Source organism: Acinetobacter sp. ANC 3882 (assembly GCF_022549545.1).
GTDB lineage: Bacteria > Pseudomonadota > Gammaproteobacteria > Pseudomonadales > Moraxellaceae > Acinetobacter.
Genome location: NZ_JAKZGB010000001.1, coordinates 516356 through 631698, shown reverse-complemented (window position 1 = coordinate 631698; position 115343 = coordinate 516356). Strand labels below are relative to the sequence as shown.

Annotated in this window: 111 protein-coding genes, 2 tRNA genes and 2 pseudogenes (2 of these 115 running past the window's edge); 54 read left to right on the top strand and 61 right to left on the bottom strand. The window is 38.4% G+C overall.

Going from position 1 to position 115343, the window contains the following annotated elements:
* The 3 genes and pseudogenes from MMO42_RS03200 to MMO42_RS03190 form a co-directional block, all read right to left on the bottom strand.
* Positions 1 to 78 (bottom strand): annotated as a pseudogene (locus MMO42_RS03200) (LLM class flavin-dependent oxidoreductase); its annotated part reaches 1332 nt to the left of the window's first position; the annotation flags it as partial.
* Entirely contained in the window at positions 78 to 1301 is a 1224-nt protein-coding gene (locus tag MMO42_RS03195; RefSeq protein ID WP_241319302.1) for an SfnB family sulfur acquisition oxidoreductase, read from the bottom strand. The gene MMO42_RS03195 and the pseudogene MMO42_RS03200, both read right to left, overlap by 1 nt.
* Positions 1302 to 1311: 10 nt before the next feature.
* The gene (locus MMO42_RS03190) at positions 1312 to 2523 is read right to left on the bottom strand and encodes an SfnB family sulfur acquisition oxidoreductase (RefSeq protein WP_241319300.1); all 1212 of its coding nucleotides are present in this window, start codon (positions 2521 to 2523) and stop codon (positions 1312 to 1314) included.
* A 358-nt stretch (positions 2524 to 2881) separates the two neighbouring features.
* On the opposite strand from MMO42_RS03190, the gene MMO42_RS03185 reads away from it, so the two are divergent.
* Together MMO42_RS03185 and MMO42_RS03180 are read left to right on the top strand one after the other, a co-directional pair.
* On the top strand, positions 2882 to 3652 hold the full coding sequence (locus MMO42_RS03185) for a glutathione S-transferase family protein (protein ID WP_241319298.1): 771 nt from the start codon (positions 2882 to 2884) through the stop codon (positions 3650 to 3652).
* Positions 3653 to 4109: 457 nt separating this feature from the next.
* A complete protein-coding gene (locus tag MMO42_RS03180; RefSeq protein WP_004771770.1) occupies positions 4110 to 4580 on the top strand; it encodes an Lrp/AsnC family transcriptional regulator in 471 nt (156 codons plus the stop codon).
* Positions 4581 to 4624: 44 nt separating this feature from the next.
* On the opposite strand, the gene MMO42_RS03175 is transcribed toward MMO42_RS03180, so the two are convergent.
* A complete protein-coding gene (locus MMO42_RS03175) occupies positions 4625 to 5374 on the bottom strand; it encodes a YebC/PmpR family DNA-binding transcriptional regulator (RefSeq protein ID WP_005293306.1) in 750 nt (249 codons plus the stop codon).
* Positions 5375 to 5516: 142 nt separating this feature from the next.
* Positions 5517 to 6074: a 1-acyl-sn-glycerol-3-phosphate acyltransferase gene (locus MMO42_RS03170; protein ID WP_005293309.1), complete on the bottom strand. Its 558-nt coding sequence runs from the start codon at positions 6072 to 6074 to the stop codon at positions 5517 to 5519.
* Positions 6075 to 6342: 268 nt separating this feature from the next.
* Here MMO42_RS03170 and MMO42_RS03165 point away from each other — a divergent pair.
* From MMO42_RS03165 to MMO42_RS03155, 3 genes are all read left to right on the top strand, one after another.
* Positions 6343 to 6419: transfer RNA gene (locus tag MMO42_RS03165), tRNA-Ile, on the top strand.
* Between the two features lie 89 nt (positions 6420 to 6508).
* Positions 6509 to 7333, top strand: a complete 825-nt coding sequence (locus MMO42_RS03160) for a hypothetical protein (RefSeq protein WP_241319296.1) — start codon at positions 6509 to 6511, stop codon at positions 7331 to 7333.
* A gap of 198 nt (positions 7334 to 7531) precedes the next feature.
* Positions 7532 to 7957 (top strand): hypothetical protein, encoded by a 426-nt coding sequence (locus MMO42_RS03155; protein ID WP_241319294.1) that lies wholly within the window; start codon positions 7532 to 7534, stop codon positions 7955 to 7957.
* 25 nt (positions 7958 to 7982) lie between these two features.
* Here the strand turns inward: MMO42_RS03155 and MMO42_RS03150 are convergent, their stop codons facing one another.
* From MMO42_RS03150 to MMO42_RS03110, 9 genes are all read right to left on the bottom strand, one after another.
* The gene (locus tag MMO42_RS03150; RefSeq protein WP_241319292.1) at positions 7983 to 9134 is read right to left on the bottom strand and encodes a catalase family protein; all 1152 of its coding nucleotides are present in this window, start codon (positions 9132 to 9134) and stop codon (positions 7983 to 7985) included.
* Between the two features lie 119 nt (positions 9135 to 9253).
* Positions 9254 to 10360 (bottom strand): FAD-dependent monooxygenase, encoded by a 1107-nt coding sequence (locus MMO42_RS03145; RefSeq protein ID WP_241319290.1) that lies wholly within the window; start codon positions 10358 to 10360, stop codon positions 9254 to 9256.
* Between the two features lies 1 nt (position 10361).
* Positions 10362 to 13388, bottom strand: a complete 3027-nt coding sequence (locus MMO42_RS03140; protein WP_241319288.1) for a LodA/GoxA family CTQ-dependent oxidase — start codon at positions 13386 to 13388, stop codon at positions 10362 to 10364.
* A gap of 336 nt (positions 13389 to 13724) precedes the next feature.
* A complete protein-coding gene (locus MMO42_RS03135) occupies positions 13725 to 14018 on the bottom strand; it encodes a type 1 fimbrial protein (protein ID WP_241319286.1) in 294 nt (97 codons plus the stop codon).
* A 357-nt stretch (positions 14019 to 14375) separates the two neighbouring features.
* Entirely contained in the window at positions 14376 to 15359 is a 984-nt protein-coding gene (locus MMO42_RS03130) for a DUF4882 family protein (RefSeq protein WP_241319285.1), read from the bottom strand.
* Positions 15360 to 15512: 153 nt separating this feature from the next.
* Positions 15513 to 16526, bottom strand: coding sequence for a fimbrial protein (locus tag MMO42_RS03125; RefSeq protein ID WP_241319284.1), 1014 nt, complete (start codon positions 16524 to 16526; stop codon positions 15513 to 15515).
* Entirely contained in the window at positions 16523 to 19102 is a 2580-nt protein-coding gene (locus MMO42_RS03120) for a fimbria/pilus outer membrane usher protein (protein ID WP_241319582.1), read from the bottom strand. Before MMO42_RS03120 ends, MMO42_RS03125 begins: the two co-directional genes overlap by 4 nt.
* 60 nt (positions 19103 to 19162) lie before the next feature.
* Positions 19163 to 19897, bottom strand: coding sequence for a fimbria/pilus periplasmic chaperone (locus tag MMO42_RS03115; protein ID WP_241319283.1), 735 nt, complete (start codon positions 19895 to 19897; stop codon positions 19163 to 19165).
* A 79-nt stretch (positions 19898 to 19976) separates the two neighbouring features.
* Positions 19977 to 20510: a fimbrial protein gene (locus MMO42_RS03110; protein WP_005189351.1), complete on the bottom strand. Its 534-nt coding sequence runs from the start codon at positions 20508 to 20510 to the stop codon at positions 19977 to 19979.
* 489 nt (positions 20511 to 20999) lie between these two features.
* On the opposite strand from MMO42_RS03110, the gene MMO42_RS03105 reads away from it, so the two are divergent.
* Both MMO42_RS03105 and MMO42_RS03100 read left to right on the top strand, forming a co-directional pair.
* Positions 21000 to 21347 (top strand): hypothetical protein, encoded by a 348-nt coding sequence (locus MMO42_RS03105; RefSeq protein ID WP_005189348.1) that lies wholly within the window; start codon positions 21000 to 21002, stop codon positions 21345 to 21347.
* A 129-nt stretch (positions 21348 to 21476) separates the two neighbouring features.
* Complete coding sequence (locus MMO42_RS03100; protein ID WP_032862832.1) at positions 21477 to 21689, top strand: hypothetical protein; 213 nt, start codon at positions 21477 to 21479, stop codon at positions 21687 to 21689.
* Between the two features lie 45 nt (positions 21690 to 21734).
* Here the strand turns inward: MMO42_RS03100 and bioB are convergent, their stop codons facing one another.
* Both bioB and queG read right to left on the bottom strand, forming a co-directional pair.
* Positions 21735 to 22724, bottom strand: coding sequence for a biotin synthase BioB (gene bioB / locus MMO42_RS03095; RefSeq protein ID WP_005293339.1), 990 nt, complete (start codon positions 22722 to 22724; stop codon positions 21735 to 21737).
* Between the two features lie 91 nt (positions 22725 to 22815).
* A complete protein-coding gene (gene queG, locus MMO42_RS03090; protein ID WP_241319282.1) occupies positions 22816 to 23928 on the bottom strand; it encodes a tRNA epoxyqueuosine(34) reductase QueG in 1113 nt (370 codons plus the stop codon).
* A gap of 24 nt (positions 23929 to 23952) precedes the next feature.
* Between queG and MMO42_RS03085 the strand changes: the two genes are divergently transcribed.
* Positions 23953 to 25440 (top strand): NAD(P)H-hydrate dehydratase, encoded by a 1488-nt coding sequence (locus tag MMO42_RS03085; protein ID WP_241319280.1) that lies wholly within the window; start codon positions 23953 to 23955, stop codon positions 25438 to 25440.
* A 55-nt stretch (positions 25441 to 25495) separates the two neighbouring features.
* On the opposite strand, the gene MMO42_RS03080 is transcribed toward MMO42_RS03085, so the two are convergent.
* The gene (locus MMO42_RS03080) at positions 25496 to 25891 is read right to left on the bottom strand and encodes a hypothetical protein (protein WP_241319279.1); all 396 of its coding nucleotides are present in this window, start codon (positions 25889 to 25891) and stop codon (positions 25496 to 25498) included.
* Between the two features lie 17 nt (positions 25892 to 25908).
* Positions 25909 to 26454, bottom strand: coding sequence for a crossover junction endodeoxyribonuclease RuvC (ruvC, locus tag MMO42_RS03075; protein ID WP_005152354.1), 546 nt, complete (start codon positions 26452 to 26454; stop codon positions 25909 to 25911).
* A 297-nt stretch (positions 26455 to 26751) separates the two neighbouring features.
* Between ruvC and MMO42_RS03070 the strand changes: the two genes are divergently transcribed.
* The 8 genes from MMO42_RS03070 to MMO42_RS03035 all read left to right on the top strand — a co-directional run bounded on the left by MMO42_RS03070 (position 26752) and on the right by MMO42_RS03035 (position 31982).
* Positions 26752 to 26828, top strand: a tRNA-Met gene (locus MMO42_RS03070).
* A gap of 184 nt (positions 26829 to 27012) precedes the next feature.
* Positions 27013 to 27246, top strand: a complete 234-nt coding sequence (locus tag MMO42_RS03065) for a hypothetical protein (protein ID WP_005152356.1) — start codon at positions 27013 to 27015, stop codon at positions 27244 to 27246.
* 110 nt (positions 27247 to 27356) lie between these two features.
* Positions 27357 to 27566: a cold-shock protein gene (locus MMO42_RS03060; RefSeq protein ID WP_004653101.1), complete on the top strand. Its 210-nt coding sequence runs from the start codon at positions 27357 to 27359 to the stop codon at positions 27564 to 27566.
* A gap of 474 nt (positions 27567 to 28040) precedes the next feature.
* Positions 28041 to 28253 (top strand): cold-shock protein, encoded by a 213-nt coding sequence (locus MMO42_RS03055; RefSeq protein WP_241319277.1) that lies wholly within the window; start codon positions 28041 to 28043, stop codon positions 28251 to 28253.
* A gap of 599 nt (positions 28254 to 28852) precedes the next feature.
* A complete protein-coding gene (locus MMO42_RS03050) occupies positions 28853 to 30271 on the top strand; it encodes an FAD-binding oxidoreductase (RefSeq protein ID WP_241319276.1) in 1419 nt (472 codons plus the stop codon).
* A 172-nt stretch (positions 30272 to 30443) separates the two neighbouring features.
* A complete protein-coding gene (locus MMO42_RS03045) occupies positions 30444 to 30605 on the top strand; it encodes a hypothetical protein (RefSeq protein WP_241319274.1) in 162 nt (53 codons plus the stop codon).
* A 185-nt stretch (positions 30606 to 30790) separates the two neighbouring features.
* Positions 30791 to 31225 carry an I78 family peptidase inhibitor gene (locus MMO42_RS03040; RefSeq protein WP_241319272.1) on the top strand — a complete coding sequence of 145 codons (435 nt, stop codon included), beginning with the start codon at positions 30791 to 30793 and terminating at the stop codon, positions 31223 to 31225.
* 190 nt (positions 31226 to 31415) lie between these two features.
* Positions 31416 to 31982, top strand: a complete 567-nt coding sequence (locus MMO42_RS03035) for an FxsA family protein (RefSeq protein ID WP_241319270.1) — start codon at positions 31416 to 31418, stop codon at positions 31980 to 31982.
* Between the two features lie 40 nt (positions 31983 to 32022).
* Here the strand turns inward: MMO42_RS03035 and MMO42_RS03030 are convergent, their stop codons facing one another.
* Positions 32023 to 32211 (bottom strand): hypothetical protein, encoded by a 189-nt coding sequence (locus tag MMO42_RS03030; RefSeq protein WP_241319268.1) that lies wholly within the window; start codon positions 32209 to 32211, stop codon positions 32023 to 32025.
* A gap of 242 nt (positions 32212 to 32453) precedes the next feature.
* Between MMO42_RS03030 and MMO42_RS03025 the strand changes: the two genes are divergently transcribed.
* Positions 32454 to 32711, top strand: coding sequence for a hypothetical protein (locus MMO42_RS03025; protein WP_005152363.1), 258 nt, complete (start codon positions 32454 to 32456; stop codon positions 32709 to 32711).
* A 58-nt stretch (positions 32712 to 32769) separates the two neighbouring features.
* Here the strand turns inward: MMO42_RS03025 and metK are convergent, their stop codons facing one another.
* Entirely contained in the window at positions 32770 to 33936 is a 1167-nt protein-coding gene (metK, locus tag MMO42_RS03020; protein WP_005293361.1) for a methionine adenosyltransferase, read from the bottom strand.
* 382 nt (positions 33937 to 34318) lie between these two features.
* On the opposite strand from metK, the gene tkt reads away from it, so the two are divergent.
* The 3 genes from tkt (at position 34319) to MMO42_RS03005 (ending at position 37432) form a co-directional block, all read left to right on the top strand.
* Positions 34319 to 36307: a transketolase gene (gene tkt, locus MMO42_RS03015; protein WP_241319266.1), complete on the top strand. Its 1989-nt coding sequence runs from the start codon at positions 34319 to 34321 to the stop codon at positions 36305 to 36307.
* 76 nt (positions 36308 to 36383) lie between these two features.
* Positions 36384 to 36917: a DUF3916 domain-containing protein gene (locus MMO42_RS03010; RefSeq protein WP_241319264.1), complete on the top strand. Its 534-nt coding sequence runs from the start codon at positions 36384 to 36386 to the stop codon at positions 36915 to 36917.
* A gap of 17 nt (positions 36918 to 36934) precedes the next feature.
* On the top strand, positions 36935 to 37432 hold the full coding sequence (locus MMO42_RS03005; protein WP_241319257.1) for a hypothetical protein: 498 nt from the start codon (positions 36935 to 36937) through the stop codon (positions 37430 to 37432).
* A 13-nt stretch (positions 37433 to 37445) separates the two neighbouring features.
* Here the strand turns inward: MMO42_RS03005 and MMO42_RS03000 are convergent, their stop codons facing one another.
* Positions 37446 to 37856 carry an OsmC family protein gene (locus MMO42_RS03000; protein WP_241319256.1) on the bottom strand — a complete coding sequence of 137 codons (411 nt, stop codon included), beginning with the start codon at positions 37854 to 37856 and terminating at the stop codon, positions 37446 to 37448.
* Positions 37857 to 38075: 219 nt separating this feature from the next.
* On the opposite strand from MMO42_RS03000, the gene MMO42_RS02995 reads away from it, so the two are divergent.
* Entirely contained in the window at positions 38076 to 38654 is a 579-nt protein-coding gene (locus tag MMO42_RS02995; RefSeq protein ID WP_241319254.1) for a YceI family protein, read from the top strand.
* A gap of 118 nt (positions 38655 to 38772) precedes the next feature.
* Here MMO42_RS02995 and MMO42_RS02990 read toward each other — a convergent pair whose 3' ends face one another.
* A complete protein-coding gene (locus MMO42_RS02990) occupies positions 38773 to 39450 on the bottom strand; it encodes an XRE family transcriptional regulator (protein ID WP_241319252.1) in 678 nt (225 codons plus the stop codon).
* 134 nt (positions 39451 to 39584) lie between these two features.
* Between MMO42_RS02990 and MMO42_RS02985 the strand changes: the two genes are divergently transcribed.
* The 5 genes from MMO42_RS02985 (at position 39585) to MMO42_RS02965 (ending at position 43206) form a co-directional block, all read left to right on the top strand.
* Positions 39585 to 39992 carry a hypothetical protein gene (locus tag MMO42_RS02985; protein ID WP_241319250.1) on the top strand — a complete coding sequence of 136 codons (408 nt, stop codon included), beginning with the start codon at positions 39585 to 39587 and terminating at the stop codon, positions 39990 to 39992.
* A gap of 60 nt (positions 39993 to 40052) precedes the next feature.
* On the top strand, positions 40053 to 40604 hold the full coding sequence (locus MMO42_RS02980; RefSeq protein WP_241319247.1) for a hypothetical protein: 552 nt from the start codon (positions 40053 to 40055) through the stop codon (positions 40602 to 40604).
* Between the two features lie 718 nt (positions 40605 to 41322).
* Positions 41323 to 42063: a hypothetical protein gene (locus MMO42_RS02975; protein WP_241319246.1), complete on the top strand. Its 741-nt coding sequence runs from the start codon at positions 41323 to 41325 to the stop codon at positions 42061 to 42063.
* Positions 42064 to 42201: 138 nt separating this feature from the next.
* Positions 42202 to 42597 (top strand): hypothetical protein, encoded by a 396-nt coding sequence (locus MMO42_RS02970; RefSeq protein WP_241319244.1) that lies wholly within the window; start codon positions 42202 to 42204, stop codon positions 42595 to 42597.
* A gap of 57 nt (positions 42598 to 42654) precedes the next feature.
* Positions 42655 to 43206 carry a hypothetical protein gene (locus MMO42_RS02965; RefSeq protein ID WP_241319242.1) on the top strand — a complete coding sequence of 184 codons (552 nt, stop codon included), beginning with the start codon at positions 42655 to 42657 and terminating at the stop codon, positions 43204 to 43206.
* Positions 43207 to 43268: 62 nt separating this feature from the next.
* On the opposite strand, the gene MMO42_RS02960 is transcribed toward MMO42_RS02965, so the two are convergent.
* The 3 genes from MMO42_RS02960 to MMO42_RS02950 form a co-directional block, all read right to left on the bottom strand.
* Positions 43269 to 44336: a bifunctional HD family hydrolase/GNAT family N-acetyltransferase gene (locus tag MMO42_RS02960; protein WP_241319241.1), complete on the bottom strand. Its 1068-nt coding sequence runs from the start codon at positions 44334 to 44336 to the stop codon at positions 43269 to 43271.
* 107 nt (positions 44337 to 44443) lie between these two features.
* Entirely contained in the window at positions 44444 to 44701 is a 258-nt protein-coding gene (locus tag MMO42_RS02955) for a YjhX family toxin (RefSeq protein ID WP_005293391.1), read from the bottom strand.
* Between the two features lie 231 nt (positions 44702 to 44932).
* Positions 44933 to 45466 carry a lecithin retinol acyltransferase family protein gene (locus MMO42_RS02950; protein ID WP_241319239.1) on the bottom strand — a complete coding sequence of 178 codons (534 nt, stop codon included), beginning with the start codon at positions 45464 to 45466 and terminating at the stop codon, positions 44933 to 44935.
* 171 nt (positions 45467 to 45637) lie between these two features.
* On the opposite strand from MMO42_RS02950, the gene MMO42_RS02945 reads away from it, so the two are divergent.
* On the top strand, positions 45638 to 46381 hold the full coding sequence (locus MMO42_RS02945) for a phosphodiester glycosidase family protein (protein WP_241319237.1): 744 nt from the start codon (positions 45638 to 45640) through the stop codon (positions 46379 to 46381).
* Between the two features lie 43 nt (positions 46382 to 46424).
* Here MMO42_RS02945 and MMO42_RS02940 read toward each other — a convergent pair whose 3' ends face one another.
* From MMO42_RS02940 to putA, 4 genes are all read right to left on the bottom strand, one after another.
* A complete protein-coding gene (locus MMO42_RS02940; protein ID WP_005152392.1) occupies positions 46425 to 46652 on the bottom strand; it encodes a hypothetical protein in 228 nt (75 codons plus the stop codon).
* A gap of 249 nt (positions 46653 to 46901) precedes the next feature.
* Positions 46902 to 47987, bottom strand: a complete 1086-nt coding sequence (gene trmA, locus MMO42_RS02935; RefSeq protein WP_241319235.1) for a tRNA (uridine(54)-C5)-methyltransferase TrmA — start codon at positions 47985 to 47987, stop codon at positions 46902 to 46904.
* Between the two features lie 95 nt (positions 47988 to 48082).
* Positions 48083 to 48553 (bottom strand): GrpB family protein, encoded by a 471-nt coding sequence (locus MMO42_RS02930; RefSeq protein WP_241319234.1) that lies wholly within the window; start codon positions 48551 to 48553, stop codon positions 48083 to 48085.
* A gap of 123 nt (positions 48554 to 48676) precedes the next feature.
* Complete coding sequence (gene putA, locus MMO42_RS02925) at positions 48677 to 52438, bottom strand: trifunctional transcriptional regulator/proline dehydrogenase/L-glutamate gamma-semialdehyde dehydrogenase (RefSeq protein ID WP_241319232.1); 3762 nt, start codon at positions 52436 to 52438, stop codon at positions 48677 to 48679.
* Between the two features lie 120 nt (positions 52439 to 52558).
* On the opposite strand from putA, the gene MMO42_RS02920 reads away from it, so the two are divergent.
* Positions 52559 to 53050, top strand: a complete 492-nt coding sequence (locus MMO42_RS02920) for an Lrp/AsnC ligand binding domain-containing protein (protein ID WP_005152404.1) — start codon at positions 52559 to 52561, stop codon at positions 53048 to 53050.
* A gap of 46 nt (positions 53051 to 53096) precedes the next feature.
* Here the strand turns inward: MMO42_RS02920 and putP are convergent, their stop codons facing one another.
* Positions 53097 to 54593 carry a sodium/proline symporter PutP gene (gene putP, locus MMO42_RS02915; protein WP_241319230.1) on the bottom strand — a complete coding sequence of 499 codons (1497 nt, stop codon included), beginning with the start codon at positions 54591 to 54593 and terminating at the stop codon, positions 53097 to 53099.
* A 473-nt stretch (positions 54594 to 55066) separates the two neighbouring features.
* Here putP and aspA point away from each other — a divergent pair, with 473 nt between their 5' ends.
* Both aspA and MMO42_RS02905 read left to right on the top strand, forming a co-directional pair.
* Complete coding sequence (gene aspA / locus MMO42_RS02910) at positions 55067 to 56515, top strand: aspartate ammonia-lyase (protein WP_241319228.1); 1449 nt, start codon at positions 55067 to 55069, stop codon at positions 56513 to 56515.
* Between the two features lie 263 nt (positions 56516 to 56778).
* Positions 56779 to 57936, top strand: coding sequence for a lytic polysaccharide monooxygenase (locus tag MMO42_RS02905; protein WP_241319226.1), 1158 nt, complete (start codon positions 56779 to 56781; stop codon positions 57934 to 57936).
* 71 nt (positions 57937 to 58007) lie between these two features.
* Here the strand turns inward: MMO42_RS02905 and gcvH are convergent, their stop codons facing one another.
* The 4 genes from gcvH to MMO42_RS02885 form a co-directional block, all read right to left on the bottom strand.
* The gene (gene gcvH, locus MMO42_RS02900; RefSeq protein WP_005152409.1) at positions 58008 to 58382 is read right to left on the bottom strand and encodes a glycine cleavage system protein GcvH; all 375 of its coding nucleotides are present in this window, start codon (positions 58380 to 58382) and stop codon (positions 58008 to 58010) included.
* 119 nt (positions 58383 to 58501) lie between these two features.
* Positions 58502 to 59527: an AraC family transcriptional regulator gene (locus MMO42_RS02895; RefSeq protein WP_005293412.1), complete on the bottom strand. Its 1026-nt coding sequence runs from the start codon at positions 59525 to 59527 to the stop codon at positions 58502 to 58504.
* Between the two features lie 128 nt (positions 59528 to 59655).
* Entirely contained in the window at positions 59656 to 60096 is a 441-nt protein-coding gene (locus MMO42_RS02890) for a MaoC family dehydratase (protein ID WP_005293415.1), read from the bottom strand.
* The gene (locus tag MMO42_RS02885) at positions 60096 to 61943 is read right to left on the bottom strand and encodes an ABC transporter ATP-binding protein (RefSeq protein ID WP_241319216.1); all 1848 of its coding nucleotides are present in this window, start codon (positions 61941 to 61943) and stop codon (positions 60096 to 60098) included. Before MMO42_RS02885 ends, MMO42_RS02890 begins: the two co-directional genes overlap by 1 nt.
* Before the next feature lie 419 nt (positions 61944 to 62362).
* Between MMO42_RS02885 and MMO42_RS02880 the strand changes: the two genes are divergently transcribed.
* A complete protein-coding gene (locus MMO42_RS02880; RefSeq protein WP_241319581.1) occupies positions 62363 to 62725 on the top strand; it encodes a hypothetical protein in 363 nt (120 codons plus the stop codon).
* Between the two features lie 164 nt (positions 62726 to 62889).
* Here the strand turns inward: MMO42_RS02880 and MMO42_RS02875 are convergent, their stop codons facing one another.
* Both MMO42_RS02875 and gltS read right to left on the bottom strand, forming a co-directional pair.
* The gene (locus MMO42_RS02875; protein ID WP_241319213.1) at positions 62890 to 63837 is read right to left on the bottom strand and encodes a metal-dependent hydrolase; all 948 of its coding nucleotides are present in this window, start codon (positions 63835 to 63837) and stop codon (positions 62890 to 62892) included.
* A 231-nt stretch (positions 63838 to 64068) separates the two neighbouring features.
* A complete protein-coding gene (gene gltS / locus MMO42_RS02870) occupies positions 64069 to 65298 on the bottom strand; it encodes a sodium/glutamate symporter (protein WP_241319209.1) in 1230 nt (409 codons plus the stop codon).
* A gap of 523 nt (positions 65299 to 65821) precedes the next feature.
* Here gltS and MMO42_RS02865 point away from each other — a divergent pair.
* The 3 genes from MMO42_RS02865 to MMO42_RS02855 all read left to right on the top strand — a co-directional run bounded on the left by MMO42_RS02865 (position 65822) and on the right by MMO42_RS02855 (position 66883).
* A complete protein-coding gene (locus MMO42_RS02865) occupies positions 65822 to 66139 on the top strand; it encodes a hypothetical protein (protein WP_241319207.1) in 318 nt (105 codons plus the stop codon).
* A 154-nt stretch (positions 66140 to 66293) separates the two neighbouring features.
* Entirely contained in the window at positions 66294 to 66488 is a 195-nt protein-coding gene (locus MMO42_RS02860; RefSeq protein WP_241319206.1) for a hypothetical protein, read from the top strand.
* A 92-nt stretch (positions 66489 to 66580) separates the two neighbouring features.
* Positions 66581 to 66883 (top strand): hypothetical protein, encoded by a 303-nt coding sequence (locus MMO42_RS02855; protein ID WP_241319204.1) that lies wholly within the window; start codon positions 66581 to 66583, stop codon positions 66881 to 66883.
* A gap of 122 nt (positions 66884 to 67005) precedes the next feature.
* On the opposite strand, the gene MMO42_RS02850 is transcribed toward MMO42_RS02855, so the two are convergent.
* A complete protein-coding gene (locus MMO42_RS02850; protein ID WP_241319202.1) occupies positions 67006 to 67248 on the bottom strand; it encodes a hypothetical protein in 243 nt (80 codons plus the stop codon).
* 777 nt (positions 67249 to 68025) lie between these two features.
* On the opposite strand from MMO42_RS02850, the gene MMO42_RS02845 reads away from it, so the two are divergent.
* The 6 genes from MMO42_RS02845 to MMO42_RS02820 all read left to right on the top strand — a co-directional run bounded on the left by MMO42_RS02845 (position 68026) and on the right by MMO42_RS02820 (position 72926).
* A complete protein-coding gene (locus tag MMO42_RS02845; protein WP_241319200.1) occupies positions 68026 to 68679 on the top strand; it encodes a hypothetical protein in 654 nt (217 codons plus the stop codon).
* Between the two features lie 185 nt (positions 68680 to 68864).
* Positions 68865 to 70736 carry a phage capsid protein gene (locus tag MMO42_RS02840; RefSeq protein ID WP_241319199.1) on the top strand — a complete coding sequence of 624 codons (1872 nt, stop codon included), beginning with the start codon at positions 68865 to 68867 and terminating at the stop codon, positions 70734 to 70736.
* 257 nt (positions 70737 to 70993) lie between these two features.
* The gene (locus MMO42_RS02835; protein ID WP_241319197.1) at positions 70994 to 71326 is read left to right on the top strand and encodes a hypothetical protein; all 333 of its coding nucleotides are present in this window, start codon (positions 70994 to 70996) and stop codon (positions 71324 to 71326) included.
* 176 nt (positions 71327 to 71502) lie between these two features.
* Positions 71503 to 72015 carry a lipopolysaccharide transport periplasmic protein LptA gene (gene lptA, locus MMO42_RS02830; protein WP_241319195.1) on the top strand — a complete coding sequence of 171 codons (513 nt, stop codon included), beginning with the start codon at positions 71503 to 71505 and terminating at the stop codon, positions 72013 to 72015.
* Positions 72016 to 72205: 190 nt separating this feature from the next.
* The gene (locus tag MMO42_RS02825; RefSeq protein ID WP_005152440.1) at positions 72206 to 72487 is read left to right on the top strand and encodes a hypothetical protein; all 282 of its coding nucleotides are present in this window, start codon (positions 72206 to 72208) and stop codon (positions 72485 to 72487) included.
* Between the two features lie 187 nt (positions 72488 to 72674).
* Complete coding sequence (locus MMO42_RS02820; RefSeq protein WP_241319193.1) at positions 72675 to 72926, top strand: hypothetical protein; 252 nt, start codon at positions 72675 to 72677, stop codon at positions 72924 to 72926.
* A gap of 33 nt (positions 72927 to 72959) precedes the next feature.
* On the opposite strand, the gene MMO42_RS02815 is transcribed toward MMO42_RS02820, so the two are convergent.
* The 10 genes from MMO42_RS02815 to MMO42_RS02770 form a co-directional block, all read right to left on the bottom strand.
* Positions 72960 to 74201, bottom strand: a complete 1242-nt coding sequence (locus MMO42_RS02815; protein ID WP_241319191.1) for a mechanosensitive ion channel domain-containing protein — start codon at positions 74199 to 74201, stop codon at positions 72960 to 72962.
* Positions 74202 to 74321: 120 nt separating this feature from the next.
* A complete protein-coding gene (locus tag MMO42_RS02810; protein WP_005152444.1) occupies positions 74322 to 74861 on the bottom strand; it encodes a DUF2058 domain-containing protein in 540 nt (179 codons plus the stop codon).
* A 3-nt stretch (positions 74862 to 74864) separates the two neighbouring features.
* A complete protein-coding gene (locus tag MMO42_RS02805) occupies positions 74865 to 75545 on the bottom strand; it encodes a YoaK family protein (protein WP_241319189.1) in 681 nt (226 codons plus the stop codon).
* Positions 75546 to 75551: 6 nt separating this feature from the next.
* A complete protein-coding gene (sstT, locus tag MMO42_RS02800; RefSeq protein WP_241319188.1) occupies positions 75552 to 76754 on the bottom strand; it encodes a serine/threonine transporter SstT in 1203 nt (400 codons plus the stop codon).
* A gap of 197 nt (positions 76755 to 76951) precedes the next feature.
* Positions 76952 to 78652: a sulfate permease gene (gene sulP, locus MMO42_RS02795; protein WP_241319187.1), complete on the bottom strand. Its 1701-nt coding sequence runs from the start codon at positions 78650 to 78652 to the stop codon at positions 76952 to 76954.
* Between the two features lie 84 nt (positions 78653 to 78736).
* The gene (locus MMO42_RS02790) at positions 78737 to 79048 is read right to left on the bottom strand and encodes a metalloregulator ArsR/SmtB family transcription factor (RefSeq protein WP_005152449.1); all 312 of its coding nucleotides are present in this window, start codon (positions 79046 to 79048) and stop codon (positions 78737 to 78739) included.
* A 558-nt stretch (positions 79049 to 79606) separates the two neighbouring features.
* Positions 79607 to 80173, bottom strand: a complete 567-nt coding sequence (locus MMO42_RS02785) for a TetR/AcrR family transcriptional regulator (RefSeq protein WP_241319185.1) — start codon at positions 80171 to 80173, stop codon at positions 79607 to 79609.
* Positions 80174 to 80649: 476 nt separating this feature from the next.
* Complete coding sequence (locus MMO42_RS02780) at positions 80650 to 81153, bottom strand: hypothetical protein (protein ID WP_241319184.1); 504 nt, start codon at positions 81151 to 81153, stop codon at positions 80650 to 80652.
* Positions 81154 to 81189: 36 nt separating this feature from the next.
* Positions 81190 to 82245, bottom strand: a complete 1056-nt coding sequence (locus MMO42_RS02775) for a linear amide C-N hydrolase (protein ID WP_241319182.1) — start codon at positions 82243 to 82245, stop codon at positions 81190 to 81192.
* Positions 82246 to 82461: 216 nt separating this feature from the next.
* The gene (locus MMO42_RS02770) at positions 82462 to 83622 is read right to left on the bottom strand and encodes a cupin domain-containing protein (protein WP_241319180.1); all 1161 of its coding nucleotides are present in this window, start codon (positions 83620 to 83622) and stop codon (positions 82462 to 82464) included.
* Between the two features lie 202 nt (positions 83623 to 83824).
* On the opposite strand from MMO42_RS02770, the gene dnaX reads away from it, so the two are divergent.
* Entirely contained in the window at positions 83825 to 85855 is a 2031-nt protein-coding gene (gene dnaX, locus MMO42_RS02765) for a DNA polymerase III subunit gamma/tau (protein ID WP_241319179.1), read from the top strand.
* 42 nt (positions 85856 to 85897) lie between these two features.
* Here the strand turns inward: dnaX and MMO42_RS02760 are convergent, their stop codons facing one another.
* Both MMO42_RS02760 and MMO42_RS02755 read right to left on the bottom strand, forming a co-directional pair.
* Positions 85898 to 86338, bottom strand: a complete 441-nt coding sequence (locus MMO42_RS02760) for a thioesterase family protein (RefSeq protein WP_241319178.1) — start codon at positions 86336 to 86338, stop codon at positions 85898 to 85900.
* Positions 86335 to 87495 (bottom strand): iron-containing alcohol dehydrogenase, encoded by a 1161-nt coding sequence (locus tag MMO42_RS02755; RefSeq protein WP_241319177.1) that lies wholly within the window; start codon positions 87493 to 87495, stop codon positions 86335 to 86337. The genes MMO42_RS02760 and MMO42_RS02755 overlap by 4 nt, the downstream gene beginning before the upstream one ends.
* Before the next feature lie 625 nt (positions 87496 to 88120).
* Here MMO42_RS02755 and MMO42_RS02750 point away from each other — a divergent pair.
* From MMO42_RS02750 to MMO42_RS02725, 6 genes are all read left to right on the top strand, one after another.
* Complete coding sequence (locus MMO42_RS02750; protein ID WP_005152464.1) at positions 88121 to 88321, top strand: hypothetical protein; 201 nt, start codon at positions 88121 to 88123, stop codon at positions 88319 to 88321.
* 230 nt (positions 88322 to 88551) lie between these two features.
* Positions 88552 to 89013, top strand: coding sequence for a hypothetical protein (locus MMO42_RS02745; RefSeq protein WP_241319176.1), 462 nt, complete (start codon positions 88552 to 88554; stop codon positions 89011 to 89013).
* Positions 89014 to 89095: 82 nt separating this feature from the next.
* Entirely contained in the window at positions 89096 to 89317 is a 222-nt protein-coding gene (locus MMO42_RS02740) for a hypothetical protein (RefSeq protein WP_241319175.1), read from the top strand.
* Between the two features lie 1148 nt (positions 89318 to 90465).
* Positions 90466 to 91254, top strand: a complete 789-nt coding sequence (locus tag MMO42_RS02735; RefSeq protein ID WP_241319174.1) for a class I SAM-dependent methyltransferase — start codon at positions 90466 to 90468, stop codon at positions 91252 to 91254.
* Between the two features lie 734 nt (positions 91255 to 91988).
* Complete coding sequence (gene bla, locus MMO42_RS02730; RefSeq protein WP_241319172.1) at positions 91989 to 92846, top strand: class A beta-lactamase; 858 nt, start codon at positions 91989 to 91991, stop codon at positions 92844 to 92846.
* Between the two features lie 273 nt (positions 92847 to 93119).
* Complete coding sequence (locus MMO42_RS02725; protein ID WP_277603239.1) at positions 93120 to 95318, top strand: TonB-dependent siderophore receptor; 2199 nt, start codon at positions 93120 to 93122, stop codon at positions 95316 to 95318.
* A gap of 97 nt (positions 95319 to 95415) precedes the next feature.
* Here the strand turns inward: MMO42_RS02725 and MMO42_RS02720 are convergent.
* The 3 genes and pseudogenes from MMO42_RS02720 to MMO42_RS02710 all read right to left on the bottom strand — a co-directional run bounded on the left by MMO42_RS02720 (position 95416) and on the right by MMO42_RS02710 (position 97607).
* Positions 95416 to 95663, bottom strand: a pseudogene (locus MMO42_RS02720) (CPCC family cysteine-rich protein).
* A gap of 66 nt (positions 95664 to 95729) precedes the next feature.
* On the bottom strand, positions 95730 to 96362 hold the full coding sequence (locus MMO42_RS02715) for a glutathione S-transferase (protein WP_241319170.1): 633 nt from the start codon (positions 96360 to 96362) through the stop codon (positions 95730 to 95732).
* Between the two features lie 270 nt (positions 96363 to 96632).
* Positions 96633 to 97607 (bottom strand): helix-turn-helix transcriptional regulator, encoded by a 975-nt coding sequence (locus tag MMO42_RS02710; protein WP_241319579.1) that lies wholly within the window; start codon positions 97605 to 97607, stop codon positions 96633 to 96635.
* Between the two features lie 211 nt (positions 97608 to 97818).
* Between MMO42_RS02710 and MMO42_RS02705 the strand changes: the two genes are divergently transcribed.
* The 5 genes from MMO42_RS02705 (at position 97819) to MMO42_RS02685 (ending at position 102736) form a co-directional block, all read left to right on the top strand.
* The gene (locus MMO42_RS02705; RefSeq protein WP_241319168.1) at positions 97819 to 98664 is read left to right on the top strand and encodes a DUF4344 domain-containing metallopeptidase; all 846 of its coding nucleotides are present in this window, start codon (positions 97819 to 97821) and stop codon (positions 98662 to 98664) included.
* 341 nt (positions 98665 to 99005) lie between these two features.
* Positions 99006 to 99515 carry a low molecular weight phosphotyrosine protein phosphatase gene (locus MMO42_RS02700; protein WP_241319166.1) on the top strand — a complete coding sequence of 170 codons (510 nt, stop codon included), beginning with the start codon at positions 99006 to 99008 and terminating at the stop codon, positions 99513 to 99515.
* Between the two features lie 13 nt (positions 99516 to 99528).
* Positions 99529 to 100563, top strand: coding sequence for a UDP-N-acetylmuramate dehydrogenase (gene murB / locus MMO42_RS02695; RefSeq protein WP_241319164.1), 1035 nt, complete (start codon positions 99529 to 99531; stop codon positions 100561 to 100563).
* An 8-nt stretch (positions 100564 to 100571) separates the two neighbouring features.
* Positions 100572 to 101708, top strand: coding sequence for a YdcF family protein (locus MMO42_RS02690; RefSeq protein WP_241319162.1), 1137 nt, complete (start codon positions 100572 to 100574; stop codon positions 101706 to 101708).
* Positions 101708 to 102736 carry an alpha/beta hydrolase gene (locus MMO42_RS02685; RefSeq protein WP_241319160.1) on the top strand — a complete coding sequence of 343 codons (1029 nt, stop codon included), beginning with the start codon at positions 101708 to 101710 and terminating at the stop codon, positions 102734 to 102736. Before MMO42_RS02690 ends, MMO42_RS02685 begins: the two co-directional genes overlap by 1 nt.
* 31 nt (positions 102737 to 102767) lie before the next feature.
* Here the strand turns inward: MMO42_RS02685 and MMO42_RS02680 are convergent, their stop codons facing one another.
* A complete protein-coding gene (locus tag MMO42_RS02680; RefSeq protein ID WP_241319159.1) occupies positions 102768 to 104438 on the bottom strand; it encodes an FMN-binding glutamate synthase family protein in 1671 nt (556 codons plus the stop codon).
* Between the two features lie 270 nt (positions 104439 to 104708).
* Between MMO42_RS02680 and MMO42_RS02675 the strand changes: the two genes are divergently transcribed.
* Entirely contained in the window at positions 104709 to 105458 is a 750-nt protein-coding gene (locus MMO42_RS02675; RefSeq protein WP_005293560.1) for an IclR family transcriptional regulator, read from the top strand.
* A gap of 43 nt (positions 105459 to 105501) precedes the next feature.
* Here MMO42_RS02675 and MMO42_RS02670 read toward each other — a convergent pair whose 3' ends face one another.
* From MMO42_RS02670 to MMO42_RS02655, 4 genes are all read right to left on the bottom strand, one after another.
* Positions 105502 to 106998: a CoA-acylating methylmalonate-semialdehyde dehydrogenase gene (locus MMO42_RS02670; protein WP_241319158.1), complete on the bottom strand. Its 1497-nt coding sequence runs from the start codon at positions 106996 to 106998 to the stop codon at positions 105502 to 105504.
* Between the two features lie 36 nt (positions 106999 to 107034).
* On the bottom strand, positions 107035 to 108198 hold the full coding sequence (locus MMO42_RS02665; RefSeq protein ID WP_241319156.1) for an iron-containing alcohol dehydrogenase: 1164 nt from the start codon (positions 108196 to 108198) through the stop codon (positions 107035 to 107037).
* Positions 108199 to 108239: 41 nt separating this feature from the next.
* Positions 108240 to 109631: a GntP family permease gene (locus MMO42_RS02660; RefSeq protein WP_241319155.1), complete on the bottom strand. Its 1392-nt coding sequence runs from the start codon at positions 109629 to 109631 to the stop codon at positions 108240 to 108242.
* 429 nt (positions 109632 to 110060) lie between these two features.
* Positions 110061 to 110294, bottom strand: coding sequence for a hypothetical protein (locus MMO42_RS02655; RefSeq protein WP_241319154.1), 234 nt, complete (start codon positions 110292 to 110294; stop codon positions 110061 to 110063).
* Positions 110295 to 110765: 471 nt separating this feature from the next.
* Here MMO42_RS02655 and hppD point away from each other — a divergent pair, with 471 nt between their 5' ends.
* Positions 110766 to 111821, top strand: coding sequence for a 4-hydroxyphenylpyruvate dioxygenase (gene hppD, locus MMO42_RS02650; protein WP_241319153.1), 1056 nt, complete (start codon positions 110766 to 110768; stop codon positions 111819 to 111821).
* Positions 111822 to 111888: 67 nt separating this feature from the next.
* On the opposite strand, the gene MMO42_RS02645 is transcribed toward hppD, so the two are convergent.
* The 4 genes from MMO42_RS02645 to fahA all read right to left on the bottom strand — a co-directional run.
* A complete protein-coding gene (locus MMO42_RS02645; protein WP_241319152.1) occupies positions 111889 to 112668 on the bottom strand; it encodes an IclR family transcriptional regulator in 780 nt (259 codons plus the stop codon).
* A 284-nt stretch (positions 112669 to 112952) separates the two neighbouring features.
* Positions 112953 to 113501 (bottom strand): VOC family protein, encoded by a 549-nt coding sequence (locus tag MMO42_RS02640; protein WP_005293578.1) that lies wholly within the window; start codon positions 113499 to 113501, stop codon positions 112953 to 112955.
* A 19-nt stretch (positions 113502 to 113520) separates the two neighbouring features.
* Positions 113521 to 114153, bottom strand: a complete 633-nt coding sequence (gene maiA / locus MMO42_RS02635) for a maleylacetoacetate isomerase (protein ID WP_241319150.1) — start codon at positions 114151 to 114153, stop codon at positions 113521 to 113523.
* A protein-coding gene (gene fahA, locus MMO42_RS02630) for a fumarylacetoacetase (RefSeq protein WP_241319149.1) crosses the window boundary here: on the bottom strand, positions 114140 to 115343 show its 3' portion. 101 nt of this gene lie beyond the right edge of the window; only the last 1204 of its 1305 coding nucleotides appear in the window; its start codon lies off the right edge, out of view — the gene reads right to left on this strand; its stop codon occupies positions 114140 to 114142. The genes maiA and fahA overlap by 14 nt, the downstream gene beginning before the upstream one ends.

Below are 115343 nucleotides of genomic sequence, written 5' to 3'. Positions count from 1 at the left end.
TAAACCGTGATTGATATGACCAACACAGTTCATATCAAAAGCATTCAGTAAAATTTTCTTCGGGAGATTTTGACTCATCACAGCGTCCCTCGGCGTGGTGGTAAGATACCGTTCAGGACATAATTGCCAATAAAGTAATATTTCCAGCGTGCGGCATCGTGCAAGGTATGTACACGTGCATTTCGCCAATGACGATCGAGACCATCTGCACGTTGACTGCCACGGCTGCCAGCCAATTCAATGAGTTTTGATGATGCTTTTAAGGCGGTTTCCGTACTATGCGCACGAACTTTGGCGACATCAGTTGAGGCTTTGGCTAAGTTCTCTGCATTGAGTTCCTGTTTAGCGATATCAACTGATTGAGCTGCTTGTTTGAGTAATAGTTCACTGGCTTTAACATCAGTTGCCACGCGACCCAATTCAGACAGGGTTAATGGATCTTGAGTTGCTGATTCAATATTGGCATCAATCCAAGGGCGAGCCACACGCACCCGTTGTAGTGTTTCCTCAAATGCGGCACGGGCAATCCCAACTTCAATCGCAGCATGCATGATTTGTGCAAACGGTCCGACCAAAGACAGCTGCTTGAATGCAGTATCAAAAGGAATGACATCCTCTTTGGCAACGAAGACCTGATTAAACTTGACTGTGCCACTGCCTGTGGTGCGTTGACCAAAACCAGACCAGTCATCAATCAGCTCAAGGCCTTGGCTGTCGCGTTGTACAAAAGCCAGAAACTCATTACCCGCTTCATCCACTACTAAGGTTGGAATACGATGGGCGAATAGGCTGCCTGTGCAATAAAACTTTTCCCCTTGAATCAGATAGCCGTTTTCACTTGGAATCAATGTGGTTTGCTTATGGGCTGAAGTGCGAGTTTTAAATTCAGCCAGTGCATTACCAAAACGAGCACCTTGTAAAACTTCTTGATAGAGACGTTTCTTTTGTGCTTCTGTGCCTGTATTTCGCAGTACTTCCAATGCATAGAAGTGATTTTGTGGAATTTGCCCAATCGAACCATCTGCACCGCTAAATAGGGCAATCACTTTGGCAACGGTGAGGCTGGAAACCTCTGCACCGCCATACTGTTTAGGTACGGTAATCGCCCATAAACCAGACTGGCTATAAGTTTCGATTTCAGTGAATGGCAAATTTCGATTGGCATCGCGTTCTACAGCAGCTTGTTTAAACTGTTGACTCAGTTGTGTAGCAATATCCAGCGCTTCCGCATCGCTTTGAATGATATGGGCTGTTTTAAGATTGGTTTTGGCAAAACCTTGTAATTCTTGGTATGAGGTCATGATTTACTCCTTAAATCCAAGCATGGCGGGCAGGGTGCGTACCATTGAGGTAATAGTCACCGATGGCATGGAATTTCCAACGCACAGGATCGTGTAAGGTGTGTACACGGGCATTGCGCCAGTGTTGATCAAGATTATGCTGGCTCAGACTGGCGCGGCTGCCACCAAGTTCCAGTAGTTTCTCGGAGATATGCAGGGCAGCATCATTGGCATAGATTTTTGCTTCAGCCACTAAAATTGAGGCGCGAGCAGCTTGCTCGGCAGATATTTCAGTAAGTTGATCTAGCTCATCCAGATATTCGGCAGCATCATCGAGTAATAAAATGGCTGCATCAAGCAGGATATTGAGCTTTCCGACTTCTTGCAGGGTGTAATGTTCTTCACTGGCTTTTTCTGCACCTGAATCAATGATCGGTCTGGCTTTACGAATGCTGGACAATGTGTCATCAAAGGCTGCCTCGGAAATTCCTACATCAATTGCGACTTGTAAGAGCTGAGAATACGCACCACGTACATTGGGAGTATCGGCAATGATGCGTTCATCAAAAAACAATGCAGGATCAACTTCAACATTGTTTAATTTGACGGTACCACTGGCTGTGGTCCGTTGCCCAAAGCCATTCCAGTCATTAATTACTTCCACGCCTTTGGCATGACGATCAACGATTACCAATACGGTATAACCTTCAGGATGGAGTGCACGGATGGCTAACCAGTCTGCAAAGCTAGTTCCAGTCGAGTAAAACTTTTCACCATTTAAAAAATATTTGTCATGTTCAAAATTTAGCGTCGTTTGAATGGCTTTGGTGTCTCTTGAGTTTTTCTCTGGGCCGCCATTGGCAATGCGTTTACCTGCAAGAATTTCAGTATAGATAAACTGTTTTTGTGAATCTGAACCTGTGATATTGATAAAATTTAAAAGACCAAACTGGTTTTGTGGAATTTGTCCGACATTGGCATCGGCTTTACTTAAAATACGAAACACATGTGCCAAGGTCTTATTGGAGACAAAAGCCCCTCCGTATTGTTGTGGTACACGGATTCCACCTAAACCTTTTTGACTAAAATGAATGATTTGTTCGGTGGGTAGAATACGATTTTGATCTCGATCATTTCGATCTTCTAATGCAAAGTCAGCAACTTGATAGGCAGCATTGATGGCCTGCTGATCATTTGAAATCAGTTGTGTTTGAGCTTGGATCACTGATTGATTACTGGACATGTGAGCACCTCTAATAGATAAGAGACACTTTACAAAAGTTTTACTTTTCAATTAAACCATCAGTTATGTCTTGTATATCACAATAATTCCTAAGCATTTTTTATGAGAAAAATAACAGAAAAATTAATATTAAATAGCAATATAAAACAATGGTTTGCAATGGTTGTTAATTTATTAAACAGTATAAAAAGTCCTTTTCTATGAAAGAAAGGAATATTCTCACCACGAAAATTTATAAAGATACTTCGCCAAAATTAAAAAAGATCGAGCGAAAAGGACATTGTATTCATTAGCTTTTACTTCTAAAGTAGGGAAAACCTTATGTTTGATCGAGTAGAAAAATAAATTTGGAGAGTCTATGCGGGTTTTATACCAATTTCCTTTGTCTCACTATTGTGAAAAAGCTCGCTGGTTGTTAGATCATAAGGAATTGGACTATGTGGCACATAATTTAATTCCAGGTTTCCATCGCGCATTTACCTATCTAAAGTCTGGGCAATATTTATTGCCTATGCTGAAAGATGATAAGCGCTGGGTTGCTGATTCAACACAAATCGCTTTATATCTTGATACGACATATCCTGAACATGCCTTATTGAGACGTGATGAGCAATTACGTGAGCAAGCTTTAGAAATTGACAAGCTGGCAGATGAACTCGGTGTTCATGTACGCCGTTGGTCTTTGGCCCATGCGCTGTCAGTGGGTGATCATCCACTTGAAATTATGATGGGTGAACAAGGCTATTTACGTCAGTTTGAAAAAATTTCAAAACCGATTTTAAAAAGTCTGGTCTCAACCAATTACAAGTTGAACCCTGAAAAAGTTGCTCAATCGAAGTTACGTATGACTGAGTTGATTACTGATCTCAATCAGCGCTTGATCGATAATCAAGGTCGTTATTTGGTGGGTGATCGTCTTGGTTTAGCTGATATTGCAGTCTGTTCTATTCTTGCGCCTTTACTGGTGATTAAAGGTACGCCGTGGGAATTGGAGAGTGATGATATTGAACAATTCAATAGCGAATTGAAAGAATATTATGACTATTTACTCGACCTGCCGATTGGACAATACGTACAGCGGATTTACGCCACTGAGCGGAATGCGCGAGTTGATTGGCGCGGTTTGTAAAATATTCTGCAAGTAAAAGCCCTGATTGAAAATAATCGGGGCTTTTTTATGAGAAAGAAAATAGAAAAATGATCGATAAAGCAAAAAATAATTAGGGAATAAAATTAATTTTTAAAAGAAAATTCGTTTTAAGCAGAAAATATTAGAAATTATTGCCAAATTTACTTTAAAAAAACTGAAAAGAGGGAAATAATTATAAAAAGGCTTTGTTATCTTATGTTTCAGGGTGTGATGGGGATCGAAACGAGTTGTTCAACTATTGGGAGATCAGTTGAACAGTTGCTCAAAAGGTCTTGTTTCGGCTTTGAGACAGAGATAAACCACAAGTTTATCGGAATCATGTTTGCGTTATCCATGCAGCATCGTCAAAAGTTAAACGAATGTTTTCCCTTGACCCTTAAAAATTACTGAGTGCGCAGTTCCGATAAAAACATAAATTTAGAGTGAGAACTGTAGAATGGAATTGGATCGTTTTGATAAACAGATTCTTGAAATTTTAACCCATGAAGATGTCAATCTGAATGAGCTATCAGAGCGTATTAATCTTTCTGTGAGTTCTGTGCATCGCCGTATTAAAAATTTGATTGAATCCCAAGTGATGGGACAGCTCAAACGTGAAATTAATTTTAATAAACTTGGTTTTAGCTTACATATTCTGTTGCAGGTTTCATTAAGCAAACACGACAGTGAAACTTTTGATAAGTTCCTACAAGAACTTGAAGATATTCCAGAAGTGACCAATGCCTTTTTAGTGACAGGGCAGAGTGCTGATTTTATCTTGGAATTGGTGGCGCGTAATATGGATGACTATAGTGAAATTCTATTGCGTCGTATTGGTAAGATTGATAGTGTAGTTGCGCTGCATTCAAGCTTTGTCATTAAAGAATACAATGTCTTTAACTGCTATAAACTTTTAAATAAGCTATAAAAAAATGCATCTAAAAAGATGCATTTTTTGATCATTAAAAAGTATTAGGCATCAAGTTGAGCTAATACTTCTTCTGAGAATTCAACGTTGGTATAAACGTTTTGAACATCATCAAGATCTTCAAGCATATCAATCATTTTCAAGATTTGTTTTGCTTGATCGATATCGGTGATTTCAGCTTTAGTCGACGGGCTCATTACAACTTCAGCATTGTCAGATTTTAAACCTGCTGCTGTAAGTGCATCCTGAACATCACCAAAGCTCTCTGGGCTGGTAATCACCAAGATACTGTCTTCATCGATCTCGATATCATCAGCACCCGCTTCTAATGCGATGTCCATGATTTTGTCTTCTAAAGAAACATCTTCAAAAGAAATTTCGCCACGCTTGGTAAACAAGTAGGCAACAGAACCATTGGTCCCCAAATTACCGTTGGTTTTGCTGAAACAGTGACGTACATCTGGAACGGTACGGTTTAAGTTGTCGGTCATTGTTTCAATGATAACTGCAACACCACCAACACCATAACCTTCATAGGTGATTTCTTTTAAATCATCATTATCTTCGCCGCCAGCACCACGTTGGATTGCACGGTTAATCGTGTCACGTGTCATATTCACTGAAAGTGCTTTTTCAACAACAGCACGCAGACGAGGGTTGCTCGCTGCATCTGGACCGCCCAAACGTGCAGCAGTCACGATTTCACGGATGTATTTAGTAAAAACTTTACCGCGACTCGCATCTTGTTTCGCTTTACGATGCTTAATATTGGCCCATTTAGAATGACCCGCCATGGAAGTAACTCCAAAAAATTAAAACTTAAAAAAGTGCAGGAATATTAGCATAGCGATGGTTTTGTTGAAAACTCTCGTACCCTAAATTCAAAATTTAAAATCTTGATCAAGTTTCAAAAATTGATCAAATAGACTGAATGTTTTAGTTAATTTTGACATCAATATCATATTCAGCATAAAGCGCTTTGATTTTTTCCAGATCTTGTTGCAGATCAGTCGGGTAGATTTTACCCAAGATGCCACCTTGTTTGGTACGAGCATTGGCATACATCAAAATGATAGGCACATTGGCTGCTTTGGCAATATGCCAAAAACCCGTGCGGATGGGTTTGCGCTCTTCACCATCTTTTGCACGTGTTGCTTCAGGTGCAATCACTAGATTAAAGCTGTCATTTTGGTTAAACAGTTCAACCATTTGCGTCACAATATCTTTATTGGCTTTACGATCGACTGGAATGCCACCTAAACGTTCTAAGATTGGTTTTAAAGGACCTTTGAATAATTCCTTTTTGATCAGGGTATGAATTTTGAGTTCTAATATTTCAAATAAAGCGAGGGAGAGGATCGTATCTAAGTTTGAGGTATGCTCAAATCCAATAATGACTTGTTTCTTTTCTAAAATGGTTGGATCAACCTTGTATTCCCAACCTGTTGCTTTAAAAATAGATTTTCCTAAAATTTTTCTCATGTTCGTCATCATAAGCAATGAATGGCAGCAGTGTAATACGAGTTTTCAGGAAAATACATATCCGAAAACACCAGATAAAAAGAAATTTGGATGTCTTTTTAATGATCAAAATAGTGCAATATGATCTTTACTCAAGCTGTAAAGATCATATAGAATCAGCGCAGTTTATGATTTTTAACATTATTTTTAGTAATTTGATAAAATCATCTGCTTGTAATTTAAGTTAAATTTAACTAAGATCAGGCAGCATTAATCATATACAAAATATGATTTAAGTTTAGGGCCTATAGCTCAGTTGGTTAGAGCAGCGGACTCATAATCCGTTGGTCCCGTGTTCAAGTCACGGTGGGCCCACCATATATTTCAAGCACTTACATGTACTAATTGTAAGTGCTTTTTTAATATCAAACCCATGTAATCAATAAAAATAAAGAGGTCATGAACCTATGTTTACTATTGAATCAATAAAAAAGAGTAAATTTACACTTTATAAAGAGTTACTTGTAGAGCATTGGGGAATTTTAATCTTTATACCTGCGATATTGGGCGGGTTTCTTCAATTATTTAAATTAGTAGAGATGGATTTTTCATATGTAAGATTTTTTGCTGTCGAGCAAGTAGTTCCTGATGGGCTTTTAGTGCTTTTTTTAATATTATCAGGATCTATAGTTATCGGGAGTGTTTTGAGTGGTAATTTCAAAATAAAAAAAATAAGATTAGGTTGGAATTTTAAAAATTTATTCATTTTCACATTAGCTTCTTTAATTGTATTAACACCAATCTTTATAGGTATAGCAATAGGTATTAGCAGTGAGGGTTTAACTGCAAGTTTAATCACTTTTATCTGTAAAATAGTAATAACAATTGCAATATTTTTTTATTTGGTTTCTTTAAGGTATCTTTATTGTTTTAGAAATAAGATTCATCAAGATGAGATAACAGATTCAGATTATCTTAATTTTATTGAAGATATGCAATTTCCGAAATTTCATTATTTTATTTCATATTTTATTTTAGGTTTTTTTGTATTTATTTATTGTATTGTGATTCCATTAAAATCTATTTATAAGGAGGCTAATAATTTTAGGAATATAAAAAATGAAGAAATTTATTTAAATAAGGTGAAAACAGATTTAAATATTAAAGAAGACCTCGCTATTGAGTATTTTAATGGGAAATATATTTTCTTAAAACTAACGGGGGTGAGGGGGGAGACTAAATATTTAGTATTAAAAGGAGAAGGGTTTACAAATTTGCTCAAAGAAAAATAGGGACTAAACCCCGATAAGGTTGCAGATATCTGTCATCTACAGTCTTGTATAAAGTTTTGAGCCCTGTGTCTGTATGCAGCTAAAAACATTAAAAAGTTAATCTAAATAATAAAAATATAACTTTAATCAGTGCTTTTTATTTTGTCATCTCTTATTATTTTTGCTATCTTACACTTTTTGATTTTATAGATTATTTAAGTGAAGAATATCTTAGCTTTCACCACGCTTCTATGTTTACTGGGATGTGAAAGTTTTGAAGATTATAAGAGTAAAGACTCTAATATTATAAGTGGTTTAGAGCAAAATTTAATTGAGAATATTAATCAGGATGATGAAAATAATTTGAGTAAAAGCTCTTCTTTTATTCGGATATCAGAAATTAACTTAAATAAAGAGAAGTTAATTGAAGAGTGCAAATCCTTAGTGATTTCCTATGTAAGGAAGAAAAATACAGTCAGTTTTAATAATAGCCTCAACGGTAATTATTATATAAATAAAAAAACTGGAGATGTATATCTTTACTTAGAGTTTTGTGCGGAAAATGAGCACGGAAATGCTCAAGAATTTACAGGCGAGTGTAAATTCCCAAGAGATGGTCAGAATGAAGTTACTATCTCTGGGTAATGGAAAGATTAACGAATAGAATGGTTCATTGAGGTTCTTTTCTTTCAGCAGAATTCATTTCATGTCGAATCGTACTAATATTCTCGTAAATCACTTTACGCAATCTATTTATGGCACCTAAAGGTCTGTGCTCAGGTAGAGAATGCCAAGGTGTGAATGAAAGATTCTCACAAAATTCATTTTGATCAGGTGTATCAAAGGTCTGTTTAGGTATATAGATCGTTGCGACTTGATAAAACGGAGCTTGGCTTTCTTTCCATTCGGTCATTGAGTCTTCGACGAGCATTTTATCTGATGTTCTAGGTTGGATAAGAAACTCCATACACGCATCATCTTTTTCTAAACTATTGCGAAGGGCTTCTCTTAAGAAATCATGACTTGGCTTATTTGGCATGGTCGTTAAATTTTGAGAACAAGATCTTGCTGAATATTTAATAGCTTGCCGTTCATTGCCTAGTCCTAATTGGTAGGGAACCATTGACCAATATCGGGCCTGTAAAGGATTAGAAATTTTTGAATTGCTCGCTCTAAAAGCATTCATGGTTCCCTGAAAACCGAGAGCAAAAGGGATCTGTAATTTTTTGAGCGTACTTTCACTATTTATATCCTGTATAAAAGATAAATAGCGCTGAGGGTTATCCACAAAAAATACAGGATGATTAATCATAATAAAATCTTGTGTCATTGCTTGATCATCATTTTCCATGATCTTTTTGCCTGGAACCCCTAGAATTTTTATTGCCATACCGCCGGCATCTTTCTTATAGTCAGCTTTTGTGGCATCTCCTGAAGCATTGGAGAAACGAATCCATGCTGAATAGGTCTTATCAGGTATAAAAATTCCCTTAGCTAAATTTGATGGCAAGGATTTTGACACATGGAATTCTGCCCGAACACAGCCATGAGCTTTAGGATGTGCATCTCGCAATGCATGGCCTGCTGCGTACTGCTGGCGGATACTTTGTCCAATCTGCTCAGATATTTGTTCAGCCAGAATGTTTTCGTTTGGTTGTAACTTTTCACCCAATCCCGTATCAATGGTTGGATAAGGGATTCTGTGTGTATTGGCTACAATATTTGTTTTTTGATGAGTATGAGCACATCCACTCACAGCAACGAGTATTGGAGCGATTGAGCACAATAAACTAAAACGCATCAATGGCATAAAACCTAACATTTATATGCTCCTTAGCATAAACCTTTGAGCAAAGTACTTATTCTAATCAAAAAAATTTGGGTTGGTGTCATACGATTATCTAATTGATTGCCATACTTATGGTGACTGTCAGGTCTATATTAGTCAGTGGTTGTTTGATGCGCTTTCCAAAAAGCGCTATTTAACCATCTTTGCTCTTGTTTGTATAAAGCATATCGGCGGTTTTCGTAGGTTTTTATCACCCGATTTATTTCTGCTAAGTACTGTGCTTGTGAATGCTTATCTTTTGCAGACTGGATAATGGTTTCGGCTGCTTTCATACCTGTATAAATCGCATTAAATAAGCCTTGTCCTGCAATAGGGTCAAATGCCAGTAATGCATCACCACAGGCAATCCAACCATCGCCGAATCCTTGTTTTAGCCAAGTGCTGCGAATGTCATGAGCGTAGATATCTTTTTTTAGTTCTAAGTGACCTAATAGGCCAGAGATTGTTGTATTTTTCCCAAGGATACTGTTCCAGTTCTGCGTATTATTATGCAGTGTAGATGCTATTTTAGGGGTGGTGTGGTAACCAATAACCCAGTGGGATTCTGAAATTTTGCCTGCATATAGCCATCCATTTTTATCGGAAGAAATGATTGTTTTATTGAATGAAATATTTTTTTCAGGTGTGCAACTACGATACACCGCAACCAAGGGGATTCCTCGATGACGTTCAATACCCAATAGACGACTTATTTTAGCACTTCGACCTGTTGCATCAATTATCCATTTTGCTGAGATTGAAGTGCCACATTCCAAATGAACATTCCAGTTATTATCAATCTTTTTTAAATCTAAAATGTTGGTACTGAATTGCGGTATTTTATCAATTTGTGCTTGTTGTGCTAAAAGCGCATCAAATACTTGCCGATCTATACGCAGTCCAAAGCCATAGGGATCTTGCAGAGCATCCGTAAACAATGCAGTATCGCTGCCCCAAAAGGACATATTTCCACTAACACGTGGTGAATAATCTTGATGAAGATTCTGATCCTTTTGTAAAGTTTCAATCACAGATTGAAGACCGAGCTTTGTTAATAATCGAATTGCAGAGCTAGGTAGTGTTTCACCGAATTTATGTATTTTATGGTTTGGGTTGTCAATGATGATGACGGAGAATCCAGCCAACACAAGTTGTCTTGCTGCGATGATGCCAGCAGGCCCTCGACCTGCTATGCAAACATCTGTGGTTAATTGAGCCATTTTAGCGTTTTTGTACACGTACAGAACGGAATGCTAATAATTGTTCATGGCTTGCCCAGCCTGCTTTTTCAAGATCGGTTAGTGGCTCGACTTTGCTTTCTAATAAGTTGGTTGCATATTCTGCTGCTGTTTTTAATTGGCCTGCAATCAAAGTTTCAACATAAATATATTCAGGAATATCTGGATCACCTTTTAAACCTTCGCGTACTTCAACAATACCAAGCTCATTGAAATGCGCAATCATACGCATCATCACTTCTGCTGTATCTGCATTTTGGATGGCACGTAACCAGCTACGACGTTGATTAAAGGCGGCAATACGTTCTTCTCGTGGTAGTTCTAAGTTAATCACTTTTTGATAGTCTTGCTCGGTTAGAACATGATTTGGAACACGGGCTGCCCAAAATGTTGGAAGATATGGGTCGAAATCAGGATCATAACCTGAGCGACAGAATGCTGTATCTCCTTGCCATGGAATCGCCATCCAACGGGTAATGCTACCCGGTATTTGAGCATATAAAGGCCCATCTACTTGTTGAACTTTGACAGGTGTCATTGTGGCACCATAATCAGGTTCAGGATCCGAGTTGGAACGTAGTCGGATTCGAAAAGGTGAACTATACATACTGGCATGACGCATGGGCCATGTCATTTCACAACCAGGATGGAAAGTATCGGCTAAGCAATAATGCAACGCTGCTTGATCTAATGTATGTGGTTGTTCTGGTAGCGGGACTTGATCTAATGAGCTTGGTAATTTAATTTCTTCATTTGACCAGTCATCAATAAAATTTCCTTCTACCCAATGACGGAGTAAGCCTTCTTGTAAACCTGTCATGGTGAGCATATTGCCAGTTCCATTTTCTGAAAAACTGCCAAAGGCATCGCCATAAATCCAAGGCCAGATGTGTGGCCATTGTACTGGCTCGGCGACTATCGGTTTTGATGGTCTGAAATTGTGGAAGATCGCACGTCGTAGCTCACTATATGGATCAGCTAAGGTTTTATCTTTGACTTTATGAGAAAGTTTGGCAAGCAATGCTGGGTTGCTAAAATCCATAGGACAACCTTTAGCGAAATAGGCTGCAAAACCTTTATTGACCCATTGTAAGCCGCCTAGACGCTTTAATAGGGGCCATATATCTTTGGTAAAAGAGGGCTTTTCTGGCATGACCATCCAGCCTGCATTGACATAGACATCACACATGAGATCGTACATCGTCCGCCAACTGACTACATCAGGTGCATAATTGGGTGGAGTAACGACAACCCATGCTGATTCAACAGGAATGGCAATTCCATTTATCGACACGTTTGCTGTAACTGGACCATCAGATGTGTCGTCATACCAATCATCAGCATTATTAAAGCTTGGTGGGTTATCTGGATCATAGACAGGTGCTTGGGTTGGTGAAGCTGATTTTCCATGTCCTCCCAAAAACAATAAACGCCCATTTTCATCCGTTTGAATTTCACCTAAAGGTACCGTGATAGCTTGATCCGCTGCTGCCTGAAAAGTTCCTGTATCAAAACGATGTTCAGCACCACCTGCAATATTGCGACCATGAATACTTCGTGGGCCAGGATCTATGGCTAACTTATGACGGTTTATTGGCCTAACTTTTGGGTTGCGCAATGTAAAAGCATTGTCTGATGCATTTACTGCTTCTGGGATATCAAGTGCATATTGAAATTGATACCATTCAGCTTTACGGTTAGCCACATGAACAGTCCAGACAATATCTGCATTGTCAGGGTTAAGTTCTCGAACCACGTCTCCAGCAGCGTTATAACCATAGATACGGAATCGGGCAGCTTGTCTTTTTATTGCTCCCGTTGCATCTCTATAACTATTGGGCTGTTGATTTAGGTCCGCAGGCGCATCTACAACTTCTGGTCCAATAAAGAACTCATTTTCACTATCACCTACACGTGCAATACCAATCGCTGGATGAATTGCTGCACGTACAATTTGGGTGTCAATGCAAGCAGCAGGTGAAATAAGCGGGCGAGGAGTATCAGGTTCACCTAAGGGAACACCATTGACATTACGGCGTAATTCAGCAGATGCAGCGTAAACAACACGTCGTGCGTCTGCAATCGAACCTACTGGAGCATGTTCGGCTGTGACTCGCCAAATATTCATAGATAAGTTTTCACCGTATTGGGCTTGTCCACGAGCAGAAATATCTTGAATAGGAATAATAATATCAGCGATATGTATTGGTGGACTTAGATCTTCTGACCAGACTACAGTCGCTTCATCTAGTGGCATTGTTCCAGGGTTGGTTCTGAGTTGGATCATGAAGCGGAAACGTGCTTCTGACTTCTTTAAGCGCGTGATTAAATCTGTAGCTAAATAAGAAGGATCATTGGGCGAGTGCTGAGGTGGATCAAGATAAAAGTCAGGTTCTAATTTATATTTTACATATTCATTTTGACCAAATTGAAATGGTAAACCGCTCCAATAAGGCGAAGCCAAAACACTGGCAACGGGTTTTGCCATCGCATCCAACAATTCTGAAGTTTTGGGATGTGCTTTTAAATAAGGATCGTAATTACCATCGACAACACCTGCTTTGGTAAATTCACACATGTCTTTGGCCGTATCAACGAAAAAGGCATCGAAGTTTTGTAGGATAAAATCAAAGGTATCAGCATCAGGATTCCCTAGTATTTTCGCACCAGCGACATCAAATAGTTTAATGCCAATACCCAACGTAGATTTGAAATCTGTATTTGTGGGCGTTGTATCTGATGAGAAGCGAATCCACGCTGGGTAACTTTTGCCAATATTTGCAAATAGCCCGACACGTAACTTTTCAGGCAAATCATCACGGATAATGAACTCGGCAGCAGCAATTCCATGGGGTTTGAGAAAAACTGGTCGCATAGCAGGGCATTGGCCTTTACCAATTCTGCCAGCTTGTACCATGTCGACAAACATTGCTTTCAAAGATTCAATTGGATCTTTTGTGCAATCAACGCAGGTGCTATTGTTTTGTGAATCGGATTTCAAGTGATCCATTTTTATTCCTTATTATTTTAAAGTGTTTTTATTTTCATCAATTAAAAACTATAGAAAATGATTCGACTGGTCAATATACAACCATGTTTAAATGGGAAATAATTTAAATATAGCTTTAGTTTTTCTAATTTTAGTTTTATCTTTTCTTAAATAATATTAATTAAAATAAAATTATCTTAACTTTATTTTAATTAAATTTTAAATAAAATGTGATCCATTAATCAAAATTTGGTGATTTTCATCAATTGGTTTAATTTGTAAATAATTTAAGTTGATTATGTGAGCTAATTAAATTTAAGTGTAAATTAGTTCACATACACGATAATAAAATACTAACTAGTAGTAGTTTGCAATAATGACAGCACTCTTTTGGTCAGAAAGCTGCTCGAAGCTAATATCTGTAGTGGTATTTTTTTGTGTTTGGATATTTAAGTCATTGATTGAAATAGATTGTGTGTCGATTTTATCGCGTATAACGTTCAGTTGCTGACAGTCATTGTTTTGATGCTGTTGCGAACAGGTATCTTCTACAATACTTCCATTCAATTGGATGGTGTTTGCAGAATAACTCACCGAAGCAAACGCCATTAATGATAAAAGTAGGGCAGATTTATAAATTTTTTTATACATGTTTATTGCCTTTTATAAATGTATTAAGCATTAATTAACATGAGTTTTATTATTAAGGCAACATTAATATTAAATATTATTAAAATAGTTGTTTAAAGTGTGATGTGTTTAAGATTTTATTTTAAAATTGATAATTAATATATTTATTTTATTTTGTTAATTGAGTCACATATTTTTATTTTAATGAGAATTTAAAACCTAACCTGTCTGGTATGCATTATATGGTCGCTGTAACGTCTTTATAAAATTCAAATATGGAACTTAGCTATACAATTACAACTGGAAAATTATGCTATTTCCATTTTTTTAAAATAAAAAGCCGAATCAAATGATTAGGCTTTGACAGCTTTAAATGAACTAGATTGCGTTACCACAGATGTCTGTTGTACCTTGTGGATAGCTAAACTGTAGGGCATTTCGGTCAGTGATTAATTCAGATGAGAACTCTAGTCCTGCGAGTTTGTCTGAGAATTTACCGTTTTTATCTGAACCAACCCAGCTACGGATATCAAAACCGATATTTTTCAATGGGGCAGGGAGTGTTCCTTGATACCCCTGATCAACACCATTGACAATAAAGCCAACCTGTTTGGTATTTTGGTTGATATAGATACCTACGCGATGATATTTACTTTGATAGTCGGTCATTTTATTGTAGTAATAAGCAACTGAAGTATACTCGGTCTCATCGCTATTCGGGTAACCAAGCATAAATAATACGGATGGTGGATTTTCACCGAAATCAGGATCAGCGGCACCTGCCATGAAACTATATCCTGACCTTACAACATATCCATTTTCAGAGATTCCACTAAAATTAATATCTGCGAAATAAGATGAACCCGGTTCTCCATAATAACCACCACTTAGTGGGGCGCCAGGTATATCGAGTTGCATTTCCAGTGCAAGAATCCCTGTTTTTGGTAAGTTAAAATCTCCTAAACCATCTTGTAAGTATGGAAAGTATGGAGAATTTATTGCCGAATAAAACCTTGCTTTACTGGTAGCTAAGTATTGTAAGTAATTAAAAGTACCGTACTCAGGGTCGCTATTTGAAAAATAAGGGGGGGCAACGGTTAAGCTAAACTTTTGACCATTGATGGTTGGAAATATACCCATTAGATAATCTGAATTTTGATTGTTCCATAAATCATCATAATCTTGTTGTGTGGCATCAAAGTTATACTGACAAGTTTGTGGTTGGCTAAAACTACGCAAACTAAGGCTTGAAGATGGTGCTGCTGTTGATTGAGTAGAAGTAGCATTTTGTTGTGAACCATTTTGATTTTCACCACAGCCGAGTAAGGCTAGGCTAAGTGCAAATATGCTCAGTTTTTTCATTGATTATTCCTCTGGTGTGTTATTTACGGTTTTTATCAAAAATTAAATGTGAGTATTTTTTGAGTTATTGATTTTAAAAATTAATAACTTAATTCTATTTTTTGAGTTTTTATAAAAAAAGACCTCTCGTTTGGGAAGAGGTCTTATAAAAGGTTAATCGTATTGAATGGTCACAGTAGCCATAGCGCGGACTTTACCCGCAGTGACATTGGCTGCAGTTTGATAGTAGCGAGCTGTTAGTGGAACGTTGTATTGAACAGTTTGGTTCGATTTCACTGTTCCTAGCTCTAATTTATTACCTAAACCAATCACTTGATTTTTATTTTGATAATTCCATACAAGCTGTACACCAACACCATTTGCTTTAGTCGAATTGGGTTCAAGATTCTTTAAGACTTGAGTGTTATTACCTTCTTGTTGATAGTCAAAGGTTAAACTAATGAGGTTTTTTTCTTCATAACCTGTTGGATTTTCACCACCATTGCAAAGAATATTTAAGTCAAAAGATTGCTCGCCTTGAGTTGAGCCGATACCTTTAAAGCCCGATTTCATCACAGTTGGAAGTTGTACTGCTTTATTAATATCACCTCTCCATTCACAAGAAGAAGAAGCAATCGTAATCGCGTTACCGTAAACGGTACTGGTTAAGAAAGGGCGATCATTCCTGTTTCCAGCATAATAGGTACTATAAACACCAGGCACTAATGTTCCTGAGCCCGTATTTTCTGCTGTTTTCACAATTTCAACAACGAAATAGCCCTCGGCAAGGCTAATACGAGTACTTGGTACAGATCGGGTATAAGGATAATATCCTGAGAAATTCGTAGCATTAAATGCTTCTCGATAAAGACGAATTCCAATCCCTGGGATATTGGTTGAATAGATATTATCGCCAAGTGGACTAATTGCATAATTTTGTAATAACCGTGCGACCATCATATCGCTACTATTACAAGTATATGTTGTTCTAGAATCAGGACGAATTTCAAAAAGAGATTTAACTAAGACTTTACCAACGGGGTCACTTGGTCGAACTACAACTCGACCTACTTGCATGGAGACGTCAATTGTTCTGAAACCCGCGCTAGTTGAACAAGCAGCTTGAGCTGCTGTATTTACACCAAAACCTGCAGCAACTAAGGCACTGCTTAAGAGTAATTTTTTCATTTGCATACGGCCTCAGACATGATCATGCTTTGCTGGTCGTTAGAAAGTTGTGCTGTCACATCATAACTGAAATGGCACTGCTCATTGGCTTCATCGCCCCATTTTACGTACAAATCACCTTTTGGTTCTTGCGTACGTAAATACACCATGCTGCCTTGTGCCACGATACCAACAGATTCATCTTTAGTATTAAAGACTTGTGCAGCGAATGGTAAGCTTTCACCAGTTGCTGTTTTGGTATTGATGTAAATGGCATAACCTTTCTTGGTTGAAAAATCAACTTTTGCAATCGCACCAGCAAAAGGCGCGATACGTTGACTGGTTTCTTCTAGTTCAACATTGGTCGACATTTCTTGAGGATCAAGTGTGATGTCATTTAAACGGTATGGTGTTACATAAGGGATAACCGCATAACCAGATTTATTTACACTAAGGCCAACGGTGTTGTTGACTTTGGCACCTGCAGCATCTGGCGCATATACTAGTACCATGGTTTGACCTTGTTCAGGACCAAACAGGATGCCATCCGAATGAGCAACAACGCTACCACTAACACTAAGCATCGCTTGTTGATATGAATCAGCAATACTATAAGAACCACCAACCGTCGCAAAGTTTGTACGATAACGACTGTTAACGTTGAAACTCGGGTTCTGTCTGTCTTGATGAGATACAGATGCACCGTAGTTGAAACGATCGCCAACCATACCGCTCATACCGACTGTGCGGTTGTTTTCAGATGCGTTTGCATTGACGTTGACCGAATTCTTTCTGAAATTGATTGGGAAAGAAAGTGTCATCAAATATTCTGTATCACGTGTTTGCGTACTGCTTGAACCGTATTCGATCTGACGATTGGTTGCAGAAAGACCATAGGTTAAGCCATGATAATTGTTGCTATAACCAATTTGATATTGGCGACTGGTTTCATTACGGTTCCAGTAATCATTCCAAGAACCAACCATGTAAATATTACCCCAACCTTCAGGTAAACCTTGGTTTAGGGTGATTTGGAACTCACTACGCTGTTTACCCACAGCAAAGGTGTTCACGCCTTTATCTTCAAGATCGCGAATCAACAGGGCATCACGTAACTTGTAATAGTTCTCGGTTGAATAGCGATAGGCTGCCAAAGTTAAGTTGGTATTGGTCGGTGAAATGAGCTTACTATAACTTAGACGGAAACTTTGACCCGATTGAGAGCCTTGTTTGTCAAAGTCAGTATTGGACTGGGTAATATCGAATGATACTGCACCAATCGGTGTTGCAACTGCTGCACCTAATAATAACGCACTATAATCTTCTGCTAATTGAAAACCTGTATAGCCCGTCAAATAGTTATTAATACCGCGTTGGTATTTACCTTGTGTTACCCACGGCGTTAAATCAATATCACGGTCGCGAAACTCACCCGCAGTGACGGAGTAACGGCTTAGGCCTGGGCGTAGCATTTGCACAACAGATGCATAAGGAACGGCAAGTTTTTGTATTTCGCCATTTGATTCAATAATCGTAACTTCGAGTTCGCCACCAAAACCTGTAGGGTAGAGGTCATTAATTTCAAAACTACCCGGCGCAACCGTGGTTTGATAAATCAACTGACCTTGTTGGCGAACTTCTACTTTGGCGTTGGTTTTTGCATTACCGCGAATACGTGGCGCATAACCGAGCATACTATTCGGTAGCATACGGTCATCGCTTGAAAAATCTAAACCACGATAACCAAATGAGTCAAATAACTCACCATTGGTAAAGCTATCACCTAAGGTAACAACTCCTCGATACTGAGGGAAAGCACGTTGTAAATAGGTGCTTGTCGATTCGTAGTTTGATTTCTTTTTAGTCGTTGAATCTAATTCACTTTGAGCACCATCTTGCCATTGCCACTGACCATTGTGGCGAAGTTGCCAACCTGCAATATTGGCACCCGCAGTAATTGCCATAAAGGCATTGGTGGTTTCTTTATTTTCATTTAAACGATTAAACGTTTTATAGGCACTACCGCTATACGATAAAAACCCAGCATTGACACCACGATCCCAAATACTCGGATCAACATAGCCTTGTGCATTTTTTTGTAAGGCGATTTGTGGAATCGAAATATCGACACGCAAACGTGACGTGTCGAAATCGTAATATGCGTTTTCGATCCATTCTTCGATTTTGTAGCAGGCATTCGGCGCAGCAGTTTCAGTACGATTGACAAGAACGTCTTGTTTTACGCCATATTCAAGCAATGAGCTAGAAGTGAAACAGGTAAAGGCATTTTTATTTTGTTCAGTTGAACGGAACATCATTCTTCTTTTGCCAAACCAGTTGCCATTGATATAAACGTCAACGTTATATTCACCAGGCAAAACTGGGTTCCCGTATTTAAAACGAGAAATATCGACTTTTTGTGCGTCACCGATCAAGAAGACAGAGTCAAATTCTGCTTCCATTGGTGGTGCTTGTTCTGCTGTCTGTTCTACTGCATAAACAGCCATAGGCATCGTGACTGTGACTACCCCAGAAGTAAGGTAATAACAAATACGACGCTTCAAGAATTTAGCTGTTGCATTTTTCTTTGACATAATCCGTTCGCCTATTCAAGGATAGGTACAAAATCACTTATTGAGTGGAAATAAATTTGTTTGTTATTGAAGCTTGATCTGGTGTTCGATACGACCACCGTAATCATTGATATTCACGTAGCTGAGCTTTTCAGTACTACCAGTTTTCAATTGGATCTTGTCCTCTGAAAAAGGCGGTAACATCAAACCTTTAGGCAGCAAGTCAACAGGTTTTCCTGCATTTTGCTGGTACACCGCAGTCATGGTGACGTGAAACGGCGTTGGATTTTTTACAATCAGTGTTTGACCGCTTTTAGCCCACTGCAATTTTTCACCAGCGAGATTGGCATCCGCTTTAATGCTTGCTGGACGATAGAAAAATTTGATGCGTGAACGGATCGCAAGCTGTAAAAAATTATCAGGAACAGCATCTTTATTGTTCGCTGTAGGTCTTGGTGGTATATCCAAAACATTCAGCCAAAAAACTGTTTCTTGTTTTTGATTTAATTGAGCTGCATTTGGTAATGCAGTAATACGAAGAGATTGGCTCTTCGTTGGATCAACACGCGAAATAGGGGGCGTAATCATAAACGGAACTTTAGACTGATCGGGTGTACTTTTAGCATCACCTTCGTCAATCCATGCCTGAACAAGCGATGGCTTAGAACCATTGTTACTGACTTGCAAAGTCACTTCACGAGCATCTGATGGATAAATAACGCGAGTACCATGCAAAATAATTTCTGCATGTGTTTGACTTGCGATTAAAGCCGATGACATCGTTAAACCAAGCAAAAAATTGTAACTGTTCAGTGCCATTTAAATTTACTCTATGATTGCGTGAAGTGTACAACTGCGAATTTCTAGAAACCTAGAAATTCGCACCATTTATCAAAGATTATTGATAAATAATAGTGTACTGAACTGAAGTATTTACTTCACCAGCAGTAGACGCGCCAGTTGCATAGTATTCAGCATAGTAGTTAAGGTCAGCAGTACCGCCTTCTACAACGTCAACCCATTGTGAGTTCGCTTGAGCACCATTGCTACCAGCAGCAAGAACTGGAATTACTTGGTTGTTGTTACCTAGTAATTGAACATCAACGTTTTTCGCGCCAGCAGCATTTTGGTTAAGTAAACGGCCAGTATTGAAATCAACAGTTGCACCTGGTTCGAAGTAAGTTGCAACTTTACCTTCTGAACAGTTACCTAAGTTGATTTGGAATGGTGTACGACCAGCAACAGCACCTGCATTAGCAAGAGTTTGCTTAGAAACGGTAGGAAGCGTAACAGTAAAGTCTTTACCCGCTGGAGTCACGATGTCACAAGTTTTGTCTGTTACTAGACCATTAATTGTAATCGTTCCATCTGCAGCTTGAGCGTTAGCAATACCAACAACTGAAAGAGTAGCGATCAAAGCAAGTTTTTTCATAATAATTTCTCGAACACATCGGCTAAAAGTTTGAATTAAAATTACTTCTCAGTTGGATTTTTGCGCTGAACAAGTAATGTGCGAAATATATATCACTAGGTTTTAAAAATGCAAACAGCGTCACATTTTTATAGTGGTTTTTAATCTAATTTTCCGATTATTAATAAGTTGTTGATATGAAAAGTTTTTGCTTTGTGGAAAACTTATTTTACCGACTGGTTTGTTTAAAATTGCTTAAGACTGATTGTTTTTTCCTTTCATAAAAATTGGGCCACATGATTATTTTTTGATCAAAAAATGGCTAAAATTGTATTTTTATGTGATTTGATTAACAAAATTGAAAAAATGATTTAGATGAATAATCAAGTTTTTAGAATGATTATTAAGTGTGTTTACAAAAAGCTCAAAGTTCTTTTAAGAATCTTTTAAGGTTCAATCCTTAGTTTTTTAGTCATGATTAGATGAAAAAAACGCCGAGAGGAGCTTTCAATGAACATGCTTTATACCCACAAACCAAACTACTATTTCTTTGCACACAAGTTTGTTTTATTCCTAGAAAGTTATTTAAAAAGTCATCCTACGGAACAGCAGACTAGCTTCAACTTGCAAACGATCTATGATCTATTCAGCCATGATCGTGCCTCTAGTACGACCAATTTAGAGGGTATCTTAAATATTGCAGATGAATACGTGCTTGAAACAGATGAAGGGCAGCAGTCATTGATCCAGTCTTATCATGTTCATTTAGATAACCATGTGCTGACTTTGGCATTTAATACAAAGGCTGTTGAAAGTTTAAAGGCAGGTCAAACGATTGTGAGTCCGCAAGCGGCTTAAATATTTAAAGGTGTATTCTCGTTTTACACACTTAGTGAGTAATGTCCTTTACTAAGTGTTTTTTACAAGCTGCGTTAAAGCCTTTGATCCGTTATGATGTATAGATCCAATGAAGATATGCATAGTGTTATGGATAAAGATTTTAAGTCGGAAACTTATACGGTAGATGAAAATATTGCCGATACAGTGTTATGGTTGATGCATCATCAGGATATTTTTGATTCATTTCATTTTGATGTGCATAGCCAAGAACTGTCAGTCACACATGCAGCAGGCGTTGATATCATCCGTATAGGAATGTTTTTAAATGCTGAATATGGCATTTTGGTCACATCAATTTAATCATCTTTAAAGAAAAAGCCTTGTCATGTGACAAGGCTTTTTTGTTTATGCACTCATGGCATCTACGGAAAGTTCAGCAACGGTCGGCTTTGGTTTTTCTGCGGTTAAACCTAATTTGGCAAATAGAACTTGATCTTTGCCTTCACCCGCATTTGGTGTGGTAAGTAGTTTATCACCTGAGAAGAGTGAGTTTGCACCCGCCATAAACGCAAGGGCTTGGTCAGAATCACTCAATGATTCACGGCCAGCAGAGAGGCGAACATAACTGTGTGGCATGATAATACGTGCAACAGCAATGGTACGGATCCATTCAGTCACATCAAGCTTTTCAACATTCGCCAACGGTGTACCTTCAATTGGAACCAACATATTAATTGGTACAGACTCTGGGTGTACTGGCATGGTCGAAAGTTCATGTAACAAGCCAATACGGTCATTACGGCTTTCGCCTAGGCCTACAATACCGCCACTACATACTTTCATACCTGCTTGACGTACATGATCTAGCGTATCAAGACGATCATCAAATGTACGGGTACTGATGATATGTGAATAGTATTCACGAGATGTATCTAAGTTATGGTTGTAATAATCTAGGCCTGCATCTTTTAAACGTTCAGCTTGCGATTGGTTCAGCATACCTAAAGTCATACAGGTTTCTAGGCCTAATGCTTTAACTTCACGTACCATTTCAAGCACGTAAGGCATATCACGTTCATGTGGGTTACGCCAAGCGGCTCCCATACAAAAGCGCGATGAACCAGACTCTTTTGCTGAGAGTGCTTCACGAATGACTTTATCGACTGCGATACGCTTTTCTGCTTCTAATTTAGAATCGTAACGAGCTGATTGGGAGCAATACTTACAGTCTTCTGGACATTTACCCGTTTTAATCGAAAGTAGGGTACTGACCTGAATCGCATTTGCTTGGAAGTGTTGACGATGAACACCTTGTGCTTGAAATACTAAGTCTAAAAAAGGTTGGTCATATAAAGCTTGGATTTCATCACGAGTCCAGTCATTACGTAAAGTCATTGTTATATCCATGATGATTGATTACAGACATTGAGATTCATCATACAGAAATCGTGCCAAAGCCAAAGGGCAAAAAACACCATTTTTCTATTCAGTGTACGTTTATTTGCTGCAATTGCTGTTGAATTGCCCAATCAATATGTACATTGACGATCTCATCGTGCAACGTTTTTGCATCTTGCAATTGAGTGACGATTTCAGCTGAGTATGGAGCATTTCCAAGGCCAATTGCAATATTGCGTTTAAAGGACTGATATCCTGTACGGCGAATCGGGCTGCCTTCAGTATTGGCTAAGAATGTCGCTTCATCCCATTGCCAAATATCCAGTAAGCGAATGTTATCTAGACCATGTCTTGGGTCAAAGTCAGGGATTGACGCAGTTTTGGCAAAACCATTCCACGGGCAAATCAACTGACAATCATCACAGCCAAAAATACGATTGCCAATGCCAGAGCGTAATTCTTCAGGAATGATCCCTTTATACTCAATGGTTAAGTATGCAATACATTTTCTTGCATCTAACATATACGGTTCCACAATTGCCTGTGTCGGACAAATGTCGATACAGGCAGTACATGAACCGCAATGTGCAGTCGCAGGCTGGTCAAAAGGCAGTTCTAGAGAAGTAAACAGTTCGCCTAAAACAAAAAAAGAGCCTGATTTTTTATGGATCAATAAGGTATGTTTACCGGTCCAGCCCATACCTGCACTTTCAGCCAAAGACTTTTCAAAAATAGGTGCCGAGTCGGCAAAAGGACGTGATTCAAAATCACCGACTTTTTCTTTGATACGACTCGCTAAAGTCTTTAACCGTCCACGCATGACTTTATGGTAGTCACGACCACGTGCATAGCGCGCGATAATGGCCGAATTTGGTTCAAATGGTACATAACGGGGCTTGGGCGATGCCACAAGATAGTTCATCCGCACACAAATAATGCTTTTAGTCCCAGGCACCAGCAATGTTGGATCAGCACGTTTTTCTAGGTTTTCCTCTAAATAGTGCATATCTGCATGATAACCCCGTTCTAAATATTCTTTGAAACGAGGCATTTGATCTTGAGCATCTGGTTTGGCAATGACACAATCAGAAAAGCCCAAGTCTAAAGCCTGAGTTTTTATCCATGCTTTAAGCGCCTCAGGATCAAGCTGTTGTAGCTCGATTTTTTGAGACTGTGTTTGAGATAGGGTGCTGGTAGCCATAAACCGATAATAAAGGGGAAAAACATGCAAGGCCTAGTTTACCATAGCCAAAGTATTCAAGCATGGGAGCAACGTTGGTTTGCTCAGCAAAATTCATCTTTAGGGTTAATGCAGCAGGCAGCATGGGCAATATCACAGCAACTGGTCGAGCAATTTAAGCAAAACAAAATTCAAAAGATCGCGATTTGGTGCGGGCAAGGTAATAATGCAGGTGATGGATACTATATTGCAGCTTTTCTGAAGCAACAGGGGTTTCGCACCACTGTTTATGCAACTGAACTCGGTCAATCTTTAGATTTAAAACAAGCAGCAGATTATGCGCAACAGCAGCAAGTGAATATTCAAAGTGTTGATTATCTATTGTCTGAAAATGCGGTCCATCAAGAACTCCCCATTTTTGATTGCCATATTGATGCTTTGTTTGGCATCGGATTAAACCGAGTACTTGATCAAAACTGGCAAGGTATTATTCAACTCTTCAATGCGCAAACAGGTTTAAAAGTTTCAATTGATATTCCAAGTGGTCTGCAAGCCAATACTGGACAAGCCATACCATGTGCCATACAAGCTCAGCATACCTTTACGATTCTCGGCTATAAAGCAGGGCTATTTACTGGGCAGGCGAAGCAATTTGTTGGGCAATTACATCTCGTCAGTTTGATTCCAACAGACGCTGAATTAAAAGCACTTGCTTATTTATCGCCTGAAAAAATCGTTTTGCCGAAACGTCAGGCTTTTGGACATAAAGGAAGCTATGGGCATGTATTGGTTGTAGGTGGACATGCCGATATGGGAGGCGCGGTCATTATGTCGGCTGAAGCTGCCTTTCATGCAGGGGCTGGTAAAGTCAGCGTAGTTTGTCATCCAAAACATCATCAAGCTATCTTGGCGCGTGCACCCAATATTATGGTGCGAGATATTAACAGCTTAGATCAAGAAGATATTGAGAAGTTACTTAAACAGGTCGATGCTGTATGTTTTGGTATGGGCTTAGGACGGGATCAATGGGCTGAACATATTTATCAGCAATGGTTTGCGTTACTCAATCAAAACTCTCATTTAGAGGTTGTACTGGATGCAGATGGACTCTGGTTTTTGGCAAAGAGTTCGGAACAACTTGGCGCTCATATCTACGCCACACCGCATTCAGGTGAAGCCGCAACGTTATTAGGATGTACTGCTGCTGACATTGAGCAAGATCGAATTGCTGCGATTCAGCAACTGCAACAAAAGTATGCAGGGCAATGGGTATTGAAAGGTGCAGGGAGCTTAATTTTAGAAGATAAATTATTTATCTGTACGCAGGGCAATGCAGGCATGGGCACAGGTGGAATGGGTGATGTATTGGCGGGGATGATCGCCAGTTTAAAAGCTCAATTTCATCAGCAAGTTGCATTGCATGAAATCGTGAGTTTACATGCGCGGGCAGGTGATCTCTTAGCTAGGAACGGAGAGAGAGGCTTGCAAGCGCATGACATGGGAAAAATGATTTATTATGTGGTGAATCAATAATTTTTATTAATAGTGGTGAGGGGGAGTTAGATTTTTTAACTAGGTTGCTTTTAGGTTAATCCCATAAATGCTGATAATAGCTTGTAAATAATCTCAAACCTTCCTCGATTTGTTTTTCAGCCTCTGTACTATGATTTCCTGCCAAGACTAACTCAAAAGCAAGAATCATTTTATTTAGATAGTCTAACCAGATGTAATTTAGCTCATCATCACTGAAATCTTGAGGATACTTTGAGTCTACAACCCATGTAGGTAGGGATATATTATCTTTTTTAATAATTAATTTTCTATATGATCGTAATATAGGAAGAATTTTGTGGGCAATTTCTTTCTTAGAGTCAGCATAATAAGAAATGGGGACAAAGCCGTATCCTTTAATCAAATTTCCCAACTTTTCTTTAAAGTCTATATAAGGCTTGATGGCCTTATCTAATAGATTGCTTTTAATCATATTGGTTTGTTCTTAATTTAACGGCGTCTGCTACTTGAGCGACTACGCCCACGTGCCATACCACCTAATGCATTGAGTACTGCCATTTTGCTCATACTGCCTGAAGCATGGGCATGGCAAATTGCCGCAGCAAGGGCATCTGCTGCATCTGCTTGCGGTTGGATGGTTAAATTGAGTAAACGCATTACCATCAGCTGTACTTGTTCTTTTTCTGCAGCACCATAACCGACAACGGACTGCTTGATTTGACGTGCGGTGTACTCCGCAACCTGTAAATCCAGATTGACCAGTGCAGCAATTGCCGCACCACGGGCCTGACCGAGCTTTAAGGCTGAATCGGGGTTTTGCGCCATAAACACTTGCTCTACAGCAGCTTCAGTCGGACCATGAAATTTAACGATACGTTCGACGCCGGCAAAAATACGCTTCAAACGTTCAGGCATTTCCTGTGTTTCAGTACGAATCGTCCCTGCATCGACAAAACGTAACTTATTGCCATCTTTTTCGATAATTCCGTAACCCGTTATGCGTGAACCGGGATCAATACCAATAATTAATGACATGAAGCACTATATAAAAGAAAGGGTGCTGATATTGTTACATACTGGGCTTTTCACTGCATAATATTTTTGTAGAATTTTGAATTATAAAGAAATAGTTGTTTTATTGAACGAATCTTGTCTGATTTATTCAATATCTGAATCTTTAGCGCTCTGCTACAAGCTTAACTCAGACACATTGAGTGAGCGTGAGTTTTGATCGATTTGTGTGTAATTTAGGCGTTAATTGCTAAATTAAGCGATTTTTATAAAAATAATTTGCATTGTGGGTTAGATGTGCGTATAAAGCTAACTCGTCGGTGCGGGATGGAGCAGTCTGGTAGCTCGTCGGGCTCATAACCCGAAGGTCGTTGGTTCAAATCCAGCTCCCGCTACCAACCGAATTAAATTAGTTATGCTCTGTGATGTATTTAAAGTTACTGTCTAAAAAGAATAGGCAGTAATGAAGTTAGCTGAAATAACCCTAAATAAAGCTAAAAATTATTAGATTCTAGAAATGTAGTTGTTATCTCTCATCTGTCTAGCGTTATAGTAAACAAAATCGATCACTTGAGCTCAGGAATGAGTGATTTTGTGTTAAAAATTATTAATGAATGGCGTGTAGCCAAAGCCAGCAATGGCAACGAAATTTGTGTGAGAATCATCCCATTGAAACGTCAGCAAAATACGTTGAACGGTTCTAAATGGGTAGAGGTTGGAAAGAAAGTACTGTTGGAATCAGGTCAAGAAATTGACTTTAATTTGGACGGGAAAAGCTTCTATACGGATGTTAATCAGCTTTATCGATTAACATAAACAGTTCTTGCACTTGTAGTATCTATCTAATAACGATAGATTGTGTTAGGTCATTATTGAAAAATTTTGATCTAACTCATAAATGAACAAAGTTTAAAAGGTTTAAAAGTATGTCTGATACAGTTACTGGTACTGTTAAGTGGTTCAACGAAACTAAAGGTTTTGGTTTCATTCAAGCTGATTCTGGTGAAGATGTTTTCGCTCATTTCAGTGAAATCCAAAGCAAAGGCTTCAAAGTTTTGAATGAAGGCCAACGCGTTTCGTTTGTTCTTGGTCAAGGTAAAAAAGGACCACAAGCAACTCTTATTACTGTTATCTAAGTACTCTTTAGACCAGTGAAAAAAAAGCTCACAACATGTGGGCTTTTTTTGTGCCTATAAATATATGTAAAAGTATAAAATGAAGCTGGATTATGAGAATATGGTTTGCTATTTGAGGTCAAAATGGCATGAAATAATATGTTAAAATTTTATATAAGCATCTGATTTTATAATTTAAAAGAAAAACTATATTTTTAAACATATGAAAATTAAAGTAAAAATACAATATTGGGTCGTTTCTAATGTCTAGTCTTATATTGGAATAAAAGGTTTCAACAGAGATTGAGATTGCGTGAAAAATGTAAAGTCGTGTATAGTAAAAGCTAACTAGAAGAATAACGCTGTTGATTCAGAAAATCTTGCATCTCATAGTTGTAGATAAACCTTTCGTTTTATCAGATTTCCTCTCAGAGTTTATGATTCCAAGTTGCTCGCTGTTCAGCGCCCCAAATTTTTTAAAATAGGTTTAAATATATGTCTAATACTGTGACTGGTACAGTTAAGTGGTTCAACGAAACTAAGGGTTTTGGCTTTATTCATGCAGACTCTGGACAAGACGTTTTCGCTCATTTCAGCGAAATCCAAAGCAGTGGTTTCAAAGTTCTACACGAAGGTCAACGCGTGACTTTTACAATTACTGAAGGCAAAAAAGGCCCTCAAGCAAGTGGTATTACAGTCGTTGCTTAAAACATAAGCGCGATATTTAAAAAAGCTCACTTTGGTGGGCTTTTTTTAGGTCTTGATCCTTTACTTTCTTTGCGGCAAGCACTTTTTTTAATTATTCTGCCTGAAGTGCTGTTTTTTGTCATAAATTCACCATTTGGTTGAAAAATTGCACTAGCGAGATATACGACTTTTTGCTAATTTATTTCTATTAATTTGTTAGGCAAATTAATCAGTGTAGTACATTTAATGAGCGTGAGAGTTATGGAAAACTTGGAGCCGTATGCTCAAGGGTTTGAGCAAGAAGTTCATGTACATTGTAAAAGATCTTTAGGTACGTTGTTATTCAGCTTTGTGGTATTGATTGCAACGAGCTTATGAGAGAAAAAAGCACCTTCGGGTGCTTTTTTAAATTTGGGTCCATTTTCTTTTTCGTAAATTTCTTAATGCAAAAAATTATATTCAAGATTTAAAAATAATATGTATTGCTGATCAATCATTAACGGTTTCTCAGCGTTATTGACCTATCAAAATTATTGAAAGATTCTAGTTTTATTGTTCATTCTTGTTGGGATAAGCTTTGTACATTATTGAGTAAGAAATTGTTTTTAGGTGAATTTCAAATGTATCGCGATATAAAAAAACCAACACATTTAGATGATGTTGTATTTAAAGAAAGCAAAGCATATAAAAATTCTAATGAGTGGAGTTGGGTCAATCCAAAGCATGGTGAGTTTGACCATCCTGCAAATTACTATGAAAGCGCTTTGGAAGATTGGTCTTGTTTTGACGCTCTAAATGCCGATCAAGAATGCGATGTCGTGGTGATTGGCGGTGGGCTGTTAGGTGCTTCAACAGCCTTGCATCTGGCTGAACAAGGTGTAGATACGATTTTAGTTGAAAAGAATCGAATTGGCTCTGCCGCTTCAGGTCGAAATGGCGGGCAGCTTACGCCTGGTCTGGCACGGTGGGAAGCTGAAGAAATGATTAAGCGCTTTAGTTATGAAGATGCTAAAAAACTTTGGCATTTTACCTCTACAGAAGCGATGAGTTTAATTGATCAGATTGCAGAAAAGTATGCTGTAAATTTAGCGCGTAAGCGTGGACATATTACCGCTGCAGTGCATGAGGGACATTTGATTGCGTTGACTCAAGGTGCAGATGCTCGGAAATATTTGGGCGAAGATCATACGAAAGTTGTGGGTGAGTATGAATTAAAAGAGTTAATCAAATCTGACCTATATAAAGGTGGTTTGGTGGATGACTTGGGTGGACATATTCATCCTTTGGCTTTAAACCGTGCTTTGGTACATGGCTTTTGTAAAAATGCTGGGAAAGTTTTTGAACAAACTGAAATCACTTCAATTTCTGAGCAAGCAGATGGTATTTATGTTCAAACAGCGACTGGTGTGATAAAAGCACGTAAAAGTGTGGTGATTGCTGTGCACCATAACGCGTTTAAGTTGCTCCCTGAAAAGAAACAAACCGCGATTCCATTCCATACTTATATCGCAGTGACGGCGCCATTGGGAGTGCCACTAACTGAATTATTACCTCAGGATCATCCTGTTTACGATACGCAATTACAGATTGATTATTACCGTGGTGTCTCGAAGAATAGATTGCTTTTCGGCGGACAAGGAACAGGTACAAGCTGGAGTGTAGGGCACATTAATCAATATTTACTAGGCCGAGTGAATAAAGTGTTTCCACAGCTAAAAAATGTTGAGATGGATTTCTGTTGGAGTGGCGTCAGTGATCTGACCATGAATGGCGCGACTGATAGTCGTAAGTTTGGAAATAAATTTCCAATTTATGCGGTACATGGCTGGAGTGGGCATGGTGTAGCGCAAACGGTGCGTATTGGTAAGGCTATTGCGGATGATTTTGCGGGTTTGAATCAGGATTATGCGATGTTAACCAAAATTCAGCATAGCGATATCCTGTTTGGGCGTTTGTTGGCACCATTGGCGATTCCAATGTCAAAAGGTTGGTATGGTGTAACAGGGATGCTCAATCCGGGCAAAATGGTTTCGTTTTAACAATCTATTTATCATCAAGTAGTATAAAAATGCCTCTTAAATGTGAGGCATTTTTTATGTTGTTTCGTGATGAGTGATCATGACAGATAGAAATTGAATGAGCCGATTAATTTGATTTTTTTCTATATATGGATAAGTATTATGTATGCAGTGAGGTAAAAGGATGAAGTCCATGGATATTATACAAGTCAAAGATTTTTCTGCGGTGACAGGGTATACACAAGCGATCCTGGAGATGGATGAGTGGGTTGCGACCCGTCCTCATTTTTATGTGATCAAACAACATTACTTAGTTGATGAAGCAATTCGACTGGAATATTTAATTATCCAATAGTTTTATGTAAGCTACTCCAAATTTATTCAGTTTGCATCGACGTTCCACGTTAGTATCGATTGGGAATCTCTCTGCTGTATTTCTATGCAAGGCATACTCTAATCTATGTTTTTGTTTCAAATCATAGACATAATCTTTGAGTTTTTTTGCTATCTTTGCCTTTTCACTTTATCAGAATTCAAATTATGAAAAAGATCTTAGTTTTAGCTGCGGTTCTTACCTCACTTGCAGCGTGTTCAGCAACACCTAATAAAGATACTACACCACCTAAAATTGGTATGGCGAATCCTGCCAGTAAATATTGCGTTGAGCAAGGTGGTCAGTTAGAGATTCGAAATGAAGCCAATGGTCAGGTAGGTTACTGTAAATTACCAAATGGTCAAGTGGTTGAAGAGTGGGAGCTTTTCCGCGCGAACCAACCTAAATGTATCGCTGATGAAGCAGCTAAGTTGGTTGGACAGTCTGGTTTAACAGAAGCGCAAATCAAGCAAAAAACCAAGTCAGAGATTGTGCGCAGTGTTGGACCAAACCAGCCTGTAACCATGGACTATCGTGAAAACCGCGTTACGGTAACCATTGACCCTCAGTCTAAAAAGATTACTCAAGCAAGTTGTGGCTAATCTTTAAAGCAGGTCTGCTCGGCTCTCAATTGGATTTAATTTAATTGGGAGCTTTTTTGTACAAGCTATCGTATAAGACTTGATAAATTAAGAAATGTACCCATCAATTAATGTATTGAGTTTATTTTATTTGTTGTGTCAGGATTGTTTCATCAATATTGCACAAAGTTTTAATTTTTTGAGATTTGACATGAATCTACTTCTTATCGTGGTATTTGGCACAATTGCTGAAGTTTTAGTTTGGATTGGCGTGGGTGACCTCGTTGGAAGTATGTGGTATGTCTTTTTCTGGTTCATTATCGCATTCTTTATTGGTCTAAACCTTGTGCGTTCAAGTACCTCGGGTATTATGCCGCAGTTACAACAAATGCAGATGACCGGACAATTGGGCGGTGATCCAGCGGTAACCAAAAAACTTGCACTTGCGATGGCTGGTTTCTTGTTAATGGTTCCTGGTTTGATTTCTGATGTGTTGGCGGTATTGGTACTGATTCCACCTGTTCAAACCGCATTTCGTAATGCATTGATGAAAACCATGGCGAAACGTCAGCAAGCGATGATGGATAAAATGATGGGTGGTATGGGCGGCGGTGCAGGTGCTGCTGGACCAAATCCATTTGCTGATCTGATGCGTCAAATGCAGGATATGCAGAACCAACAAGGTGGTGGTCAATATCGTGATTCAACCATTATTGATGGTGAGGCGCGTGAAGTGAAGCCTGATCAAAAGAAAATTGAATTTAAAGATGTAAACTAATCTAATGCGTTTAAAAAAGCACACTTTATAGTGTGCTTTTTTATGTCTGATCATTCAGTTCTTGCTGATTCGCTATTTGCTCTGAATTGGGCGTTTGTTTATCTGCTTCTTTGTTTTGGGGCTGATATTGGCTTGATCGGAGCGTAGTAATTTCATTTTCAGATTGTTTGTACTTACGACTACGATTTGCTCGCTCGCGAAATCCACCTTTATTAATTAATTCAGTCATGATGTATTCCACATGTTTGAAAAGATTATTTTATCAAATTATGTGAAAGATCAAAATAATATTAATAACTTAATGATTTTCTTTGGATGTGGAATCTAATCAAATTGTCATAAAAATTTGTTAATTTGAATGAATAGGTCAGAAAACTAGATTGAATTCTCGTTTTTTTTCTCATAGGATAAAAGTGTGACATTTGAAAATGTTGTAAAAAGAAAATAAAAAATAAGCGGTAGGAGGAATAAATGATGTTATATCAATATCATTGTGCATGTTGTGACAAGGTCGTCGCATCAACCGATAAAGAGTGCCCATATTGTGGCTCTCATCATATCCGTAGTCCGTATGGAATGTGGATGTTTTGTGTAGCGGCCTGTCTTGCAGTTGTTGTCGTGATTAAACTTGCACATTTATATACTCAGCATCATCAAGAAGATCAGCCAGTGCAAAGCAATTCCTTGTTTGAAATGTTTAAGCAAGATAATACCAATTCAAATAAATAATGTCGGGGCAATAAAAAAGCTCGCAATTGCGAGCTTTTTTACAGAAGAGCAGTGTGGATTACAATCCAGCTGCATCCTTAAGCGTTTCAACTTTATCTGTTTTTTCCCAAGTAAAGGCAGAGTCTGAACCTTCACGGCCAAAATGACCATAAGCTGCAGTTTGCTTGTACATTGGTTGAATCAGGTTCAGCATACGCGTGATGCCATATGGGCGTAAGTCGAAGTGTTCACGAACAAGTTGAATAATCAACTCGTCAGATACTTTACCTGTATTGAATGTATTGATTGAAATCGAAGTTGGTTCAGCAACACCAATTGCATAGCTGACTTGGATTTCACATTTATCTGCTAAACCAGCAGCAACAATGTTTTTTGCAACGTAACGACCAGCGTAAGCAGCAGAACGGTCAACTTTTGATGGATCTTTACCAGAGAAAGCACCACCACCGTGACGCGCCATACCGCCGTAAGTATCGACAATAATTTTACGACCAGTTAAACCACAGTCACCTACAGGGCCGCCAATCACAAACATACCTGTTGGGTTGATGTGGAATTTGGTGCCCGCATGAAACATTTCAGCAGGGATAATTGGCTTCACGATTTCTTCAATAATCGCTTCTTTCAGCTGAATTTGAGAAATTTCAGGGTCGTGTTGAGTTGATAATACAACTGCATCTAAACGTACTGGTTTGCCGTTTTCATAAGCAAATGTTACTTGGCTCTTCGCATCTGGGCGTAACCACGGTAATGCACCCGAACGACGTAACTCTGCTTGACGCTCCATCAGACGGTGCGCATAAGAAATTGGTGCAGGCATCAGCACATCAGTTTCACGGCTTGCGTAACCAAACATCAGACCTTGGTCACCTGCACCTTGATCTTCAGGTTTCTGGCGGTCAACACCTTGTGCAATCTCAGGAGATTGTTTACCGATCATATTGATCACGGCACAAGTTGAACCATCGAAACCTAAATCAGAGTGATGATAACCAATGCCATTTACGGTTTGGCGTACAATTGCTTCAAAATCAACGTTTGCTGTCGTTGTAATTTCACCAGCAAGAACAACCGCACCTGTTTTTACTAATGTTTCACAAGCGACACGCGCATACGGGTCTTCTTTTAGGATTGCATCTAAAATTGCATCGCTAATTTGGTCAGCCATTTTATCTGGATGACCTTCGCTTACAGATTCTGAAGTAAAAACAGCATACTCGCGCATGAACGTCCTATCACTGGTATTTTCAAAAAGACAGAGTATGTTACATCGACTTGGCTTATAGGACTAGCACAAGCTGACTAAAAAGCAGGAATTTATTCTATTTTCATTATGTTTTTATTGATATGTGTATCAGTAAAATTGATATTTAGTGCTTTTTATATGAATAAAGCTGTAATTGACGGTCGAAAATTTTTCTGGATTGTGCAGTGATCTGTTTATCACGTGAACATTTACCCACAGAATGCCAAATGAATACGGGAAAAGTAAGAAATATCGTGTATTGCACTTTACCCACTGTCGTTTTTTTAAGACAATAGTCGCAGTTTTTGAAAGATGATTTCTCATCTTCTCTCATATTATTGATTTAATCGGATTCTGACTTATGACAACCCCTTTAAATGAACGTCGTATTGCAAATGCAATTCGTGTCTTGGCAATGGATGCTGTGCAACAAGCAAACTCAGGGCATCCAGGTGCACCAATGGGGATGGCAGATATCGCTGATGTAGTTTGGCGTGAATTTTTAAATCATAACCCAACGAACCCGCAATGGGCGAACCGTGACCGTTTCGTATTGTCGAATGGACATGGCTCAATGTTGCAATATGCGTTATTGCATTTGACGGGTTATGCGTTATCGATTGATGATTTAAAACAATTCCGTCAATTACATTCTAAAACACCAGGTCATCCTGAATATGGTTATGCACCTGGTATCGAAACAACAACTGGTCCATTAGGTCAGGGTATTGCGAATGCAGTTGGTTTTGCATTAGCAGAAAAAACTTTAGCTGCTCAGTTCAACAAAGACGGTTTGAATGTTGTTGATCACTTCACTTACTGTTTCTTGGGTGATGGCTGCTTGATGGAAGGTATTTCTCACGAAGTATGTTCACTTGCAGGTACTTTAGGTCTTGGTAAGCTGATTGCTTATTATGATGACAACGGTATTTCAATTGATGGTGAAGTAGAAGGCTGGTTCAGTGATGATACTGAACAACGTTTCAATGCTTACGGTTGGCAAGTCCTTCGTGTAGACGGTCATGATGCTGCTGCAATTCGTCAAGCGACTGTCGAAGCGAAAGCTGAAAGCAATAAGCCAACCATCATTATCTGTAAAACGATTATTGGTTTAGGTTCACCAAACAAACAAGGTAAAGAAGATTGCCACGGTGCGCCACTGGGTAAAGACGAAATCGTTTTAACGCGTGAAGCATTGGGTTGGAAAGAAGATTCATTTGTTATCCCAGAAGATGTATATGCAGCTTGGGATGCAAAAGCGAAAGGTCAAACCTCTGAAGCAGCTTGGAATGAATTGTTTACTCAATACCAAGCAAAATATCCAACGGAAGCAGCTGAGTTATTACGTCGTATCAATGGCGATTTACCAGCTGAGTTTGCTGCGCAAGCCGACGCATTTATTGCTGAGACAAACGCAAAAGCAGAAACCATTGCAACACGTAAAGCAAGCCAAAATACTTTGCAAGCATTCGGCCCATTGCTTCCTGAATTATTAGGTGGTTCGGCTGACTTGGCGGGTTCTAACTTAACACTTTGGAAAGGTTGCCAAGGCGTACAAGAAAACCCTGCGGGTAACTACGTGTATTACGGCGTTCGCGAATTCGGTATGACTGCAATTGCGAATGGTGTGGCTTTACATGGTGGTTTTGTTCCTTACGTTGCAACATTCCTCATGTTTATGGAATATGCACGTAATGCAGTGCGTATGTCTGCATTGATGAAGCAACGTGTGATTCATGTTTATACACATGACTCGATCGGTTTAGGTGAAGATGGTCCTACACACCAACCAATCGAACAAATTGCATCGTTACGCGGTACGCCAAACTTAAATACATGGCGCCCATGTGACACAGTTGAAGCAGCTGTTTCTTGGAAATCTGCACTTCAACGTAAAGATGGCCCATCAGCGTTAATTTTCTCTCGTCAAAACTTGCCATTCCAAGCACGTAATGAAGCTCAAATTCAAAACGTTGCAAAAGGTGGTTATGTGCTTGCTGAAGAAAAAGGTGAGTTAAAAGCAATCATCATCGCAACAGGTTCAGAAGTTTCATTGGCCATGGAAGCATATGCACAACTTGAAGGTGTGCGTGTTGTATCTATGCCGTGTGCTGAAGAGTTCATGAAGCAAGATGTTGCTTATCGTGAAGCAGTATTGCCTGCACATATTCGTGCCCGTGTAGCGGTTGAAGCGGCTCACGTTGATTACTGGTGGAAGTTTGTTGGTTTAGATGGCAAAGTGATCGGTATGACCACTTATGGCGAATCTGCTCCTGCAAAAGACTTGTTCCAATTCTTCGGTATTACAACTGAAGCGGTTGTGGCTGCGGTTAAAGAATTGACTGCTTAATTGAATTAAGTGGTATAAAAAAAGCGCTCTCATTAGGGCGCTTTTTTTATGATAAAACAAAGGAATAAATAGAAAAATGAGAAGGTTTGCATTATCAAATAAAAAAGAACGGGGAATTCCCCGTAAATTAAGAAATCTTAAGTATTGGAGTGAAAGTTTTAAAGGGTATTTCCCTGATTTAGATGGGTATGAAGAGCGATATTATAATTGGAAAATACCTGTAGCTATGAATCTAGTTCAGGGAAAGCATGCTCAACAAGAAATAAAGGCACAGTGTGCCCAGCATCTAATTAATGCATGTCAGTATTTAATTGAGGCAAAACCTGTTGGCATGAAATTCTGTAAAGTCGTATGTGTCATTATTCAGCCTGATATGTTTGCTAGCGAAATTTGTTTGTATCTAGATGAAGATTATTTTAACTCCCATACTTTGTCAGCAGAATATTACAATCCTCAATATCTTTTAGCGGATGACATGAGCTTATCTCGGAGATGGGGATTGGAAGTTCCTGAGAAAATCAAGGAGCGAGGAATACTTATTGATTATATTGATCCAAAGGATGAAGCAGATAATTATAGAGCTGATCAGTGGTACTTTATTGAAACTTAAAAGACTGAGGTATTGTGATGAGAAAGGAATTTGAACTTCATGCTTTTGATGAAATATTAAATGATATTAAATATTGGTATTTGGAAAATCTAAATAAAAAAGAAATACTTTGGCAGTGCGCAGAATATAATTTTTTATATTGTGCATTACGAGAATGTTCAATCAAGAACAAGAGTGACCTAAACTTTGATGGTTATAGTTATCGTATGCAAACTTATTTTGAAGAGGCCATTCAAGCTCGGACCCAATATGAGTGCATATCAGGTTTAATAAAGTTAAAGGGTAAAATCTTAGTATTTGACGTACATTCATCAATGTTTGACTGTTTAGCTGAGAGGGAAACAGGTCGGTTTATAGATAGTTGTGATACACCACCGCCTGAGTTTTGGATTCATTTCGATGGGGAAAACTTATATTCATTTATTCCAAATGAGCTCACAAATATTGTCGACCTAGCAATAGATATTTCGATGAGTGGCTCATTGGAATGGTATACGGATGTAATTGAAATTTAATGTAATAGGTCACTCATCCAATACTTAATTCACTCTGAATCGAAATATTAGACGTTAACAACTTATGAATTGGGCAGCTTTCTGCGACTTTTAACAAACGTTTGTGCTGATCCTCGGTAAATTCACCTTTGAGAATAATTTTACGTTCAATATTATTTTGACCTGACTCAGGCTCGCCATTTGGATTCAGTGCTAAATCCACTTGAACGTGCTCTAGCTTAATGCCTTTATGCTTGGCATACATTTCTAAAGTAATGGTGGTACATGCGCCTAAAGCGGAAAGTAACAGCTGAACTGGATTTGGCGCGGTATCTTGCCCACCTTTGTCCGCTGGCTCATCTGCATACCATGTATGACCAGCAGGATCTGTCAAGCTAACGCGATAAGGTGTTGATGTACTGAGTGCTTGTGCTGTGTGAGTCATATTCTACCTTGTTGTTTATCTTTAAGAATTTAAACCTAAATTGATCATGTTCTTTCGATGCTCAATTGTCTAGTACCGAATGGTCTTATGATAGGCGCTTTAAATAACAACTGTAACGCTTTTATTGTTGCATGGATGAAACATATCGTTTTATAAAGAATGGTGAATAAAAATACTTGATCTATACACTAATGACGATATCAAACAAGGATTCGAAAAATGCAATTTAAAACATTAAGCCTCGGTTTAGCAGTTGCTTTAGCAAGTTCAGTGACTTTGGCAGCACCTGTAGATTATAAAATTGACCCAACACATACTGCGACAGTATTTAGCTGGAATCACTTTGGTTTCTCTACGCCAAGCGCAAATTTCACTGATATTCAAGGCACAATTAAAGTTGATACTGCAAAACCTGCAAATTCATCTGTCGAAGTGACGATTCCTTTAAGCAGTGTGAATACAAATGTTGCTGCTTTAGATAAAGAATTCCAAGAAGAAGCTTGGTTTAATGCTGCGAAATATCCAAACATAACTTTTAAAAGTACCAAAGTAGAAACCAAAGATAAAAAACACTTCAAAATTACAGGTGATTTAACGGTTAAAGGTGTAACCAAGCTTGTGGTATTAGATGCTGTTCTAAATAAACAAGGCGAGCATCCAATGGCGAAAGTACCTGCGATTGGTTTCAATGCAACAACGAGCTTTAACCGCTCTGCATTTGGTATCGGTAACTACGTTCCGAATGTCGGTGACAAGATCACTGTGAATATTACAACTGAAGCAACTGCTGCGAAGTAATATTTAATCCGAAGAAAAAGCCTAGATGAGCACATCATCTAGGCTTTTTTTGATTTCGATAATATACATTTATTAAAATTCTAATATTAGTGAAAAATTAGTAATCTAATAAAAAACATCAGCTGTGTTTGATCTTGGATCTGCGTTTTGATTGGTAGATATAGCGAATCGAATCGACTACTTCACCGACAAAAATACACTCTTCATCCAGTGGAATGATATTGGGTTTGAATTCAGGATTGAGTGCCTGCAAATATCTTGAATTATCCGTTTCAATCACTAGACGTTTAAACGTTGCGTCTTCATGCTTCCTCACTACAATCATATCACCTGACTGCATATCGCTGTATTGCACGGTTGGATCAACCAAGATGTAATCGCCCTCATGAAAGACAGGATAATTACTCAGACCTTGTACTTTTAGATAGAAGCAGTCATCGCAATCATCTGGTAGTGGAAGCCATTCCTCAACCTGTGTGATATCAACCGATTCAACATTGGTGAAAACACCCGCTTGTACCCAGGACAGTACCGGAGCCATATTGGCTTTTACAGGCGAAATGTTTGAAGCATCTTCATGATTCGATTCTTTCGGCGTGGCGTGTCCTTGGCCTGTTTGTAGCCAATAGGCGTCTACACCCAGAAAATTAGCAATCGAAGCTAAATGTGATGATGAGCTGACCAGTCCTGTTTCAAGCTGGCTGAGCGCAGATTGTGTAATACCAACCGCAGCAACCACATCTTTTTGCGACTTCTTGGCATTTTTTCTTGCTTCTTTAAGCCGATCTTTAAGCATTTTAATACACCTTAAATCAATAAATTAAGAATATTAGCAAGCTAATGTGAAGTCAAATTAGTATTCTTATTGAATTTATATTAGTTTGCTAATATAATTGACCTGTTCATTCGGTTAAATGCGAGAGGTGCGGTATGAATAAGTCAATCAATCCCAACATGCATATTAAGCAAAATCTCAATACGGAAATTGAAGCATGGTTGGCACAAGGCAATGTAATTACAAAGATTCAAAATACATATGAGCAGCGCTTGAAAGCAAGACCAAGTCATATTGTTAAGTTTGTATCACCAGAAAAAACCCAAAAAGAATTAAAGAAAATTGAACGAGTCGCAAATCAAGCAACTGCAGCTCAAATTCAGATGTTCAGCCAGTGGCTGGGTGCGCATAAGGGACGAGCAAAAGCATTGGTGCAGATTCTAGGTTGTGCACATAGTTATATTTCTCAAATCAAAAGTGCAACTCGGCCCTGTACAAAAGCTCGATTTGAAGAAATTCATCAGGCCATGAAGATTGTTGAAGCGAGAGAAAAGTATCACTAAACGCGCCAAAAATAATAATCGTTAAATCACAAAATATATAAATCAGTACGAGGTGAAGATATGAATGCAAATGTAGCAAAGTTTGAAAAATTTGAATGGTTAATGCGTGGACTCACACTGCGTTCGCCAAACTTAGAGCCTTTTGTTCGTGGTACAGGCAAGAGACCGTTGGATTATGAGGATCGTTTAGGGGCGATTGCCTCAATGCAAAGTCAATTGGCAAAGTCGGTTACCGCATTGATTGTGTTTGAACATAAAAGCAAACAGGACTATGAAGAGGTTCGTCAGCATTTGGCTAATGCATTTGTTGAACAAGCAGTACGAGATAGAAAACGAGAACCTGAACGTATTGCGATGTACCATCTGGCTTGGTTGATAGCACGCATGGTGTTGGATTTTGTTTTAGATCCAGATTTGGAAGAAAATTATACAGCCAAAGGGCGGTTAGCCTATGCGGGTATTAGTCGGCATCAGATGAGTGTCGATTGCTATAGAAAGACATGGAAAGGCTACGAGGTTCAAATGATGACTTTGCTTGAAACTGCAATTAATGAGGCTGAAGCAGCAATTGAAGAGTATAGAAGAAATATTTATAAAGTAATGAAGGTATGATATTTTATAGCGATAATTATAAGCGCCATATTTATTCTCATTTTATTGTTTAAATGTTTGTTATTAAAAGCTCATTTTAAGGTGGGCTTTTAATATGTAAGTACTATAAAAAAATATCCAAGGATAAGGAAGAGGAATATGTTAATAAAATATTTATAAATTTTGACTTTAATCTTTATGGTCTTGGGTGTAATTTTCTATTCAATTTATGGATCAAACTCATTCTTTCCAAGAAAACCTGTTCGGGTAGATTCCAGACTCTATGGTGTTGATGTAAATAAATCAATAAAATACAATAAGATTTTGGGTTTTTGCTCATGCATTCATATTGCTGAGTAGGTATGTAAAGAGGAAAACTATAAATATTGTTTTAGTTGTTTTTATTCTAAATAAAGGCTGATATAAAAATTATTTGATGATTTATTTTTGATTGATAAGAGCGAGCATCGCTATTCGAGTTAATCTATTTTAGTAAGGAATATTTACAAAGATATTCTAATTTAATATTTCCATTTTTTAGGAAATTAAGTTATAGTTTTAATATAATGGTCAATTTATATATATCTGACCTTAACTAAAAAGCTCATCAATAGATGGGCTTTTTTATTGCCTAAAAACTCGGGTCCATGTGGATGCCGAGTTTTTTTATATCTACGGGTTAGCAGCCGTTATCCATTATGAGCGACTTAAAAGCCGAAAATAACTGAAGGTGAATAAAATGAATTGTATGAATAAAATGATGCAAAGCTCTTGCTCAATCAAACATCTAGACATTCTTTCTTATGCAGATATTGTGCCCGCGATCATGCAGACGACAACCGATCTAAAGGCGATTGCATATATTGAAGGAAATGATCAATTGGGCTCTATCAAAGTAAAGGACACATGCGAAGCTGCTGTATCTGCATTTTTCCAAGCCCAGAAAGGTCAATTTTCACTGAGCAGTGCAAATACAGCGCAAAGCTCAATGGTCATCGTAGGTGTGGATCAGCAACCTGAATATAAAGTGACATTAAGCCAGATTGAAAATGGCTTTGTGATCCATTGTTATTTTTTGGATGAAAAATTTGTGGTGACTTTGGGAGAATATAATAGTTTAAATAATGTCACTTTCATTCAAGCGCATCCATCAGCAAAGCCGATTGTGACATTTGAGATTACAGGTGTTCAATCGATGAAAGTCTTTATTGACTACGAGCTCGTTGGAACATGGCATTCAACCAATGCGCTGAAATTGCCAAAGTATTATCAAATCGTGGCACAAGCTGATGTACAGCAGCTTGATTTTGATCTGCGAGAAGCCTATGTCAGCTTGGATTATAAAATGCCATCTGAACTCGAAGATGGTGTTTATTATCACTTAACCAGTAAAGGTGAAATCTTGGGTTCGCAAGTGAATGTAGGCGATTTTGTTCAGTTTCATCATCAGCAAAGTGAAATGATGCATTATCCACAATAGTATGAATTTAAAGAAAATTGATAAGCGAAGGTGATAAAAATGAATTGAGAGCAGTATGTGATGTGGTTTTGCTTAAAACGTCAATCTAGGCCTTAACTTTGAATAAGTTAAGGCCTTTCTATTTATGGAGGAAAAATAATGACAGAGTTTGTTTCAACGGGTGCAGGGATTGTAGCCGTTATTAAATCCTATGGAGTATTTTTTATTGTCATGATGGCACTTACTTTTATGCTTTTGGCTTGGATGGTGGTGATTATGACTCGGCTACCCAAGTCTCGACGTGAATGGGTGGTTTCACTCATTTCGACAGCAGTGGGCAGTATCGCAGGAGGTGCTTTTGTGATTCAGCACTTTGGTTTGCAAGAGTGGAGTCAAAACCCCTATGGCGCATTTGCCTTAGGTGGCCTGTACTTTCTTTGTGGATTGCCAGTATGGGCGATCATTCGTTGGACTTTTAATTATATTAATGCAAGAGAAGACTCGACCATCTTGGATGTTGCCAAAGAGTTGAAGGACTTTAAAGATAAATTGTAGCTAAAAAAAATCTAATGCCGCCTTCGGGCGGTTTTTTATTATAAAGAGGAAAAAGACATGAAAATAACACAAGACGGTTTTGATATTTTGCGTCAGACATTTGGAAAACTTAGTCAGTCTCAGGTAGATGGGATTAATTTCTTGGTTTCGGTTTTAGATGAAGACACGGGTATCACACGCCCCCAAGCCGCCTATATGTTGGCAACGACTTGGCATGAAACTGCACACACCATGCAACCTGTGATTGAGTACGGTTCCGAAAAATATTTAAGATCTAAGCAATATTATCCCTATATTGGCTATGGTTATGTACAGTTAACTTGGTTGGCGAACTATAAGCGAATGGGGGATTATCTGAAAGTTGATCTAGTCAAAAATCCAAAACTGGCTTTACAAGCAGATATTGCTGCCCGTGTCATGATTGTTGGAATGAAAAATGGCATGTTTACGGGTAAAAAATTATCAAATTACATCCATCAAAATCACAAAGATTATATTGGAGCTCGGCGAATTATTAATGGAACTGATAAAGCTGAGTTAATTGCTGGATATGCAGAGACCTTTGAGGCAGCTTTATATGCTTCTGAACGAGTTGCTTTATCCCATTAAAACAATAGAAGCCCATACCATTCGATATGAACTTCTATCTCAATGTAATTTAGCCTAGAAGCTTATGCCGTGGCATGGAATGCATCAGCATAAACAACTTCACCAGTAGGGACATGTTCAGTGAAGGGCAAGACCTGAAAATATTCAGCGGGAACATCTGCTAATCGCAGTCTTGAATCTGCTTTAAAACCGAATCGATCGTAATATTCTGGTTCACCCAATAAAACACAACCCACTGCATCCAAGTCTTTAAGTGCTTCAATACCAGTACGTATTAGTTTGGAACCCACACCTTGACTCTGATATTCTGGCAGTACAGAGACTGGGCCAAGTCCATACCAACCTGTAGTGCCATCAGAAATTTTCACGGGTGAAAAAGCAATATGTCCGACGAGTTTGTGGTTGTGTATTGCGACTAAAGATAAGGTCAGCTGGTTTGAATCTCTTAAAGCATTCACAATAAACTGTTCGGTATGACTGGAATGTTCTACAGTTTCAAAGGCAGCTTGGGTTAAAGTAAAAATACTCTGGATATCGGAGATATTTTCATCTCGAATAAGTATGTTCATCTTTATTTTCTCTTGTGTTTCTTGATTCAAAATGCTCCGAATCTGTTTGAGTAAGGGTGAGGTATTTGTGTATTTTTCACCATAAGTGAGATTAAAAGCATAATCAAAATCAGCAGGATTAATGCCTTGATTATGCTGCAAAATGGTCTCTAACTTATCCAGTGCTTTGACAAGCTTTGCTTCAGGAGTCGATGCATTTTCGTATTCCTCCCAAAGTGTTCGAATCAACGTCTGTGGATGTTCATCCAGAGATTCCGTCAGTTGATAAAGATCCTGTTTCTCCTGTTGATGTTTATCAGGAAATTGATCTTTCAGAATGGCTGGAATATCACCATGAATTGCTTCACCCAGATCATGAATCAGGCACATTTTGAGCAGCTTCTCAAAATCAATCTGTTTAAATTGATCTGCAAAAATCATCGCCATCAAGCATAAACGCCAGCTATGTTCGGCTGTACTTTCTTGACGGCCATTAGAGGTGTGTGAAAAGCGGATCACATTTTTCAATTTTTCTGCTTCGCGCAAAAATGCTAAGCGGTTTTGAATGACATCTAGTTCCATTTTATTTCTCATAAATAAACCATCTGTAATTTGGACAAACCCGTTCTCAGCTTGTGTCTGACATCATCTATACACAACCAGAGCTCATCCAAAGCGATGGTTGTTTGTTAACGATTGTCTAACTGTGGGCGCACGGATCTCAGCCCTTGTAAATTGATCTGATAGGGCTGTCCATTGATGGATTTAATCAATCTTTTCTTTCTTAGCTTGTTAAAAACGTCGAGGCTACAATCGGACAGCAGGAAACCTTCTCGGCTGTAGCACTCTACAGCGATGATTTGACCAAGGTCATTGCGAAGTTTTACGATTTTTCCGCCTTTAGCTAAGACGTGTAGTGTCCGTTGTTCGGACTTAGATAAGTTCATGTTGTTATCCAGATAGTAATAATCACAGGCAAAGTTAGGCTTAAAGCCAAAAAATTCGCGTAGATAACCAATTTCAATGTGTTATTGAAATTTAGTTACCAGATTACTGCTATCTCCAACATAAAACCCTCGATATGGAAGCGATACGAGATGTATCAGCAAAGATACTAAAACAAGGCGGATTAAAAATCAATAAAGAAGTGAAAAATACGATTTTGAATCGATCACAATTTACTTTTTAGAATGTTTTTCTTTGAGATGTAAATAAGCGGGGACCGATTTTTTTGCTTGTCGACGCAGCATCATTTTGATGTAAAGCACAATCGCGAAGCAGGCGGTTGCCACCGTAAGCATGAGACCATTCATATAACTCATGACGGAACTGACATAGCCAATGGTCGCAAGACGACGTTGCATGCGTTCAACTTGAGTACTGGATTCAACGCCTGTAATTGCCCAAGTGCATAAGTGCTCACAATTGTTAATAATTAAATGATAGTGGTTTTCATGCATGCGTGAGCGCATACGCCGTACAACAGCTTTAGCGGTGTAGCGTGGGGACGGGTAATGTCGCAAGTAGATTTGCTTACCGCGCGCAAAACGTTGGATAGAGGTCATTTCAATTGGATGCTTTTTAAAAATATGGGCAAAACCAGAATAATGAATGACTCGACCACGTCCTGCATAGATACCGTGGTGACTATAACCAAAGTGTTTTACGATCAGATGTGCGCCAATTGGAAAGCGCGGATGTTTTTGCTGCATGTGGATACAAGGTTATTGTATTTACAGCCTTATTTTAATGAAAAAATGTGAATCAATCGAGGCTATTTAGCATTTCAAGTCCATGATTATGTGTGGTGTTTGTATCTGCTCTTTAGTGCTATGCCTTGCTATGGGAAAATAAACACAAATTGAGGCTTAAAATTTGTATTTATGATGAAAAAATGGCTTTTCCTACCACTTTCATTTTTAGCTGTTCCGACTGTGAATGCGATGCAGCATGAAACCTTGCAATTGAATCATCAGAAATATGATGTCGTTAAAATAGAACAGCTCAATCAGTTGAAGCTATTCTTAAAACAAGCTCAAAGTAATCGTTATTATCAGAAGTTTGCCGCAATCCAGAACATGTTACCTGCCTGTGAGCAACTCAGTTTTGCAATGAATGCAGGAATGTATCATGCAGATTTCCAACCTGTGGGTTTGTATATCGAAAATGGGAAAGAGCTGACTAAGCTCAATGAAGCAAAGGGCTTTGGGAATTTCTTTATGCAGCCCAATGGTGTCGTTGCTTGGAATGATCATCATGCTGTAATTAAAACGACCGCTGATTATAAGCGAGATCCATTTAAAGCACAGTTTGCAACGCAATCAGGGCCCATGCTGATCTATAAGGGAAAAATTAACAATCAGTTTCTGGCTGACTCGAATTCATTAAAAATTAGAAATGGGGTCGGCGTTAAAGATAATCAGTTGTATTTTGTGATTTCACAGCAACGTGTCAGTTTTTATCAATTTGCACAATTTTTTAAGCAGCAATTGAGAATAGATAATGCGCTGTATTTGGATGGTTCGATTTCAAGTTTGTATTCAGCAAAAACTAAACGACATGATCAAACCTTTAATTTGGGGCCAATCGTCGCAGAAGTGAATAGAGAGAAGTGTAAGTCGCGCTGATACCCTAATCTCTTTATGCAAAGAGATTAGGGTAGGCTTATTTTTATTGGATAGGCGGGTTAATCATCGCAAGTAATTCTTTACGGCTGTAACCTCGAGAAATCAGTACTTTTTTAATGCCTTTAATGACATCTTCATCTGTTGCTTTAACTAAAGCATCCAACAGTTGTTCATTGGTTTTGCAAGAGCAATCATTTTCGACGCAAGAAGTTTGGTTCTTGTGTTCATTGTATTGTTCATCTGCATTGAACAGTTTTTGCCAAAAACTCATAGAGCCTTCATATACAACCTAACATAGCTCGAAATATAACCACTTTAAAATAAAATACAAGTCAGCTTAAGTGATAAAAGCAGCAGTTGAACTTCAATTTTTTCGATAATTCTTTGAATGTCTAACGAAATTATGACATTTGAATGACTTGACCTTTGAAAATTATCACTTTTTTATAAATATAGTTTGAATAAAAATAAAGGGTTACTCGAACCCTTTATAAATTACTGTTACGTTGAAATAATTTGTTTAAATCTTTTCGAGCAAAATACCTGATTCCACATGATGGGTAAAAGGGAACTGATCGAACATCGCAAACTTCACAATTCGATGTGTTTGACTGAGTATTTTTAAATTGTCGTGCAGGGTATCTGGGTTGCATGAAATATAAAGAATACGCTCAAAACCTTGTAATAGTTTAAGCGTTTCATCATCGATGCCTGCACGTGGAGGATCGACAAAAACCGTGTCAAAGTCGTAGCTTTGAATGTCGATCTCAGCTTCTTGTAAGCGTCTAAACTCACGTTCACCTTGATAGGCTTGGGTGAATTCTTCGGCAGATAAACGTGCAACCTGAATATTTTCGATCTGGTTCTGCTCAATGTTCCATTGCGCCGCATAGACCGAGGATTTGGCAAGTTCAGTTGCAAGAACACGTTTAAATTTTAATGACAGTGGTAGAGTGAAGTTACCATTACCACAGTACAATTCTAACAGGTCTTTTTCTGAAGCTTCCGCTGCATCACAAGCCCATTCCAACATATGTTGGCACACTTGCGCATTGGGTTGGGTAAAACTACTTTCAATTTGTTTATATTTAAAAGTACGGCCGTGAACATTGAGCTGTTCAACTACGTAGTCGTCACCAATAATCACTTTTTGACCGCGACTGCGACCCATAATTTTAATATTCAGCTTTTTTGCTAAGGCTTTGGCTGCAATTTCCCATTCAGCATCTAATTTACGATGGTAAATCAATGTGACTAACATTTCTCCACTTAAGCTTGAGAGAAAGTCTGCTTCGAAAACACGTTGCGATAGAATAGGAACTGCTTTTAATTCTTCTAATAAGCGCGGCATTAAATCATTAATGCTTCGATCTGCAATCGGAAACGCATCCACACGGATAACTTCTTTTTGTTTCCCATCTTCAGCACGTTCAAACATGGCATAGAACAAATCATCTTCGGTATGCCAGATACGAAATTCTGCGCGCATACGGAAATGTTGTTCAGGCGATTGAAATACTTCTAAAGCAGGTGGATTGAACGATGCAAATTGTGAGGTAATGCGTTCAACTTTCTCTTGAAGTTGCTGCTGGTAAGATACGGTCATAAAAAAGAAAACTACAGGTGAAATCTAAACGAGAATGGTATCAAAAAAGCGTGATAAGGTGCAGGGAAATTATGACATTCACTTATTTTATCTGTTTAATCTAGGGCGAGAATAGATTGAATGAAATCTGCTTTAATTTCCCGATATTGATCTTGAGAGAAGCCAACACATCTTTGTTTGAGCTGATTATATTGTTCGGTCAGATTAGGTGCATTTCTTAATCGGTCGCGAAAGATGAGGAAATTACAAAATTCGGAGCCTGTGACCACGATTTGCAATGCGGCATCGTGTAGTTGAGATTCCAACATACAAAGTTGATCAGTGCGTAGTGTATCAAGTTTTTCTTTAAAATTAAGCTGTTGTAATTTTTCAATGGTATCTAAAAAATGATGAGCGGGGACTTCTACATAAATATCTAAGTCACCTTTTGAAATTGCGTTTGGAATAGCAGATGAACCAATATGTTCAACAATAGCAAAAGGGGTAAGTTGCAGGATCTTATTTTTATAATCTTCAAAAAGTTGCTTACAAGCAGGTTGATATTGGTGTGCTGAGAAAAACTGCATATAAGTGATCTCATTTTGTTATTGCTATTTAAAGGTAACGTTAAAATAATAAAAAACCCGAACCATGTAAACATGATTCGGGCTAGGATGAGGAACGTTTGAAGTTCCGCAAGAGACTGAAAATTAGTCTTCAGATAAAGTCATCAAACTCGCATTACCACCTGCTGCTGCAGTGTTTACGCTAATTGCTCGTTCAATGACTAGGCGTTCTAAAGGAATTTGCTCGTTCACTTGAAGGTGAGTGATCCCCACGATTGCTCCAGAGCGGTTTGCAATCTTATGCTGTAAGTCAGTTAATTGTTCAACTGAACCTTGATGTAAAGCAGCATCAAAATGATCAGCTTCAACACTTGAAATCACAGTGATCGCATCTAATACATCTTTTGGTAAAGATGCTTTGTGTTTCACTAGGAATGCATTGTCTTTTAATACCGCTGCTGTGCTACCTACTGCGAAGATTGCTAGGAGTTGCTGCAATTGAGCAGCTTCATCATTGGCAATAGCAAGTACACGATGGCGAGGCAAGATAATGTATTGGTTGCTTTCACCTGTTGGACCTTGCAATTCATAGAACTTACCAACACCAAATGCTGGAATCGTTGGAATTGCTTGAGGCATATTTTTATTTGCCCATGACAACAAGTTTTGGTAAGCAACATTCGATACAGCATCAAAGCTAGAGATTTCAGCTTTCACCGCAAATGGTGTTGCTAATACTTTCTCAGAACAATGCTCCATCAAACGGTACATATAAAGTGGACCACCGGCTTTTGGACCAGTACCAGATAAGCCTTCACCACCAAATGGTTGAACGCCTACAACTGCACCCACGATATTACGGTTGATATATAAGTTACCTACTTCTGCGCGTTGAATAACCGTATTAATGGTTTCATCGATACGGGTATGTAGACCCATAGTCAAACCGTAACCTTTTGCATTGATACGATCGATCAATTGCTCAAGTTCACCGTACTTATAAGTGATGATATGCAATACAGGACCAAATACTTCACGTTCTAAGTCATCAAGATTTGGTAATTCGATCGCCGTTGGCGGAACGAAGGTACCTTGTGCAAGTGCTTGTTGGCTTGCAGCATCATTGAACATCAATTGATGAACAGGATAACCCTTAGATTTCATCTTTTGAATGTGCGTATCGATCGTTTGTTTTGCTTCGGTATCGATTACAGGACCAATATCAGTTTTTAAGATCGCAGGATGACCTACGATTAACTGCTGCATTGCACCTTTCAACATTTTGATGACGGTTGCGGCACTGTCTTCTTGAACACATAAGATACGCAGGGCAGAACAACGTTGACCTGCACTGTCAAATGCAGAACTGACAACATCGAGTACCACTTGTTCAGTTAGTGCAGAAGAATCGACGATCATCGCATTTTGACCACCTGTTTCCGCGATTAACGGAATCGGTTGACCATTTGGAGACAAGCGTTTTGCTACAGTCTTTTGCAAGATTTTTGCAACTTCTGTAGAGCCTGTGAACATAATGCCTTGAATACGATCATCTTGACTCAATTGAGCACCAACAGTTTCACCGCGACCTGGAAGAAGTTGAACCACACCGCGAGGTACGCCAGCTTCCCAAAGCATTTCAACTGCTTGAGCTGCAATCAGTGGTGTTTGTTCCGCAGGTTTTGCAATCACGCAGTTACCGCTAACTAAAGCAGCTGCAATCTGACCAGAGAAAATTGCAAGAGGGAAGTTCCATGGGCTGATACAAAGCACTGTACCTAATGGTTTTACTTGTGCATTGGCAGGTAAGTTTTCAATTTGCGTTGCGTAGTAACGTAGGAAATCGACCGCTTCACGAACTTCTGCAATGGCGTTGGCATAGGTTTTACCACTTTCACGGCAAAGCAATACCATCAACTCTTGAATGCGAGTTTCCATCAAATCGGCAGCACGTTTTAAACAAGCTGCACGTTCAACTTTGTCGGTCATATCCCAGCTTTGTTGTGCTTGCACAGCAGCTTCTAGTGCCAGTTGTACATCTGCACTGGTTGCTTCATTGACATGACCAACCACTTCACTATTTTGTGCAGGGTTTGTAATTGCAATTGCATTACTTTGATCGTGAACTGTTGATTCAAAACCAAGCAGTGGCTTACTGTTCCACACGTGGTTACGAAGTTTTTGTGCAGTTGCATCTAAATCTGTTAATGGTTGATCGTTATTCAGATCGAAGCCATTTGAATTTGGACGTAATGGGTAAAGATCATGCGGAAGTGGGATCGCAGGGTGTTTTAAGCCAAGCTGACCTTCTTCTTGTGCTGAAGTTTGAATGTCTTTGATTGGAGACTGGATTAGGTCTTCAACTTTCAAGGTCTTATCAGCAATACGGTTTACGAATGAAGTATTGGCACCATTTTCAAGTAAACGACGGACCAAGTAAGCCAATAATGTTTCATGGTTACCAACCGGTGCGTAAACACGGCATGGAACCCCTAATTTACCATCTTCTTTAGAACCGACAACTTGTTCGTACAATGGCTCGCCCATACCATGCAAGCACTGGAACTCGTATTGACCTGGGTAGTATTTGCTTGGATCTGCCAAGGTGTAGATCGTTGCAAGTGATTGCGCATTGTGTGTCGCAAATTGCGGATAAACTTGATCTGGTGCTGCAAGTAATTTTTTCGCACATGCAATGTATGACAAATCAGTGTGTACTTTACGGGTAAACACAGGATAGTCGGTCATACCATCAATTTGCGCTTTCTTGATTTCGCTGTCCCAATACGCACCTTTCACCAAACGGATCATCAGGCGTTTGTTGCTGCGTTTTGCAAGATCAACAATATAATCAACAACGTAGAAACAACGTTTTTGGTAAGCTTGAATAACGAAGCCAATGCCTTTCCAATCCGCAAGCTTTGGTTCGAAACACAAACGCTCAAGTAATTCGAGAGAAATTTCTAAACGTTCAGATTCTTCTGCATCGATGTTTAAGCCGATGTCATAGTGTTTTGCCAAGCACGCAAGTTCAAAAACTTTGTTGTAAAGTTCGTGATGTACACGATCAATTTGCGCACGTTGATAACGTGGGTGCAATGCAGAAAGCTTGATTGAGATACCAGGGCCATCGTAAACACCACGACCATTTGATGCTTTACCAATGGCATGAATCGCTTGCGTGTAGTCGTTATAATAACGCTCAGCATCATGTTCAGTAAGTGCAGCTTCACCCAACATGTCGTATGAGTAACGGAAACCTTTGTGTTCAAATGGTTTTGCATGATCAAGTGCTTCTTCGATGGTTTCACCAGTAACGAACTGTTCACCCATCATACGCATTGCAACGTCAACCGCTTTACGGATGATACCACGACCACTACGCGCCAAAAGACCCGTTAATACGCTAGACAAGCTGGTTTGCTTAGGTGTTTCCATTAACTTGCCAGTTAACATCAAACCCCATGCAGCAGCGTTGACGAACATCAGGTTACTTTGACCTACGTGTTCTTTCCAGTTGCCTTGGTTGATTTTGTCACGAATCAATAAGTCGCGGGTTGCTGTATCTGGAATACGAAGCAAAGCTTCTGCCAAACACATAAGCGCAACACCTTCTTGCGAAGAAAGTGAGAACTCTTGAAGTAAACCTTGAACAATACCAGCTTTACCAGCCGAGCTTTTACGCTCACGTAAATTATGCGCTAGGCTAAAAGCAAGTTCATAAATTTTGTGGTCAAGATCAGGAGAAATGTTTGCTGCTTCAGCGAGTACAGCGACTGCTTCAGGCTCAGCACGTCGCCAAGCTGTATTAATGCGTTGCTCAAACTCACTTTTTTCTTTAAATTCGGTAATATAACCGTCTATGTGAGCTGTTTCCATTTGTGCGGGAGTATCCAATGTATTCATACTAAATTCCAATAACAATCTCTAGAACATATTGAGTAGAGAGGTTTAGATAATTTATGATTACAGAATGAAACCCGAGTAACTCACTATAATTTACTTATTTTTTAGAGGAAAATTCAGTTGAATGGCCCTATTTATGCGTTAGATCGAACTGATCTAAAAATTCTGGATATTCTTCAAGCAGATGGGAGAATTTCTAATAGTAAATTAGCAGAACTCGTGAACCTATCACCGACTGCGGTGATGGCGCGTGTCCAGAAGCTGACCAAGGATGAATTCATCTTGGGATATGAGGCAAAACTCAATCCCAACAAGCTGAATGCAAGCTTTTTGGTCTTTGTTGAAGTACTGCTGGATAAAACTACCCCACATGTTTTGGATGATTTTATTGATGCCGTAACGCAATATCCAGAAATTGTGGAATGCCATATGGTCAGTGGCGGTTTTGATTTTCTGATTAAACTACGTAGTGCAGGGATGGAAGAGTTCCGTCGTATTGCAGGGCAGATATTATGGCAATTACCGGGGGTGAAGGAAACTCGAAGTTACCCAGTGATGCAGGTCGTGAAAGACAGTTCAAAAATAAAAATTAAATCAAAAACAAAATTTTAAGCAAAAGAAAAGGGGCTCTAGGGCCCCTTAAATTTTCATTCAAGAATTATTTCATTTCACGTGCATAGATTTCGTCAGCTTGTTCAAAACGACTGGTTACCGCAGCATTTGGTGCTTTACCCAGTAAGCTCACCACCACGATACTGATCAAAGCAAAAACGAAGCCTGGGATAATTTCGTATACGCCTGTATGGCCAAAGAAGTTTTTCCACAAGATTACAGTCAATGCACCAACAATCATGCCCACCAACGCGCCGTTTAACGTCATACGTTTCCAGAACAATGAAAGAATAATCAACGGACCAAAAGCAGCACCGAAACCAGCCCATGCATAAGCAACTAAGCCAAGAACCTTACTTTCTGGGTTTTGTGCAAGCGAGAGAGCAAGCATTGCAACGGCGATTACCATTGCACGACCAATCCACACCAGTTCTTTTTGAGATGCATTTTTACGGATAAAGCCTTTGTACAAATCTTCGGTCAAGGCACTAGAGCATACTAATAACTGGCAACTCAAGGTACTCATGATTGCAGATAAGATTGCAGCTAGGATTACACCAACAACCCAAGGGTTAAATAAAATTTTGGTGAGTTCCATAAACACAGTTTCAGGGTTAGCCGTTACTGCTGCTGCAAATTCTGGATGCATTTGGAAGTAAGCAATACCGATAAAGCCTGAACCTACTGCGCCAGCAAGGCATAAAATCATCCATGTCATACCAATACGGCGTGCAGCTGGGATTGATTTTACAGAATCAGCAGCCATGAAACGCACAAGAATATGTGGTTGACCAAAATAACCTAGACCCCAAGCTGCAGCTGAAAGAATCGCAACAAAACTTAAGTTAGTCGCAAAATCAAAAGCATGAGGGCGTACAGATTCAACGACTGCAGTAAACTCTTCCATACCAATGCCTAAAGACATGTAAGTTACGATAGGAAGCAGTAACAATGCGAAAATCATCAAGCCTGCTTGGAAAGTATCGGTCCAGCTGATTGCTAAGAAACCACCAATACAAACATAACCAATTGTCGCGAATGCACCCAGCCATAACGCTGTTGAGTAAGGCAAATGGAACAATGTTTCAAATAAACGTGCACCAGCGACCATGCCAGAAGCACAATAAATCGCAAAGAATACAAGAATAATCAATGCAGATGTGACGCGTAGGATTTTCTTCTGATCATCAAAACGACCGGTAAAATAATCTGGCAAGGTCAAAGCGTTATTTTGTACTTCAGTATGTACACGTAAACGACCTGCAACCAAGTACCAGTTTAACCATGCGCCAATAATCAAGCCGATGGCAATCCATGATTCTGACAAGCCAGTTAAGTAAATAGCGCCAGGTAAGCCCATGAGTAACCAACCACTCATGTCTGATGCACCCGCAGATAAAGCGGTTACAAAACTGCCTAGACTTCGGCCTCCGAGAATATAATCATCAAGGTTTTTAGTAGAAAAATAGGCGTATAAACCGATGCCAAGCATGGCGGCGATATATACCACGAATACAACAACAGTGGGGTTAGAAAAATTCATAATGGATGCCTGTCCTTACATATCCATAATTTGCAATCACACCTGAATAGCTAAAAAAATGATTTACTATTCTTGGGATTGATAAGGTCACAGATTCAAGCACAAATGATTTTTAAAACACTGTTATGTTTATGTATATTATTTGTATATTTTGTGTAATTTAAATTAAGTATATGAATCTTAATTTTTTAATTCAAAAAATAGGATTTTTTCCCGTCAAAAAAACAGAATCTGGTGTTCAAAAATAAATCATAATGTATTTAAAAGTTACAATTCATCAAATGTACATGTGTAGATTAAATTTGTTGAGCTAAAAATCAAACAAAAACTATGACACATGCTGTTACAAAGACAACAATCCAGAGAAATTTCACTATAAAAAAATATAATGTTAAGCAGTTTTGCTAATGAAAAATCAGTTGGAATATTTCATATTAGTTCATTGCACCATAAGGGTGCATTGTCTGAGAGAAATGCAAGTGGAAACGGTTCAAGCGGCAACGATAAGAATAGAGCATGATTTGCTCGGTGCAAAAGAAGTTCCAGCAGATTGTTATTATGGAATTCATACACTGCGCGCAATTGAAAATTTTAAAATTTCTTCGCAAAAAGTTGGACAAAATGGCTACTTTATTCGTGCATTGGCTCAAGTAAAGAAAGCTTCGGCTCAAGCGAACTTAAGTTTTGGTCAATTAACAGAAGAACAAAGTTTGGCGATTCAGCATGCTTGTGATGCTTTAATGACTGAAACTGAAAAATGGCAAGATGCATTCCCGATTGATATTTATCAGGGCGGTGCAGGCACTTCAATTAATATGAATACCAATGAAGTCATTGCAAATATTGCACTTGAATCATTAGGCCATCAAAAAGGTCAATATGACGTGATTCATCCAAATGATCACGTCAATAAGTCACAATCAACCAATGATGTTTATCCAACCGCGATTCGTCTATCAACCTATTGTTCTTTAGATGCTTTATTCACGCAAATGGATAAGTTGATTACTTCATTTGAAAATAAAGCAATTGAGTTCCGTTATGTATTAAAAATGGGGCGTACCCAATTGCAAGATGCTGTGCCGATGACACTCGGACAAGAGTTTCATGCTTTTGCGACCTTATTAAAAGAAGATGTGCGCTTGATTAAGCGTACTCGAGAAATGTTACTTGAAGTGAATCTGGGTGCGACAGCCATCGGTACAGGTGTAAATACACCAAAAGGTTATGCCATCAAGGCCGTTTCCTGTTTAAAAGAGATTACAGGTTTGAATCTGGTCGGTGCCGAAGATTATGTTGAAGCAACCAGTGACTGCGGTGTATTCATTATCTTATCCAGTACATTAAAACGTCTTGCATGCAAACTTTCTAAAATTAGCAATGACTTACGTTTGCTTAGTTCAGGACCACGTACAGGTTTAGGTGAAATTCAATTGCCTGAATTGCAAGCTGGTTCTTCGATCATGCCTGCAAAAGTAAATCCTGTCATTCCTGAAGTGGTCAATCAGATTGCTTTTAAAGTGATTGGAAATGATTTAACCATTACTTTTGCGGCAGAAGCTGGTCAGTTACAGCTGAATGTGATGGAACCTGTGATTGCCATTTCACTGAATGAATCAATTGAATTGCTTACACATGCAATTCAGAGCTTGGATGAAAAATGTGTACGCGGTATCAAGGCACATGAACAGGCTTGCCATGATGCGGTGATGCGTAGTGTTGGAATTATCACTTTGCTTGATCCATTATTAGGCCATACGCTCTGCGATGAGATTGGTAAACAATGTATTGCTGAGAACAAAACCATTCAAGAGGTTGTTTTAGAGCGCGGTTTACTGACACAAACTCAACTTGATGAGATTTTCTCTTTTGAAAATTTGGTTTCAGAAGTTGATGGTATCCAAGTCGATTATGTTGCTTAAATCCTAAGCGAATAATTTTTTATTAAAGCCCAGTTCAAACCGAATTGGGCTTTTTTACTTGCACTGAAAAATAATGGATTTGTGAAATAATTTGATCGGGTCAATACAACGCTTTATTCCTGTGATCAAGTCATCTGACATATTACAGATCATTACAGAGTATGTGGTTGTCTTAGCTAAGTGGGTAACCTATGGTCTAAGAGGTGTCTTAAGAACACCAATGCTTAACAACAATAAATAAGTGAAATAATGAAGGTAGAATAATGATGATGCGACATTTAATTAAACGTAGTTTAATCTCGTTTGGAATATTGGTACTACCTGTTGTGCCATCTTTGGTTTTTGCACATGGCTATGTACTTAAACCTGAATCTCGTGCTTACGCCTGTAAGCTTAATAAAAATGCACAATGTGGAAGCATTGTCTGGGAACCGCAAAGCTTAGAAGCACCGAAAGGTTTTCCACAGTCTGGGCCACCAGATGGACAGATTGCCAATGCGAATCTGAGTCAATTTTCAGAACTGAATGCGCAATCGCCAACACGATGGGTAAAAACAAATTTACCCACTGGCCCCAATGATTTTACTTGGCAATTTACGGCACAACATGTGAGCCAAGGCTGGCGTTATTTTATCACGAAGCAAGGGTGGAATCCTTCAGTAACGTTGGCACGTAGTGCTTTTGATCTTAATCCCTTTTGTAGTGTGGATGGGAAATATCAAAAACCTGCAAGTGTGGTCACACATCGTTGTAATGTGCCAGCAGATCGGAGCGGATATCATGTCATTTTAGCCATTTGGGATATCGGTGATACCAGCAATGCTTTTTATAATGTCATTGATGTAAATGTTGGCTCAGGAAATCCAACCACACCAGTCGATCCACAGCCTCCGAAACCTGTTCAAAGTTGGAATGATATTGGTGATATCAATCCGCTTGATGACTTATTGCAAAATGATCGGGTATCGACGCGTGTGTTTGATCGTAATGGTGAAAATTCAAATTTAAAAACAGAATTACTGATTACAAGTACCGCCAACGGCAGTCGAAATATTTGGCCACGCTTATTAGCAGAAGCGATTAATCGAGAGCATAGGGCGTTACGGGCAGGCGTTAAAAATACAAACAGTGAGATTGTGCCAGTCAGTGGGAAAAATGATGTTTATAGTAGTTTAAATAGTGGCATCCAACGTGTTGAAATCAAAATTGAGCGTGCACCGATCAGTGGTGGTGGTTCTTATGATTTTGTTTATCCGAAGAATATCAGTACATATAAAGCAGGAACCAAGGTGTTGGGCAGCGATGGGCGTATTTATCAGTGTAAGCCATTTCCTTATAGCGGTTGGTGTACGATTCAAGCACATCAATATGTTCCAGCCACTGGTTCGAACTGGCAGGATGCGTGGATTCTCGTAAAATAATAGTCAGTGTAGAAATAAAAAAACCGAGCGAATACATCACTCGGTTTTTTGAATATTCAAGATTTAAAAAATTATAAACCTGACTCATAGTCGCTGTTTGAAAGTAACTTTTCAACATCTGCCATATTGTCTGGTTTGATCTTATAAATCCAGCCTTTACCATAAGGTTCATCATTGACAAAGTCAGGGTCATCTTCAAGCTCAGTATTGACTTCAACTACGGTGCCTGACACAGGTGCATGGATGTCAGATGCTGTTTTTACTGACTCAACAATACCTGCTTGTTCAGTTGCGGTTACATGGCTGCCAACTTCAGGCGTTTCCACATAAACTAAATCACCCAACTCATCTTGTGCATGGTCAGTAATCCCTGTTACAACGAGGTCACCCTCAATTCTTACCCATTCATGCGTACGTGCATATTTCAATTCCGCTGGATGATTCATGACAACTCCTTAACAATCTGTCGCATCATTTTATTGGCTTTATACAGGTTTTTTAATCAAAACAAAAGTTTTGGTAATGAAGGGTTTAGCTATGCATAAACCCACAACATTTTACAATCTTACAAATAAGGGTCTTTGCGCCAGTTACTTGGACTACGACCACTCCAACGCTTAAATGCTCGGCTAAAATTTGCAACATCTGAATAGCCGAGCTCATCTGCAATTTGTTCTAGACTATAATCTGTTCGAGACAGTAAAGACGTTGCATGACGGTAACGAACTTCATCAACTAAGGTTGAGAAGGAGGTTCCTTCTGCTGCCAATTGACGTTTCAAGGTTCGATCTGACATATGCAGACGTTCAGCCACATTTTCAATACTTAAATAATGCTGTTCTGAATTGGTCAGAATATCACGGACTCGCATTGCTAAACGACGGCGTTCGCCCAGTGCTGATAATTCGGTTTCACATTGATTAATTGCAATCTGACTGGCAATCGCATCTGCATTGACCATCTTTAAGCCAAGATATTTTTTATCAAAGCTAGAAATCAAATGTGGCTGATTAAAGCGGACTGTACTGGTTAAACGGTCTTTATATTTATCAAAGCCTGCTGGTTCAGCAAAATCTAAGTCAACTTCACCTTTTAAATCATCAATTCCAGTTAAGGCTTTGGCCATGGTCATGATACCAATGGTTAAACCTAAAATGATTTCGGTGCGTAAGGGCTCAACTTCAATATCACATTGGAGCTGTAAGGTCGCTTTTGGACCGAAGGTGGAAAAATAGAGTTGTAAAAAGGGAAGGCGTAACTGAATGAAACGACTTGCCAATGCAATCGCATCCGTGATGTCATGCGCCGTCATAATGGCATAGCCGATAAAGCCATGAATGGAAATACGCATTTGCGTACCTAGATGAAAGCCAAGTGTACTTTCACCAGTCAAACGCAAAGCGTGTTTCACCAATTCATTCGCAATCGGTGTTGGAATTCGATAGTTTGGATCAGCCAACTGTTCACTCGTTAAATGAAATGGAGCAAACAATGTTTCATCGCTATATCCCCAGCGAGAAACAACATCTAATAGCAATAAGCCATAGACGCCTGGTATTCCTTGATCTTGACGAGTTGAGGTTGTTTTCATGTGCTTTCCGTGGCGCTCATCAATTTTGCCAATATCTTTTAAACATTTAAGTCTTAAACATCTTTACATGAAATAAAATTATCAATCATAAAAATTGTTGGACAAAAGAGTCACCGAATGTTCAACAATCAAATTGCTTTTCTAAAGACTAGAATTTTGGTTGTAGATATTAATAGCACATCACCATGTTGGTTCAAAGCTTGTGTCACGTAGCTGACGATACCACGATCATTTTTTGTTTTAGATGGCACAATTGCAGTAATTTCAACTTCAACATGAATTTTATCGCCAGCACGGGTTGGGCGTGGCCAGCGCAAACTTGACTCTGTACCTAACAGTCCACCGGCTACTGGAAAGCATTCTGTCCATAGACGCATGGTGACAGCTGAGGTATGCCAGCCACTTGCTGCTAAACCTTGAAAAATGGGGTGTTGTGCCGCAGCTTGTTCATCTAAATGAAAAGGTTGGGGATCATATTGGCCTGCAAATTGTTTCACTTCTTCAAGTGTCATTTCATATTCACGGCTACTAAAGCGATCACCAACATTTAAGTCTTCTAAATACAACATTATTCTGTGTCCTGAGTCACTCGCTGTTCAACTAGAAAACCACCAGTTTGGCGTTTCCATAATTGTGCATACAAGCCATCATTGGCAATCAATTCCTCATGTGTTCCTTGTTCAGCAATTCGACCTTGATCAAGGACAATAAGGCGATCCATTTGAGCAATAGTAGATAAACGGTGTGCAATTGCAATGACTGTTTTGCCAACCATCAAGTCATTTAAACTACTTTGAATCGCTGCTTCGACTTCCGAATCAAGTGCGCTGGTTGCTTCATCAAGGATGAGAATAGGGGCATCTTTTAAGAAAACACGTGATATTGCAATACGTTGACGCTGTCCACCAGAAAGTTTTACACCGCGTTCACCGACATAGGCATCATAACCAACCCGACCTTTTTGGTCCGTGAGTTGTGGAATGAATTCTTCTGCTCTTGCTTTTTTAACCGCAAGTTGGACTTCGGCTTCAGTCGCATTTGGACGACCATATTTAATATTTTCAGCAACAGTACGGTGTAATAAAGAGGTATCTTGCGTTACTAAGGCGATATTGGCGCGTAAGCTATCTTGAGTTACATCATGAATATTTTGACCATCAATCAAAATACGACCTTGGTTGATATCGTAAAAATGCAGCAGTAATTGGATCAGTGTCGATTTACCGGCACCAGATCGTCCAACAACGCCAATTTTTTCACCAGGTTTGATGGTTAAGTTAAAATGCTCAATGACATTTTTTTTGTTATAAGCAAAGCTAACGTCCTCAAATCGGATCTCACCATGCTGAACTTTTAATGTAGTCGCATCTTTCTTGTCTTGAATTTGGATCTGTTTACCTAAGGTGGTCATGCCATCCTGAATGGTACCGACATTTTCAAACAGCATGGTCACATGCCACATTAAAAACTCAGCCATACTATCGAGCTTCAATACCATCGCCGTGGTCGCTGCAATAACCCCAATAGCAGCTTGCCCTTGTGTCCATAACCAAACTGAAGTACCAATGACACCAATGTATAGAAATGCACTGAGTAAACGAATGCTGATTTCGTATTTGACCCCTAAACGCATTTGTTTATAAACCGTCACCATAAATTCTTGCATGGATTCTTTGGCATATTGGCTTTCACGGCCTGCATGAGCAAAGAGTTTTACGGTTTGGATGTTGGTATAAGCATCGGTAATACGGCCTGTCATCACCGCACGTGAATCCGCTTGTTTTTTCGATATTTTACCTAAACGGGGGATAAAATAGCTGGCAATCACAATGAAAAAAACCAACCACAACATTAAAGGAATAATCAGGATAGGAGAAATAGAGCCTAATACCACACTAATCGTAATGAAGTAGATCAGTACATAGACCAGCATATCGCCTAAAATCATCCAGAATTCGCGTACAGCCAAAGCGGTTTGCATGACCTTGGCAGAAAGACGCCCTGCGAAGTCAGTATGGAAGAAGTCTAGGCTTTGTTGTAGTAACAAGTTATGAAAGCGCCAACGCATACGCATTGGGAAATTACTAAACAAAACTTGGTGTTTGACCACAGATTGCAGGCTGACAAAGAAAATATTGGCAAACAGGATGCTAATCAGGATGGTGAGGTTTTGTTGATTATTTTCTAAAAATGTACTCGGATGGCTTTGTGTCAGCCAATCGACCAATTTACCAATATAAGAGAAAAATAATGCTTCAAAGCTTGCAGCGGCTGCGGTGCATGCAATCAAGATAAATAGATAAGGTCGGATACCTTTGGTTGCTTGCCAAACGAAAGCAAAAAAAGTAGTCGGTAATGGTTTGTTTAAGTCTTTCGTTGGATAGGGATCAACTAATTTTTCAAACCATTGCAGCATGCCGCATTTCCTCTGATTATGTCTTACGATTCAGCTCACCTCTGTAGGATAACAGAAAATAAGATGAGAAACGGCAAAAGAAAACAAATGATGCGTATCAAGATTCTTGTAGAAAGGGCGTTTTAATTTAGAACAGAGCGAGTGTTTTGGAGTATTCATAATTATGAAGCAATAGGTTTAAAATAAATAAAGTGAATTTAAGTAAGGCGTATATGTAGCTTAATTTTGCTGTTAAATATATTTTTAAAATTTGGGATGAAAATATCGAGATAATTTTATTTTTATTTAGAATACCTTAATATGCTGTGTTTTTAATCTTAATTAAAGTGTGGGTCGGATTTTATGTGTGATGGTGATATAATAGATGAAAATTAATATATATTGAAACGGTGATGAGAATAATAGTTACAGCTATATTTATGCTTTTCTTAAGTATAAGTCATGCAGGAAATATTAATAGTTTTAGAGAAAATTACGTCAATTTGTCTGATGCTTATTTCAAATCTCTAGATGATCAAATTCAATTCGAATATGGCTTGAAAGGGAAGGAAAAATCCAATATTGAGCAATTAGAGGCAAAACAAAAAGAGTGCTTGGTTGAAAAGAGCAAAATGAATTTGCATCAACTCATTATTGATCGTTATTCAGCTTATCAGCGTTATATGCAAGACATAGATGAAAGCATCCAGACAAAAAATGAATTTAAGCTTAATCAAAATGTAGCTCAGGAACATTATCTTGCGCTCAAAAATGAATTAAAGAAAACCCAGTTTTCATGTTGATTGATAGTAGATTGGGTAGGTTTTTTTGAGATGTTTTGATTTATCCAAGCTTTTTAGACTCAAGAGTGTCTATAACGTAACACATCCTTAAACGTGTTAAGGATGTGGATGTGAGCTACAGTATGTGTTCAATCGTCTAGCAAGTTATTACTAACTGTTGAAAACTAGCTTAATACAGTTGCTTTTGCCGAGTTTTGCGTCATTTGTTCAAAATACTGTACTGCTGGTGAACGAGCCATATAAGCTAATGCCTGTTCAGTATCTCCTTCATCAATTGGATTAAATTTAGGAGAAGTCCAGCGTAATGTTGCTTTCCACAAATATTTGATCGTTGGTAGGTTATCGGTTTGAGTCGCCGTCTTTTCGAATTCACGGATAAAGCTAAAGAATCCACGGCGCATCAATTTTTGAATATCTTTATGTTCTAGATCTTGTTGCCCAAGGCTACGTGCAAAATCAGCAAGGAAGAAAATAAATAAAGGGAAAACACCCATCATAATCACTTGTCGAGAAACATAAAAACCAAGTTTGTTGGTGAGTAAGTGCTCAAATAAATCATAAGCCACACAACGATGCTCAACTTCCTCGGCAAGATGCCAGCGGAATAAATCGGTCATCGCAGGATCTGCTTTGTCCCAAGACTTGCTATCCAGTGTCCACTGTCCAATCGTACCAGTAAAATGCTCAATTGCAGCAATCACGCCAACACGAAACAGTAACCAATACTCATTGAGCTTTTCGCCTTTTAAAAATGGTAGGCCCAATGGCTTATCGCCTAATAAAATATTGAAAATAAAGTGAGCGCGATTTAATGGATCTTGGATGTCGTAGCCATTTTCTCTTAGAAAATCTTGTGCTTTTTCATGTGCACGCGCATGGGCTGCTTCTTGGCGCACAAATCCGATCACTTCTTGTTTTAATGTTTCATCAGTGACATAAGGGACGGCTTTATTAAAAACTCGGCAGAACCAAAATTCACCAGCAGGTAACAACATATTGATGCCATTGGCAATGTGAGAGCATAGAGGATCATTTGGCATCCAACAAACAGAAGAGTCGGAAAAATCGAAATATACCTTTCTTGCTTTTAGCTGATGATTTTCTGTGATCATACCTGTCACCCAATATAAAATTACGAATGAATTTGAATAAGTAATTTTTAGCATTGAGTAAAATTGTTCACCATGTGCTTATAGGACAAAAACAAGCTTTCAATCGATTTTAAGGATAAAACATCGCAGTTTTTGCTTGATTGAGGTTTAAAAACCAGACATAAAAAAGCCATATCCTTTGAAGATATGGCTTTAATAAATTCAATCAAGCGTCAATTCAAGATTTAGGTATTAACCAAAGATTTGTAAGATACTTTGAATAACAACCACGTTCACAAGATCGATAAAGAATGCTCCGACAAGTGGAACAATCAAGAATGCTTTATGCGAAGGACCATACATATTGGTAATCGCTTGCATATTTGCAATCGCGTTTGGTGTTGCACCCATACCAAAACCGCATAGACCCGATGCTAATACTGCCGAATCGTAGTTTTTTCCCATGACACGGAAAGACACATAAACCGCAAATACCCACATCGCAATAGACTGAGCAATCAACAAGATAATCATTGGAATTGCAAGATCTGCCAACTGCCAAAGTTTTAATGATACCAGTGCCATGGCGAGGAAAAGTGCGAGGGCAGTGTTACCAAATACATCAATTGAACGATCAAAGATTTCTTGTTTTAAGCCTGTTTCTAACACATTACGTAAGAGAATACCGCCGCCCAATGCCCAGACAAAGGTAGGCAATTCAATTGCAGTACCAATCGTCAGGTTTTTCATGGTTTCTGCAAACGCTAGCGCAAATGCAAACATACCTAAGGTCACAATGGCGTTATCAGCAGTGATCAAGCGAACTTTTTGCGGTGCTTCAAAGGTGTATTCACTGTCTGTTAGCGGAGCATCTTTATTTCCTTCGCGTGCTTCGGCGTTCAGGGGAGACGCTAAATTGTGCTTACGGATTAAATAGCGTGCTAATGGTCCACCCATTAGGCCGCCAACAACCATACCGAAGGTTGCACTGGCAATACCCATTGGTAATGCGCCTTCAACTGCGTATTTGGTTTCAAAAATTGGACCCCACGCACCCGCAGTACCTAAGCCACCAACTAAGGCAATTGAACCTGCAACAACACCCATCAATGGATCAAGACCCACCGCAGAGGCAATTGCCATACCAACGCCATTTTGAATGATGACAAAGAAGGAAATTGCAATTAAGAAGATGATTAATGGTTTGCCACCTTCTTTAAGCTTGGCAAAATTTGCACTTAAACCAATGGATGCGAAAAACATCAACATAAAAGTGTCTTGCATCGGTTTATTTACAGAAATTGTATAACCCGCAAATTGATGAATTAAATAAAAAATGATTGCGCCAACTAGGCCGCCAGCAACGGGTTCTGGGATATTATATTTTGTTAAAAAAGGGATGTGCTTGTTTAAAATGCGTCCTACATAGAGGACCAACACCGCTAGCATGAGCGTATATGTTGGATTAAGAATGAAATCCATAGATATCCTTAAAGTATGAACCGTCAAGAGAGTAAAAAGGCTCTTAACTGCGTAGATTAAATTAAAAAAAGCAGCTTTAAAATATGTGATATGGTTAACAATTAAACATTCTTGCCCTATGCCTATAACAGCAGACAGGTCAATTCATAAAGCGTAAAATTCCAGTAAATTTAAGCATTTAATTTAATGACTATTTATTTCAGATGAGATGTTCCTGTGATGGGCTTCACATGAAATTGAGAGGAATTATTTTTTTGTCTGAATATGATTTAAAAGGATGCTTTTTATACGTTTAGAATAGCTTAATTTTGGATTGCTATGATTGTTGATCATGAATGCAACAAGAGTAAGGTCATTCTGATCATTTCTTAGTGTTAAAATTTTAGAATCCATCAGAAATTACATTTTGTAGCTTAAATCATGTAAAGCGCTCTACAATAAAAACAGAAAATGAATCGTATATCTAAAAAAAGTGAATATATTGATTTGCTTAATTTTATTATTGGTTGTTCAGGTTATTTAAATGAATAAAAAGCATATTATTTTGTCTTTAGTTGTCGGTCTGGTTATTGGTGGTTTGATCGGTTCATTCGGTTATTCAAAAACTGCGGCACGTTATGATGCAATGACGACTGCTTGTGTCATGATGAATCAAGCGGTTGAAAATGAATTGTTGACGCCAGAGCAAGTTAAACAATTAGGTACATTGACTGGTCAAAGTCTTAAGAAGGACTATCAATCGGTTGCTTCAAAGTTCCAGTTCTCTGAAAAACAGTTGGCAAATGCTTCTGAAGGTTCAAATTGCAGCCAGTTTATCGTTGCTGTAAACGAAGCCAAATAATTCTGGTTTTTTAAAAGAAAGCTCACTTCATGTTGGGCTTTTTTGACTTTAGAAATATAAGTTGCTTTTATAGTGCAATAGAAAAAGAAAATGCTGTAACTGATGGAGTAGGCGTATACTGTTTATACATATTAGAATCATAAGGAGTTTAAAAATGCTTGTTAAATTTGCAGTTCGATTCATGGGTGTTTTATTCGCAGTACTGGCGCTGGTCGCTCTTGTGATTCATTTCTTTTTTTCCAGTAAGTTAACCACGGATTTATGGATTATCATGGTTCCTATTATTCTTGGTGTTCCAATGCTCACTTCGATCATTGTTGCGAAAGATGATGAATTAAGCATCCAATAAGATTTATATTTAATTGTATAAAAGCTTGTCAAATGATGGGCTTTTAATTTTTCTGTGGTATAAAAATAATTCAAATAATAAAGGAGCATAAAGTGGTTGTTTCTCAAGTTATTCAAAATTTAGATCGTGAATATGAATTGTTTATAAACTCTCAAAGTTATCAGTCCTATAAAAACAGTGACTTACAAATCAAAGCATTATTTTTAAGAAATGCATTGAAAGCGATTAAATATCCACATACTCATTTGGTCCCTTTAGGCGGAGGTGTTTATAAGTTGTTGAATTTTGATCATTTCGAATTCGATATTAACTTATTTAATACACCTCAATTTAGCAATAAAATAGCTTTTATTGATTGGATATCTAAACGCTTATACAAAGAGATTTATAGCTAAGAATTCAGTTTATGTTTTTTTAGCTACTTTTTGCTGAAATTTTGGTTGTCAAAACGCTCATTGCCATTGCTTCTGAGCGTTTTATGTTTGCATGTATTGTTAAACTTAGATCGAAATGAGCATTATGCTATTTTTTTCATGTGCGCGAGGCAATCAATAGCATTTTTACTGGTAACACTCAGCTCTCTTGCTAAAAGATGAGCCTGTTCCCAACTGAAAATCTCAAGTTTCACCAGTAAAAGCAATGTCATTTCAATATGATTTTTGCTTTTAATAATTTCTTCAGAATCATTAAGATCAATTAACATATCAATTTCGGTTTTGATATGATCGATAGCGGCGTCTTTTTGCTGTTTTTGATACATTTCTTTTCTCCCGTCATGTAGATCAATAATTAATAGGATACCTAAATAGCTTAATTATTTATTAAACTTAAATTAATTGAATATTAAATAAAGTCGCTAAGGTATCCATTAATATATTTTTCAAGAATTTCAATGCATAACTTTCTATTTATATGTTTATACTAGAAATATCTTAGATCTTTCCAGTTAAACTTTCTGAATCATCCATTTCATCAGTTTAAAGCTTACTTTTGCATTAATAAATGAAAAATACATTAATTATATAGACTAATTAGTGAGCAGTAGTCAACTCGATGATTGAGAGGAATTATATTTTTCACACGAAGTGTCAATGATTTTTTAAATCTCATTGATTTTTTTATTTGTTTATATTTATCAGTAATTAAGCTTTTATTTTTACTTTGATTTTATTCGTTATGTAAATTTTATATTGAAACTAAAATGTAAAAAGTAACAAGAATGGTCACATTGGAAAAATATTTGTTGTTTTTTACTCTTGTATGCTGAACAGAAAATTTTAAAAAGAATTGTATCGGAGTCAAAATATGATGTGTAACTGCATTCATTACGATATGCTGCTTTAACCGATAAGATAGATTCTGATGAATGATCCCTCAATATAAGTAATGTATGAAGAAATTCGCCAAAAATACCAAATGATTTACCAGATATCGGTTTCTCGCTTTTATTTATAGTCTTTCAGCAAAAATGATTTTTAAAAAATTAAAAATAAATTATTCTCTAAGCTCTTCAATTCAAATAAAAATAGGTATTAGGATGAAAAAAATACTTGTTGGGGTGATGGGGTTAACTGTATCTCTTATGGGCGCGAATGGGTGGGCAGATACACCTTTACAAGTCAATTATGGGACACCGCAAGAGCTTGGACAGCGCACAGTCCAACCCATAGAACAAGATTATCGCAGTGAGAGCAATAGCGGCATCAAGACCTCTATCTTTGCAGAATATTATGGTTCTCGATTGCAGTCCGATGAAATTGATGGTCATGAGAAATTAAATGGCATTGGTACAGGTATTACCTTTACCGCTTTGGATACCTTCAGTACGACGTTTGGTTTGAACTACCAAAAAAATTCAGATTGGAAAAGTACTGAAATTAATGTGAAAGGTGGCTATAGATTTTATGATCATAACAATACTTATGCGAATGCAAGCATTGGTATCGGTTATGCATGGCTTGATGCAGATGACTATGATACCAAGCTGCGTTATGTCACCTTACCAATTGATTTTGAATTAGGTCACTATATTCAAAAAGATATTGCTGGGTATGTAGGGCTAGGCTATAAATGGTTGTATATCGAAAACTTTGATGATGTATGTACTGGTTATTTCTGTGAGAGTACTGCATCTGATGTGTTAGATTTAGATGGAATCACTTATAAAGTGGGTATCCGTTACAATTTCTAAGCATCCGTTTTTACAGCAAAAAAAGCTCGTCATAAGATGAGCTTTTTTATTGATCTTATAAACTTTGCTTTTACATAAAGTCGAAATAAGTGCGTTCTTTTTAATCAATCCTTACTCACGCAAACAGTGAAAAAATCCTGATCGCTTAAGATAAAGATTCGATGATGAATGAGAGCATTTTTAAAATGACAAATACTTTTGAATATAAACAAAAAAATTTAAAAACAACTCCCGCTGTAAATATCCAGACGTCAATGATTAATCGTTTTAGTCCAAAGTACTGGCGCATTGATGGCCCACAAACCATGTCTTTTGCGATTACCAATTATGGCAATGGCTTTGAAGCATCCTTCCGCTCACGTACCACAACCGATCTTGCGGGGATTATTTGGGATTCATATGATGCGAAAGACCATAAATTTTTGGCTTATGAAACCAAATATGATTATAGCGGTGTGATTTGGGATTTCGATATTGAACTGTCAGCATCTATGCCAATGTTAAATAATCCAACCTTAACACCAACATTGACGGTGCAATATAAAGCCAATGGTGAGGACAAGGTCGCTTACATTGTCTTATTCAATTATGCCAATCAGCCAGCATCTCGCTCAGCGCATATTCATATCAATTGGAATACTGTCAAGGCAGGCTTTGCAGCAACCGATTCTTTTCCTGTGACTAATATTCAGCGAATTTCTTTCTCTGGATTTACCTCGAACTACAATGCTCACTCGACCCAACCATTGGCCCAAGCAGAAGATGGCTATATCCGTATCACCAACTCTGTAACTACGGGGCCAAATGCCAAACTTACGCTCAAGCGGGTTTCTGTGCCGCAGCATAACTATGGCATTTGTACTAGTTATGATGATCATTATGATCTCAACCCACAGCGATTGGTCGATAATATGCAGGCTTTGGGCTACCACGGTTTGATTAATCATTATTGTGGCATGTCAAAATACCCAGAAATGTCTTGGAAAAGTGATGTCAATAAATGGCAGATTCCAGATACATTGGTGAGTAACCAAGCTGTTGTGAATCCATGTACCCGTAAATGGCATGAGCGCTTCTCACAGGCATTGCAAAGCGCAGGGATGCAGCCTGTATTTGGTGTGAGCTTTGAAATGTATTCTTTAGCTGCAAATGAGTTTTGGGCACAACGTGATTGGAATAGCAACTTAGGTCGTACAGGTTATGAGCCACCCAGTTATTTCTTTAGCCCTTGTGACCAAAATGCTTTGGCATATCTACATAAAGCATTTATCGAGTTTGCGGATACGATGGTCGTAGGGGGATGTCCCGTTAATATGCAGATCGGTGAACCATGGTGGTGGTATAACCAAGGCACAGATTTACCTTGTGTCTATGATTTTCCAACCAAGCTGGCATTTAATGCAGATACTGGCTTATATGCGCCAGATTTGGGAACGATTTATGATGCGGTCCATAAAACAGGTACGCCATATGATGAGTTTAAGGCTTGGTTACGCAACAAACTCGGTCAGACATGTCGAGATATTCGTACAGTGGTTAAAACCAAGTATCCAACGGCGAAAGTATGTCCATTAATCTTCTTCCCAACGATTCGCACACCTATTGAAACCTTGGCGACAGATATCAATTATCCAAGCGAGCACTATAGCTATCCGAATTTTGATTACATCATGACGGAAGCCTATGACTGGATTTTGGAAGCCCGTTTAGGTTTAGCACATCAAGCTGTTGCTGAGATTCCAACACAAGATTTGAACTATCCAGCTGATAAAGTAGCTTATTTGGCAGGATTTGTTCCTGATTCATCAATTGCGCACCTATATGGATTTGATAAGACCAAGCCTTATCGAACACCGATCTGGCAGCGTGTATTTGGGGATATAAAGAATAATCAACCTTTAGGACTGATGAAGCAGTTTATTTGGGCCTATCCGCAAGTGATGCAGGATTCTGTGACCATTGATACAGTACAGGCACCCAATGGATTCTTTGTTGAAAATACACTGTATACGCCGATTAGTGACGATACGCCGTATCCGCCTGAAATTTATCTATAAGTAATATCCAAAAAAGAAGTGGTTTTAAAATTAAAGCCACTTCTTTTCTTATCATTTATTCAATTTTAAAACACAATCAACTGATGGCGATGTGGATATTGAATAGACATCCATGGAGTTTTTCTTGTGCATATGCAGTTAAATTTTTCTTACCCAACAGGTACAAAAGATATCTACGGTGTCAGTCTTTAATGATAAATTAGAACAAATGACCCGCAATGGCGGATTTTTATGAATTTATCGTATGCAGCATTGTTATGAAAATCAAAATTCTATCTCTCAGCCTAATCTCAATCTTATTTGTTGGTTGTAATAAGCAACCAGAAGTTAAAACTGAGCAAGCACAAGAAAGTTTTGAAGTTGTGGACAACAAGATTTCCGAGTACATGGACATTTTGGACAACCCAGATACACCCAAACAAGAGCAGACACGCGTACTTTGCAAAGATTACCCAAATCTGTATGAATCAAAGTATATTCCAGCGTTGCTAAAACTTGCGCCAAAGGACTATAGCAAAGAGAAGCTGATGTCTGACTTAAAAGTATCGACTGATTATTATGCTGAAAAACTGGATATTGTGTGTAAATAGTAAGGTTTAGAGAGAGGAAGCTATTCCTCTCTTGCTTTTAAAAAGCAGGCATTTTATAAAATTTAAGGTCTACAGTTATCTTCATTTCATTATTTTTCAAATAAGAATTAATCTCATTTTATGATTTGCTATGCTAAGATCTGCAGCTAGTAAATGCATTGATCTAAAATAATATTATGATGAAGAAAATTCTTTCAATTACATCAATTTTGATGTGTAGCACACATGTTTACGCCATTGAGTCTGACTTTCAGCAGTCCATTCATATTGCCGCAGAGAACACACTTTTTAGTCCAAATCAAAATAGTTTCTCAGCTTCAAATATTCAAATCAAACAAGGGACGATTGATATCCAAGCGGCTAAAGCGATTGGAACATTGAAAAATGGGCAGCCTGACCAACTCACGTTAACAGGAAGTCCTGTTAGATTTCAGCAAAAAGTGAGTGAAGAAAAGGGGATGGTTTATGGTAAAGCCAATCGTGTTGATTACAGTACCTCAGCAACAGAGATTGTATTAAAAGGCAATGCATCAATTATTATGGATGGCTCAAGTATTTCTGGTGAAACGCTCAGATATAATTTAACCGTAGGTGATGTTGAGGCTCGCGGTAGTTCGAATAAACGCGTTCAGATTGTTATTCCACCTCAGAAAAAAGTAGAGATGAAGCCACTAAAAACCAGCAGGTAAACTTTGATGGAAATGGAACAATAGCTTAAAGATGGCTGTACTGAGCTGTGTTGTGGTTTTTTTATACAATAGATGCAGAAAAATTATCTCTGCGCCAAAATCTGTCGTTTAGTTAGTGTTGTGGCCTTGAAAAACTGGAATTAGAACATATTATAATTTTTTCTTATTCTGATATCACAGGCGGAATACGGTGAACGAAGAAATTTTGTTACCCGCTTCAAAAGCAACTGCAATTTCCAACGCGAATGTTAAAAAGTTAACTGTAGATAAAATTCTCTCAAAGATTTCCAGTACGATCAAATTAAGGGCCAATGATGGCGACCGAGATGCCTTGCAACAATTTTCAAAACATGAGGTAAGTAGCGAAGACGCGGATATTGTTGTGACGGAATTGAAGGAAGCAGGTTATAGAGTCTTCTTAAATCCTAATTTTACCAATACCAATATTCAATTCCAGCTCGAGTGGGATTGAGTTAAAAAGTATTGTTGAAAGCCCCAAATCTCATGGGGCTTTTTATTGTGTGTCCAAAATGTTGTGCTTCAATGAAAGTAAAACAGGCAATTGCTGTTCGAAAAATTGCATTTACTCGAAGCTAAAAAAATCCCTAAATGTTTAATAAAGTTGCCTATAATGTTTTAAAACACAATTCGGGCAAAAAATGAGCTTAAAAGGACTCTTTTTTATCATACTGGGAACGACACTGGCTTTCGTGAGCTACTTCTATTGGGATTATAAAAAAACAGGAGGCTATCCGAAGAATAGTGATGGTTATTATGGATATTCTTTTCCGATAGACAATGGATTAAACAACCCTGAGGATTGTGAACTGGCAAATACAGAAAACCCAGAACAGCCGCCAGTATCAAAAGAATGGATGGAAGGTTGTCGGAAGTATTTTGATATAAATTAAAAAGCACCCGTAGGTGCTTTTTTAGTTTTTAATTTAAGCTTTGGTCTCTTGCTCTGTCGTAAGCAATTGAAAATCATGACCAGATGGCGCTTGGTAAATTCGCAGACCAAATTCAGGAATGATCGCAATTAAATGATCAAAAATATCAGATTGGATTGCTTCATAAGACGCCCATGCAATGGTATTGGTAAATGCATAGATTTCTAAAGGCAAGCCTTCACTGGTTGGCTGCATTTGACGGACCAAAATAGTTTGGTTTTGGGCAATACCTTGATGCTGACGTAAGTAAAACTCAACATAAGCGCGGAATGTGCCAAGATTAGTCAAACGACGCTGGTTATACTGAGATTGATTGCTCAAATGATTGTTGAACTCTTCAATTTCAGATTTTTTAGCATCGAGGTACTGATCGAGTAGCAAGAAATCTTTTAGTTTTTGCTGTTCCGCATCACTCATAAAGTGAACACTGCTTTGATCGAGAAACAGTGAACGTTTAATACGACGACAACCAGATTCACTCATCCCACGCCAGTTTCTAAAGGTGTCCGTCACCAGTTTATTGGTTGGAATGGTGGTAAAAGTCTTATCAAAGTTCTGTACGGTCACCGTATGTAATGACATATCAATGACATCGCCGTCTGCATTTAATGATGGCATTTCGATCCAGTCACCAATACGGACCATATCATAAGAAGCAATTTGCACACTGGCAACTAAAGAAAGAATGGTATTTTGGAACACCAACATCAACACTGCAGCCATTGCACCGAAGCCTGCAAGTAAAGTAAATACATCTTTTTTCAAGAAGGTGCCTAAAATCATCAGGCCACAGACTACAAATAAGATGAGTTTAACAAGTTGCAGATAGCCCTTAATCGGTTTATTTCTGGATTTAGGATTACGTTGATAGACTAAATTAAAGATGTTCAATGCTTCACTGACAGTGAGGGCAAGCGTTAGGAAGATAAAAGCTTGTGCACCCATTTGTATGAGGCTAATGAACTTTTCAGGTAAATGTGGAACAGTCACAATACCGTTCATAATCACGAGAGCAGGAACAATATTGGCAAAGCGGCGAGTAACACTGTGCTGTGCAAATATTGCTTGGTTTGGAGATTTAAATTTTGTAATTAAGTGGCGGATACCACGGACAATAATTCTTTTAGCTATAAAGTTTGCAAGTGCTGCAAACAAAATCAAAACTGCTAATGCAAGCGTTGTTTCTAACCATGGGTAATGGCTGAGTTCGCTACGCATATAATTTAAATAATCCAAACCCAAAACACCTTATAAATTCTTAAAGTGAGAATTGTAAGGTGTAATAGGGATTTATATGAGTTTTATCACAGTTTACATACGATTTGTAAAGGCATTTTTACATAAGTCTGAAGTGATTTACCACATCAGGTCATCTGGAATAACGTATGCTGCATATGGATCTTCTTCATCTGTGGTTTGATCATTTTTCTCAGTATTATTATTCACTAAGATAAAACCCTGCATTTTCTGATCAATTTTTTCTGCAAGCGCTTTAGGCAGATAAGCATAGCTCTCTTGATCTTTGGCAACCACCAATGAACCAGAAACAAGTGCATTATAAACTTGTTGCGAAAGATAGACCTTTTTGATTTTCCCTTCATCAATAAATTGATAGGTGATGTCACCTTCAATTTCTTTGACTTTATGGTGTTTAATCATTTGGATGATAGATGCTTTTAACGCTTTTTCTTCTAAAATATTCTGCTTTTCTAAATTCAATGCTTGGTCTTTGGCTAACTTTTCTTGCTTGGCACGATCAATTTCAGCTTTCAATGCTGCATCATCATTTTGTCCTGTGCGTTGCCCATGCTGTGCTTGCTTGGTTAATTTCTTAGCTTTCTTATTATCAACCAAACCCGCTTTTAACAACTGAGCTTGCAATGCATTTTTAACCATAATTCAATCCAAATTTGAGTTTGATGAAGAACGAAAATAGAAAATCCAGTAGGCCATACTCATTGCTAGGCTTAAGCCAGTAGGAATGAGAAAGGTCTGTAATTTTAAATAAGGATAAAGCACACTCGCCATGAGTCCACCACATAAAAAACCCATAAAAATGAGTAGGTGCAGAAAAATACGACGTTTTTCTACTTTTAGACCGCGTGCTTTATAGCCCAATGCTAAACCAATATCAGTGAGGACACCAGATAAGTGCGTGGTACGAATAATAGCGCCTTTGTAATGGCTTACCATGGCATTTTGTACTCCCATGGCAACACAGGCCCACAATAAACCATATCGCGGAAAATAAGGAAGTAACAACCAAGTGAGGAATAAAAAGATCGCAACTAAGCTCAATGGAAGGCCATAGTGTCGACCAAAGACAACATTGCCATTGCCAAGTATCAGGCCGCTATAAAAAGAGCCGATGACAAAGCAAATGACAACCAGACTCAGATAGATAAAATGCTCAGGCTGCCAGTCCAGCAAACTCATTGCGAGCATACTGACATTGCCTGTCATATGAGAAACAGATTGATGTAGCAGTGTGAATAAACCCAAAACGTTTACCATCCCTGCATTCAGTGCAAGTAAGAAAGCACCAAGTTGAATCCAGTTGGGTAAACGTTGAAGTGGCATATTAACCTATGAGTTTGGACGGTCTCTGAAATCAACTGCAGCGGTAAATAACACATCCGTTGATGAGTTTAATGCCGTTTCTGTTGAATCTTGCAATACACTGATAATCATACCAATCGCAACAATTTGCATTGATATCTCAGATGATATACCAAACAAGCTACAAGCAACAGGAATCAACAGCAAAGAACCACCAGCAACCCCTGATGCACCACAAGCAGAAACAGTGGCAACCACAGATAAAATGATCATAGTGCTTAAGTCAACTGGAATACCTAAGGTATGTACAGCGGCCAGAGTCAGTACCGTAATCGTTACTGCTGCACCCGCCATGTTAATGGTTGCACCAAGCGGAATAGATACACTTGCAGTCGCTTCATTGACACCCAAACGTTGAGCTAGGTCTAAATTGACAGGAATATTGGCCGCTGAGCTACGTGTGAAAAAGGCGGTGATGCCACTTTCTTTTAAACAGGTAAAGACTAATGGATACGGATTTGCTTTCATCGTAATCGCGACTAGAATCGGATTGATGACAAGCGCAACAAATGCCATGGTGCCAATTAATACAAATAGCAGCTGTGCATAGCTTTTTAATGTCGCTAACCCAGCATCTGCAAAAGTGACTGCCACTAAACCAAAAATACCAATAGGTGCAAAAGCAATTACTGTGTGGATGATCTTGTTCACAGCATTTGCAACATCTGTCAAAACTTGTTTAGTAGTATCTGAGCTATGACGTAAAGCCAATCCTAAGCCAATGGCCCAAGCTAAAATACCAATAAAGTTTGCTTCACCAATCGCTTGTACAGGGTTTGCAATAAAACTTAAAAGTAAATTCTTTAAAATTTCTGCAAGACTGCCTGGCGCTTGAAGTCCATTTTCTGCTGGCATGTGTAAATACAGCTGACTTGGAAACATAATACTTGCTGTTACGGCACTAAATGCAGCAAGTAGCATACCTACAACATATAATACAAGTACAGGTTTGATATTCGAGTTTTGGCCAATCTGGAAATTTGCAATTGAAGATAGAACCAAGACAAAAACTAAAATCGGTGCGACAGACTTTAATGCTTTAATGAATAATTCACCCAATAAACTTAAGTAGGGTGTAAAGTTAGGAAAGAGAAGAGCTACTCCAATCCCTAGAAAAATAGCGATAATAATTTTGCTAACTAAACTCAATCGAGACAATACATTAAACATATAAAGGCCTTATAAACCTATGCACGGTTTAAGGTTAAACAAGGGCGGTATTCTATACCTAAGAACCGTGAATAATAAATTTTTTTTTGCAATTCAATTACTTTAAAAATAACGAAAAAATTAACACAATGTTTTTTAAAAAAAATTAGGAAAACATGATACATCCTTTTGTATAAAAAAAAACCAATAAAAGCAGCTCATTCTACAAGCATTTCAGGTGAAAGTGTTTGTATTGCTTGATAATGTGATAAAAATATTTGTCCTGTCAGCTCATTGATCAGTTGTGATTTGGATAGCCGATCCATGACTGGGCTCTTAATTTCAGACAAATGCAATTGAATGTGGAGTTGTTTCAGTTCCTGATTGAGATCTTCTAACATTTCTAATGCACTCAGATCGATATTGCTGATACTTGAGCAATTGATCACCACATGTTGCAACAGAGGATTTTGACTAACTTCGGTAATCACATGACCTTTTAGAACATGTGCATTCAAAAAACTCAGATTTTCATCTACACGGAAGGAAACAATTACTGGTGTTGTAATGACATTGTAATTTGATACATTCCGAAAATGCTGAGTACCTTCAATTAAACCAATGACCGCAATATGTGGTCGACTGATCCGCCACAGTAATAAAATGAAAGTCAGGACAATACCAATAATCAGTCCTGTTGAAATATCCAAACAGGTTACACCAAAAAATGTCACCCACATGGCCAGACCATCTGCTTTTGAATATTTCCAGGTTTCAATGAATGGTGTCAGTGTCACCAATTTCCAGATAGAAACAAAAATTGTCGCGGCGAGTACAGCCAAAGGCAGGTTTTGAAAGAAGCCGGTAAAGTAAAGACTTACTACAATCATGAGTAAGGATGAAACTACTCCTGACATTGGGGTTTTTGCGCCTGCATCGGTATTTACAACAGTACGAGATAAACTGCCAGAAACTGGAAACCCTGAATTTATTCCTGCGGCGATATTGGCTAAACCCAATGCAATCAGTTCCTGATTACTATTCAAATCATCGCGCTTCTGTAGCGCTGTGGCTTGAGCAATGGCTAAAGATTCAACAAAACTAATCATAGCAATCATAAAAGCGCTTGGTAACAATTGTTGAACTAGATCAAGATTCCAAGTGGGGAAATTTAAACTTGGTAGACCTGTAGGAATGACACCTACAGTTTTGATGGCATTATAATCATTACCTAAAAAACTGATGACAGCGATAGAGAGCAGGACGAGGAGTAAAGGTAATGTCTTATTAAGAAACTTCGATCTGATCAACTTTGGAAGCAGAAAAAGTATTAAAACAGAGATAAGTCCAAAGCTAATACCAGTCAGGCTAATCGCATGGAAATTTTGAGAGAAACTTATAATAAATTCAGGGATGTTACTTGCTTGAAGTGGAATATCGAGTAGAAATTTAAACTGCCCTAGCGCAATCAGTAAGGCAGACGCAATAATAAAGCTTTGAATCACAGGGTGGCTAATCAGCTGAATCAGAAAACCAAAACGAAATAATCCTAAAAGCAGGGAAATAATGCCGACTAACAGTGCCAATAAGCATGCAGCTTCAATATAGGCTGTCGAACCGACAGCAAATAATGGATTGAGTGCTGCGAAGACCATCATGGAGATAATCGCCACAGGTCCAATAGAAAGAGTGGTACTGCTCCCCGTAAACGCATAGATAATCATGGGTAATATACTGGCATATATCCCCATAATTGGAGGTAATCCTGCCAGCATTGCATAAGCCATACCTTGTGGTACGAGCATGGCTAATACGATACAAGCTGCAATCAAGTCAGACTTGAAACTCGAAAGTTGATAATGACCTAACCATTTTCGTGCAGGAAATAGTTTAGCTAAGTTGAGGGATAACAATTTCATGCACAATAGTCTAAATCATAAATTTATATATATTATGCAGAAAAAATGCTAAAGAGGGTATGGTTAAAAACAGTTACTGCAATATTATGCGTGAGGGCAATAATGCTCGTATAAGGTATTCAAAACCACTTTTAATTTTGGATCCAAAATTGAGTAGAAAATTTGTTTACCATCACGTCGGGTAGAAACCGCATGACTCTTTCTTAACATCATCAATTGTTGAGACAGTGTTGGTTGAAAAATTTGGGTCAATTCTTCAATTTGTGAAACATTAAGTTCTTGTTTAGCCAAATGACACAAAATAATTAAACGATCAGTATTCGCCAGAGATTTTAGTACATTGACAATTGTACCAGCAGATTCTCTCATTGCTTCGATCTCGAAATCCTTTTGCATGCATATACTCACTAGGTTACAGCCGTGGCTAGTATAAAGTCAGACAAAGAGAAAATTGTAGTAAAACTGAATAATTGCAATGGTTTTTAATGAAAATGCATATAAGTAAAAGTGATAAATAAGTACCTTAATGTGAAATATTCTGTTTTAATCATTAATAGTGTGATTTTATTCACATTGTTGCTATTTTGGCAAAATTTTATTACGTGGTATCGTCTAGCGGAGTCAATTGGGATGTTTTATTGTTTAAAAATACTAAACAATAAAATTAAGTGGTTAATATATTTAATGAATATGAAAAAGTTGAAAAAAAGATTGCGCTTTAGAAGAAAGCATATATAATAAGAAACAAGACAGAACGATCTGTCTCCATAAGAAGGATCGGAAGTGCGAAAGTACAACCGCCAGAGGGTAATAATATTTATTATTCTTTTTATACTCAGACGCAAGCGTGAGCCACAATAATAACTATAAATCACGCTTTATTTTTTTATTCAATGCTATCTAAATTCTAACTCTTTTAAAAAATCCCTTTACGCTTAAAGGGATATCTCGTATTTATGCTATTGCTTTTTCAAAGTTAATTAAATGTTCAACACGTTTCCAATACTCATCCATCTCGACAGAGTGCTTGTTTACATGTGCTTGAATCGTCATGCCATCCAAAATGCTCACAATCAAAGTTGCAAGATGGGTTGGGTTACGAATATCAAGATTTTTAAGTAAATTTTCGATTAAAGCAGTTAACCATATTTTATATTGGGTCGCAGGCTGCAATGTAGAAGGATAGATTTTGATGACTTCTTCTAATGCTTTCTGAAACATACAACCATTAAAATCTTCACTGTTAAACCAAGCAGCGTACCAGCCAAAAATTGCTTTGAGTTGACCAAGATGATCATCTTCATCACACTCGGCCAAAGTTGCATTGAGTGAAGTTTGAAGATTGGTGTTCCGTTGTATCAAGCATTCTTCAATTAATTTTTCCTTTGATGGAAAGTATTTGTAGAACGTCATTTTTGCAACACCAGATTCACTAATGATCCGATCAACACCAATTGAATTATAGCTATGCGAATTAAAAAGTCTTAATGCAGTGCTAATAATATCTTCTTTTTTTGACATACAACGCCTCGAGTTCGCCCATCGCCAAGAGCATCATGTTGCATTTCATTATGCAATTTTGGCAGGGATTTTACATGGTATTTTGAAAATATCATAGGGGGAAATAATATTATTTATTTAAATGATTCTTTAATTCATATTTTCAAGTGTAGATGGTGAAATAATATTTTATGACTATAGAAAATAACTATTAATTAAATCTTAAAATACAATAAAAGCGTGTGGAGATTTAAGCTGACTTTATTGGTGATTATTCATCTAATTGTTTTCAAAGGATAACTCATTTTTATCCATATTTTATTTAATAATGCTCTTTATATTGAGATTTATTCTTATTTGTTAGTTTGTGTATATTAAAACAATGCGATATTTTTGAAATTTGACTCTGGAATTTATTTTCAATATAAGTCAAAGACTAAAAGTCAGTTATTTATAGTTAAAATAAATAACTGACTTTAATCACATAATTTTCTGTTTTAAGATTTACTTGGCAAGGTTGCGATGAGTTTTACAAAGTTATGGTAAAGCATTGATTGTTGGCTTGGTGTGTAGACTGAGCGCTTAATGTTACCTTTATCTGTTTCAATTGAAAGCTCAACATTTTTTGCTTTATCTAGTTCATAAAGGAATGTACTTGGAAGGACAAAGCTATTTGATGAGCGTCTAGGAATGAGTCGATTAATGTTTTTTTGTTCTGTTGGACCCACTGGTTTATAAGCAAAGGCTTTTCCATCTACTAAGAAAGTAATGCCTTTGATGTCATAGTAGTCATAACTACTGTTGAGCACCGTTTCTACGCTTAATTGCGCTTTGTGTTGCTTGTCCCATTCAACAAAAACATTGGGGCAGAGTTCGTTTGTTTTACAGGTCAACGAACCTGCGGTTGCTAGATTGTCTGTTGAAGGTGCAGATGAGTCTGGTACGGTTGAGCAACCACTCATAACAATACAAAGGCTAAGTAAACATAAAGTTTTATTCATCTTTCAACTCTCTAGGATGTATTCAATATTTCAGTGTTAATGATGTAATTGTGGGCCAAGAAATTCAAATGGTTTGGCGAGCTTAAATTGACTTGTTGCATCACCTGCAAAGGTATTTTGTTGATCTTTACCTAGATCAAGTTTACGCGTTAAACCATCCTTAAAGTTAATTTTCTTTAAATCTACCCAAAATACGTTGGGTGAAACTGCTGATTCAAAGAAATAGAGCTGTTGTTTGTGATCAGCAACAGTTCTCCAACGCGTCGATGAGATATTTGGTTCTTCTGCAGTATTCAAGCCATAGGGTACAGATGCATTACGAATTACACTAAAAACAGAAGCTAAGGCATCTTTAGGATTGTCATTTTTAGGAATGGCATTGATATAAAATGATGCGCGGGCAAATCGATCAGCAGCTCGATTAGTGCCAGGTAGCATCACAGTTCCACCAATTTGTTGCCAATAGGTATTGAGCGCAAGTTGTTGATCAAATATGGGCGAGTTGGTCATGACTTGATATTTCTTATCATGATGAATAACTTGTTTGCCACCAATGTATTCAATAATGGCACTGTCGCCCGTTTTATCTGAAATCGAGAGATGTAACGTTGCGAGTCGTTGTTCACCAGGCACACTGTCGGTAATCAGATCAAAAGGTTCTTTTTCTAAAGCACTGACCGCTTCAGAAACGGTTGCGTAATTATCAAGTACGTATTGTGCCCAAGCGGAAATGCTCAACTGTGGTTTATTCGATTTTTTTATATCTGGATATTGAGATTCGACCAGCCATAACACGTTGGCGACCAGACCGGCTTCATTCATCCCGTCGGTTGTCGAGATGTCATAACCCGTGGCAATCACGCTGCCATACTTGGCTTTCCATTTCAGCGATTTTGGTCCGGCATTACTATCCCGTACAACACCGCTTGGTAGTATCCAGAGATTTGTGGCGACATCGACTTTCCAATCCATCGATCGTGCAGTAATGATATGGTCGTTATTACCTAAATAGACTGCACGCGTGCAGGCATGGCTGGTTTGTAGTACTAAAGATGAAGTGAGAAATGAAAGGCATAAGATTTTTTTAAACACAAGTCAGTCTCCAAGTTGTTATATCAAGTTGATTTCTATCTGATGTTTTTGTAATGAATTAGATTTAGTCTATTTTAAAAAAATTCTTATTCAAGAATTAAAATGTAATCATTATAAAAAGTAGGGATTTAATTTTATCATTAATTCTATAACAAAATTATGCCTGTGATTGGAAATGATTCCAATCACAGGCATAAAAAATTGACGATAGATCACTTAATTTGGGGGTAATAACATCAAAATTGCGTTGTTTAGCAATAGCGCGATATCTTCCAGAACCTCAGTGTCATTAAAGCGTTCGTCCAGTAGGAGGCTTTCTCCATCTGCAATCTGCTTCAAAAAAGGAATAAATGTTTCAGATACACACACGGTATCGCCATTTGCCCAAAACTCTAGCGACTGGTCTTGTTTTCTGTAAAGCAATCTTGAAGCGGGCTCTAAAATAATTTGGTAATCAGCGCCAATCACTTCGGCTACATCATTGCCATCCACTTCTTCAGGTTCAGGAATGTTGTTTGGATAACTTGCTTCGCTCATATAGGCCATGATTGCTGCATCAAATTCAGGCGCTTGCGTGAGGTAGTCTAATAATTGAGTTTTTAGGTAAGCAAATTCAGTGCTATTCATTTCACCCAAATGTGCAGTCTGTTGACGCACGATATCGAGCAATGGATTTTTGAGTGAGGTATTTTCTGAAAATTTATCACTGACTTGATCAATCATTTCTGACAGGTTTGGCATACGGAAGCCAAAGGAGAAGGTCAAGCAATCATCTTCTGCTACGCCATAATGTGCGAGGCCAGGCGGTACATAAAGTAAATCACCAGGTACAAGCACTTCATCAAATTGTACATCTATTTCAGGCAAGAGCTTTAATGGCTGGTCAGGAATGAATTGAGTTGATTCATCACACATTTGACCTAACTGCCAACGACGGTGGCCGTGACCTTGTACCAAGAACACATCATAAAAATCGAAGTGTTTCCCAACTGAACCGCCTTGAGGTGCATAAGACACCATGATGTCGTCACGACGCCATTGCGGAATAAAAGGAAACTTTTTCCACAGTTCAGCAATATCAAATGAATAATGATCTACTGCTTGAATCAGTAGCGTCCAGAGGTTGGGTAGTTTTTGGAAATCACCTTTGGTCAGTGGTGATGACTTTACATGCCATTCGTTTGGATTTTTATTTTTTTGACGGATTAAGCGGGCAGTCACGTGTTCTTCTAAAGCCAATTCCTGAACATCGGTTGGCTCCAATAAGCCAATAATTTCTGGCATCGCATTACGGACCAATAATGGCTTTTTCTGCCAATATTCATTAAGAAACTGTTCTGCGGTAATGCCGCCGAGTACCGCTAAAGATTGAGACATGGGAAATGAAACCAACAACATATAAATTGGTGCGTATTGTCACTTGAGTTGAATGTTGGCGCAAGTCTTGTGTAAAAGTGATGAAATACTTAGAAATCACCATTAAAAGTAATGGAATGTATTTAATCTTGATCAATTAGATGCGTATTCGTTCACAGCCTTTCAAAAAAACAGTATCCTTAAGATGCAAAAAGGAGCATACATGTATCAAGTACTGGCAAGAAAATACCGTCCACGTAATTTCAATGAGTTAGTGGGGCAAAACCATGTTTCTCGTGCTTTAACCAGCGCGCTAGAACGCGGTCGTTTGCATCATGCTTATTTGTTTACGGGAACGCGTGGTGTCGGAAAAACCACGATTGCCCGTATTTTAGCCAAATGCTTAAACTGTGAAACGGGTGTTACTTCGACGCCGTGTGAGGTGTGTGCTACCTGTAAGGCGGTAAATGAAGGTCGTTTTATTGATTTAATTGAAATTGATGCGGCATCACGAACCAAAGTTGAAGATACTCGTGAGCTACTCGACAATGTTCCTTATGCACCGACTCAAGGCCGTTTTAAAGTCTACCTGATCGATGAAGTGCACATGCTTTCAACGCATTCATTCAATGCATTGTTAAAGACATTGGAAGAGCCGCCTGAGCATGTCAAATTCCTGTTTGCGACCACTGATCCACAAAAATTACCAATCACCGTGATTTCACGTTGCTTGCAATTTACCTTGCGTCCGTTGGCAGTTGATGAAATTACTGAGCATTTGACTGCGATTTTAACGAAAGAATATATTGACGCTGATCAAAATGCGATTTGGCAAATTGCTGAGTCTGCACAGGGTTCATTGCGTGATGCCTTATCTTTAACGGATCAAGCGATTGCCTATGGTCAGGGGGCAGTACATCATCAAGATGTCAAAGATATGTTGGGGCTGATTGACCGAACCATTATTTATGATTTGATTTTAGCAATTCATCAAAATCAGCAAGCCCATGTCAGCCAGTTATTGTTGCAATTTAGACAGCAAGCTTTAGATGTTTCCTTAGTACTAGATCAACTGGTTTCAACTTTGCATGAATTGGCGCTGTTGCAGTATTTACCTGATCTTGCTTTGAAATATAGTGAAGAAATTAATCAGAAAATTCTGCAACTATCAAAACTTATTTCTGCTCAGGATTTACAGCTTTATTATCAAATTGCTTGTAAAGGGCGTACTGAGTTGCAACTTGCTGTGACTCAGGAGCAAGGCTTTGAAATGACGGTCTTGCGTTTATTGGCATTTAGACCAATGACCCTCAATGAGGTCACTGTCAACGCAGCAGCTGTAACGCAAATTGCAACCAGCAGTATTCAACCAGCCGCTCAAAACACGGCTTTAGAAAGTCAGCTTGCGGTCCAACAAGAAACCGTTATGGTTGAACCTGAACCTGAACCTGAACCTGAACCTGAACCTGAACCTGAACCTGAACCTGAACCTGAACCTGAACCTGAACCTGAACCTGAACCTGAACCTGTTGCGCAAAATCCAGATAGCAGCTTGATGGTGTTCGATGCAGAAGATGGGCAGTTGATTGGATTTGACGTGTCAGCATCAGCTGAAACAGTTCAATCGAGCATTACAGATTCGGATGAGGTTTTAATTTTCCCTGTTGAGCAGCATCTTGAAACACCAATCCAAATAGATGATCTGCATCTTGAACATCAACCAGCAGCGACACCTGAACAACTTGTTCCAGTCCTTGATGGGCAGCTTGTAGAAACAGTTGTCGAATCACCAGCCATCGCGGTTTCTTCTCCTCAAGAAGAGTCAAGTAGCTTGATGCCTCAAGACATTCTAAAGTTGCCTGAGCAGACATTAGAAGGTGAGTGGAATCTGGAAAAATGGGAATACTGGTTTAGAACCAGTCAGCTTTCACCCGCTGTGCAAGAGTTAGCACAGCACGGTATTATGCAAGGGCAAATTAATGGTGCTTCCGTATTCCATATTCCACAAGAATACGAAGGCATGCTGTCACAATTACAGCATGGCTTAGAAGAGGCCTTAAAATTACAATGGTCGAATACGCAATTTGATGTGCAGTATGGTGAAGTGAGTTCAAGTACACCATTGATCATGCAAAATGCACGTAAGCAAAAAGCCTTTAATCGCGCAGTGGAATTGCTACATCAGGAACCGACGATCAAGAGTCTGGTTGAAACCTTTGACGCAGAACTTCATCAGGTTCAATTAAAACCTTGATTGGTAAAAGAAAGGCAAAGTTTTTATCTTTGCCTTTCTTGTTTAGTCGATCAATAAATACTGACTCAATACATCCCGCATTGATTGTGGGATGGCGATACTTTTTCGATTTTCTCGATCAACAAATACATGCACAAAATGTCCTTGAGCGGCTGCATTGGGCTGATCTTGTTTAAAAATTGCCAACTCGTATCGGAGTGATGAATTGCCAATTTTACCAATGGCTACGCCGACCTCGACCACTTCTGGAAAGGACAATTCCTGTAAGAAACTGCAAGCTGAATCCACCACTAAACCAATGATTTCACTGTTGTGAATATCAAATCCTGTTTTCTGAATCAGTAAGGAATTGGCAGCAGTATCAAAATAGCTATAGTAGGTCACGTTGTTGACATGACCATAGATATCATTGTCTGCCCAACGTGTTTGGATGGGGAAAAGGAACTTGAATTGTTCACGTCTTTTTAAGGTTGGTTTGGTCATGCATAAATCGCCTGATAAATCTGTAAAGCATCTTGCTCAGTCATTTCTCTTGGGTTGTTTTGCAACAGTCGGGTTTGCAGCATGGCATCCTTTGCCAGTTGAGGAAGTTTTGCTTCTGGAATATCCAAATCCTTTAATTTTAAGGTTAAACCACTTTGATCCAAATGGTTTTGCATATGGTCAATAAATAGGTCACATAAGCCATCGGTACAACCTGTGCTACGTGGATCCAACAATTGCATTAACTCAGCATAATGTTGTTTGGCTTTGGGCGCATTAAACTTTAACACTTCAACCAGCACCAAAGCATTGGTATGTCCGTGTGAAAGATGAAAATGTCCACCTAGCGGATAAGCGAGGGCATGTACTGCGCCAACAGGTGCATTGGCAAAAGCTTGACCTGCAAGCATCGACCCAACCAACATATTTTGACGTGCTTCTAAATCAGCACCGTTTTTGAGTACTTTAGCCAGATTATGATTGAGTAGGATCAAGGCATTTTTAGCCAGCATATCCGCATAAAAGTTCTTTTTGATATTTGAGGTATAAGCTTCAATTGCATGAACCATCGCATCAATGCCTGTTGCTGCCGTGATATGTGCAGGCAAGCCTTGGGTAAAAGTTGCATCTAAAATTGCCACATCCGCATATAAAAAAGGAGAAACTACACCCATTTTAGTGGTTGCACCTGTGGTTACAATCGAAATTGGGGTAACTTCTGAACCCGTTCCAGCGGTTGTTGGGATGAGAATCAACGGTAAGCGTGGTGTTTGAGCTTGATTCACGCCGTAGATTTCACTCAGGCTTTGCTGTTGTTTAGGGTGAGCAAGCAGCGCGATGATCTTGGCAACATCCATAGAACTGCCACCACCAAAACCAATAATCACATCGATGTTTTCTTGCTTCGCAAAATCAACGGCTTCGAGCACAATGTGTTCAGGAGGATCGGCTTGAATATCCGAGTAAATAATACTGTTGAGATTGATCTGCTCTAAAATCTTTAAGATTGGCTGGTGTAGTTGATGCTGGATCATGCCTGCATCTGTTACGATCAGTGCCTTATGATAATTTTGTTGTGTTAAAACACTTTTAAGTTCTTGTATCGAACCTAGTCCCGAAATGATGTTTGGAACAGTTTGAAATTGAAACGGCTTCATACATACATCCTTATTTTTCATAATAAATACAACATTTTTATATCAAGTGACTGTCGGTATCACTGCTTCAATAAATTAACATAAGATACTCTTAAACGTGTAACTTTGAGGTGATTATGCTATCCAAATCATCCTATAAGCTGTTGGGTTTTTAACCTATTTATCTTTTTGAAATTATTGTATTTTATAGTGCGATTAATGGAATTTATCGCAAAAACAGCAAGTTTAGAACTCAATGGAAACGATAATCTAAGCTGTAGTTTTATCGCCACTTTTTATGTCACTTCTGCAAATGCGAGTGTGATACCAACATTTGTATCGTTGCAGATGATTTTGTCCTAGATTTATGCGCTTGCCGAAGGTCACAATATTTGCAGAAGCTTTAATTTCTTATAGAAAAGTGGCTCATAAGATGATCGATCATTGAAAAGTTATTCATCAGGATCATCTTTTAAATAGAATTTACGTAAATCAATTCGTCAATGCAGTTTATGATGCTGTTATAGAGTTGAAATCAAGAACAAAGAAGAGGGTTTAAAGCTCATCGAAAGGTAGGCTTGTTTGTTGTCTTGTTATTTTCACAATAGTTTGCTTTGATGGTTATTCAATTTAATAGGAACTCATCATGAAAGAAGCAATAGAACAATATCGCCAAGAACGAGCAACATTAGAAAATGAGATTTCAGATTTCCTTGAGAAGAAATTTGCTGAGTTCAAAGAAAAGACGGGTGCAGAAGTCATTCACCTTGAGGTAGAGTTTGATTCAACTGATGATGAAGACGCAGAATTCTTTATTTCGAGCGTGTTCATCGGAACTGACCTGTAACAAAGTGAAGAATGATGACCTCCTTCGGGAGGTTTTCTTTTGATTGTTTATTTACGTTACTTGTGAAGTAAATAAACATGTAGCTGGATACATCATTAAGCGTCACAAGTAGGAGTTATGATTCAGTGGAATAATTATAAGTTTTTGTTTTTAATATTTAATTTGAAATATTTGTGTAGAAATATTAAAATATACACTTGTCTTTATTTATTTTGTGTTGAGTATTTTTGATGAAAAAAATATTAATTCTTCTTATAAGTACGGTAATTTGTGGTTCGGTGTATAGCGAAGATGATATCTTCAAAAAAGATAAATCACTTTTAATTCTAGATAATGATGCACCTCACTACGAGATTGAAAGTAGTGAACAGGTTGATTTTTTTGAGTCATTTAAACAACAAGAGCAAGATCGCATAAATCAACGCAATTATGATTTAGAGCAACAACAGCAAATTCAAGCGAATACCTCCAATATGAGCCCACATGATAAATCTCAATATTTTCTGGAACATCGGCATTTTGATGCTTTGAATGCACAAGGTCATGAGCAACAGTTCAACTCAATGCTGAAGGCGAAAAATAGAGGTTTAATTTCAGAAAAGGACTATCAGCAAAAAATTGTGAAGCAAGGCCCATTGCCATTAGAGCAAAGAAGTAATCAACTTAGATTTTCAATCCCTATTGGTGAATGAGAGAGTTTATGACTTAAGCTCATCGAAAGATGGGCTTTTTTGTTTTCTATGATAAAGTGATTTTTTTTAGGGCAGATTAACAATGAATAAATTTATTGGAGGGGCGTTAGATGAAACGGATTTTTATATTGAAAATTTTGAAGATGAAACATTCCAATTGATGAATATCGATACATTGCAGAAAGAAACATATTTAAGAACAAAGATTCATACAAATGGCTTGGTTTATACATTCTGGATTTTTGAGGGTCTTGATGAAACCCTTAAGGCAAAAAGAATAACTGCATATTTGGGTAGTGCATAGGTAAAAATTTCACTACCAAAGCATAGCTCCTTAATTTAGGCGTTAAGCTGTGATTGATAATTATATGGATTACTAAGATGCGCATTTGTATTCTCAGTGATTTGGATAGTGAAGTTGTTGCAAGCTGTGAAGCACCAATTTTGAAGCAAGAAAAATAGACTTTAGCAAATAGTCAATCTTAAATCTTTCATAGCTTAAACTTCTTAGGTGAGGTTTAACTCATCATCAGAAAGCAAAATTTCTCCTGTTAGATCGCCCGAGGCTACTAACATTGTCACTAACTATATGAGCAATATCTTCTGGTCGTGCCGCTTTACGCATGGGCGAACGTTCACGCCATAATTGATGAGCAGAAGTCTAATTTTTGTCATTGGAATATCAACTAATCCTGATGAAAGGGCATTTACCCGAATATCGGGAGCAAGTGATAGTGCAAATAGATGAGTCATATGTCGCAGAGTCAATTTTAATCATTGATAGCTCAATTGCCATATCTAGGAGATATGAGCAGGGTTTACCGTTATCGATCGACTAGCAAGTGATAAATGATTATGCCGAGCGCAATGATGTACCAGTTGGCCCACATATTTTTTGATAACTGTATTTTCGTATTGGATGACTTGCTCCTTGAACAGTTTTATACAAGGCTAAAAGTGGTATCGGTCGGGCAAAATAATGCTTTTATCGTGAAAAGGTTCACATATTTTTAAAAATAAATGACAATTTGTTTAAATTCCAAGAGGTTGAAAAATATGGAAATTGCTAAATTTGTTAAAAGCTTTAATACAGTTGGATCTTATTTGACGGCAGCCAGCATTCTGTTGGCCACGCTTATTTTGTATTTTTACTTTATCAATCCTTAAACCTTATTATCAGTTTCTTAATTGCTCCCATTAGGTCTGCTATAAATATTCAAAAAATAGGTTTTGGGGCTGTAGGCTTAAATTCAGCTGCTAATGTAGATTTTAATGTGGTGGTATACCATTCGAATGGTTCTTTCAGATTCATAGGTTTATATACCCAATCTTAGAGAAAGCCAGATTGCATCTACGATGCAAAACGCAACTTTCTTAAAAGAAAGAACGTAGTAAAAGGGGTTATATGAGTGAAGTAAACAAAGCAAAATATTTTTGAAATTAAGGATAAAAATGAGTGACTATATAAGTGTTAATAAGAATGCTTGGAATTTAAAAACAAATGCGCATATCAAGAGCGAGTTCTATGACAATATTTCCTTTCTAAAAGGAAGAAACACTCTCAACCCGATAGAGTTGGGTATCTTAGGAGATATTTCAGGCAAATCCATATTACATTTACAATGCCATTTCGGACAAGATTCTATGTCTTTGGCTCAACTTGGAGCTCATGTTACAGCTATAGATTTTTCAGAAGAAGCTATTCAAAAAGCCAAAAAATTTAACGATGAACTAGGTTTAAATGTAGATTTTATTTGTGCCAATATTTATGAATTACCTAGTATTTTAGACAAAAAATACGATTATGTATTTACTAGTTATGGGGTTATAGGATGGTTAGAAAATTTAGATTTATGGGCTAGCGTGATATCCAACTTTTTAAAACTTGGGGGTAAATTTGTGATTGTTGAATTTCACCCAGTAATATGGATGTTTGATGATGAAGTTAAAAATATAACATATAGCTACTTCAAAAATGACCCTATAATTGAAACATCTACTGGCTCTTATGCGGATAAATCAGCAGAAATAAACTATCAAGCAATCACTTGGAATCATAGCCTGAGTGAAATAATTACAAGTTTAATCAATCATGGAATAAATATTCTCGAATTCAAAGAATATGATTACTCATCATATAATTGTTTTAGCAATATGACTAAGGAGAATGAAAAATATAGAGTTGAGCATTTTGGCAAAAATTTACCATTAATGTTTTCGATAGTAGGTGAGAAGAAGTAAAATAGCAGAGCCAGTAAACAGCTGAGGTCACTATTAAGCGTATGGTTTAGCAGCAATTATTGTGATTGCATTGGAGCACTGAGCAGTAATTATAATTAGAATGCCACGCTCTCGTAGCGAATGGATGTGAGTTTTATAACAACAGCCGTGGGCAGTATTGGGACAGATGGATGCATCATTCTATGCATGATTATGTAACCAATTAGGCGGCGGGTAAGTGTGCAATTAGGGGAGTTTTCTTTATAGCAGGCTTACCATTTTGGGTAATCATTCGTTGGGCATTCAATTACGTGAATGCCCATGGGGGCGAAACGATTTTAGATGTAGGAAAAGAACTTGAAGAAAAATTTTAAATAAAAAATCAATAAATTATTTTTGATTTAGGACGGTTTTTACTCGGATAAACTTTTTATAATATCTAAACTTATTATTTGACTTTGATGTTCTATATTTCACAAAAAACCAATGTTAAAAATAAAAGAGTAGTTTATGCACTACACAATAGCCTTTAAGGGTAATTATTTGAATAAATTAAACTTTCAAAGCGCCTGAAACATAATTTTAAAGGAGTTTGCTCATAGTAAACAACACAGTAGAAATGCTATTTGGAACTTTAACAGATACTCATATTTCAGAATGATTAAAACATTTGATTTACTTAATAATTAAATTTCTATAGGTATACTTGACCACGCTTAATTGTTTTTTAAATTTTTAATATATATGGGTGCAAGATGAAATCGTTATTGAAATCTGCCATGACAGTTGTTTTGTTTGGTTCTTCGGTGTCAGTTACTATGGCTGCGACTCTTGAACAGCAGGTCAAAACACTATCTGAACAGGGATGGCAGATTGGTGTATCTATTTTGGATATGGATGATAAGTTGATTTCTATCAATGGAGATAAACGCTTTCCACTAGACAGCACAGTAAAAGCGCTTGCTTGTGCGAATGTATTGGCGAAGGTTGATGCTAAAAAACTGAGTTTAGATCATTCAAAAACGATTCAACAAAAAGACCTCGTTACTTATTCGCCAGTTGTCAAAGATTATGTCAATAAAAAACTGACGATCAAACAAGCTTGTGAAATTACTACAGCATATAGTGATAATACGGCAGCAAACTTTGCTATTGAGGCAGGAGGAGGCCCAGTAGGTCTTACCTCATTCATGCGTTCAATTGGTGATGAGGTTACAAGATCAGATAGATTTGAACCAGATCTGGTCATTAATCCCGAAGGTGATATCCGCGATACAACCACTCCCAATGCGATGAATGCCAGTATGAAAAAGTTATTGGTGGGTAATGTGCTATCTAAAAGCTCAAAAGAGCAATTAAAAGAATGGATGATAGGAAATAAAGTTGCAGACAATATGTTAAGAGCTGCTTTACCTCAAGGATGGAAAATCGCAGATCGTACTGGTGCCAGTGATTATGGCATTAGAGGTTTAACTTCAATGGTATGGTCGGAAACTCATGCACCTGTATTTATCAGCATTTATGTGAGAAAAAGTGAGACTTCTCTAGATGAGCGTTCAGAAGTGATTAAACTTTTAAGTGATCATATTGTAAAAGAGCATTTGACTAAATAAACACGAATGTTGATTCGATCAGTTAGATAGCCCTCATTAGAGGGCTATTTATTACAAGGAGCCAAACATAAAGGACGTGAGTGCTTTGAATCGTCCGCTTCCATTTTTCGTATTCATTATCCAATCTAAATAAATAATAATCATTCTTAATTGTTGATTGATAACGCTTATCATTCATGTTAACTTTTGTTCCGAAATTTTGCTGCCGTGTAACAAGGAATTAAAGCAGCAGAACAATCTCCTACAGCACATTGGTTATTATGGAATTTTCTTATGTACAACTCTCCCTCTAGAAAAGCCTTCAAAGTTCATCCTTTAGCCCTTTCTATCGCTTTAGCAGTTCCTTCTATTGTTCATGCAGAACAGGCAACTGAAACAGCAACATTAGCGACGATAAAAGTACAAGCAGAACAGAAAAATCCAGCTGTAACAGAAGGTTCAGAAAGCTATACGGCAAAAAGCACGAGTACATCAACAAAATTAAATTTATCGCTTCGTGATACTCCACAATCGGTCAAGGTTTTTACCCGAGAATATCTGGATGATCGCAATATTGATTCTTTTCAAGATTTAACAAATAACATTACAGGGGTTTCAACATCACGTACTGATGAACGCCAATCTGTATTCGCACGTGGTTTTCAGGTCGACTATTACTTAATAGACGGTATGCCTAGTACGACGAATCTGGGAACGGGAGATCTTGATTTAGATATTTACGACCGTGTTGAAGTCGTTAAAGGATCAAGTGGCTTAATGACAGGGGCTGGTAACCCTGCAATGGCATTAAACATGGTCCGCAAGCATGCAAATGCCAAAGAACTTACGGGGAGCCTCAGTACGTCGTTAGGTTCTTGGAATGAATGGAGTAGCTCCGCTGATGTTTCTGCTCCGCTTAACGCAGATGGTTCATTACGTGGACGTGTGTTTGTAAAACATTCTGATGAAAAATCTTTTATGGATTTTTATGAGAAAGAACGAAATGTATTTTACGGTGCCGTTGATTATGATCTCAGTGACAAAACAAGCATGTCATTGGGCGCAACCTATCAAGAGTTAAATCGTGATGGTATTCGTTGGGGTGGTACACCAGCATTTTATACAGATGGAACACGCACTAACTTTTCTAGAAGTCTTACTGTAACGGCACCTTGGACCTATTGGAATGTTAATACATCGGCTGTATTTGCTAATTTAAAGCAAAATTTATTCAATGACGTTAATTTCAATATCGCCTATACCTTCCGTAAAGAAGATACCGATACTATGTTGTTATACACAGGTGGACAAGTTGATAAGGCAACCAATACTAGTCCTCTGAAAAATAAGCCAGATCCAAAGACAGGTAAAATCACTGACAATGTCTCAGTGTATGGCTCTGAAGCACGAAATGAAGAGAACAATATCGATGTTTTCATCAATGCACCTTTCAAAGTCTTTAACCGTCCGCAAGAGATCATCATTGGTGGTTCTTGGAATAAAAATGAAAAGACTAAGGACATTTTTGGTGGATCAAATACGAAAAGTGAAGTTGAAAAATATTTAGGCGGGCCGCTGAATTATAACAATATGGCACAAGAGCTTCTTCGACCTGTTGTCTTAGATGGCAAAAATGCATTGAATGAAACGACGCAAACAGCGGCTTATGTAGCAGGTAAATTTCAAATACTAGATCCATTAAAAATCATTGCTGGTGCTCGTTTATCTAATTGGGAATACAAATCAGAGAACGGTGTTGGGAATCGCGAGTTTAATAATGAATTTACGCCGTATATTGGCGCAATCTACGATTTTGCCCGTGATCACTCGGTGTATGCGAGTTATACAGAGATCTTTAAACCTCAAAGCCGTAAAGACGTAAATGATCAGTATCTAGATCCAAGCTATGGTAAGAACTACGAAACGGGGATTAAAAGTGAATGGTTTGGTGGACGCTTAAATACAGCATTATCAATATTCCAAATTGAGCAAACTAACTTCGCAGAAGCAATACCAGGTGAATTTGTTATTCGTAATGGTGTGCGTACAACCGAGCAAGCTTATCGTGGTGTAGATGGTGTTGAAAGTAAGGGCTTTGAGTTTGAAGCTGATGGTGAAATCAACGAAAACTGGGGGATCAATTTCGGAATTGCTAACTTTGAAGCAAAAGATGCGAAAGGGGTAAAAGTTAATACGACAAACTCTAGAACGACTTCTAATTTATTTGTGAAATATAAGTTGGATCAATGGAGTGCAGGCGTAGGTTTAAACTATAAGAGTAAATACTATACTGGCACTGGTAGTACTCGTATTGATCAGGACGCTTATGTGCTCGCGAGTGCGATGGTGGGCTATCAGGTCGATAAGAATATTAAACTTCAATTGAATATCGATAATATATTTGATGAGAAGTATTATGACGGTATCGGTGCAAACTCAATGAACTGGGCTGCACCTCGTAATGCAACTGTGAGCGTACGTTATAACTTCTAAATACACACTATAATTGAATGTTTAAAGCCCTCTGATGAGGGCTTTATTTTTTGATGAGTACAATTAGAGACAATCCTAAATTTCGGATAGGTACTTTTTAGATATTAGGAATTTCAGCATCTTTCGGCTTTCTCACACCCTTAACAAATCGTTCTCCCTTGGACCATACTTTTTAAAGTTTGCACGGGCATGGTTGAGTGATGGTATGTTTGCACCACCACCATAATCATGGTCTTCCGCTTGTACAGGATCATTCTCCTGGAAGCATACAGCGCAGATGTCATAGTCGCCGTTTGAAGGTTTGTTTCTGGTTAAGTAGCCACAGTATAAGCAAGGGTAGAGCATTCTGTTTTTTCATTCTTCTTCGTGGTTTCACCAGAATTTGTGTGAAAGCCTTATGAGACGTTTTTTTTAGACCAGCACCCCATCTTGCTCAATTTTTACTGCCGCTTTCCAACTTGGTAGTAAGCTCAAACGTTCTACATAGCTTTTAATATGTGGATAGTTTTCCCCTTGTTTCATATGATGAATTAAGCCGTGAAGTCCAAATCCCATCATAAAGTCTGCCCCAGTTAAACGATCGGCCACCAAAAAATTTTTATCTTTTAAATAATCATTTAAAAAACCAAAAACTTTATCAAACTCAACTTGAGTATAGTTTTCTAGAAATACTAATTTTGTACCATACTTAGTTTCTATCTGATTAAAAGTTTTTAGTAAAAATGGCACCATTGCAGAGCTTTCAGCGAAGTGAATCCATTGTAGGTAATCTGCATAAGTTGCATCGTTGATGTCTGGTGCTAGATGTGGTGCAAATCTTTGAATTAATAATTCTACTATAGCACCTGATTCCGCAATGACTTTACCTTGCCATTCAATCACAGGAGACTTTCCTAAAGGATGAATGCTTTTTAGTGACGCTGGCGCTAAATGAGCAGTTAAGTCACGGTAATAGCGTTGTAATTGGTATGGTTGTTTGATTTCTTCAAGTAACCACAAAATTCGGAAAGAACGTGATTGGTCTAAGTGATGTAATGTAATCATAGTAATTCCTGTTTTAAAACTTTATGGGCAATTTCCCCATGTTCTACGACTCAATATACACTTAAGTTTATAGCGGCTACTGATCAATTTGCTATACGGAATAAAGTTGGTTGAGAAAAGTAATGAAGATGTTACTCAGACTTTGCAGCAAAATTAGAACTCAAATACACAACATTCTTCGGCTCACCTAAAGAGATGACTTTTTGTTCATTGACCGACATGATGGAACATGTGTTTGCCAAATCACTTGTTTAAGCGGTTTTTTTATATTTAAGTATTAAGTGCTTTGATCAATTCTACTTTATTACTAACATCTAATTGCAAGTATGCTCTTTGAAGGTAGGTCCGAACAGTAGAGGGGCTTAGCCCGAGTAGCTCAGCAACCTTTTTATACGAATGACCCTGTGAAAATAGATACGCAACGCGATACTCACGTGGAGATAAGGTTAAATCTTTTTTCTTATTGATGATCTCAATACTTATATTGCCTGCCTTTTTTAAGACATTGACATTGAGTTTGCCTAGTCGAATCGTCGTAGGTGTTTTATCAAAGTGAAACAATAGCTCATTCGGGATATAAACACCTTCCCATGTTGGCCATTTAGCATAAATGATTTCACAGAGACTAGCTCCAATACTCAATATATAACCATCCTCTCTTACGAGAGCTGCATGAGACATATTGTGATTGGGCGAAAGTTCTAAAGCCTCTTGTAAGTTATAACACCAAGCTTGATTGATATGACGAACTATTTGCTCGAAAAAAGCCATATTCATGTCTGTAAATGAACTTCCACTATGGCGATATAACGTTATAAAAAAAATGTGCCCAGTAAAGGTATCTTTGATACACATGGACATTCCATGGAGCAGTTGATATTTTCGGCTGAATTGATTGAGCTGCTTTGTTTCAAACTCATATTCAAAATCGGTTGGGTAACTAAAATGGTGTACGGTATCGGATAGGTTATCTACTTCTTGAGCGAATTCATCATCAATAGCCAAAGATTTCCACTCAGTTGGGAAACACGTAGGAAGATTGATCGTCTCGGCATGATGAATACCCACCATTTTCTGATCTTTATTATGAGTGATTAGACCCCACCAGGCGGCATCAAACGATATGACATTTTTTAATTCTTCTAATGCTTCCCGAATAAATTCAGAGGCAAGCTGATCTTTAGAAATCTTGCCTAATTTCAACAAGTAATGGCCCAAGATTGCAATCGAAGTAGTACTTTGCATTTCTTCCAAGTGCTTTCCAGCCTCTACCTATTTGTTGGGTAGGAGCATACTTGAATTAAGAGAAAGTCTGCAAGAGCGTCTGCATTTGCAGATTGTTTCACACGATGAATCAATAAATAATTTGACCTAAGAGATTTTGGAAACATTAAAAATGTATCCATTCACACCATCTTATGAATATTAAATATCCCATGTAAAGGTTACATTTTTAATGAACATTATGCATAGCAGCAATCTTAAGAAAATAACGATTCTTTCTCTTTCATTGTTTGCCATACTGGGTTTGGCTGGGTGTAATGACAGCTCAGATTCCAAATCTAAAAATGTTAAATCAGAGCAGACAGTCGAAACTGCACCGTTGAAAGGTAAATTTATACCTATTTATGAAGTCGCTCGAACCAATGAAAATCGAGTCGAAGAAAATCTTTGGCGAAGTAGAAAGCTTTTGGAAGGCTACACTGCAGAGATGAATAGTTTTGTGAATATTCCTGTAGATATTAAAGTTGTGGCAAAAGAATGTAAGGAAGCAAATGCATTTTATGATAGTGAAACACAAACCATTGAATTGTGTTATGAATTAGGTGCTGAAGAAAGAAAAATGTTTACAGAAGCAGGTGATTCTGGGGATGTATTGGATACTGAACTCTATCAAAGTGCTGTCGGAACTTTATTCCATGAAGCTGGGCATGCATTGATCGATGTACTCGATTTAAAAATCACAGGTAGAGAAGAAGATGTCGCTGACCAATTAGCGGCTTATATTTTAACTTACAATGATGAAGATAAAGATTATCTTCTTACTGTTTCTGACACCTATAGTCTTGCTGCTAAGCGAGCAAAAACTTTAGATGATTTGCCTTTTTATGATTCTCATTCATTAGATGCTCAGCGCGCAGTAAATTTCCTATGCTATGTATATGGATCTGATACGAAGAACTTTCAGTACCTGATAAGTGATGACTTACTCAATAAAGAACGTTCAGAAGAATGTGAGCATGAGTACAATCAAATCGTTGAGGCTTGGGATTTCTTACTTGCACCTTATTTTAAAAAATAATTAAATAGATAAAAATGAATGTCTCTGGTGGAATGGCTTTTGGGCTATTCCACTTTTACTTTATTTAGTTTTTATTAGCTTCGTCGCTAAGCACGGCTTATCTCGACGGATTGATCGGTTGTTCACATTGTTAATTCCAAAAAAGTACATATTCATACAGAATATTCAAAAGAGATAAACACTATTTCCTTTCAAATCAAAGCATTTTTTGACAAAATAGCTGATGTCAGAATGGTCAATTCATGCATAATGACATTTAATAGTATGGCCTTTATTTTGCAGGAATTTTGCATGCAATACTTCAATCTCCTTATAAAACAAAATGTTGAGTCTTATTCCTGATGGCAACAGAATATAAGGTGTTATGTGTCTGCTTAGGAAATATTTGCCGCTCTCCAACTGCTGAGGCAATTCTCAGACATTATTGTGATGCACATGGCTTAAATGTCATGGTCGACTCTGCTGGAACAAGCAATTACCATCCCAACAAAGCACCAGATACACGCAGTCAAACCCATGCACGAAAGCGTGGTTATGATTTATCTGCGTTACGTGCCAGACAGATTGTTTTAGCAGACTTTGTGGAATTCGATTTGATCTTAGCGATGGATCATGAAAATTTCGAGGATATTCAAACGCTCATGTCACAGGCAGTACAGCAGTTTGGTACACATCAAATTCGTGCCAAATTGGCATTAATGAGTGAGCATGATCCACAGTTTAGTCAACAAGCTGTACCAGACCCTTATTATGGTGGTGCAGATGGATTTGATCGGGTACTTGATCAGTGTGAATCCAGCAGCCAAGCATGGGTCGATATTTTTAAAAAGCAAATGAAAGCAGGGCAATAGGATTTAATTTAATATGCAGCTACAAGCGCAGGTTCAGCTTAAAAACTTAAATACATTAAATTTGAATGCGATTGCTTCACATTATGTGCAGATCAATCATACAGATGATGTTATTGCGGCATTGGCATTTGCCGAACAGCAACATTTAAACGTTTTGATTCTTTCGGGGGGCAGTAATGTTTTATTGCCGCAGCAAATACACGCCTTGGTGATGCATTTAAATATTCAGGGCATTGAAGTGCTTTCTGAAGATGAAAATACCATTACCGTTAAGGTGGGTGCTGGGCAAGGGTGGCATGACTTTGTTTTGTATAGTACGCAACAGCATTGGTTTGGATTGCAAAATCTTGCTTTGATTCCAGGTTTAGTCGGTGCTTCTCCTGTGCAGAATATCGGTGCTTATGGCGTTGAAGCTGGTGAGTTTATTGAATCGGTACAAGTTTATGATCGTGAACTGAAACAGTTTGACTCAATCTTTGCCCAAGATTGCCATTTTGCTTATCGCCATAGTATTTTCAAAGATCAGCCCAATCGTTACATCATTGTGAGTGTGACCTTTAAACTATTGAAACAAGCTGAGCTTAAATTAAATTATGGTGATCTTAAGCAAGCGGTAGGTGATGAACTCACTGCAGAAAATTTACAAAATCAGGTGATACAGATACGTCAAAGTAAATTACCAGACCCTAAAGAATTTCCAAATGTGGGAAGCTTTTTTAAGAATCCAATTTTGACACAAGTTGAATTTGACAAAATTACTCAACAATTTCCAAACATACCGAATTATCCGCAGGCAAATAGCAGTGTTAAAGTGGCAGCAGGCTGGTTAATTGATCAAGCCGGCTGGAAGGGTAAGCAGCTTGGCTCAGTTGGAATGTTTCAAAAACAAGCTTTGGTGTTGGTAAATTATGCCGAGGCGACGCTAGCGGATGTACAAAATACCTATCAGGCTGTACAAAGTGATGTAAAACAAAAGTTTAGTATTCAGTTGGAACCTGAACCTGTGTTATACAGTGAACAAGGTTTAATTCAAGCGCATCGTGGGTGAAGGAATCTATGGCGAAAGTACATTGGATGGTCAGTTTAGTACGAGTAATTACCATATTATTCGTGCTATTGGGCTGTTTTGTGCTTTTTTTATATTCACCTTTTTATTCACAGTTTGTCGTAAAAGGCTTGAATCGTTTTGTCCCTGTAGACGTCAATGAAGTGGCAGCGCAAAGCCAGCGACCAGCAGCCTTGAGTGAACATGAAACACTTGAGCCAGGTTCTAATTTATGGATTGCTCGTCAAGCTTATTTAAAACTCATGGAAAAAACCTTTCAATCTGAAAAATCAGAGGATTTAAGGTTAATTCAAGCGCGCTATAAATTACTGCAACAGTTGATTGTTGAAGAGCAAGAAAAAGAAGACCAAGACGAGAAAAAGCAACCGAATATTCCATTATTGAGTGAACAGCAACCTGATCAGGAACAGGCGAGTTCTGCTGTGGTGATTAATACACCTTTGGATTTCCTACAATGGAATACACCAAGTAATCAGGCACTCATGGGCAAATATATTGCCTTTTTAGAAACTTATCCGATTGCCTTACCTGTGAGCGAAGATGACAAAGATCAGACCAATAAAGATTTGATCGAGCTAAAAAAGAACAAAGATAATGTCGTAGAGCCACAAAGTATTTCACAACCGAATGCAATTGTGGTGTTGGGTGGTGGGCTGACTCTAGGTGCTAATGGTAAAGATATTGTTGTGAACAATTACACTCGCTTGCGCTTGGAAAAAACCTTACAAGTTGAGCAGAAGTATGCTTTACCGATTGTACTGAGTGGTGTTGAAGCGCCATATATGCAAGCGTGGCTGAAAGAGCGTGGGGTAGATGCCAAATTGCTCGAAAATCGCAGCATGAACACCTGTGAAAACTCTCGGTTCAGCTCTTTATTACTGCAAAAGAAAGGTGGTGCGCCAACAGTGATTTTAATTACGGATGCGTACCATATGCCGCGTACTCGACGCTTGTTTGCCTTAAATGGAATTGAAACGATTCCAGTAGTTGCACCGATGCCAACGACGTTGACGCAATGGCGTCCAAGTGAACAAAACTATGATCATAGTCGTCGTGCGAACTATGAGATGCTGGCAACGATCCGTGATATGTTATTTGGCTCAAGTGATTGTCGAGAGATACCATAATGTCTGATATTCCATTTTTAAATCCGACAATTTTAAAACAACTAGATCTACCTGTACCCAATCGAGAGACGACGCCTCAAGTTCTTGAGCCATTGGATTTATCCACTGCAACTGAACTATCCAAACCTTTGCAAGCTTATCGTAAGCTATACGGCTTACATTTACTGGACTGTGAGCATTGGCAAGGGTATGTGGAAATGCCTTTGTTTCGTTTGCATGTGCAGGTTTTTCAGCCGAAACAACAAAAATTACAAGGCACGGTTTGTCTGCTACATGGCTATTTGGAACATAGTGGAATTTATCAGCCGATTATTAAAGAGATCCTAGATCAAGGTTTCAGTATCGTCACTTATGATCTACCTGGACATGGCTTGAGCAATGGTTCACCAGCCAGTATTCAGAATTTTGATCATTATCAGCATGTTTTACATGCCGTCTACGATGCAGTTCGTGGAGCGAAACAATTACCTAAACCATGGTTAGGCATTGGGCAAAGTACAGGTGGTGCGATTTGGATGCACCATTTACTTGAATATGCTGAGCGTCGGGAAGATCCGATTGTAGATCGAGTCTTGTTATTATCGCCATTGATCCGACCTGCAAAGACGGCATGGTGGCATAATTCAGTTGGACTCGGCATTATCCGTCGGATTAAAAGCCAAGTGCCACGACATTTCCGTCGTAATAATCACAATCCTGAGTTTTTACGTTTTGTTCGCTTAAAAGACCCATTACAGCCACGGATGATGGGCATGGACTGGATTCTGGCGATGTCTAAATGGATGCTAGAAATGGAACAGCGGCCTGCGTGTCGTATTCCAGTATGGTTGGCACAAGGGGCTTTGGATCAAACCGTAGACTGGCGTTATAACATTGAATATATCCGTCGGAAGTTTAGGTTGCAGACCTTGTTGATGTTAGAAGAAGGTTCGCATCAATTGATTAATGAGCGTGCGGATATTCGTGCTGCGCTGACGGGTTTAATTCCTGCTTTCTTACATGCAAAACCAAATCACCACTATTACTAGTGGTGATTTTTGATTTACTCAAATAGGTATCTTAAAATTGATTGGCATCCGCCATTTTCCACATACGATAGTAGAAATTATCCTCATCTTTCAAATCACCAAGCAGTAATTCATTTTCTTTCAAGAAGAAGTGAATTTGTGCATAGTTTTTGATTTCACGGTCATTCATACGCTGTGCCAAATGGTGCGCTTTGATGTCAGATGGATGGTTTAAACCCGCAGCTGCAATCATTTCAGATAAGGCGTGCAGGGTGTTTTTATGAAAGTTAAAGACACGCTCAGCCTTACTTGGAACATCAATGGCTTTTTGGCGGTCTTTGTCTTGTGTCGCAACGCCAACAGGACATTGGTTGGTATGGCAGCTTTGCGCTTGGATACAACCTACTGCAAACATAAAGCCACGTGCAGAATTAACCCAATCTGCGCCCAAAGCAAAAGTGCTGGCAATATCAAAGGCACTGATCATTTTACCGCTGGCACCAATTTTAACCTGATTACGCAGTCCTGCACCGACAAGGGTATTGTGAACAAAACGTAAACCTTCTCTTAACGGTGTCCCAATATAGTCACTAAACTCGATGGGTGCTGCGCCTGTTCCACCTTCAGAACCATCTACCACTACGAAGTCAGGTACAATTTTGGTTTCTAACATAGCTTTGATGATGCCCATGAATTGCCATGGTTGACCAATACAGAGTTTAAAACCAACAGGTTTACCGCCAGAAAGTTCTCTCAGTTTTTGAATGAAATGCATCATTTCAATCGGGGTGTTAAAACTTGGATGCTTGGATGGAGAAACGCAGTCATGATCTCGTGAGATACCACGGATATTTGCAATTTCTTCAGTAATCTTATGTTTAGGTAAAATCCCGCCGTGACCTGGTTTGGCACCTTGTGAGAGTTTCACTTCAATCATTTTAATCTTTGGATTTTTTGCTTGCTGTGCAAACTTTTCAGGATCAAATAATCCTTCAGCTGTACGGCAACCAAAATAGCCGCTGGCAATTTGCCAAACAATATCTCCACCATGTTCTAAGTGGTAGGGGCTTAAGCTTCCTTCACCTGTATCATGATAAAAATTTCCCAAATGTGCGCCTTTATTCAATGCACGAATCGCATTTGCACTCAGACTACCAAAGCTCATCGCTGAAATATTCATGATCGAAGCACTATAAGGCTGGCTGCATTGGCCATTTCCAATTAAGACGCGAAACGATTCTGGATTTGCAGGTGGGCATGGGGCAATTGAATGCACAATAAAACGATAGTTTGGATCATAGACATCAATGATTGAACCAAAAGGTTTATCCGCATTTTCATTTTTTGCACGTTGATAAACCAAACTGCGCTGCATACGTGAAAAAGGTAGAGCATCTTGATCTGATTCAATAAAATATTGGCGAATTTCAGGACGAACATCTTCAAACAGAAAGCGGAAATGTCCAATAATTGGATAGTTTCTTAATATGGCATGTTTCTTTTGCAGCAAATCGCGTAAGCCGACCACACTCAGTAAACTGGTGACGAGCCAGAGGCCATTTAAAAGCGTATCGGAAATAAAATAATAAATGCTATGTGGTGTATAGCTAATTTTAAACCAAGTAATGGTCAAAGCCGTAAAAATACAAAGAAACCAAACAGAATGTCTTGAAAAGAAAGTGTTAAGTAATTTATGTCGTATAGCTTGTGCTGGACTAGCCATAGCCAGGAGATTCCTATCATGAAGCAATGGTCAAACGATGCCAAGAAGCTGCCCGAACCACAAGTAACGAATTGTTAGACTTGAGAATTATTCTCTTATACGCTTCATTATTTGATTTTGTTGGAGACTGAGCTTGGGTGCCTACAATTGAATATTTACTTGAATCAATGTTCCTAACACGATTACTATCGTGGCTATTGGTAACTTTCATAAATATAGATTTTTGTATTCGCAAAGAGATTGGCTAGATGCATTTATTGGGACTTAAAAATGAATAAAAAAGGTTCATCCATTACTCGAGTTTTAGATATTATTGAAGCTATTTCGACTGCAAAGCATCCACCATCTCCCTTAGATCTTTCTGTAGCATTAGATATTCCAAAACCAAGTATCCATCGTTTACTACAAACTTTAGAGCAAGAAAAATTTGTTAAAACAGATATGTATGGTGGTTATATTCTTGGTGATCGAACCTATAAGCTCTTGATGAGTTCATGGGAGCAGGAACCTCGAAAGATGGAACGGTTGGCTATCCTGCAAAAACTATCAGATCAGATTAATGAGACTTGTGGGATTGCGATTTTGAGTGAAAACCAAATGCTATATACCGATCGTGTCCAAGCGAATTGGCCTTTACAGGTGTATTTGCCTGTTGGAGCGACGGTGCCATTGTGGTGTACTTCAAGCGGGAAGCTGTTTTTAAGTTTTCAGCCGTTGAATCGCAGGAAAAATATATTAGAGCATTTACCCATTACGCAACTCACCAAAAATACCATTACCGATCCAGCCTTGCTTGAAGAAAATTTGAATCAAATCTTCTTAGATAAACTTGGCACTGATAATGAGGAGTTTATCTCCGGTATGGTCGCCTGTTCAGTGCCTATTCAAAGAGGAGATACAATTGTGGCATGTTTATATGTGCATGCGCCTACAATACGTAAATCGCTTGAAGATCTAGTTGCCTTTGAACCACTTCTACGTCAGGCGGCGAGTGATTTAAATAAACTGATCGATGTCTAAAACAGAGCAAGCGAATTGCTTACTCTGTTTTCTCTTTATTGAACTAGTTGAGTGTAGGCATAGAAAACTCAGCACCTTCACGAACATTGGTACTTGGCCAGCGTTGAGTAATGGTTTTACGACGCGTATAGAAGCGGGCACCATCTGGCCCATAGGCATGCAAATCACCAAATAATGACCGCTTCCAGCCACCAAAACTATGATAAGCAACAGGGACAGGAAGCGGGATATTGATTCCTACCATACCCACTTTAATGTTATCGCTAAAATAACGTGCAGCTTCTCCATCTCGCGTATAGATACAGGTTCCGTTTCCGTATTCGTGATTGTCAATCAGGTCCATGGCCTCTTGCATGGTTTTAACGCGGATAACTTGAAGTACAGGACCAAAGATTTCTTCTTTATAACTGGTCATATTAGGGGTAACTTGATCAAGCAGTGTTGCACCGACATAAAAACCATTTTCATAACCTTCAGGAGCAGCATTTCGACCATCGGCAATTACACTCGCGCCTTGTTGTTCAGCACTGTCAATATAATTGATCACTTTTGCTTTATGCTGTGCTGTAATCACTGGACCGAAATCATTGTCTTTATTTGAGTATGGGCCATATTTGAGTAGATCGATTTCTTTCGATAATTTCGCGATCATTTGATCGGCAATTTCATCACCTACTGCGACTGCGACGGAAAGGGCCATACAGCGTTCACCTGATGAACCAAATGCAGCACCTAATAAAGAACTAACCACATTATCTAAATCGGCATCTGGCATGACGATTGCGTGGTTTTTTGCTCCACCAAGCGCCTGACAACGCTTACCGGCAGCCGTGGCTGTTTTATAGATATATTCTGCGATAGGTGTTGAGCCAACAAAACTCACCGCTTGAACTCGTGAATCGTGAAGTAGGGTATCAACTGCTTCTTTATCACCATTCACGACATTCAGTACGCCATCAGGAAGTCCTGCTTCTTTGAGAAGTTGCGCAATAAATAAGGTGGAAGATGGATCGCGCTCAGATGGTTTAAGTACAAAAGTATTACCGCATACGATTGCCATTGGGAACATCCAAAGTGGAACCATAACAGGAAAATTAAACGGGGTAATCCCTGCAACAACACCTAAAGGTTGAAACTCACTCCATGAGTCGATTGCAGGTCCGACATTTTTACTAAATTCACCTTTTAAAAACTCAGGTGCACTACAAGCATATTCAACATTTTCAATGCCACGTTGTAATTCTCCTGCAGCATCGTGCACGATTTTGCCATGTTCTTCACCGATGAGCTGACAGATCCTTTCGGCATTTTGTTCCAGTAATTCTTTAAACTTGAACATAACTCTTGCACGTTTAATCACAGGAGTGTTTCGCCATTCGGGGAAGGCAGCTTCTGCTGCTGCAATTGCTTCCTCAACGGTTGCTTTAGAGGCGAGTGCAACTTCTTTCGCTTGTATACCTAATGATGGGTTGTAAACGGCTTGCGTACGTGCATGTGTTGTATTGACTGCACCATTAATAAAATGTCCAATGAGTTCCATGTGGATTTATCCTCTCGTTATATAAAGTTAAAGTTTCTATGCTGACCAAAGTTGCTGATAAAGGCTGATCATTTGCTGAATCGTGGGGACGATGGGATTGTTTGATGGTGAGCCGGAGGCAAGTGCTTGCTCGGCCATGGTCCGAACAACATCGTCAAAATACTGTTTGTCGACACCAAACTCAGCCAATGTGGGAACTTTCAAATCTTGATTGATGGCAATTAAGGTTTTGATTAGCTTTTGATTGGCAATTTCAATATTGTCATCAGGATGCGCGCAACCAATTGCTTTGGCACAGTCTGCATAGCGCTCTGGCGCTGCTTGGATTGAAAACTCAGTGATTAAAGGAAGCAGCATGGCATTGGATAATCCATGCGGAACATGAAAAAAAGCACCAATAGGACGGCTCATACCATGAACCAATGCAACTGAGGCATTGGAAAATGCAATACCCGCCAAGGTAGAACCAAGCATCATTTTTTCACGCGCAAGTTCATTGTTGGGTTGGTGATAAACGATCTGTAAATTTGGACCAATAAGTTTCATGGCTGCAAGTGCTTGCGCATCACTATATGGGCTGGCTTTCTTACTGACATAAGCTTCAATTGCATGCGTAAGCGCATCAATGCCTGTATCTGCGGTTGTGCGAGGTGGAAGTGACATTGTGAGTTCATAGTCGATTATTGCGGCGATAGGCAGAAACCCTAGCCCAGCACACAGCATTTTCTCATTGGTCTTATCATTGGTAATGATGGTAAAGCGGGTACATTCAGAGCCTGTTCCAGCAGTTGTTGGAATGGCGATAATCGGAAGGCCCAGCTCATTGACCTGTCTAGGGAACTTATAATCCGATATGTCCCCACCATGCTTACTCAAGATACTGATTGCTTTAGCACTATCAATCGGGCTTCCTCCACCAACCGCAATAATGGCATCATAGTGCTTGGCTTTAATATGATTTACACCTGCCGCAATGGAACTAGAAGTAGGCTCCGGTATAGTTCCATCAAAATAGTCACTTTCTATATTTTCAGCTTTGAGCAGATCTTGAATTTGCGTGATATACCCAAGTGAAACCATCATTTTATCGGTAATAATGAGTGGTTTTTTTGCACCTAAGCTTTCTAAAATTATGGGAAGCTTCGCTCGTGCATTTTTTCCAATTTCCATAATCCTTGGAAGGTGCGTTGAAAAAGACATTTTTAATTCTCCGTATTTATTAGAATCCAAATAGATTGTTTTTAAAAAGAGCCAAATATTGTTCCGAGTGTAATCACACCACTCAGTGCAATCAGGGGAATGATTACAGCAACAATGAACATGTCATAATAAGATTGTTTATGGGTCAAACCACACAGCGTAATAATGGTAATTACAGCGCCATTGTGGGGAAGTGAGTCGAGTGCACCAGAAGCCATAGAGGCGACGCGATGCATGAGTTCAAGTGAAATGCCATATTGAATGCCTAATTCTTTATAAGTTTCTCCCATGGTATTTAACGCGATACTCAGGCCACCTGAAGCTGAACCTGTGATCCCTGCCAAGACATTGATGACGATTGCTTCTGAAATAAGCGGGTTATTCGGTGCAATGCCAACCAGAAAGTCTCGTAAGATAATAAAACCAGCCAATGACGCAATAACTGAACCATAACCAACTTCTGATGCCGTATTAAAAATGGGTAAAAATGATGAGGAAACACCTTGCTGAATTGAGTCTTTGATGTCCGTGATAGTTTTCCAGTTCAGCAGAATAATGCTTAAACACGCTAAGACTAATGCACATATGATTGCCCATAATCCAATCACTGAATTGAGTGAAGTATTTCCAAATTGATCCATTGCTAAATACGCAGTGTCCAGCGAGGGTAAGATGAGTTTAGTGAGGACTAAGTTGCTCACAATTACAATGAAAATAGGAATAAACGCGATCACAAGACTGGGTTGAGCATGTATTGAATTCTGCTCAAGGTGAGTCTCGTTATGATTTCCATAACCTTCGCTCTTAAGATCCGCTTTTTTGACACGTCTATTGAGCCACCACATACCAGTTATCAAGATAAAGATCGATGCCAAAACACCGAGTCCTGGTGCAGCATAGAGATCAGTATCAAAAAAAGGCATCGGGATTGCATTTTGAATTGCAGGTGTGCCTGGTAAGGCTGTCATGGTAAAGGTGAGTGCACCTAACATAATTGCCGCAGGGATTAAACGCTTGGGAATCCCAAGCTCTTGAAATAATGCAGAGGCAATCGGAAAGACTGCAAAACCTACAACAAAAAGTGAAACACCTCCGTAAGTTAAAATTGCACAAGATAAAACAATGGATAGCATAGCTCTGTGATGACCAAGTTTTTCAACAAAAAAATTGGCAATGCTTTGTGCAGAACCAGAGTCATCCATTAATTTTCCAAATACTGCGCCTAATAAAAAAAGCGGGAAGTATTTGATGATATAACCGCCTAAACCTGTCATAAACACTTGAGAATAGAACCCAAGTAGTTCATTGCTTAAACCGCTCCATACCACTGCAAATAGTGCTAGTAGGGGCGCAAGTATGATTACGCTAAATCCTTTATATGCTAAATACATCAGCAGTATTAAGGACAAGACTATTCCAATTAGTCCGACCATTTTATACACCTGTTTTTGTAGTTTTGTATAATGATACGAAACGTATCATTATTAATGTATATAATTTAATCTAAATGAAGTCAAGAGTGACAATTTGAGTGAAGTAAGCGGAGGTCAATCGCTTGTATTGGTGGATTTTTGTGAGATGAGAGACGGCTAAATTAAGAAAATAAATTAAAATCAAATATTAATTTTTATTTTGAGAGTTCTAGATTACATAGAGCTATTGGTGCTGCAAAGGAGATTGCAAACCAAGTTTTTATAAGCAAATTTTGAGGAAACAAGTTTTAAAACTAAGAAAAGCGAGTGATCAACTCGTTCATGTTGAGGTAGTCTAATTCAATATTTATGGTTCATTCCACAACCTTTAATTGTTGTTTTTATGCTTTATGAAAGAATATAAGTCAAAACGTTTCTGTAGTGAGCACATTATTCTAGTTCAAGCTGATAGTCATCTTTGGTGACTTTAATCTTAATCTTCTTATATTTTCTCTTATTGGGGTTTAAAGCAGAGTCAGTAACTTCAATTGCAAAATCTGGATTTCCCATCAAGTCATAATAGGCTTTATAACCAATTAAAATTTTCTGTGGTCTGGCACCATGTTCATGGCGATAACTTTCAATCAGTTGAGTTAATTGTTCGAAAATCGGAGTATGCGTCATCTCTAAATTGTCTCATAAGTCTTTGCAGATCATTTGCTTAAGCTAGTCGAACTTTGTTAAGAATTTAAGACAATCGCTAAGATCTGATAATACTTATTTTCTATGAGCTTGAGACCATGGTCTGATTTAGCAATGCATCCATTTATTTTTTAATAGCGACCTTTACAGGAGCAAATAAGTAATAAAATTACACATAACATAATTTAATTATGTATTGCATAAATTAAAGCTTTCTTGTAGCATGGATTTATAGCTGAGAGCCAAGATCAAGAACCAAGATTTCTTCATCTGGCGCCTCATGGATGGAAAGGGCTTTAACACGGATGCTTTTACATACTTATAAAAACACCTGTCGCCTTTTCTGATCAATCATGCAAATGTGAATTCTTATGACAGCTTGCTAAGCAATTGAAGAATAAACATTGTGTATCGAATTAAAACGGATGAATTTATCTAAATAAGGGAAACTAGATGGACATTTTAGATAACCCATTAGAACTATGTGGTTTTGCTTTTATTGAGTTTGTTTCGACGGAAAATGGATTAGATCAGATCTTTGAGACTATCGGTTTTACCAAAGTCGCAAAGCATAAATCTAAAAAAGTTTATTTATGGCGTCAGGGTAATATCAATATTATCTTGAACTATCAGCCTGAATCTTATGCTTCATTCTTCTTTAAAGAGCATGGTCCTTCTGCATGTGCGATGGGCTTTAGAACACGTGATGCAGCCAAAGCGTTTACCAAAGCGATTGAGCTTGGCGCAGAGCCAATGTATTCACAAGCTGGACCGATGGAATTAAATATCCCTGCGATTAAAGGGATTGGTGGTATGCCAATTTTCCTTGTTGATCGTGATATTTATGAAAATGATTTTGTTTTCTTTGATGATGTCGATCGTAATCCAAAAGGAACTGGTCTAAACGAAATCGACCACTTGACCCATAACGTTTATAAAGGACGTATGGAATATTGGGCGAACTTTTACGAAAAAATCTTTAATTTCCAAGAAATTCGTTACTTTGATATTAAAGGTGAATATACCGGTTTGACTTCGAAGGCATTGACTGCACCAGACGGTTTGATTCGTATTCCATTGAACGAAGATTCTGACAAAGGTAATGGTCAGATTGCCGAGTTCTTGTCAGATTTTAATGGTGAAGGGATTCAACATATTGCCTTTATCACCGATGATCTGATTTCAACTTGGGATAAGTTGAAAGGTTTAGGGCTTAAGTTTATGACCCCACCACCAGAAACTTATTATGAAATGTTGAAAGAGCGTTTACCTGATCACGGTGAACCAACGGATGAGTTGCAAAAGCGTGGTATTTTGTTGGATGGTAATACCAAGCAAGGTCCTAAAAAGCTGCTATTACAGATTTTCTCTGAAAACATGCTGGGTCCAGTATTTTTCGAATTTATCCAACGTAAAGATGATGATGGCTTTGGAGAAGGTAACTTCAAGGCATTGTTTGAATCCATCGAACGTGACCAAATCCGCCGTGGTGTGTTAGAAGCAAAATAACTCAGTGGTATCTACAACAAAAAAGCCAAGAATTTCGATTCTTGGCTTTTTATTACATCTATACATTTTAACGTGTTTGAATATATTGATTGATTGCAGCAACTTCGCGTTTAAATAACTCAAGTTTTTCGCTGCCTTCCTGAACAGAGAAAAACATTTCACTATCCAAAGCAACAATACAAAACTCCATCGAGTGATGTGCATTAAAAATTGGTAAGCCTACCGCATTGATCCCCACCAATAAATCACCTTGCGCAATGGACATGCCTTGTTGCAGGATTTTTTCTTTCAGTGTTACAAACTCATTCCAGTCTGTAGGTTTAATCGGATAATGGTTTTGGGTTGCTTTTTCCCATTCAGCCAGCATCAGTGGCTTGATCATGGCTTCAGGCATATAAGACGCAAACACACGACCTGCGGCCGAATTGATCAAGGGCATGATCGAACCAACTTTGGTGACGATCGAAATCGGATGGTTGGATTCGATTGATTGAACCACTAAAGGTCCTTTAGGCGACCATTTGCTGATCTGAATCCCACAGCCAATTTTATTCTGTAGTTCGTAAATCAGATGTTGAACCAGCTGTAATACGTCGGTATGTTGAATGCAGTTTAAGCCTAAGCGCCATGCTTGATCGCCCAAGGCATATTGTCCATCAGTCAGTTGCTTGGCGTAGTTCATGCGAATCAGGCTGACCAGATAGCGATGTACTTTGGCCGGATGCATATCGAGTTTGCTGGATAAATCTTTTAATATAATCGGCTTGTTATGCTCTAAAAGGGCATTGAGTACGGCTAAACCGACCTCAAGTGATTGAACCCCACCAGATAACTTTTCTTCAATCATTCAATAACCCTTAAGCTGCCTTTTTTCACACATTGTTTGTTGCTGTCAATTATGGACAATTTATATTCAGCACATAATGCCTGAGCATTCAACAAAATAGAAATCATCTTTTTAAATGAATCAAATCGGAGAATTGTATAAGCATACAATTGTTTTTAGAGAGATTGCATTTTATTTTGCTGAGCGTACCATGCTTTAAAAATATACAAAATGCTTTGTATTTTAGCCAATAAAAAAAGGCATTAGAATTTTACAAGTCTAATGCCATGTGGATTGAATTCGGTTTACGCACCGAGTTCGTCTTCATGCAAGAAGTGCGTATGGTGTGGGGCACGTTTGGTTCGGCTCCATTCATCCAGCATTTCCAGTTTCATTTCTTCGGTAATCCGCGCAATTTTTGCCTCAGCATGAACATCGTTATAGGTCAATTCAAGACGATGCCCATTTGGATCGAAGAAGTAAATCGAATGGAAGATACCATGATTGGTCACGCCTAATACCTTAACCTCATTTGCTTCAAGATGTGCTTTTGCTGCCAGTAGGGCATCTAAGTCTTCAACTTCAAAGGCAATGTGCTGTACCCATTGCGGTGTATTTTCATCACGGCCCATGTCTGGCTGAGTGGGCAATTCAAAGAAAGCTAGGACATTGCCTTGACCTGCATCTAAAAACAAGTGCATATAAGGATCAAAGGCTTTGGTTGATGGCACATGGTCTTCTGCAAATGCCAAGATAAAATCCATATGCAGCATTTGCTTATACCATTGCACGGTTTCTTTGGCATCTTTACAGCGATAGGCCACGTGGTGAATTTTTTTAATTGCAAAGCTCATCGTAAAACTCCTTTTTCCTTTATTCCCAATCTGGTTGTTGTTCTGGGGTCGCATTTAAAAATGCTGGGAGGGTTAAGCAATATTGGTAAATCGATTCAATTTTTGGAAAAGCACTTAAATCAATTTTGAATCGCTTGGCGTTATAGACTTGAGGAATCAAACAACAATCCGCAAAAGTCGCTTGTGTACCAAAACAGAATTGCCCATTGGAATGTCGCAATTGCATTTCTAAACTGTGAAAGCCTTCTAAAATCCAGTGCTGATACCAAGTATTTTTTTGCTCATCGCTGACAGCAAAATCTTTTTGCAGATACTTCAACACTCTCAAGTTATTGAGCGGGTGTATGTCGCAGGCAATGCTCTGGGCAAAAGCACGGACTTTGGCACGTTCAATCAGGTCTTTTGGCAACAATGGTTTTACTGGATAGCGTTCTTCCAGATATTCCAAAATACTGAGCGACTGCAGCAAGGGCTGATCTTGGTCAATCAAGGTTGGAACAAGCTGACTCGGATTAAGCGCACGATAGCTGGCTTGTTGCTGCTCATTTTTGACTAAATGCACAGCTTCTGTTTCATAGGCCAGTTCTTTCAGATTGAGAGCGATTCGCACGCGATAAGCCGCAGAGCTACGAAAGTAACTATACAGTTTCATAGCGCTCGTCCTTTTGTTCATTAAAACTAAAGTGACGTGCCGGTAAAATGGTATTGGCAACTTCACCAAAGCCCACGCGAATACCATCTTTTTCACAGTAGCCTTTCATGATCACACGATCGCCATCTTCCAAGAAGCTACGTGTTTCACCATTTGAAAGATGAAGTGGTTTGGTGGTATTCCACGTGAGTTCAAGCAAACTGCCATAAGAGTCTTCGGTCGGACCTGAAATGGTACCTGAACCCATTAAATCACCGACTTGAACATTACAACCTGCAATGGTGTGGTGAGTCAGTTGTTGTGCCATTGACCAATACATATATTTAAAGTTGGTTTGGCAAATCACATCTGCTTGAGGTGATTGAGGTGTTTGAACTTCAACACTCAGATGAATGTCATAGCTGTTTGCAGTCTTTTCTTGCAAATAACCAAGTGGTTGAGGTTGTTGTTCTGGGCCTGTAACTCTGAAGGGTTCCAAGGCTTCCATGGTGACTACCCATGGGGAAATCGCACTAGCAAAAGTTTTGGCATTGAAAGGACCCAATGGTACATATTCCCATTGTTGAATATCACGTGCTGACCAGTCATTCAATAACACCATACCGAAGATATGATCCCATGCATTTTCAATCGCAATCGGCTCACCCAATTCAGTTGCTTTACCCACCACAAAAGCGGTCTCTAATTCGAAATCTAGTTTACGTGTAGCTGAAAAAACAGGACGGTCTTCATTCGGCAATTTGATTTGCCCCGAAGGACGGACAATCTGCTTCCCACTGACAATCACAGAACTGGCACGACCGTTATAACCAACAGGAAGTTCGCTCCAGTTTGGCAGGAGGGCATTCTTCGGATCTCTAAACATGGTACCTACATTGGTGGCATGTTCTTTAGAGGAATAGAAATCGGTATAGCCAGGGACTTGAATCGGTAAATGTAAAACCACGTCTTGTTGTTTGAATAAGACTTGCTGACGTAAATCGGCATGATCACGTAAGCTTGGATTTTCTGTAGACAGTAAGCTTTGTAATGTGTTGCGAACTGTATGCCAATTTTGTTTACCTGTTTCGATGAATTTATTCAGTGTTGGCTGATTAAAACAGTTTGATGTCGTGAGCTGTAATAAACCTTTTTGCTCTAATGCGGCAAGGTCAAGTACCCAATCACCAATGGCAACACCAATACGTTTG

Bases quoted from the DNA above. Each gene is read 5' to 3' on its own strand.
- MMO42_RS03195 (WP_241319302.1), bottom strand. From the start codon at position 1,301: ATGACCTCATACCAAGAATTACAAGGTTTTGCCAAAACCAATCTTAAA.
- MMO42_RS03190 (WP_241319300.1), bottom strand. From the start codon at position 2,523: ATGTCCAGTAATCAATCAGTGATCCAAGCTCAAACACAACTGATTTCA.
- MMO42_RS03185 (WP_241319298.1), top strand. From the start codon at position 2,882: ATGCGGGTTTTATACCAATTTCCTTTGTCTCACTATTGTGAAAAAGCT.
- MMO42_RS03180 (WP_004771770.1), top strand. From the start codon at position 4,110: ATGGAATTGGATCGTTTTGATAAACAGATTCTTGAAATTTTAACCCAT.
- MMO42_RS03175 (WP_005293306.1), bottom strand. From the start codon at position 5,374: ATGGCGGGTCATTCTAAATGGGCCAATATTAAGCATCGTAAAGCGAAA.
- MMO42_RS03170 (WP_005293309.1), bottom strand. From the start codon at position 6,074: ATGATGACGAACATGAGAAAAATTTTAGGAAAATCTATTTTTAAAGCA.
- MMO42_RS03160 (WP_241319296.1), top strand. From the start codon at position 6,509: ATGTTTACTATTGAATCAATAAAAAAGAGTAAATTTACACTTTATAAA.
- MMO42_RS03150 (WP_241319292.1), bottom strand. From the start codon at position 9,134: ATGTTAGGTTTTATGCCATTGATGCGTTTTAGTTTATTGTGCTCAATC.
- MMO42_RS03145 (WP_241319290.1), bottom strand. From the start codon at position 10,360: ATGGCTCAATTAACCACAGATGTTTGCATAGCAGGTCGAGGGCCTGCT.
- MMO42_RS03140 (WP_241319288.1), bottom strand. From the start codon at position 13,388: ATGGATCACTTGAAATCCGATTCACAAAACAATAGCACCTGCGTTGAT.
- MMO42_RS03135 (WP_241319286.1), bottom strand. From the start codon at position 14,018: ATGTATAAAAAAATTTATAAATCTGCCCTACTTTTATCATTAATGGCG.
- MMO42_RS03130 (WP_241319285.1), bottom strand. From the start codon at position 15,359: ATGAAAAAACTGAGCATATTTGCACTTAGCCTAGCCTTACTCGGCTGT.
- MMO42_RS03125 (WP_241319284.1), bottom strand. From the start codon at position 16,526: ATGAAAAAATTACTCTTAAGCAGTGCCTTAGTTGCTGCAGGTTTTGGT.
- MMO42_RS03115 (WP_241319283.1), bottom strand. From the start codon at position 19,897: ATGGCACTGAACAGTTACAATTTTTTGCTTGGTTTAACGATGTCATCG.
- MMO42_RS03110 (WP_005189351.1), bottom strand. From the start codon at position 20,510: ATGAAAAAACTTGCTTTGATCGCTACTCTTTCAGTTGTTGGTATTGCT.
- MMO42_RS03105 (WP_005189348.1), top strand. From the start codon at position 21,000: ATGAACATGCTTTATACCCACAAACCAAACTACTATTTCTTTGCACAC.
- MMO42_RS03100 (WP_032862832.1), top strand. From the start codon at position 21,477: ATGGATAAAGATTTTAAGTCGGAAACTTATACGGTAGATGAAAATATT.
- bioB (WP_005293339.1), bottom strand. From the start codon at position 22,724: ATGACTTTACGTAATGACTGGACTCGTGATGAAATCCAAGCTTTATAT.
- queG (WP_241319282.1), bottom strand. From the start codon at position 23,928: ATGGCTACCAGCACCCTATCTCAAACACAGTCTCAAAAAATCGAGCTA.
- MMO42_RS03085 (WP_241319280.1), top strand. From the start codon at position 23,953: ATGCAAGGCCTAGTTTACCATAGCCAAAGTATTCAAGCATGGGAGCAA.
- MMO42_RS03080 (WP_241319279.1), bottom strand. From the start codon at position 25,891: ATGATTAAAAGCAATCTATTAGATAAGGCCATCAAGCCTTATATAGAC.
- ruvC (WP_005152354.1), bottom strand. From the start codon at position 26,454: ATGTCATTAATTATTGGTATTGATCCCGGTTCACGCATAACGGGTTAC.
- MMO42_RS03065 (WP_005152356.1), top strand. From the start codon at position 27,013: ATGAGTGATTTTGTGTTAAAAATTATTAATGAATGGCGTGTAGCCAAA.
- MMO42_RS03060 (WP_004653101.1), top strand. From the start codon at position 27,357: ATGTCTGATACAGTTACTGGTACTGTTAAGTGGTTCAACGAAACTAAA.
- MMO42_RS03055 (WP_241319277.1), top strand. From the start codon at position 28,041: ATGTCTAATACTGTGACTGGTACAGTTAAGTGGTTCAACGAAACTAAG.
- MMO42_RS03050 (WP_241319276.1), top strand. From the start codon at position 28,853: ATGTATCGCGATATAAAAAAACCAACACATTTAGATGATGTTGTATTT.
- MMO42_RS03045 (WP_241319274.1), top strand. From the start codon at position 30,444: ATGGATATTATACAAGTCAAAGATTTTTCTGCGGTGACAGGGTATACA.
- MMO42_RS03040 (WP_241319272.1), top strand. From the start codon at position 30,791: ATGAAAAAGATCTTAGTTTTAGCTGCGGTTCTTACCTCACTTGCAGCG.
- MMO42_RS03035 (WP_241319270.1), top strand. From the start codon at position 31,416: ATGAATCTACTTCTTATCGTGGTATTTGGCACAATTGCTGAAGTTTTA.
- MMO42_RS03030 (WP_241319268.1), bottom strand. From the start codon at position 32,211: ATGACTGAATTAATTAATAAAGGTGGATTTCGCGAGCGAGCAAATCGT.
- MMO42_RS03025 (WP_005152363.1), top strand. From the start codon at position 32,454: ATGATGTTATATCAATATCATTGTGCATGTTGTGACAAGGTCGTCGCA.
- metK (WP_005293361.1), bottom strand. From the start codon at position 33,936: ATGCGCGAGTATGCTGTTTTTACTTCAGAATCTGTAAGCGAAGGTCAT.
- tkt (WP_241319266.1), top strand. From the start codon at position 34,319: ATGACAACCCCTTTAAATGAACGTCGTATTGCAAATGCAATTCGTGTC.
- MMO42_RS03010 (WP_241319264.1), top strand. From the start codon at position 36,384: ATGAGAAGGTTTGCATTATCAAATAAAAAAGAACGGGGAATTCCCCGT.
- MMO42_RS03005 (WP_241319257.1), top strand. From the start codon at position 36,935: ATGAGAAAGGAATTTGAACTTCATGCTTTTGATGAAATATTAAATGAT.
- MMO42_RS03000 (WP_241319256.1), bottom strand. From the start codon at position 37,856: ATGACTCACACAGCACAAGCACTCAGTACATCAACACCTTATCGCGTT.
- MMO42_RS02995 (WP_241319254.1), top strand. From the start codon at position 38,076: ATGCAATTTAAAACATTAAGCCTCGGTTTAGCAGTTGCTTTAGCAAGT.
- MMO42_RS02990 (WP_241319252.1), bottom strand. From the start codon at position 39,450: ATGCTTAAAGATCGGCTTAAAGAAGCAAGAAAAAATGCCAAGAAGTCG.
- MMO42_RS02985 (WP_241319250.1), top strand. From the start codon at position 39,585: ATGAATAAGTCAATCAATCCCAACATGCATATTAAGCAAAATCTCAAT.
- MMO42_RS02980 (WP_241319247.1), top strand. From the start codon at position 40,053: ATGAATGCAAATGTAGCAAAGTTTGAAAAATTTGAATGGTTAATGCGT.
- MMO42_RS02975 (WP_241319246.1), top strand. From the start codon at position 41,323: ATGAATTGTATGAATAAAATGATGCAAAGCTCTTGCTCAATCAAACAT.
- MMO42_RS02970 (WP_241319244.1), top strand. From the start codon at position 42,202: ATGACAGAGTTTGTTTCAACGGGTGCAGGGATTGTAGCCGTTATTAAA.
- MMO42_RS02965 (WP_241319242.1), top strand. From the start codon at position 42,655: ATGAAAATAACACAAGACGGTTTTGATATTTTGCGTCAGACATTTGGA.
- MMO42_RS02960 (WP_241319241.1), bottom strand. From the start codon at position 44,336: ATGGAACTAGATGTCATTCAAAACCGCTTAGCATTTTTGCGCGAAGCA.
- MMO42_RS02955 (WP_005293391.1), bottom strand. From the start codon at position 44,701: ATGAACTTATCTAAGTCCGAACAACGGACACTACACGTCTTAGCTAAA.
- MMO42_RS02950 (WP_241319239.1), bottom strand. From the start codon at position 45,466: ATGCAGCAAAAACATCCGCGCTTTCCAATTGGCGCACATCTGATCGTA.
- MMO42_RS02945 (WP_241319237.1), top strand. From the start codon at position 45,638: ATGATGAAAAAATGGCTTTTCCTACCACTTTCATTTTTAGCTGTTCCG.
- MMO42_RS02940 (WP_005152392.1), bottom strand. From the start codon at position 46,652: ATGAGTTTTTGGCAAAAACTGTTCAATGCAGATGAACAATACAATGAA.
- trmA (WP_241319235.1), bottom strand. From the start codon at position 47,987: ATGACCGTATCTTACCAGCAGCAACTTCAAGAGAAAGTTGAACGCATT.
- MMO42_RS02930 (WP_241319234.1), bottom strand. From the start codon at position 48,553: ATGCAGTTTTTCTCAGCACACCAATATCAACCTGCTTGTAAGCAACTT.
- putA (WP_241319232.1), bottom strand. From the start codon at position 52,438: ATGAATACATTGGATACTCCCGCACAAATGGAAACAGCTCACATAGAC.
- putP (WP_241319230.1), bottom strand. From the start codon at position 54,593: ATGAATTTTTCTAACCCCACTGTTGTTGTATTCGTGGTATATATCGCC.
- aspA (WP_241319228.1), top strand. From the start codon at position 55,067: ATGCAAGTGGAAACGGTTCAAGCGGCAACGATAAGAATAGAGCATGAT.
- MMO42_RS02905 (WP_241319226.1), top strand. From the start codon at position 56,779: ATGATGATGCGACATTTAATTAAACGTAGTTTAATCTCGTTTGGAATA.
- gcvH (WP_005152409.1), bottom strand. From the start codon at position 58,382: ATGAATCATCCAGCGGAATTGAAATATGCACGTACGCATGAATGGGTA.
- MMO42_RS02895 (WP_005293412.1), bottom strand. From the start codon at position 59,527: ATGAAAACAACCTCAACTCGTCAAGATCAAGGAATACCAGGCGTCTAT.
- MMO42_RS02890 (WP_005293415.1), bottom strand. From the start codon at position 60,096: ATGTTGTATTTAGAAGACTTAAATGTTGGTGATCGCTTTAGTAGCCGT.
- MMO42_RS02885 (WP_241319216.1), bottom strand. From the start codon at position 61,943: ATGCTGCAATGGTTTGAAAAATTAGTTGATCCCTATCCAACGAAAGAC.
- MMO42_RS02880 (WP_241319581.1), top strand. From the start codon at position 62,363: ATGCTTTTCTTAAGTATAAGTCATGCAGGAAATATTAATAGTTTTAGA.
- MMO42_RS02875 (WP_241319213.1), bottom strand. From the start codon at position 63,837: ATGATCACAGAAAATCATCAGCTAAAAGCAAGAAAGGTATATTTCGAT.
- gltS (WP_241319209.1), bottom strand. From the start codon at position 65,298: ATGGATTTCATTCTTAATCCAACATATACGCTCATGCTAGCGGTGTTG.
- MMO42_RS02865 (WP_241319207.1), top strand. From the start codon at position 65,822: ATGAATAAAAAGCATATTATTTTGTCTTTAGTTGTCGGTCTGGTTATT.
- MMO42_RS02860 (WP_241319206.1), top strand. From the start codon at position 66,294: ATGCTTGTTAAATTTGCAGTTCGATTCATGGGTGTTTTATTCGCAGTA.
- MMO42_RS02850 (WP_241319202.1), bottom strand. From the start codon at position 67,248: ATGTATCAAAAACAGCAAAAAGACGCCGCTATCGATCATATCAAAACC.
- MMO42_RS02845 (WP_241319200.1), top strand. From the start codon at position 68,026: ATGAAAAAAATACTTGTTGGGGTGATGGGGTTAACTGTATCTCTTATG.
- MMO42_RS02840 (WP_241319199.1), top strand. From the start codon at position 68,865: ATGACAAATACTTTTGAATATAAACAAAAAAATTTAAAAACAACTCCC.
- MMO42_RS02835 (WP_241319197.1), top strand. From the start codon at position 70,994: ATGAAAATCAAAATTCTATCTCTCAGCCTAATCTCAATCTTATTTGTT.
- lptA (WP_241319195.1), top strand. From the start codon at position 71,503: ATGATGAAGAAAATTCTTTCAATTACATCAATTTTGATGTGTAGCACA.
- MMO42_RS02820 (WP_241319193.1), top strand. From the start codon at position 72,675: ATGAGCTTAAAAGGACTCTTTTTTATCATACTGGGAACGACACTGGCT.
- MMO42_RS02810 (WP_005152444.1), bottom strand. From the start codon at position 74,861: ATGGTTAAAAATGCATTGCAAGCTCAGTTGTTAAAAGCGGGTTTGGTT.
- MMO42_RS02805 (WP_241319189.1), bottom strand. From the start codon at position 75,545: ATGCCACTTCAACGTTTACCCAACTGGATTCAACTTGGTGCTTTCTTA.
- sstT (WP_241319188.1), bottom strand. From the start codon at position 76,754: ATGTTTAATGTATTGTCTCGATTGAGTTTAGTTAGCAAAATTATTATC.
- sulP (WP_241319187.1), bottom strand. From the start codon at position 78,652: ATGAAATTGTTATCCCTCAACTTAGCTAAACTATTTCCTGCACGAAAA.
- MMO42_RS02790 (WP_005152449.1), bottom strand. From the start codon at position 79,048: ATGCAAAAGGATTTCGAGATCGAAGCAATGAGAGAATCTGCTGGTACA.
- MMO42_RS02785 (WP_241319185.1), bottom strand. From the start codon at position 80,173: ATGTCAAAAAAAGAAGATATTATTAGCACTGCATTAAGACTTTTTAAT.
- MMO42_RS02780 (WP_241319184.1), bottom strand. From the start codon at position 81,153: ATGAATAAAACTTTATGTTTACTTAGCCTTTGTATTGTTATGAGTGGT.
- MMO42_RS02770 (WP_241319180.1), bottom strand. From the start codon at position 83,622: ATGTCTCAATCTTTAGCGGTACTCGGCGGCATTACCGCAGAACAGTTT.
- dnaX (WP_241319179.1), top strand. From the start codon at position 83,825: ATGTATCAAGTACTGGCAAGAAAATACCGTCCACGTAATTTCAATGAG.
- MMO42_RS02760 (WP_241319178.1), bottom strand. From the start codon at position 86,338: ATGACCAAACCAACCTTAAAAAGACGTGAACAATTCAAGTTCCTTTTC.
- MMO42_RS02755 (WP_241319177.1), bottom strand. From the start codon at position 87,495: ATGAAGCCGTTTCAATTTCAAACTGTTCCAAACATCATTTCGGGACTA.
- MMO42_RS02750 (WP_005152464.1), top strand. From the start codon at position 88,121: ATGAAAGAAGCAATAGAACAATATCGCCAAGAACGAGCAACATTAGAA.
- MMO42_RS02745 (WP_241319176.1), top strand. From the start codon at position 88,552: ATGAAAAAAATATTAATTCTTCTTATAAGTACGGTAATTTGTGGTTCG.
- MMO42_RS02740 (WP_241319175.1), top strand. From the start codon at position 89,096: ATGAATAAATTTATTGGAGGGGCGTTAGATGAAACGGATTTTTATATT.
- MMO42_RS02735 (WP_241319174.1), top strand. From the start codon at position 90,466: ATGAGTGACTATATAAGTGTTAATAAGAATGCTTGGAATTTAAAAACA.
- bla (WP_241319172.1), top strand. From the start codon at position 91,989: ATGAAATCGTTATTGAAATCTGCCATGACAGTTGTTTTGTTTGGTTCT.
- MMO42_RS02725 (WP_277603239.1), top strand. From the start codon at position 93,120: ATGTACAACTCTCCCTCTAGAAAAGCCTTCAAAGTTCATCCTTTAGCC.
- MMO42_RS02715 (WP_241319170.1), bottom strand. From the start codon at position 96,362: ATGATTACATTACATCACTTAGACCAATCACGTTCTTTCCGAATTTTG.
- MMO42_RS02710 (WP_241319579.1), bottom strand. From the start codon at position 97,607: ATGCAAAGTACTACTTCGATTGCAATCTTGGGCCATTACTTGTTGAAA.
- MMO42_RS02705 (WP_241319168.1), top strand. From the start codon at position 97,819: ATGAACATTATGCATAGCAGCAATCTTAAGAAAATAACGATTCTTTCT.
- MMO42_RS02700 (WP_241319166.1), top strand. From the start codon at position 99,006: ATGGCAACAGAATATAAGGTGTTATGTGTCTGCTTAGGAAATATTTGC.
- murB (WP_241319164.1), top strand. From the start codon at position 99,529: ATGCAGCTACAAGCGCAGGTTCAGCTTAAAAACTTAAATACATTAAAT.
- MMO42_RS02690 (WP_241319162.1), top strand. From the start codon at position 100,572: ATGGCGAAAGTACATTGGATGGTCAGTTTAGTACGAGTAATTACCATA.
- MMO42_RS02685 (WP_241319160.1), top strand. From the start codon at position 101,708: ATGTCTGATATTCCATTTTTAAATCCGACAATTTTAAAACAACTAGAT.
- MMO42_RS02680 (WP_241319159.1), bottom strand. From the start codon at position 104,438: ATGGCTAGTCCAGCACAAGCTATACGACATAAATTACTTAACACTTTC.
- MMO42_RS02675 (WP_005293560.1), top strand. From the start codon at position 104,709: ATGAATAAAAAAGGTTCATCCATTACTCGAGTTTTAGATATTATTGAA.
- MMO42_RS02670 (WP_241319158.1), bottom strand. From the start codon at position 106,998: ATGGAACTCATTGGACATTTTATTAATGGTGCAGTCAATACAACACAT.
- MMO42_RS02665 (WP_241319156.1), bottom strand. From the start codon at position 108,198: ATGTCTTTTTCAACGCACCTTCCAAGGATTATGGAAATTGGAAAAAAT.
- MMO42_RS02660 (WP_241319155.1), bottom strand. From the start codon at position 109,631: ATGGTCGGACTAATTGGAATAGTCTTGTCCTTAATACTGCTGATGTAT.
- MMO42_RS02655 (WP_241319154.1), bottom strand. From the start codon at position 110,294: ATGACGCATACTCCGATTTTCGAACAATTAACTCAACTGATTGAAAGT.
- hppD (WP_241319153.1), top strand. From the start codon at position 110,766: ATGGACATTTTAGATAACCCATTAGAACTATGTGGTTTTGCTTTTATT.
- MMO42_RS02645 (WP_241319152.1), bottom strand. From the start codon at position 112,668: ATGATTGAAGAAAAGTTATCTGGTGGGGTTCAATCACTTGAGGTCGGT.
- MMO42_RS02640 (WP_005293578.1), bottom strand. From the start codon at position 113,501: ATGAGCTTTGCAATTAAAAAAATTCACCACGTGGCCTATCGCTGTAAA.
- maiA (WP_241319150.1), bottom strand. From the start codon at position 114,153: ATGAAACTGTATAGTTACTTTCGTAGCTCTGCGGCTTATCGCGTGCGA.